Genomic DNA, 84,033 nt, shown 5'->3' on the forward strand with positions numbered 1-84,033 from the left:
GGCGACCAGGCGGTCGGTGCCAAGATCAACGGGCGCGTCGTGCCGCTGTCGACGGTGATCGACAATGGCGATCAGGTGCAGGTGCTGCGATCGAAGGGTCAGACGCCGCAGCCCGCCTGGCTCAACTTCGCGATTACCGGCAAGGCACTGGCCGCGGTGCGCCGGCATCTGCGCAACAAGGAGCGCGGCGAGCTGATCGCGCTGGGACGCAAGCTGTACGACGATATCATCCGCCGCCTGCCCGCACCGGTCGGCCACGATGCGGTCGATCTCGCGCTGAAGCGGTTGAAGCTGCCTGACGAAGCGTCACTGATGATCGCGGTCGCGCGGCGGACGCTGTCGGATGCGGCGGTGATGGAGGCGCTGATGCCTGGATCCGCGGGTGCCGATTCAGCGCATGCACTGGCGCCACAGTCTTCCGCGATCTCGATCAAGGGGCTGACGCCCGGAGTCGCGTTCGACCTCGCCGAGTGCTGCCATCCGGTGCCCGGCGACCGCATCGTCGGCCTGCGCCGCCCCGATGCGGGGATCGAGGTCCATGCGATCGATTGCCGGATCCTCGCCGACCTGGCCGAGCGCGGCACCGACGACACCGACTGGGTCGATGTCGACTGGGGCGACAAGAGCGACGGCGCGGTCGCGCGTCTCGCGGTCCAGGTCAAGAACGAGCCCGGCGCGCTCGGCATCGTTGCCACGGTGATGGGCGCGCACAAGGCCAACATCATCAACCTGCGGCTCGACACCCGCGACAGCGTGTTCCACACCAACATGATCGACGTCGAGGTCCACGACGTCCACCAGCTGATGCGCCTGATGGCGGCGTTGCGCGCGGCCGACGCGGTCAATGCGGTGGAGCGGGCTTAGGAACTGATGACCTTCGCGGGTCAGAACCATCGCGGCGTTGGAAGGCAAGCGCGTTCGCGCTCCGACAGATCGGGATATACCGCCCGAAAGCTGCTCGATCGTAGGCGAACCTGACGGAAGACGTGGCGAGGGTAGCGCGACGTATAGGTAAGCGAGAGCGAGAACCGGCTCGCAACCTCCGGCCGGGCAACACGGTGAAAGACCCGAGTTCCGTCGAATGCGACGATCATGCCTGGGCAGCCGTAGGCACTGGCCCAGCGATCTTCGTCGATCACGGTCCGCATCACCGCATCGCTAAGGTAGCCGGACTGATAATCGAGCCGTGATCGCGCAAGCCGGGATCGTGCAGCGTCGATATACTGAAACGGTCCGCCCCCGTCCTGAACATCGTTGAGGTAGATGATGATGCGCAGCATCCGGTCGTCCTCAATGTCGAGGTGCCATTGTCGCGTCCCGCCTGTGAATGGGCCGACTTCCTCGCGCTTCAATGAGCAACCCATGTAGAAGCAGGGTTCGCCGAGATAGGCTTCAGCCACATCGAGCAGCGCGGGGTTCAAGCCCAACCGGTACGTCGGTACGTTCTGATTGAGGATCTCGTCCGACTCCAGAAGATTGCTTCCTTGCCAATCCCAACCGTCGCTCCCTTGGGCGCTGAGTTGCTCAACCAAAGCCGAGTCTCGCTCGAGCAGCGCCGAACAGTCGGCAAGCAAGTGGACGCCCTTGTCATCCAAGTCCGTTGTTGCCGTCACTGCCGCCTGACCGATCACGGGCCTCGGCTGGAACCGAAGGTGGCGCATAGCGGACGCCTTGCGTCGATGCGCGTCGATCGGTGCGAACTTCAGCACCCTGCTGCGCAGTGCGACTCGATTGACCAAATAGCTGAGGATCGCCAGCTTCCCCGTCCGATGACCGCTGCAGAAGAGCAAGGCTCTAGCCGATCGACAGCACATCCTTCTGCAACATGCGTTAGAATACCATGTGCTTGGCTGCGTCGTGGCGGGACGGCACCACGGGGTGAACCGGACCCCCGATCGCTGCCCGAGACGTAGGACCATCCCAAACAACCCCGATGACGCGCGGCGCGGGCACCGCTAGACCGGACGCATGCATCGTCCCGCGCTCTCCGTCGTCATTCCCTGTTATAACGAGGCGGCGTGTCTGAATCTGCTGCACGGGCGCGTTTCGGTAGCGGCCGAAGCGGCGGTCGGGACCGATTTCGAGATCGTGCTGATCAACGACGGGTCACGGGACGATAGCTGGTCGGTGATGCAAGCGATCGCTGCGCGCGATGGGCGGGTGGTCGCGATCAATCTGTCGCGCAATCATGGCCATCAGCTGGCGCTGACGGCGGGGCTGGACCTGTGCGCGGGGGCGCAGATCCTGATCATCGACGCCGATCTTCAGGATCCGCCCGAATTGCTCGCGGACATGCGCGCGACGATGGCGGCGGCCCAAGCCGACGTGGTCTATGCGGTGCGGCGCAAGCGGCAGGGCGAGACGATCTTCAAAAGGGCGACCGCGGCGCTGTTCTACCGGGTGCTCGACCGCGTCACCGACACGCCGATCCCGCTAGATACCGGCGATTTTCGGCTGATGAGCCGCCGCGCGCTCGATGCTTTCCTGTCGCTCCCCGAACAGGCGCGCTTCATCCGCGGGATGGTCGCATGGGTCGGATTTCGGCAGGTGCCGTTCGCGTATGATCGGGCGGAGCGGCATGCGGGCGAGACCAATTACCCGTTCGCCAAGATGGTGCGGCTCGCCTTCGATGCGGTGACCGGCTTCTCGACCGCGCCGTTGCGGTTCGCGAGCCATGCCGGGCTGGCGCTGACGGCGGCGTCGCTGCTGCTGTTGCTCTACATCGCGATCGGCTTCTTCACCGGCAGCGCAGTGCAGGGCTGGACCTCGACGATGCTGGTCGTCGTGCTGCTCGGCGCGGTGCAGATGTTCGTGCTCGGGATGATCGGCGAATATCTCGGCCGGCTGTACATCGAATCGAAGCGCCGGCCGCTCTACCTCGTCGCCGACATCGCCGGGCCGGTGCGCGGGCATTCGACGCTCGGCTTCAACGCCGCCGAGCCCTCACCCGAGTTCGATCAGGACGGTTCGGCGAGCGTCACGATCGACACGCCGGGCGTCATCGGCACCCGCCCGATCGCGTGACGCTCGAAACGGAAGATCGTCTCGAACAACGCGTTGAGCGGCTTGGCGGGCGGTGAATCGTCGCTGTCGTCGCGACCGGTCAGCCGCCCCGCGACCCGTGCCGCCGCCGCCAGCGGGAACAGTAGCGAGTTGAAATAGGTCAGCTTGCGCGGGCGCAGCCCCGCCGCGACGATCGCCGCGGACAGCGTCTTCTTCGAATAGCGCCGATGGTGGTGGTTGACGGTGTCGTGCGCGCTCCACATCCATTGGTGGGCGGGCACCGCGATCAGGATCTTGCCGCCGGGCTTCAGGCATTCGCGCATCGCCGCGAGCGCCGCGACGTCCGCCTCGATATGTTCGACGACGTCGAGCACCGCGATCAGGTCATACGCACCGCGCTCGATCCCCGGCAGCGCGGGCAGCGGCGCGTCGCCGACCGGCCGGCCGAGCCGCGCGCTGGCGATGTCGCGCGCCGCGGGATCGATCTCGATCGCCTCGACGCTGCCGAACCGCGCGAGCATCGGCAGATTGTGCCCGGTGCCGCAGCCAATCTCCAGGATCCGCGCGCCGGCCGGCAGTGCAGCATAGCGCGTCAGGTAATCGGCAAGGATGTCGCGCCGCGCGCGATACCACCAATGCGTCGAGTCATGCGCCGCCATCCGGTCGTAGACGATGCGATCCATTATCTGAACACCAGTTGGCGGTTGAGCGCGAAGGTCGCGAATGGCGTGACCAGGATCGCGGGCACCAGTGGCAGCCATGCGGGCCCATGGAACAGCGGCCCCGTAATGATCCAGGTGAAGGCGAGGTTGAGCGCCATGCCGACCGCCTGGACCGCGAAGAACTTGGCGTGCTGACGCCCGCTGGTGTCGCGGGTGCCATAGCCCCTGAAGCTCCACCGGCTGTGCAGCACGAACCCGGCGGATGCCGCGACGACGAACGCCGGCGGCACCGCCAGTACCGACAGCCGATCGCCGAAGACGTACATCGCCAGCGGCAGATAGACCACGGAATAGATGACGCTGGAGATCAAGCCCGACACGCCGAACCGGATCAATTGCCCCAGCATCCCGCTCCGTCGCCACTGATCGATCCGCTGCGATACCGCCGTCATGCTTTCCTCACTGGTCCGCGCGCAGTAGAGGCCTTCGCGCGCGAGTGGAACCGGCAATCCGTCGCGGGCGATCTTTGCGGGTCATTGGGGTGAATTCACGTGAACGACTGGACCACCCGCATCACCCGTGCGCTCGATCGCCATTGGCTGCGCCTCACGCTGGCGGCGTGGCTGGCGGTGACGATCTGGTACGTGTGGAACGACTGGAACCTGGTCCGCTGGCTGTCGCTAGGCGACACCGACGACAATATGCGGCTGATGCAGGTGCGCGCGCTGCTCGATGGTCAGGGCTGGTACGACCTGCGCCAATATCGGCTGAACCCGCCCGCGGGGTTCGACATCCACTGGTCGCGGTTCGTCGACCTGCCGATCGCCGGGCTGATCCTGTTCTTCCGGCTGTTCACCAGCAACGCCTGGGCAGAGCGGCTGGCATGCGGGATCGCGCCGTTGCTGCCACTGTCGCTTGCGATGATCGGGCTCGCGGCGACGGTCCGCAGGCTCGTCAATCCGGTCGCCTGGCCGCTGGCGATCGTCTTCCTGCTCGGCACCGCGGCGACGATGCTGATGTTCCTGCCCGAACGCATCGATCATCACGGCTGGCAACTCGCGATGCTGAGCATCACAGTCGCCGGTTTATGCGATCCGAGGGGCCCGCGCGGCGGCGCGCTGGTCGGCATTGCGAGCGCGGTGTCGCTGACGATCGGGCTGGAGATGCTGCCCTATGTGGCGATGGCGGGCGCGATCATCGCGCTGCGCTGGATCTGGGACCGGGCGGAGGCGTCGCGGCTGGGGGTGTATGCGCTGTCCCTCGGCGGCGGCAGTACGCTCGGCTTTGCGGCGTTCGCGTCCAACGCCAACTACGCCATGCGGTGCGATGCGCTGACCCCGGTATGGCTCAGCGTGATGATCGCGGCGGGGGCATTGCTGTTCCTGCTCGCGGCGGCGAACCCGGCGTCGCGCGGCGTGCGCCTGGCGCTGGCGGTAGCGGCGGGCGCGGCGATCGTCGCGGGCTTCGTCCTGCTGTTCCCCCAGTGCCTCGGCAGGCCTGAAGGCGTGTCGCCCGAGCTGCAGCGCATCTGGCTCGACAATGTGCGCGAGGCCAAGCCGATCTACAAACACCCGTTCCGCGTCGCCTTTCCGATCGGCGCCTTCCCGGTGGTCGGTGCGATCGGCGCGATCATCGCGGCGTGGCGCGCCCGGCGGACGACGCAGGTAGTGGGCTGGTCCGCGGTGGCGCTGTTCACGGTGTTCGCGACGTTGATGCTGTTGTGGCAGGTCCGCGCCGGCCCCGCCGCGCAGCTGCTGTCGGTGCCGGGCGCGGTAGCGCTCGCCTGGTGGCTGCTGCCGGGGCTGCTGCGCCACCGGTCGATGCCGGTGCGGGTGTTCGGCACCGTCGCCGGATTTCTGCTGGTGTCGGGATTGTTCGCGGGGCTTGCGATCAAATACCTGCCGATCGACCGGCCCAAGGCCTATACCAAGCGCGTCAACAAGGCGACCGGCGACTGCCTGCGTACCACCGTGCTGGGTGCGCTCGATCGCTATTCCGCGGCGACGATCTTCACCTTCGTGGACCTCGGGCCGCGGATGATCGCAATGACTCATCACAGCGCGATCGCGGGGCCGTATCACCGCAACGGCGACGCGATCCTCGACGTCCAGCATGCGTTTTCGGGCACGCCGGAACAGGCGCGTGCGATCATGAAGCGGCACGGCGCGACGTTGCTGCTGCTGTGCCCTAACATGTCGGAATCGACGATCTATCGTGCGCGCAATCCGGGTGGGTTCTACGACCGGCTGGCGCATAACCGCTTTCCGGATTGGCTGACGTCGCTGCCGCTGCCGGCAAAGTCGCCATTGCGATTGTACCGGATCGATTGAGGCGAGCCTCTGGCTGCGCGAATGGGTGAGCGCCTTCCACGCGTGGCGCTACCCATCTCCGTTCGTCTCGAGCGAAGTCGAGAACCGATCCCGGGCGGTGCGCGGCAGTTTCTCGATTTCGCTCGAAACGAACGGAGCAGAGGAAGATCCTGATGAAGGTCCGACCTTAACGCAAACTCACCTGCAGCCCGTCCATCACGAACTGCACCGCCAGCGCCGCGAGCAGCACCCCGAGCAGCCGGGTGATCACCGCCTCGATCTTCGCGCCCAGCAACCGCATCAGCGGTCCGGCCAGCAGCAGCGAGACCAGCGTCAGGATCAGGATCGTCGCCAGCGCGGCGAGCACCACCGCGGTGCGCTCGACGCCGTCGTTGCGCGCCATCAGCAGCATGACCGACGCGATCGATCCCGGCCCCGCGATCATCGGCATCGCCATCGGAAAGATCGAGACGTCCTCCGCCTCGGGATCGTGAGCGACCTTGGCGGCGCGATCCTCGCGGCGCTGGGTGCGCTTCTCGAACACCATCTCCAGTGCGATCAGGAAAAGCATGATGCCGCCGGCGATGCGGAAACTCGCCAGGCTTATGCCGAGTCCGCGCAGCAGATCCTCGCCGAACAGCGCGAACACCAGCAGGATCGCCGACGCCACGCCGACCGCACGGATCGCCATTGCGCGGCGCTGCGCGGGGGCAGCCCCCGCCGACAGCCCGGCGTAGATCGGCGCGCAACCCGGCGGATCGATCACCACGAAGAAGGTGATCAGCGACGACACGTAGAGCTCGAGCAACACCCCCTCAGACCGCCGGATCGGGCGCGATGCCGTCGCGCCGACATGCCGAAACATAGGTGTTGCGGATCAGGCAGGCGATGGTCATCGGCCCGACCCCGCCCGGCACCGGGGTGACCGCGCCCGCGGCCGACATCGCGCCGGCGAAATCGACATCGCCGACCAGCCCGGATGCGGTGCGATTGATGCCGACGTCGATCACCGTAGCGCCGGGCTTGATCCAGTCGCCGCGCACGAAGCCGGCGATGCCGACTGCGGCCACGACGATGTCGGCGGCGCGGACATGCCCAGCGACATCGCGGGTGCGGCTATGCACCGTCGTCACTGTGCAGCTTTCGCGGAGCAGCAGCTGCGACATCGGCTTGCCGACGATGTTCGACCGCCCGATCACCACCGCCTCCGCCCCGCTCAGCGATCCGCAGACCGCCTTCAGCAGCATCACGCAGCCGAGCGGCGTGCAAGGGACGAAGCCGTCGATGCCGATCGCGAGCCGCCCGGCATTGACCGGATGGAAGCCGTCGACATCCTTGTCGGGATCGATCCGCGTGATCACCGCTTGCTCGTCGATCTGCGGCGGCAGCGGCAATTGCACCAGGATGCCGTCGACCGCGGGGTCGGCATTAAGTTGGTCGACCAACGCGAGCAGCGTCACCTGATCCACATCGGCGGACAGGCGATGCTCGATGCTCGCCATCCCCGCCGCGACGGTCGCCTTGCCCTTGTTGCGGACATAGACCGCCGACGCCGGATCCTCGCCGACCAGCACCACGGCCAGCCCCGGCTTGCGCCCGGTGGCGGCGACGAACGCCTCGACCTGCGCGGCGACGCGTGCGCGGAGCGCGGCGGCGTGCGCCTTGCCGTCGATGATCGTCGCGGTCATGCCTGCGCTGCCCGTCCGCTATCCGGCACCGGTCAGACCGCGCCGCCGGTGAGGATGCTGACCGCGATGTTGCGCAAGATGATGTCGAAGATCGAGATCAGGATCAGCACCACCATCGGCGAGAAGTCGATCCCGCCCATGTTCGGCAGCACCCGGCGCAGCGGCCGGTACATCGGCTCGGTCAGCCGCTCCAGCCCGGAATAGAGCGAGCGGACGAACTGGTTCGACATGTTGATGACGTTGAACACCATCAACAGCGACAGCACGAACTGGACGAAGATGATCCACCAGACCACGTCGAGCAGTACCTGGAGGATCTGGATGATGGTCAGCGCGATCACGCGGGGGTTGCCTTCTTCTGGATGCAGGACGGTGTCGCCCGTTTAGCCGAGCGGCGGTGCTACGCCTAGGTTCCTTATAGGACGGGTCCCATGTTGTTCTCCCGCGAAGGCGGGAGTCCAGTACTGGGTCCCCGCCTTCGCGGGGAGACAAGGGGGCTTATGCGCGCACCAGCGTACCGGCGCCGGCCGAGGTGAATATCTCGAGCAGCATCGCGTGAGGCACTCGGCCGTCGAGGATCACCGCGGCGTCGACCCCGGCCTCGACCGCGGCGACGCAGGTCTGCACCTTGGGGATCATTCCGCCCGAGATCGTGCCGTCCGCCTGCAACGCCGCGATCCTGGCGGGATCGAGCGCGGTCAGCAGCGTACCCTGCTTGTCGAGCACCCCCGCGACGTCGGTCAGCAGGAAGAAGCGCGACGCGCCGAGCGCGGCGGCGATCGCGCCAGCCATGGTATCCGCGTTGATGTTGTAGGTGTGGCCGTCGGCGCCGATCGCGATCGGGGCGACCACCGGGATGATCCCCTCGCGGGACAAGGAGTCGATGATCCGGCGGTCGACCGCGACGGGTTCGCCGACGAAGCCGAGATCGACGTGCCGCTCGATTCCTTGGAGCTTGTCGGGGGTCGACCGGCCGACCTTTTCCGCCTGCACGAAGTTCGCGTCCTTACCCGAGATACCGACCGCGCGACCGCCGGCCTGCCCGATCCAGGCGACGATTTCCTTGTTGATCGATCCCGCCAGGACCATCTCGGCGATGTCGGCGGTCTCCTTGGTCGTGACCCGCAAGCCGTCGACGAAGCGCGATTCGACGCCGAGCCGCTTGAGCATCGCGCCGATCTGCGGCCCGCCGCCATGGACCACCACTGGGTTGATGCCGACCGCCTTCAGCAGCACCACGTCCTCGGCGAAATCGCGCGCGAGTTCGGGGTCGCCCATTGCGTGGCCGCCATATTTCACCACGAAGGTCGCGCCGGCATAGCGTTGCAGATACGGCAGCGCCTCGGTCAGCGTCTCGGCCTTGGCGAGCAGCGCCGCGTTGGGGGTGTAGTCGGTCATGTTTGCGCCCTTAGCGCCCCGCGCGCGTGGCGGGTAGAGGCACGACGCGTCAGACGGCGGCGCGGTCCAGCCGCCGGCCCAGCGCCACGAACGCGGTGATCAGGAACGGCACCAGCACGATCGACAACACCACCTTGGTCAGCATCTGCCCCGCCATCAGCCCCAGGATCTCGCGTTCGCCGAGGAAGGATATGCTGATGAACAGCAGCGTATCGATCACCTGGCTGATCACGCTGGCGATCATCCCGCGCAACCACACCAGTCGCCCACCCCCGACCGGCCCCTTCGCGAGCCGCGCGAAGATCAACACGTTAAGCGTCTGCGAGATGCCGTAGCTGATCAGCCCCGCGATCATCATCCGCGCGCTCTGCCCGACCACGATCGGAAAGGCGTCGATCGCGGGCGGGTACATGCCCGGGTCGTGGGGCAGCGCGAGCACCAGCTGGATCAGTGCCGCGGACACCAGCAACGGAATGAACCCGAGCCGCACCAGCGAGGTTGCGATCGCCTGGCCGTGCAGTTCCGCGATGGCGCTCGACAACACCACCAGCAGCAGGAAGCCAAATATCCCCGCCTCGACCGCAAGCGGCCCGAGCGCGACCTGCTTCACCCCCAGCACCCCCGCGATGCACACCATGCCACCGTAAAGAACCGAGAAAACGAACAGCGAACGCGGCAGCGCGGGAACGGACTGGGTCATCCGCCGCGACGCTAGAGGCTTTGCCGCACGCGTCAATCGCCGCTAGCGGGCGAGGGACACAGCGCTTGCGCACCGATCGCAAATCCTGCGAAGCTCGCGGGCAAGGGGAAGCAGACCTATGGAACGTATCGCGATCGGCCTGGCCGGCATCCTCGTCATTCTCGGGGTCGCGATCGCCTTGTCCTCCGATCGGCGCGCGATCCGGCCCCGCGTGGTCGGCGCTGCCTTCGCGCTGCAAGCCGGGATCGCGGTGCTCGTGCTCTACGTGCCCGCGGGCAAGCACGTGCTCGAATTCATGTCCGGCGGGGTCGCGAACCTGCTCGGCTACGCCAATGCGGGCACCTCGTTCCTGTTCGGCGAACTTGCCGCCAATCCGCTCGGCCAGAATTTCGCGATTCAGGCGCTGCCGGTGATCATCTTCTTCGCCGCCTTGGTATCGATCCTCTATTATCTCGGGATCATGCAGCTGGTGGTCCGCTGGCTCGGCGGGGCGATCGAGAAGGTGATCGGCGTGTCGAAGGTCGAATCGCTGTGCGCCGCCGCCAACATCTTCGTAGGGCAGAGTGAATCGCCGCTGGTGATCCGCCCCTACCTTGCCGGGCTAACCCCGCCGCAGCTGTTTACGGTGATGACCAGCGGCATGGCAGGCGTCGCGGGCACGATCCTCGCGGCCTATGCGTCGATGGGTATCCGGATCGAATATCTGCTCGCCGCGAGCTTCATGGCGGCGCCGGGCGGGATCCTGATGGCAAAGATCATGATGCCCGACCGCCGCGCCGTGCCGGAGGGCGAGCTCGCGCTCGGCGACGCGCCAAGCGATCCGCTGGTCGCGATCGCGGAGGCGAGCCACGACGAGGAAAAGCCCGCCAACATCATCATGGCCGCCGCGCAGGGCGCGCAGACCGGTGTGCGCCTCGCCGTCGCGGTGGGCGCGATGGTGCTCGCCTTCGTCGCGCTGGTGGCGCTCGCCAACGGGTTGCTCGGCGGCATCGGCAACTGGTTCGGCGTGCCCGGCTTGAGCTTCCAGGGGCTGCTCGGCCATGTCTTCCAGCCGATCATGTTCCTGCTCAACGTGCCGTGGAACGAAGCCGCGATCGCAGGCGGCTTGTTCGGCGAGAAGATCGTCCTCAACGAATTCGTCGCCTATATCGATCTCGGCAAGCAAGCCGCAGCGCTGAGCCCGCGCACCGTCGCGGTGATCACCTTCGCGCTGTGCGGCTTCGCCAACTTCTCCTCGATCGCGATCCAGATGGCGGTCACCGGCAGCCTCGCCCCAAACCAGCGGCCGATGATCGCGAAGCTGGGCTTGCGCGCGCTGGCGGCGGGGAGCTTGGCCAATTTGATGTCCGCGGCGCTGGCGGGTTTATTGATCGGGTAGGCCGGGCGACGTACCCCTTCATGTGCTCCCGCGAAGGCCGGAGCACACTACTGGCCTCCCGCCTTCGCGGGAGCACAACTCGCGTTACGCCACCCCGGCCACTCGACGCCGCCGCCGCAACGCCGCACCCATCGCGCCGAAGCCGGCGACCATCATCGCCCAGGTCGACGGTTCGGGCACGACGCCGATCAGCCGGCCGTATTCCGCCGCGCTCAGGCGAAAGCTCAGCAGGGTGTTGGGGATCAGCGCGAAGCCGGTCGGGCAGCCGACGCCGAGTCCGACCTCGACCCGCGCGGTGTTGCCCGGGTTGACGCACACGTCGAACTGCGTGCCCGCGCCGTTCTGGGTGACCGAGAAGTCGTTGTCGGTGGCGACGATCAGCGTGATGCCGCCGTCCGCCAGCCGCGGACCGAAGCTGAAGCCTTCGATCTTCTCCGGGATCTGAAATCCCATCGCGCGCATCGCCGCGGCGATGTCGATGAACGGCGTCACAATCTTGGTCGCGGCCTTCACGCCCGCGGGCAAGGCGTTGCTGCCGGCCAGGCTGATCGCCGACACGTCGGTCGCGCCGGTCAAGTCGATCTGGTAGATCCGCTTCGACGCCACTTCGGTCGACGCGCCGGCATCGACGCTGAGACCGCGATTGTCACGTTCGAGCACCAGGAACTTGCCGTTGCCGAGCGACTGGATCGCCGAGACCCCGATCGAGCGGCCCTGCGAATTGGCGTCGAAATCGCCGGTGACGCGGCCGTTGATGTCCGGCAACGCCTCGAGTTCGTAGATGAACTGGCCGGTCGATCCGCCGGTGGCGACGTCGTACGCGACGATGCGGACGTTGCGGCTGAACCGGCCGTCGCTGTTGCCGTTGTTGGCGCGGCCTTCGTTGACCAGCGGATCCTGGAGCACGGCATAGGCGGTCTTGCCGTCGGGGCTGAGCGTCAGCCCCTCGAACCCGCGATTGTCCTGGCGGCCGGTGGTGATGGTCGGGCGGCCGTCGACATAGTTGACCGTGCCGTTGCTCGTCTTGGGCACCAGATTGGCGGGCATGGCGAAGCTGCGCACCAGCTTGCCGCTCGCGTCAAATTCGTTGAGCGACGGGCCATATTCGTCCGACACCAGGAAGTGACCGTTGGGCAGCAGCGCCAGCCCCTCGGGATCGAGCGACCCGCCGAGCGTCGCTCTCGACCCGTTGAGGAGCTGCGGGTTGAGGCCGTTATAGCTGCTGCCATCGGCCTGGGTGAACACCAGCGTCTTTTCGAGCGTGAAGCTGCCGAGCGCGCCGGTGGTCGTGTCGATGCCGAGCGAGAACGCCTGAATCCGCGGCGCGTAGGACAGCACCCCGCCGCCGGGACCGCGATCGCTCATGCCGTAGAACAAGCCGTCGGTGGCGTTGTAGACGAGGTCGGACCCGAACCCGCCGAGGCGGTTCTGCCCGGTGCCGGCGAGGCCCGAGAGGTCGGTGCCGTTGACGACCGTCAATCGCGACACCAGCGTCGCGGCGGAAGCCGGCGCGACCAGCGCGGCGGATGCGAGCAAGGCGATGAGTGGCAGGCGCATGGTGTCGATCTCCCCTGTAGTTGCATCGGCGTTAACCGTGCTGCGGTGACAGGGGCGTGACGTGGGGAAGACAGATCCGCGACACCCCGCGGTTTTCGCGGGGAGGAGAGGGGCTCGCGCGGAGACGCGGAGGGCGCCGAGGTTGTTGTAGGGCCAGGCTAGCGGAGTGAACGACCCTCGCACGTTCGTCTCGTGTAGAGATCGATTAGCCGCGGAGCGGCGTATCGAGAGCCCGTATCGAAAGGCGGGTTGGTGCGCGGAACCGGTGTCTCGATACGCGCTCTCGTTACGCCCTGCGGGCTGCTCGATCTTTGCTCGACACGAACGGGGTGGGGGATCGACACGAACGGTAGGGATCGACCCACCCCCTTACTTCTCGTCGGTGGTCATCTTCACCTTGTTGGGCAGCTTCTTGCCCTTGGTCCGGCGCGAGGGGAGCTGCACCGGGTGCTTCTTCTTCCACGCGGCATAGGTCATCGGGCCTTCCGGCGTGTCGATGATGGTGTCGTCGATGCTCATCGGGACCTCGTCAGCGGGTGGGGACCGGTGTCTCGCCCGTATAGTCGTAGAAGCCGCGCTTGGTCTTGCGGCCGTACCAGCCGGCTTCGACATATTTGATCAGCAACGGCGCCGGGCGGAATTTGGGATCGCCGGTGCCCTCGAACAGTACGCGGGTGATCTCCAGGCATGTATCGAGGCCAATGAAGTCGGCGAGCGTAAGGGGACCCATCGGGTGGTTGAGGCCGAGCTGACACGCCGCATCGATATCGGGGATCGTCGCCACGCCCTCGCCCAGTGCGAAGCATGCCTCGTTCAGCATCGGCATCAGCACGCGGTTGACGATAAAGCCCGGCGCGTCGTTGGCACGCACCACGCGCTTGCCGAGCGCCTGGGCGTAAGCCTCGACCCGCGTCACCGTCTCGTCTGAGGTAGCAAGGCCGCGGATCAGCTCGATCAGCCCCATGACCGGCACGGGGTTGAAGAAATGCACCCCGACGAAGCGCGCCGGATCGGGCGCCGCCTGCGCCAGCCGCGTGATCGGGATCGACGAGGTGTTTGAGGCAAGCACCGCGTCGCTGCCGAGCACCTTGCCAACATCGGCGAAGATCTGGCGCTTGATCGTCTCGCGCTCGGTCGCGGCCTCGATCACCAGCGCGCAATCGCCCATCGCGGCGACGTTCTCGACCGGTTCGATCAGCACCAGCGCCGCATCGCGCGCCGCCGCGTCCATCTTCTCCTTGATGACGAGCCGGCCGAGCGCCTTGCCGATTCCGGCGCGCCCTGCCTCGGCCTGCGCCAGCGACACGTCGGCGAGCAGCACGCGGTAGCCCGCCTGCGCCGACACCTGGGCGATCCCTGCGCCCATCTGCCCCGCCCCGATCACGCCAATCGTCTGCATCTTCGTTCCTCGCCGTCGTTGTTCGCGGGCGCATACCGCGACGGCACCGGCTCCGTCGAGCTTATGGTGCCGCGCGCACCGGCTGCGCCTCGGCGAGATAGACCGCGAATAATCCGTCGGGATCGGTCCATTCGGCGATCGGCGTCCAGCCGCCCGAGCGCAGCAGGATGCGCGCGTCGCGGCCACCATATTTGTGGCTGTTTTCGGTGTGGATCGTCTCGCCCGCCGCCATCGCGAAGGCGCGCCCGTCGACCTCGAACGACACGTCGCGGGTCGCCTCCAGATGCATCTCGATCCGTGCGCGATCGTCGTTCCAGATCGCGCGGTGGCGAAATGCGTCGATCGGGATCGTGCCCGCGAGTTCGCGATTGATGCGTTCGAGCAGGTTGAGGTTGAACGCCGCGGTCACGCCGCTCGGATCGTCATAGGCCCGCTCCAGCACCGCCGCGTCCTTGATCCGGTCCATCCCGACCAGCAGCATCGCGCCGACGCCGAGCGAGGTCCGCATCGCGCGGAGCAGATCGACCGCCATCAGCGGGATCATGTTGCCGATCGTCGATCCGGGAAAGAAGCCGAGCTTCGGCACGTCGGCGATCGCGCGGGGCAGCGCGATCGGCCGCATGAAATCGGCCTCGAACGGCAGGATCAGCAGGTCGGGGAACTGCTCCGACAGCACGCGCGACGATTCGCGCAGGAATTCGCCCGAGATGTCGATCGGCACATAGGCGTTGGGCGCGACGGAGCGCAGCAGGATCGGGGTCTTGATCGACGATCCCGATCCGAATTCGACCACCGCGCGGCCACTCCCGGCGATCGTCGCGACCTCCGGACTGGCGATCTCGAGGATCGCGCGTTCGGTGCGGGTCGGATAATATTCGGGCAGGTCGGTGATCGCTTCGAACAGCTCCGATCCGCGGCGGTCGTAGAACCAGCGCGCGGGGATCGCACGCGGCACCATCGACAGACCGGCAAGGACATCGGCGCGGAATTGCGGATCGGCCAGGCGCTGTTCGCCGTCCTCGATCTCGGGTTTGAGCATTCAGAGATCCTTGGCCAGGCGAACGCCGGTGAACTGCCAGCGTTGGTGCGGGTAGAAGAAGTTGCGGTAGCTGGCGCGCACATGCCCGCGCGGCGTCGCGCAACTGCCGCCGCGCAGGACGAACTGCCCGCTCATGAACTTGCCGTTATACTCGCCGACGGCGCCCTCGACCGCGCGGAACCCGGGGTAGGGACGATAGGCGCTGCCGGTCCATTCCCACACGTCGCCGAAGAAGGCGGGCGCAGTCGCGGCGGGGCGGGGCTCGACCGCGCCGGCCTTGTCCAACTGGTTGCCGCCCGCGGCGTCGTGATCGGCCCCCGCTGCCTCCCATTCGAACTCGGTCGGCAGCCGTGCGCCTGCCCAACTGGCATAGGCATCCGCTTCGAAGAAGCTGACATGCGTCACCGGCGCGGCGGGATCGATCGCGCGACGCCCGTCCAGACCGAAGCGAGTCCAGACGCCGTCCTGCCGCTCCCAGTATAGCGGCGCGACGATCGCTTCCGCCTTCACCCAGGCCCAGCCGTCCGCCAGCCAGTGCCGCGCGTCGGCATAACCGCCATCGTCGATGAACGCGGCCCATTCGCCGTTGGTCACAGTGCGGTCGGCGATCGCGTGCGGGCTAAGCAAGGCACGGTGGCGAGGCCCTTCGCAATCGAATGCGAATCCGTCGCCGCCATGCCCGATCTCGACGATCCCCCCGGGGTGCGCGGCCCAACCGAGCGGTGCCGACATCGCCACCGGAATCTTGCGCGCCGCGGGCCAAAGCGCGGGTTCAAGCGGGTTCTCGCCGAACAGATGCAAGATGTCGGTGACCAGCAGTTCCTGATGCTGTTCCTCGTGGTGACAGCCCAGCGCCACCAGCGTGCACGCCGCCTCGGGCAGATCGGGCAATGCGGCGAGCAGCGCATCGTCGACATGCGCACGATAGGCGCGCACCTCGTCCAGCGTCGGGCGCGTCACCATGCCGCGGCGATCGCGCGCATGGCGACGCCCTTCCGCCTCGTAATAGCTGTTGAAGAGGAACGGGAAGCGCGGGTCGTGCAGCGCGTAACCCGGTACGTGATCGCGCAGCACGAAGGTTTCGAAGAACCAGCTGGTATGCGCGAGATGCCATTTGGCTGGCGACGCGTCGGCCATCGATTGTGCGGTGGCGTCCGCGTCCGACAACTCCGCGGTGAGCGCCAGCGACAGCGCGCGCACCGCCGCAAAGCGGACCGCGAGCGGCAGCGGATCGACAGGGACGGCAGGCAACGGCATGATCTTCTCCCTCGCCCGGCCGGGCAGCGTCCTCAGCCTCGACGAGGCGCGGGATCACGGCGTGGCGTCAGCGCGTCGCGCCCGGCTTCCATAGAACGTCCCCAATCCCGGCCTGGTTCACGGCGCGGGCGGCGACGAACAAGTAATCGGACAAACGATTGAGATAGGCCAGTGCCTGTGGGTTGAGCGGCGCGTCGACCGCCACTGCGGAGCGCTCGGCGCGGCGCACGATCGCACGCGCAAGGTGCAATGCCGATGCTGCGGCGCTGCCGCCCGGCAAGATGAAGCTGGTGAGTGGCGGCATTGTCGCGGTAAGCGCATCGATCTCGCCCTCCAGTCGCGCCACCTGCGAGGGCACGACCCGCAGCACCATCTCCGACGGGGTGAAATCGTCTCCCGGCGTGGCGAGATCCGCACCGAGATCGAACAGGTCGTTCTGGATACGGGTCAGCGCAAAGGAGGGGTCGGCACCGCCCATCGCCGCGATCGCGACGCCGATCGCGCTGTTCGCCTCGTCGACATCGCCGATCGCCGACATGAGCGCGTCGGCCTTGGACACACGCGACCCGTCGACCAGCCCGGTGGTGCCGTCGTCGCCGGTTCGCGTGTAGATCCGGTTGAGCCGGACCAGTTTAGGTCCGCCCGGCGGCGAAGAGCAGCACGACCACGACCAGCACCGCGATCGCCTGGAAGAAGATGCGCTGCTGCATCATCTTATTCGACCTCACCGACGCCTCGCTCGGGCCGGTCTCCCCGTTCTTCACCTGCGCGGTCGAATGCTGGAGAAACGCGACGATCCCGCGCACGAGAGCGACCACGGTCGCGATCATCGCCGCGATCAGGAGGAGGACGAGGAAAGTCTGCATGCGACGAATGTAGGGTTGGGTCAGCGGCCTCGCAATGCCGTCTTTGGTCGGTAATCGCCGCGCGCGAGCGCCGCCGCGAGGGCCAAACCATCCTCGCCTGCCTCGCGCATCGCCGTCAGAGACGGGGCGCCGGTCCGCTTGGCGAGCCGTTCGCCACGCTCATCGGTCAGCAGCGGATGATGGTGGTAGCGCGGCGTCGGCAGCCCGAGCAGCGCCTGCAACAGCCGGTGGACATGGGTCGCCGCGAACAGATCGACGCCGCGGACGATATCGGTGACGCCCTGATCGGCATCGTCCACCGTCACCGCCAGATGGTAGCTCGACGGCGCATCCTTGCGCGCCAGCACGACGTCGCCCTGCGCCGCCGGATCGGCCGCGATCGTCGTGCCGTTATCGCTCCAGGACAGCGGCCCCGCGAGCGCCACCGCGCGCGCCATGTCGAGCCGCCAGCAATGCGGACGCGTCAGATCGGGGTCATGGATCGCGCGGCAGGTGCCCGGATAGATCGGCGCGTCGCTGCCGTGCGGGGCCGAGGCGCTCGCCGCGATCTCCGCCCGCGTGCAGAAACACGGATACACCAGCGCCTGCGCCTTCAGCCGATCGAGCGCCACGGCATAGAGATGCAACCGCGACGATTGCCGGACCACCGCGCCGTCCCAGTCGAGCCCGAGCCATTCGAGGTCCGCCGATATGCCCGCGACATGCTCTTCGCGGCACCGCGCAAGGTCGATATCCTCGATCCGCAGCAAGAACCTACCCCCTGCCCTGCGCGCCAGTTCATGCGCCAGAACCGCGGACATCGCATGCCCCAGATGCAGGCGTCCGGTCGGGCTCGGCGCGAATCTGGTGACGACGCGCCCTTGACCCGGAATCACCGCCTGTGCTGTCATGACCATGTCATGCCGGTGGGCGAGGGCCCCAGGCGACGAGCCGTGTGGGAGGAGCCGTGTTTCATCCCGATCTGATCCGCCATCCCGATGGCTGCCCCGCGCTCGTCCTGAACGCCGATTACACGCCCTTGTCCTATTATCCGCTGAGCGTCTGGCCGTGGCAGACCGCGATCAAGGCGGTGTTCCTCGACCGGGTCGACATCGTCGCGCATTACGAACGCGAGGTCCGCAGCGCGACCGTCGCGATGAAGCTGCCATCGGTGATCGCGCTCAAGCAATATGTCCGGCCGTCGCAATTTCCCGCCTTCACCCGCTTCAACCTGTTCCTGCGCGATCGCTTCGCCTGCCAATATTGCGGCCAGCCTCGCGACCTGACCTTTGACCATGTCGTCCCCCGCGCGCAAGGCGGGCGTACCACCTGGGAGAATGTCGTCACCGCCTGCGCACCGTGCAACCTGCGCAAGGGCGGCCGCACCCCCAAACAGGCGAGCATGCCACTCCATCTCGAGCCGATCCGGCCCACCAACTGGCATCTCCAGGAACACGGCAAGCGCTTCCCGCCGAACTATCTTCACGACACATGGCACGACTGGCTCTATTGGGACGTCGAACTCGAAGCCTGACGGAGTGGCTATGCGGCATGTGATCGGAATGGCGGCGATGGCGCTCGCGCTCGGCGCATGCAGCGGCGAACGCGGCGAAGAAAAGCGCGCCAGCGCGGATGCCAATGCGTCGGGCTTCGTGCCGCCATCAGTCACCTCGCGGCTCGATTATGGCAGCGCGATGGATCGACGCTTCCGCGCGCTGGACCGCGACGCCGATGATTTCATCTCTCGTGCGGAGCTTCCCCGGCGCAATCCGCGGCGGTTGCTGGCGCTCGATCGCAATGGCGACGGCAAGATCAGCGCGATCGAGTTCAGCGAAGGCATGCTCGCGCGGTTCGATCGCATGGACCTCAATCACGATGGCACCGTGACCTCCGAAGAGCGGCGATCCGCCGGCGCCCAGTGAAGCTGGGGGCCGAGCACGGTTGACCGCGCGCTTGCCGCAGCGCAGCATAGTGCGATGGCTACCCTTCCCCGGATCGAAAACAACGCGGATGTCCGCTTCCTCGGCGCCAAGCTCGGCGAGGTCATACGCGCCTATGGCGGCGACGCGCTGTTCGAGGCGACGGAGGCGATCCGCAAGGCCTCGGTGGATCGCCACCGCGGCAAGGCCGATGACGAGGCGGCGGAGGATCACGGCGTCGCCGCGGTCGATCTCGGGCTCGAGAAGCTCGGGCTCGACGAGACGCTCGATTTCGTCCGCGGCTTCATGCTGTTCTCGATGCTCGCCAACCTCGCCGAGGATCGCCAGGGCATCGCCGCGGAAACCGGCGCGGACTTCGCCTCCGCGCTGAAGACGCTCGCCGACGAGGGCCTAGGCCAAGATGCGATCGCCGATCTCCTGGCGCACGCGCTGGTCGCGCCGGTGCTGACCGCGCATCCGACCGAAGTGCGCCGCAAGAGCATGATCGACCACCGCAACCGGATTGCGCAACTGATGGCGCTGAAGGATCTCGGTCGCGAGGAAACCCCGGAGGGCGACCGCGTCGACGATGCGATCCTGCGCCAGGTCGCACTGCTGTGGCAGACCCGGGTGCTGCGCCGCGAACGGCTCTACGTCACCGACGAGGTCGAGACCGCGCTCAGCTATCTGCGCGACGTGTTCCTGCCAGCGCTGCCCGCGCTCTACCAGCGTTGGGATCGGGCGTTCGGCGCGCGCGTGCCAAATTTTCTGCGGCCTGGCAGCTGGATCGGGGGCGACCGCGACGGCAATCCCTTCGTCACCGCGGATTCGCTGCGCACCGCGCTCGCCAAGTCGAGCGAAGCGGTGCTGGTCCATTACATGGACGCGGTCCACCTGCTCGGCGCCGAACTGTCGATCTCGACCGAGCATGTCGCGGTCGACGGCGCGGTCGAGGCGCTTGCCGACGCCAGCGGCGATACCGCGCAAAGCCGCCGCGACGAACCCTATCGCCGCGCGCTCTCCGGCATCTATGCCCGGCTGGCCGCCACTCATCAGGCGCTGACCGGGCGTCCGGCACCGCGCCCCGGCCCGCTGCGCGGCGAGCGCTACCCGGATCCACAGGCATTCCGCGCCGATCTCGTCGCGCTGGCACATGCATTGTCCGCAGGCAGCGCGCTCAGGACCGGCGGTGCGCTCGGCCGCCTGATCCGCGCGGTGGAGACGTTCGGCTTCCATCTCGCCACGCTCGACCTGCGCCAGAACAGCGCAGTCCATGAGCGGGTCGTCGCCGAATTGCTGAAGGTCGGCGGAGTGGAGGCGGACTATCTCGCGCTGAACGAAGCCGCGCGGGTCGAGCTGTTGCGGCGCGAACTCGCCAACGCGCGGCCGCTCGCCAGCCGCTTCGCCACCTATTCGGACGAGACCGCATCCGAACTCGCGATCGTCGCCGCCGCCGCGGATGCGCACGCGACCTACGGGCCGGCGTGCATCACCAATTACATCGTGTCGATGGCGCAGTCGGTGTCGGACCTGCTCGAGATCAACCTGCTGCTGAAGGAGGTCGGGCTCTACCGGCCCGGCCAGCCGGCCACCGCCGCGATCATGGCGGTGCCGCTGTTCGAGACGATCGGCGATCTGGAGGCCGCACCCGCGATCATGACCGCGTGGTTCGCGCTTCCCGAAATCGCCGCGATCGCCTCCGCGCGCGGCCATCAGGAAGTGATGATCGGTTATTCGGACAGCAACAAGGACGGCGGCTACCTCACCTCGACCTGGCAATTGTCCAAGGCATCGACCGCGTTGAAGCCGGTGTTCGAGGCGGCGGGCGTCGGCATGCAGCTGTTCCACGGCCGCGGCGGGGCCGTCGGACGGGGCGGCGGCTCCGCCTTCGCCGCGATCCGCGCGCAACCCGCGGGCACGGTTCAGGGTCGCATCCGCATCACAGAACAGGGCGAGGTGATCGCCGCAAAATACGGCACGCGCGAGAGCGCGATGACCAACCTCGATGCGATCGCGGCGGCGACGTTGCTCGCAACGCTCGAACCCGAACGCCTGTCCAATGCCGAAAACGCGCAGTTCGCGACTGCGATGGACGCGCTGTCGGGCGATGCCTTCACCGCCTATCGCGACCTCGTCTACGGGACGGAAGGCTTCCGCACCTTCTTCCGCCAGATGACCCCGATCGCGGAGATCGCGGGCCTCAAGATCGGCAGCCGCCCGGCCAGCCGCAAGCAATCCGACGCGATCGAGGATCTGCGCGCGATCCCCTGGGTGTTCAGCTGGGCGCAGGCCCGCGTGATGCTGCCCGGGTGGTACGGTGTCGGCCAAGCGATCGACGCCTTCCCGGACAAGCGGCTGCTCACGGAGATGGCCGAAGGCTGGCCGCTTTTCGCCTCCGCGCTCGCCAACATGGAGATGGTGCTCGCCAAATCGGACATCGACATCGCCGCGCGCTACGCCCGGCTGGTCGAGGACGACGCGATGCGCGACCACATCTTCGGCCGCATCCACGACGGCTGGCACCGCACGCGCGACAGCCTCCTGACGATCACCCGCCAGTCCCGCCTGCTAGAGAAACACCCCGCACTCGACGCGTCGATCCGGCTACGGCTGCCCTATATCGAGCCGCTCAACCTGCTCCAGATCGAACTCATGAAACGCCACCGCGCCGGCGAGACCGACCCGCGGATCGGCGAAGGCATCCTGCTGTCGATCAACGCGGTGGCAACGGCGTTGCGCAATTCGGGGTGAATGGCAGGATCCCGACAACTCAGTCGCCTGTGACCTCGCCGTCATCGTCGAGGTCCTTAGCCTTCACTCTCCGACGCCGTACTTCTGTGATGCGATCTTCGATCTCGAACAGCAGCTTAAGGCCTTCCGCTGTCTTTCCGTTTTTACCTTCCGGATCAGCAGCAAACAGTGCTTTGGCTCTGACTGCTAGATCGACCAGCGCCTCATACCGCTCTTCACCCAGCTTCTTGCGGGTCATGTCAAACCCAGCCGCTAGCGTGAGGAACTCAGTATCGATATTTCGATCTTCGAAAGTAGAGGTTTCGTCGATAAAGGTAGGAGCGAAAAGGATCATCGATCCCAATAAATCGTATATTTCGCTCAGACTTGCTGGCACGTATGGTTTGGCATTGAAGTACGGATTTGCGTGGCTCATCTTTTAATCTCCGGTCGTGAAATGACATAGGCGCTGTCGGGGCTGACCTGGCGTGGTCGAATGATCACGACACTGACGGGTTTGAAGTCAGAAGCAAAAAAGCCTTGAACTTGCTTCGTGGCAGATGTTTTGAGCGAGAGCGTCACATCGAAAGCCACGTCGCCTATCCGAGCATCCGGTCGACGATACGTCAGATCTGTTCCCGAACTGTCGTCCTCTCGCCGATTGACACGTACGGGCCCTTTGCCTGCCGAGTCGATTCCCAAGGAATTGTAGCGCTTCCGCAACTCGATGCGAACGTATCGATCGACATAGTTTCCAATCGCTTCTCGATCCGACAGCCTTGGCCTAATAAGCCCCGCCTTTAACGCCGCCTCCCCTTTCTCGAAGCCAACATCAGCCTTTTGCTGTATGAAACGGACTGTCTCAACCTGCAGTGGTCGATAATCGCCCTTGACGCGTGCGATCACCGCGGCTCGTTCAAAGCGAAGATCGTTGAGTTGGTTGATCCGCCCGGCAACGGAGTTGGGTGGACCAAGGCTGTCATAGTGCCACTTCGGGTCCACTGTTTTTATCTGCGCGATGATCTCACGAGACAAGTTGTCTAGCAATGCTGATTGGGCTTCATCGGCAGGCCCTCTAATATCGAACAAATTGTTGCCGACGGCTAAAATCGCACTTGCTGGAGCATTGTTCAGGCCGGGAAAGACCTGCTCAAGCGTCATCGGATCTTCGAATGCTCGGCTGTTGCTGCCGCGGCCCCCGACCGGGGCTGGTCTGGACGGAGGTCTCGCCTGGTTAGCGATCGGCGAAGGTGGGCGAACGCCATCTTTGATGATCGACGTGCCACTTGTACGCGTGCCCGTGCCGCTGACTACGGGTCGCGCGTCGGGCGGCCGGACGTATTCAGCGCCCCGCGACCCGGCAGGTCCGCCCGGCGCAAACGTGAACTGTCCGTTACGCGGATCGTGGTAGGGGTTGAACTTCAACTCGAGGCCGTCTGGCGCTCTCGATAAAGGCAGACGTCCGGTCCGCAGCCAGTGCGTGAACGCCCGGCGCCTTTCCTGTACCGATACATCCATCTGACCCACCTCGTTCTTGAACGTGGTGGGAACATAGGGGCAACATTATCCAATAAGTCAAGCGAGAGCGCACGGCCGATCAGCCGAGCAGCCTCGATTTCGCATTGCTGCCTATGAGAAGTGGTGCGGCCGAGAAGACTCGAACTTCCACGGGCTTTCGCCCACAACGACCTCAACGTTGCGCGTCTACCAATTCCGCCACGGCCGCACGTGAAACAACCGGCCGGGCTGACCCGGCGGCTGGTAGGCAGCGGCCCCTAGCAAAGCCTTTGCGATGCTGCAACGGCTTTAGCGCGCAGTCTCGCCGGCGAAGCTCAATTCGAGCCGCTTGGAATTCGCGGGCACGTCGAGCTTGGCGGAGTTGAAGTCGATCGACGCGCCGGGCGCGAGCGAGCGTCGCTGTGGCGTGATCGTCCAACTGAACACCAACCGGCCCTGCGCATCGCGAAGCTCAGCGCGGATGTCGGGGACGCGCTGGCGGTCGCTCGACGGGTTCGTGACTTGGCCGCTCACCGCGAACAGCTCGGACCCGTTTTCCAGCTCGCGGCGCTCGATCGGATTGTCGTGGAGGCGGAGCGGTGATTCGGCGGCGCCGATCGGGAGGCCGAGCCGAGCGCCGAGCCCTGGTGCACCGAGCCACAGGATCGCACCGATCGCCGCCAGCATCAACAATCCCCCCACGACCGCGATCAACGTCCAGCGCCGTGCGGCGTTCTTGCGGGGGCGGAAAGGGGGACGATGCGCGAAGGCGTCGAACTCGCCATAATCCGCGCCGGGCTCGACATAGGGCTCGGGTAGCGGCGGCACCGGTGCGGCCACGACGGGTGTCGGCGCGGCGATCGGCGGTGCGGCGGCCGGCGTTGCGGGGGGATCGACATCGGCGGCGGGAGGCGGTGGGGCTACCGGCGGCGGCGCGACCGGATCGGTGGGCGCCTGGAACCAGCTATGCCGGCAATTCGCGCAGCGAACCGTCCGTCCTTCGATACCGACCGCGCTGTCCGGGACCAGATAACGGGTGCTGCATTCGGGACATTCGAGTATCATGCGAACGCTTTGCGGCTAGGGCCATCTGAGGCGTGAATCTAAGCACGCCGGCCGAGCCGCTGGCAAGCTTGAAGCAATGCGCGCTTTCGTGGCAAGGCTCGGCGGGGGCTCCTGCGGGGCTTGGATGAAAGAGAGCGGCTTCGGCCACGCGCATGGCGAACATCGTGCAGTTCGAAAACGTTGGGCTGCGTTACGGTTCCGGTCAGGAGACGCTGTCGGACGTGAGCTTCACGCTGGGCAGCGGCGCGTTTTATTTCCTCACCGGGGCGAGCGGCGCGGGCAAGACGTCGCTGCTAAAGCTCCTGTACCTCGCGCAGCGGCCGTCGCGCGGCGTGATCCGGCTGTTCGGCGAGGATGCGGTGATGATGCCGCGCACCCGATTGCCCGGTTTCCGCCGTCGCATCGGCGTGGTGTTCCAGGATTTCCGGCTGGTGCCGCACCTGTCCGCAGCCGACAATATCGCATTGCCGCTGCGGGTCGCGGGGATGCCCGATGCGGACATCCGCCAGCCGGTGCGCGAGATGCTCGCCTGGGTCGGGCTGGCGGAACGCGCCGACGCGCGGCCGGCGACGCTGTCGGGCGGGGAGCAGCAGCGCGTCGCGATCGCGCGCGCGGTGATAACCCGGCCGGAATTGCTGGTCGCGGACGAACCCACCGGCAACGTCGATCCGGAGATGGCCGATCGGCTGCTCCATCTATTCGACTCGCTCAACAAGCTCGGCACCACCGTCGTCGTGGCGACGCATGACTTTCAGCTGCTCGGGCGCATCCCCGGCGCGCAGATGATGCGGCTCGACAAGGGCCGATTGCTCGATCCGACCGGCGCGCTGCGCTACCCGCCGGGGCCGCGCGGCGGATGATCGGCCGCGCCACCGATCGCGCCAATGCGCGCGTGCTCGACGAGACCGGCGGGCTGCGCGCGATGACTTGGGTGATGGCGATCATGCTGTTCCTGACGGTGCTCGCCGCTGCGCTCGGCCTCGGCACCGCGAGCGGGGCGCGGTTGCTGGAGAGGCAGTTGTCGGGACGGCTGACGGTGCAGCTGGTGGAGGGCGATCCGCTGCGGCGCGACGCCGATGCCGCCCGGATCGCGACGAGCTTGCGCGCGATGCCGGGAGTCGCACGCGTGGCGGTCGTCGACCGTGTCGAGCTGACCCGGCTGTTGCGGCCCTGGCTGGGGGCGGACGGCGCCGATCCCGAACTGCCGGTGCCTGCGATGATCGATGTCGACCTTAGCGATAGCAGCGAGCCGACAGTGGCGCGCGTCGCGGCCGCCGCGGCGCGGATCAGCGGGTCGGCCCGGGTCGATCGCCATGAAAGCTGGATGTCGCCGGTCAGCCGCTTCATGACCTCGCTCACGCTGCTCGCGGGCGGAATCGTGCTGCTGATGATGGCGGCGACCGCGGCGGTGGTGGTATTGGCCGCGCGCGCGGGGCTGGAGACGCACCGGTCGACGATCGAGGTGATGCACATGCTAGGATCGACCGACGTGCAGGTGGCGCGGCTGTTCCAGCGGCGGATCGCGATCGATGCGGCGATCGGCGGCGTGGTCGGCGGACTGGCGGCGATCCTGGTGGTCGCCGCGATCGGTGCGCGGCTCGCGGGGCTCGGATCGGAACTGATCGGCGGGGTCTCGCTCGGTTTCGGCGAGTGGCTGCTGCTGGGGCTGCTGCCGATCGCGTTCGTGCTGCTCGCCATCTTCGCGGCGCGCTACAGCGTGCTCGGCGCATTGCGGCGGACGCTATGATCGTCCGGTTGTTCGGCGTGACGCTGATCCTCTGGTGCCTGGGCTTCGCGGCGTTCATGCTGACCCTGCCGCGCGTGCTGGAGGGATCGACCACCGACGCGATCGTGGTGCCGACCGGCGGCGCCGGGCGGATCGATCGCGGGATCGCGCTGCTCGAACGTCGGCAGGCCAAGCGGATGCTGGTCACCGGCGTCGGCCCCGGAGTCCGGGACGCCGATCTGGCGCGCGAATATCGAACGTCGCGGGCGCTGTTCGACTGCTGCATCGATCTGGGCCGGGAGGCGGTCGACACCCGCTCCAATGCGGAGGAAACCGCGGTGTGGGTGAAGTCGCGCAGGTATCGCACGGTGCGGCTCGTCACCTCCGACTGGCACGTGCCGCGGGCACGGATGGAATTGGGAGCGGCAATGGGCAAGAGCGTGCTGATCCTGGGCGACGGGGTGCCGAGCAGCCCGCGGCTGGGCACGTTGGTCAACGAATACAACAAGCTGATCCTGCGTCGGGTCGCCTTGTGGCTGGGGATCGGGGCATGATCGCGTGGTTGCGGACGTTGCTGTTCCGCGTCGTCTTCTACAGCATATCGGTGCCGATCGTCGTCAGCGTGCCGATCTCCGCGTTGTTCGGGCAGCAGGCGGTGATCGTCCATGCCTATGTGTGGACAGGCTTCCACCGCTGGTGCGCACGGGTGCTGCTCGGCATCAAGATCCGGACAGAGGGGCCGCGACCGACCAGGCCCGTGCTGTATGCGGCCAAGCACCAGTCGATGTTCGAGGCGCTGGAGCTGCAGGGCATGCTCGACGGCCCGGCGATGGTGCTGAAGGAGGAACTCGCGAAGATCCCCGCCTGGGGCTATGCCGCCCGTCGTTATGGCGCGCTGGTGATCGATCGCGCGGCGTCGGCCAAGGCGCTCCGGCAGATGATGCGCGAGGGCAAGGCCGCCAAGGATATCGGGCGATCGGTGCTGATCTTTCCCGAAGGCACGCGAGTGCTGCCCGGTGACCAGCCACCGCTGAAATCGGGGTTCGCGGGCCTGTACCGTGCACTGGGCATGCCGACGGTGCCGATCGCGATCGACAGCGGGCTGGTCTGGCCGAAAAAGGGTGCGAAGCGAGCGGGCACGATCACCTTCCGCTTCGGCGAGGCGATCCCACCGGGCCTGCCGCGCGAGGAGATCGACGCGCGGGTACACGCCGCGATCAATGCTTTGGACACGCCCGTCGCGGGCTGAACGGCTTCAGTCGTGCGTGCGGCCGAAGTCGGGCGCGGCGTCGTCCTGGCCTTGTTCGATGATGGAGCGGCGGATCGCGCGGGTGCGGGTGAACAGGTCGAACAACTGGTCGCCGTCGCCCCAGCGGATCGCGCGTTGCAGCATCGTCACGTCCTCGGTCAGCCGCTGGAGGATCTCCAGCACCGCCTCGCGATTGTTGAGAAAGACGTCGCGCCACATCACGGGATCGGACGCCGCGATCCGGGTGAAGTCGCGGAAGCCGCCGGCGGAGAATTTGATCACCTCGCTCTGCGTCACCTCTTCCAGGTCGCTGGCGGTGCCGACGATCGAATAGGCGATCAGATGCGGCACATGGCTGGTCACCGCGAGCACGAGATCATGGTGCCGCGGGGTCATGATCTCGACCTCGGCGCCGAGCGCCTCCCAGAACGCGCGCAGCCGCACTACCGGGGCCTCGGGCGTGGTCTCTTCGGGAGTGAGGATGCACCAGCGGCCGCGGAACAGCGTCGCGAAGCCAGCTTCGGGGCCGCTATGTTCGGTGCCCGCGACGGGGTGACCGGGCACGATCGTCGCGTCGGGCAGCACCGCGCGCAACGCCGCGAGCACGCTGGCCTTGGAGCCGCCGACATCGCTGACGATCGCGTCCGCGGGAAGATCGTCGGCGAAATCGGCCGCCACCGCACCCATCGCGCCGACCGGCACGCACAGCATCACCAGGTCGGCATCGATCACCGCCGTCCCCGCGCTATCGGCGATGTCGTCGGCAAGATCGATGCGATCGGCGACGGCGCGCACCTCGGGATCGGCATCATAGCCGGTGATGCGCACCGTCGGCATCGATGCCCGGACCGCGCGGGCGATCGAGGAGCCGATCAGGCCCAGGCCGATGATCGTGACGCGTGCGAAGGGGAGCATCAGCCGGCGCGCTCGACCTCGGCACGGAGCACGTCGACGACCTCGCGCATCTCCGCCTCGGTGCCGATCGTGATCCGCAGCCCGTGCGGCAGACCCTGTCCGGGTAGCCAGCGGGTCGCATAGCCCGCCGCCATCAGCGCCGTGTACGCGGCCTCTGCCGTGAGAGTGCCTGCGAACAGGACGAGGACGAAATTGGCCTTGCTCGGCACCGCGCGCAGCCCCGGCAGCGCGTCGATCCGATCGGCGAACCAGCTGCGCCATTCGCGATTGTGGCGGCGGCTGTGCGCGACGAACTCGGCATCCCCAAGCGCGGCGATCGCCGCCGCCTGCGCGCCGATGCTGAACGCGAACGGTGCGCGGATGCGGTGCATCGCGCCGATGATCTCGGGCGAGGCATAGCCCCAGCCGACTCGTTCCGACGCGAGGCCGAAGATCTTGGAGAAGGTCCGCGTCACCAGCACATTGGGCTGAGAGCGGGCGAGCGCGAGCGCGCCGTCGTCATCCTCCGGCTCGAGATATTCGGTATAGGCCTGGTCGAGCACCAGCAGCACGGAACGGGGCAACCCCGCGTGCAGCCGCGCGATCTCGTCCTTGCTGGAATAGGTGCCGGTCGGGTTGTTCGGATTGGCGACGAACACGATCCTGGTCCGGTCGGTGACCGCCGCCAGGATCGCGTCGACATCGGTGGCATAGTCGCGGTCCGGGACGACGACCGGGGTCGCACCGACCCGACGGGTCGCGATCTCGTACACCGCGAAGCCGTAGCGGACGTGAATGATCTCGTCCCCCGCCCCGGCGAAGGTGCCTGCGGCGAGGTGCAGTACCTCGTCCGATCCGGTGCCGTAGATCAGTCGATCCGCCTCGACTCCATAATGGGCGGCCAGCGCGGCGCGCAGATCGGCCGCGGCGGCGTCGGGATAGCGTTCCAGATGCTGGCCGGCGTCGCAATACGCGGTGCGCGCGGCGTCGGGGGTGCCGAACGGATTCTCGTTCGACGATAGTTTGACGACCTTGCGGCCATCCTCGCTGGTCGAACGGCCGGGGACATAGGGCGCGATGCCCATGATCCACGGCTTGGGGGCGGGTGCGGTCATGGCCGGGCGTGTACCCGCCGCGGGCGTGGGATGACAAGCTGCGGGCAATGCCACCCTTCACCACCCCGGCGGAGGCCGGGGCCCAGGTGGGAGACGTTCGTGATGACGGTCAGTGCTCCGTTACCTCTGCCTTCGCGACTGGGCCCCGGCCTTCGCCGGGGTGGTGGCTAACTTTGCCGCATGGTGCTCAGGATGTCGCCACCCGCCACCATTGCTTGCGACCTTGCGGCGCCTTAGGGCGAGCGCGATGTCGGATGATCAGCGTTTTGGGCTGTCGCGCCATGTGACGTTGCCGGGGCCGCTGCGCCTCGACGGCGGCGTGCTGCTGTCGTCGGTCGAAATCGCCTACGAAACCTATGGCACGCTCGATGCCGACGCGGGCAACGCGGTGCTGATCTGCCACGCGTTGACCGGCGATCAGCATGTCGCGTCGGCGCATCCGCGCACCGGCAAGCCCGGCTGGTGGGCGCGGATGGTCGGCCCGGGAAAGCCGATCGACCCGGCGCGTCATTTCGTGATCTGCGCCAACGTGCTCGGCAGCTGCATGGGCAGTTCGGGCCCGGCGTCGATCAACCCGGCGACGGGGCGCCCCTGGGCGATGGCGTTTCCGGTGATCACGATCCGCGACATGGTTCGCGCGCAGGCGATGCTGCTCGATCATCTCGGCGTCGCCCGGCTGCACGCGGTGGTCGGCGGATCGATGGGCGGGATGCAGGCGCTGAGCTGGCCCGCGACCTACCCCGACCGGGTCCGGGCGGTGGTGGTGATCGCCTCCACCGCGCGCCATACCGCGCAGAACATCGCGTTCCACGAGGTCGGACGGCAGGCGGTGATGGCCGACCCGAAATGGCGCGGCGGCGACTATTATGCGGATGCCGATGGCGGCGAGGGCGATCCCCCGGCGGCGGGGTTGGCGGTGGCGCGAATGGCGGCGCACATCACCTATCTGTCGGAGGCCGGACTGACGGAGAAATTCGGGCGCCGCCTGCAAGCGCGGGGCGACGGGCCGGGCGCCAAGAGCTTCGGCTTCGACGCCGATTTCCAGGTCGAGAGCTATCTGCGCCACCAGGGGCTGAGCTTCGTCGACCGCTTCGACGCCAACTCCTATCTCTACATCACCCGCGCGATGGATTATTTCGACCTGGCCGAGGAACATGGCGGGATGCTCGCCAACGCGTTCCGCGCGTCGAGCGCCCGGTTCTGCCTGGTCAGCTTCGATACCGACTGGCTGTACCCGACCGCCGAATCGCGCACCGTCGTGCGCGCGCTCAACGCCGCTGGCGCGCCGGTGAGCTTCGTGGAGCTGTCGAGCCCCTATGGGCACGACGCGTTCCTGCTCGACGTTCCCGAGCTCAACCGCGTGATCGATGGCTTCATGAGAGGCGGTCGATGATCGAGTTTTCCGACGACAAGGCGCGGTTGCAGGTCGATCGCGTCCATGGCTGGCTGGCGGGAAGCTATTGGTCGCCGGGCATTGCACGCGATGTTGTCGATCGTGCGATCACCGGGTCGCACTGCCTCGGAGCCTATGACGCGGGCAAGCAGATCGGGTTCGCACGGATGATCACCGATCACGCGACCTTCGCGTGGCTCGCCGACGTCTGGGTGGTCGAGGAAGCGCGCGGCAGCGGCCTCGGGCGGGCGATGGTAAACTGGTTCCTCGATCATCCCGACTTTCAGGGGCTGCGCCGGATCGGACTGGTCACGGCCGACGCGCACGGCGTCTACGCGGCGTCAGGCTTCCACTCAGTCGTGCGCCCCGATCGGTACATGGAGCGACTCGCGCCGGGGCTGGCGCAGCAATTGCGAGACGCGCCGTGAAGCTTCGCCCCGACCTCGCGATCATCGCGCAGCATGTGACGCGGGACAGCCATATCCTCGATGTCGGCTGTGGCGATGGGCAATTGATGGCGGCGCTGCGCGACGATCGCGGGTGCGATGCGCGTGGGCTGGAGCTGCGGCCGGGCAACGTCGCGGCGGCGGTGGCGCGCGGGTTGTCGGTCATTCAGGGCGATGCTGATGTCGATCTGGTCGACTATCCCGACCAGAGCTTCGACTATGCGATCCTCAGCCAGACCCTGCAGACCGCGCATGCACCCGATGCGGTGCTCGACCATCTGTTGCGGATCGGACGGCGCGCGTTCGTCAGCTTTCCGAACTTCGCGCACTGGCGGGTGCGGCTGTCGTTGATGTGGGGCGGCCGGATGCCGGTGACGCGGCAATTGCCCGAACAATGGTTCGACACCCCGAACATCCATCATGTCACGATCGACGATTTTCGCGCCTTTCTGAAGGAGCGATCGGTGACGGTCGAAGCCGCCTGGTTCCTGTCGGGCGACAAGCGAACCGGTGCCGCGGCGGCCAATCTGCTGGCCGAACATGCGGTGTTTCTGCTGCGGCGGTAGAGTCTCGGGAACCTACCGAGTTGACGCAGGTTAATGGCGTGCAAACCGTGAGGATTCTCGTGCCCAAGACCGCCCTCATCGTCGAAGACGAGATTTTCGTCGCGCTCGACCTGGAACGGATCCTAACCGATGCAGGGTATAGCGTCGCCGCGATCGCCGCAGACAGTGCGAGTGCGATGGACGCCGCCCCCAACGTTTCGTTCGCCTTCGTCGACGTCAATCTGCGGGATGGGCCGACCGGACCCGGCATCGCCGAACGGATCGCGCGCGATTACGGGGTGAAGGTCGTCTTCGTCACCGCCAATCCCGCGCAGATCGGCCCCGAAAGCGCTTGCGCTCTCGGCTATATTCGTAAGCCGTTCAGCGAGGCGGCGATCCTGGCCGCGGCATCGCTCGCGACCGCGGGCGAGCCGGTCGACAGCTATGGCGATCTGGTCACGATCAGACGCGCCTGAACCGCGTCAGGGCCTGGTCAGCGCGCCCGCGGGCATATCGACCGTCATCGTCAGCCCCTCCGGTCGCCATTCGCGCATGACCCGTCCGCCGAGCTGACGGACCGCACTTAGTTCGATCAACTGGCTGCCGAACCCGGCCGAGCCGGCGGGCTCGATCACCGCGGGACCGCCCCGCTCCTGCCAGACGATCGTGACGCGATCATGCTGCCGCGCTACCCGGATCTCGATCCGTCCAGCCTCGTTCGACAGCGCCCCGTATTTGGTCGCGTTAGTCGCCAGCTCGTGGAACAGCAGCGCCAGCGGCGTCGCCGAACGATCGTCGATCTCGATATCGTCGCCGACCACCATCAGCCGCTCGCCATTGTTGCGCTGATAGGGTGCGAACAATTCGGCGAGCAGTCCTTCCAAACTGTCCTGGCGTGCCGCCGGGCGCGAATTCGGACTGTGCGGGCGGACGAAGTCGTGGGCGCGGCCGAGCGCGGTGATACGGTCGCGAAGATCGCTTGCCAGCGGCGCGAAATCGGGACGGCTGCGCGCCGCGAAGCCGATCAGGCCGGAGATCACCGCAAAGATGTTCTTGATGCGATGTGACAATTCCTGGCTGATCACCTCGCGCTGTTCGAGCGCCAGTTTCTGTTCGTGGATGTCGGTGCAGGTCCCAAACCAACGGGTGATCGCGCCGGCATCGTCGCGGACCGCCAACGCGCGGCCGAGCACCCAACGATAGGTGCCATCGAAATGGCGCAGGCGGTATTCGATCTGGTAGGGCTCGCCGGTGTCGAGGCTGTGCCGCCACAGTGTCCAGGCACGGTCGCGATCGTCGACGTGGAAGATCTCACTCCAGCCCGCGCCATCGGTGCTGCCCGCGGGCACGCCGGTGAATTCGTACCAACGTGCGTTGTAATAGTCGTGGTAGCCGTCGGGGAGCGTCGACCACACCATCTGCGGCATGGTGTCGGCCAGGGCGCGGAACCGATCCTCGCTGTTGCGCAGTACGCGGCGCTGGTCGTTCTCCGCATCGCGCCAGGCGGCGGCGTCGCGACTGTCGCGCATCCGGGTCATGACGTCGGCGGCGAGCGTGACGAGCCCCTGGCGCTGGAGCGGCGTGAGTCCGGCGCGCGGTTCGGTGTCGATGACGCACAGCGATCCCATCGGCATGCCGTCGTCGGCAATCAGCGGCGCGCCCGCGTAGAAGCGGATGTTCATCTCGCCGGTGACGAGCGGATTGTCGACGAAGCGCGGATCCCGCGTCGCGTCGGGCACGATCATCACGTCGGGTTCGAGCATCGCGTGCGCGCAGAACGACGTCTCGCGCGAGGTGCTTTCGACGTCGAGGCCAGTCCGGGCGAGGAACGTCTGCTGGCGCTCCTCGACCAGGCTGACGAGCGCGATCGGCACGTCGCACAGCGCCGCCGCGAAATCGGTTATGCGGCGCAGGTCTTCGCTGTTGCGCAGCGTGTCGAGTTCGTAGGCTTCCATCGCAGCGTTGCGCGCGCGCTCGTCGATCTGCCACCCGCGTGGCGCTGCGGCAGAGTCGGCGGCAATCGTCGCTTGATCGTCGGGAAAAGTCGCCACCCTTAGAACGGAACGTCGTCGTCGAGATCGTCCGCGAAGCCGCCGCCCTGCCCGAACCCGCCGCCGCCGCCGCCGCCGCCGGCACCGCCGCCGGACGAGCCGCGCGATCCGCCACCGCTGCCGCCGCCATAGCCACCGCGTCCACCGCCGCTGCCGCCACCGCCGCTTTCGGCACCCCAATCGTCACCGCCGCGGCTGCCGCCGCCACCGCCTGCGCCGCCACCCGCACCGGGCGCGCCGTCGAGCATCGTCAGGACGCTGTTGAAGCCCTGGAGCACGATCTCGGTCGAATATTTGTCCTGTCCCTGCGCGTCCTGCCACTTACGGGTCGACAGCGCGCCTTCGATATAGACCTTGCTGCCCTTGCGCAGATAGCGCTCGGCGACGTTGGCGAGGCCTTCGTTGAAGATCGCGACCGAATGCCATTCGGTCTTTTCCTTGCGCTCGCCGCTGTTCTTGTCCTTCCAGCTCTCGGACGTCGCGATGCGCAGATTGACGACCTTCCCGCCGTTCTGGAACGTCTTGCTTTCGGGATCGCGGCCGAGATTGCCGACGATGATGACCTTGTTGACGCTGCCTGCCATGTAAGCCTCTTCAGAGTCCGGCGAGGACCGCCAGCCAGTAGGTGATTCCGGCCATGATGTAGGCGGCGGTGAACAAATAGCCAACCATGAAGGCGGGCCAGCGCCAGCCGTTCGTCTCGCGACGGGTCACCGCGATCGTCGAGATGCATTGCGGCGCGAACACGAACCACATCAGGAACGCGAGCGCGGTTGGCAGCGACCAGCGGCCGCGCAGATTGTCGGTCATCGCCCGCCCGCCTTGCGCGCTGTCCGGGTCGTCGATCGCGTAGACGGTGCCGATCGCCGCCACCGCGACCTCGCGCGCGGCCATCGCCGGGATCAGCGCGAGGACGATGTCGCGGTTGAAGCCGATCGGCGCGAACACCGGGGCGATGCCGTTGGCGATCCGCCCGGCGACCGAATAGTCGACCGCCGAGACACGGCTGTCCGCGGGCGGCTTGGGGAAGCTCAGCAGCGCCCACAGGATCACGGTGGAGACGAGGATGATCGTGCCCGCCCGCTTCAGGAATATCTCGGCGCGGCTCCACAGCCCGATCAGCACGTCGCGCATCTGCGGCCATTGATATTTGGGCATCTCCATCATGAAGCCCGACGACGCGCCCTTGGTCACCGTGCGCCGGAGCACCAGCGCGGCGACGAACGCCCCGACGATGCCCATCACGTAGAGCCCGAGCATCACCAGCCCCTGCAAGCCGACGAAGCCGATCACCCGGCGTTCCGGAATGAAGGCGCCGATGATCAGCGTGTAGACCGGGAGGCGCGCCGAGCAGGTCATCAGCGGCGCGATCAGGATCGTGGTCAGCCGGTCGTTCTCGTCCTCGATCGTCCGCGTCGCCATGATCCCCGGGACGGCGCAGGCGAACGACGACAGCAGCGGGATGAAGGCACGGCCCGACAGGCCGACGCGCGCCATCAGCCGGTCCATCAGGAACGCCGCGCGGACCATGTAGCCCGACGCCTCCAGCACGAGGATGAAGAGGAAGAGGATCAGGATCTGCGGCAGGAACACGATCACTGCGCCCACGCCCGCGATCACCCCGTCGGCGACCAGCGATCGCAGCACCGAAGGCGCGAACTCGTCCTGGATCGCCCCTTGCAGCCACGCGAACCCTGCGTCGAGCGCGTCGGCGGGCACGGTCGCCCAGGTGAACACCGCCTGGAACATGAAGAACAGGATCGCGAGCAGCAGGATCGGGCCCGCGACCGGATGCAGCGCGATGGTGTCGAACAGATGCGTCCAGCGGCGCTTGGGGGTTTCCGACACCGTCGCCGCAGCGGCGATCCCGCGGGCGCGCCGTTGCAGCACCGCCATGCTTTCCCCGGGTGCGTCTTGCGGCCGCCGCGCCTGCCCGCCACCGCCGACCGCGGTGCCGAGACGATCCTTCAGGCTATCGAGCCCGCGCCGCCGCACCGCGACCGTCGGCACCACGGGAACGCCGAGTTCGCGTTCGAGGATCGCCGCGTCGAGCGTCAGACCGTCGCGCTCCGCGAGATCGACCATGTTGAGCGCGACGACCACCGGCAGCCCGAGCGCGATCAGCTGGAGCGTGAAGCGCAGATGATTGTCGAGATTGGCGGCATCGACCACTACGACCAAGGCATCGGGCAATCGCTCCCCCGCCTGCGTGCCCATCAGCACGTCGCGGGTCACGCGTTCGTCGGGGCTCGACGGATCGAGGCTGTAGGCGCCAGGCAAATCGACCAGCTCGACCGGTCGGCCGTCGTCGAGCACCAGCCGGCCCGAATGGCGTTCGACGGTGACGCCGGGATAGTTGCCGACCTTCTGACGCGCCCCGGTAAGCGCGTTGAACAGCGCGCTCTTGCCGGCATTTGGATTGCCGACGAGCGCGACCAGCGGGGCGGCGTTCATCCTATCCGGCGGCGGGGGCGACGTGGATCGCACCGGCGACGACGCGGCGCAACGCCACCGTCATCCGGCCGATCCGGCACGCGATCGGACCGCTGCCGAGCGTGGCGCGGTGCAACACCTCGACCGCGACGCCCTCGTCGAAGCCGAGTTCACGCAGCCGCCGCGCTTCGGGATCCGCAAGCCGCGACCAATCGATCGACGCGACCACGCCACTCTGGCGGCGCGGGAGCGATTCGAGGCTGACGGCGGGGACGATGCGTCGCGACATATCCATGATGCGACTGATTATCAGTAACTGATCCCGCCGGATAGAGGAATCTTGTCCGTCGTGCAGGAGGTTGTTCAGATCGCGGGGTAGCGTAGCCGCCCGACGAAGCGCGACAGGCTGGGGCGGTGCTCGACTCGCGCGAGGAAGCCCGCCTTGGCTTTTTCGAATCGCATGATGCCGTCGATCCGCCGGTTGAGGAACGCGCTGGTGTCCGCGTGCTGTTCGCTGTCGTCGTCGAGGAACACGGTAAGGGTCGACGCGTACACCGCGAACAGGATGCCGCGCTTGGTATAATGGTTGTAGTCGGTCGCGGTGTCGCCCGCACGAGCCCAGATCAGGTCGACGGTGCGCCAGCCGAGCGCCGCGCCACGACCCAGATTCTGCGGCATCGCCAGGATCGAGACCGCCCGACGCAGCGATTCGCGCATCGGTGCCGCGGCATCGAGTCGCGCCTCGACCATCGCGCGGATCCGCTCGCGGATCTTCATCGTCGCGAGCGTCTCGGCGGGCAGCGCGGCAACCATCGCCGTGTCGATCGCGGCGAACCAGGCGTCGATCATATCGACCGCGCCGCCGGGGAAGGCCAGCGCGGCGATGTCGCGATCGATCCCCGCCATCTCCGCCGCGAGATCGCGTGCCGCATCGCCCCAGCCGTCGAACGCGGCATTGGCGGCGATATCGGCTGCGATCCGCGTGCGAACCTCGTCTAGCGTCAGATCCTCGGTCATCACGCTTGCTCCTGCTCCCTCGCCAGCGCGGGCGCAACCCGGCCACGCCGTACCAACACCAACGCCGCCGCGACGAGCCCGCCGCCAACCAGATCGATCAGGCCGAGCCGTTCGTCATATTCGATCCAGCCGAGCGTCGCGCCGACCATCGGCTGCACCAGCAGCGCGATACCGATCACCAGCGGCGGCAGGCGGCCGAGCGCGTAGATCATCAGCCCCTGCCCGATGATCTGGCTGACCAGCGCGAGCGCGATCAACGCGGTCCAATCCTGCGGAGCTATCCGCTCGCCGAGCATCCACGCGAATGCGAGCAACGGCAGCGCGCTGGCGATCGTCGATAGCGCCAGCGCGGGCAGCGGCGCCATCACGTCGCGCGCGCGCGACATCGCGATAAAATAGACCGCGTACAGCAGCCCCGCGAGCAGGCAGAGCAGATCGCCCGCGAGATGCCGCGGATCGAGCTGGTAGGACCGCCCCATCAGCAATCCGCCGCCCAGTGCCGCAAGTGCCAGCGCCAGCGCCTGGACCCGCGTCGGCCAGGCGCGGGCGACGAGGAACCCGTAGATCGGGAAGATCAACGTCGCCGAATTGCCGAACAGGGTGGCGTTGCCGAGCGTGGTCCGCAGGATGCCGAGATGCCAGCTGGCGAGATCGGCGGCGAAGAAGATGCCGCCGCCGATGAGGACCAGCCAGAGACCGGGGGCCAGCCGCGTCGGGCGCGCCCCGCTCGCCACGGCGAAGGCGACCAGCACCGGGATCGCCAGCGTGATCCGCCAGAAGCCGGCGGCGACCGGACCGGTGTCGGCGAGGCGTACGAACCACGGGCCGAAGCCGAGCGCGATATTGGCGGCGATCACCGCTACGAACGCGAAGGCGGGCGGCGTGCCGGGGATCGGCGCGTCCGGTGAAGAAACCGGGTCGCTTGCCGCAGCCACAGAAAAACTTGTCGGGGTCGGCTCGTGCATGCCGTCCCTTAGCGTCCTATCTCCGCTGCGTCAGGCCAGTGCCTCACCATTTGCAAGGAAGCCGTTCTCCATGCCCAGCCTATTCGACCCGATCGACCTCGGCGACGTTCACGCGCCCAACCGCATTCTGATGGCCCCGCTCACCCGCGGCCGCGCGGACCGGGACGCGGTGCCGACCCCGATCATGGTCGATTATTATGCACAGCGGGCGAGCGCCGGGCTGATCATCAGCGAAGCCACCGGGATCAGCCGCGAGGGGCTGGGCTGGCCGTTCGCACCGGGGCTGTGGACCGATGCGCAGGTCGCGGCGTGGAAGCCGGTAACCGCGGCGGTACATGCCGCGGGCGGGCGTATCGTCGCGCAATTGTGGCATATGGGCCGTCAGGTCCATTCGTCGGTGATCGGCGGGCAGCCGGTATCGTCGTCGGCGACCGCGACCGCGGGGCAGGCGCACACCTATGAGGGCAAGCAGGATTTCGAGACCGCACGGCCGCTCGAACTGCATGAGATCCCGCGGTTGCTCGACGATTACGAGCTGGCGACCCGCAATGCGCTCGCCGCCGGGTTCGACGGCGTGCAGATCCACGCCGCGAACGGATACCTGATCGACGAATTCCTGCGTGACGGCGCCAACTTCCGCGAGGATGCCTATGGCGGTTCGCCGGAAAACCGCATCCGCCTGCTCCGCGAAGTCACTGAGCGCGTGATCTCGGTCGCGGGCGCGGGGCGGACCAGCGTGCGGCTGTCGCCCAACGGCGACTCGCAAGGCGTGGACGATAGCGATCCGGCATCGGTGTTCGTGCCGGCGGCGCAAGTGCTGTCCGATCTCGGCATCGCGTTCCTCGAGCTGCGCGAACCCGGCCCCGACGGCACCTTCGGCAAGACCGACGTGCCGAAGCTGAGCCCGGCGATACGCAAGGTGTTCAAGGGCGTGCTGGTGCTGAATTCCGATTACACCACCGCGGCCGACGCCCAGGCGGTGATCGATTCGGGCGTGGCGGACGCGATCGCGTTCGGCCGCACCTTCCTGGCCAACCCCGACCTGCCGGAGCGCCTGCGCCGCGACGCACCGCTTAACGATAGCAACCCGCGCACCTGGTACAGCCAGGGACCCGAGGGCTATGTCGATTATCCGGCTTTGGACGAGCAGCAGGCGGCGTAGAGCGGCGTAACGAAAAAGGCCCGGTGCGTTTCCGCACCGGGCTCAAGGTTGTCCGCAGGAGGAACGTCTTGGGGGGGCGGGCGCACCCGCCCCCGAACTCAGTAATTATAGGCGCGTTCGCCGTGTTCGTTGATGTCGAGGCCCTCGCTCTCGACTTCGGCGGTCGGGCGCAGGCCGATCGTCTTGTCGAGCAGGAAGAACAGCGCGGCCGAGACCAGACCGGACCAGAGCAGGGTGATCCCCACTGCCTGGATCTGGGTGATCAGCTGGGCGCCCATGTCGTACGTGCCCGCGATCGCCGGCGTCACGGTATAGTCGAACCAGCCCTGCCCGCCGAGCGCGGGATCGGCGACGATCGCGGTGCCGAGCGCACCGAAGATGCCGCCGATGCAATGGACGCCGAAAACGTCGAGCGTGTCGTCATAGCCGAGCTTGTTCTTCACCGTGGTGACGAAGAAGAAGCAGACCGGCGACACCAACAGGCCGAGCACGATCGAGGTCATCGGTGCGGCGAAACCCGACGCCGGGGTGATCGCGACGAGCCCTGCGACCGCGCCGGTCGCGGCGCCGAGCAGCGAGGGCTTCTTGTGGACGATCTGTTCGATCACCGCCCACGACACCGCCGCGGCAGCGGTCGCCACATAGGTGTTGATGAAGGCGACCGCGGTGACGCCATTGGCTTCCAGGTTGGAACCGGCGTTGAAGCCGAACCAGCCCACCCACAGCAGCGAGGTGCCGATCATGGTCATTGTCAGCGAATGCGGCGGCATCGGCTCCTTCTTGTAGCCCAAGCGACGGCCCATCACGAGGCAACCGGCCAAGCCTGCGATACCCGCATTGATGTGGACCACGGTGCCGCCAGCGAAATCGAGCGCGCCCTTGCCGTAGAGATAGCCATAGTCGCCGGGTTGGTTGGGTAGGAAATCCGGGCCCGCCCAGTACCAGACCATGTGCGCGATCGGGAAATAGACGATCGTCAGCCACGCCACCACGAAGATGATCAACGGTGTGAACTTCACCCGTTCGGCGAACGCACCGACGATCAGCGCGGGCGTGATGCACGCGAAGGTCATCTGGAACACGACATAGGCGTATTCGGGAATGTACACGCCGTTGGAGAAGGTCGCCGCCAGGGTCGTCGCGTCGACGCCCTTCAGGAACGCCTTGGAAAGGCCACCGATGAACGGATTGCCCGCGGTGAACGCCAGGCTGTAGCCCCAGCAGACCCAGACGAGGCTGGCGACGCACACGATCATCAGCACCTGCATCAGCACCGACAGCATGTTCTTGGTACGGACCAGGCCGCCGTAGAACAGCGCCAGGCCGGGCACCGACATCATCAGCACCAGCGCCGACGAGATCAGCATCCAGGTGGTGTCGCCCTTGTTGACCATCGCCGCGGTCGCCACGAACGGTGTCGCGGGCGCGGTGGCCGCCCCCTGTGCCCAGGCGGGCATCGCCGCGACGGCGGCGGCGCCGAGCGCGAGACCGCCGGCAATCTTGATCGCTTGCTTCATCTTACCCCCCTCAAAGCGCCGTATCGTCGGTTTCGCCGGTGCGGATCCGCACGGCCTGCCCGACGTCGAGAACGAAGATCTTGCCGTCGCCGATCGCGCCGGTGTTCGCCGATGCCTGGATCGCCTCGACCACTCGGTCGGCAAGATCGGCGGCGCAGACCACCTCGATCTTGATCTTCGGCACCATGTTGGTGCTGTATTCCGCGCCGCGGTAGATCTCGGTCTGGCCCTTTTGACGGCCGAACCCCTTCACCTCGGTGACTGTCATTCCCGCCACGCCCAAGGTGGTGAGAGCTTCCCTCACCTCGTCGAGCTTGAATGGCTTGATGATCGCGATAACCAGCTTCACCGGCGCCCCCCTTTCTTGTCCCGGGAGGCAACGTCGCAACGATCGTGCCAGATGCGGAACGAAGGGGTTTTACCCGCTGGCGGAGGTACAGACCGCCGCAAGCCGGCTAATTATGGTGCAGCGCACATCGACTGCCCGTTTTTCAGGCAGCGTCAGCGACGATCTGCCGCGCGGCGTCGATATCCTCGTCATCGACCATCACGCGCACCGGGATCAGCAGGTAGCTGCCGTCGCCGATCGACGCTTCGCCATCGAAGGCGATCGCGTCGATGCCCTCGCTGTCAAGCCGGCCGACCAGTATATGCGCCTCGTTACGGCTGAACCGGCCGAGTTCGACGAGGCTCATGCGGGCGTGGCGGTGGGATTGCGGATCGGAAGGCCGTCGATGCTGCGGGTGTGATCGGCATAGCCTTCCAGCCGTTCCTCGTCGGTCTTCGCGGCATGGTATTTGCTGAGGGTGGTGCGCTCACGCTCCAAGGTCATGAAGGGTACGCCCCAGCCGCACGAGGTCTGCACCTCGTCGATGTCGATCACGAAGATCTGCCGCGTGCCGGGCAGCGGCGTGAAGCGGGCGTAAAGATCGGCCCAGCCGTCATCCTGCGGCAACACCGCGACACCCTGGCCATAGATGCGGAATATCAGCGCGGGCCGATCGAAGGCGCAGAACATGATCGTAATGCGGCCGTCGGCGCCGAGATGCGCGTTGGTCTCGTTCCCCGATCCACCGACGTCGAGGTAGGCGACGCGGGTATCGTCGAGCACGCGGAAGCTGTCCATGCCCTTCGGGCTGAGGTTGATCCGCGCCCCGGCCGCCGTGGTCGCGACGAAGAACACCGGTTGCCGGGCGATAAAGCCGCGGTGATCCTGAGTCAGCGTGGGGAAGAACTGCACGGCAGCACCCTTTTTCGTCGCGCATCATCCATGTGCGTGGCCTTCGATCATCAAGCACTATCGGTCCGCCACCGGCAAGCGCAAACGGGTCAATCCGCGGCTCGATATCGGGATCGGGGCTGCGGGCCGCAATGCAGGTTTGAACCCGTCGCAGATCAGCAAAATTGCGCTACGCGCCGCCGCGAAGAAGGTGCCGGCTGCGCAGAGGCAGGAGGGAGACGGCCTCCCGCTCGCCCGCTACCGCCGGTTCTGATGTCTGGCTCGGCGTTCACCGCACCAGTTGAAATCTCATCAGCCCCACGCTCCCCTCAGACCGCGGTCCCGCCGATCGTCAGCCCGCCGACCAGCAGCGTCGGCTGGCCCACGCCCGCCGGGACGCTCTGCCCGCCCTTGCCGCAGACGCCGATGCCTTCGTCGAGCGCAAAGTCGTTGCCGATGCCGAGCACCTTGGTGAGCACGGTCGGGCCGTCGCCGATCAGCGTCGCGCCCTTGATCGGCGCGCCGATCCGGCCGTCCTCGACCATGTACGCCTCGGTGCAGGAGAACACGAACTTGCCCGACACGATGTCGACCTGCCCGCCGCCGAAGCTCTTGGCGAAGATCCCGCGTTTGACCCGCGACAGCAGCTCTGCGGGATCGTCGTTGCCGGCCTTCATAAAGGTATTGGTCATCCGCGGCATCGGGGCATGCGCGAAGCTTTCGCGGCGGCCGTTGCCGGTCGGGGCGACGCCCATCAGGCGCGCATTGAGGCGGTCCTGCATATAGCCCTTTAGAATGCCGTCTTCGATCAGGATCGTCTCGCCGGTCGGCGTGCCCTCGTCGTCGATGCTGAGCGAGCCGCGGCGGTCCTGGATCGATCCGTCGTCGACCACGGTGACGCCCGGCGCGGCGACGCGCTCGCCGATCCGGCCGGAGAAGGCGCTGGTGCCCTTGCGGTTGAAGTCGCCCTCCAGGCCATGGCCGATCGCCTCGTGCAGCACGATCCCCGGCCAGCCCGGCCCGAGCAGCACGGTCATCTCGCCCGCGGGCGCAGCGACCGAATCGAGGTTGACCAGCGCCTGCGCCAGCGCCTCGTCGATCGCGCGGTTCCAGGTCGCGGGCTCGAACAGCGTATCGTACAGATAGCGCCCGCCCATCCCGAAGGTGCCGGTTTCGCGCCGGCCATTCCGTTCGACCACGATCTGGACGTTGAGCCGGACCAGCGGGCGGACATCGGTCGCGACGAAGCCGTCGGCGCGGACGATCTCCACCACGCCCCAGGTGCCCGACAAGCCGACCGAGACCTGTGCGACGCGTGGGTCGCGCGCGCGCGCAGCGGCGTCGATCGTCTGGCAGAGGTTCACCTTGTCCGCGAACGGCACGAGATCGAGCGGATCGGCGGCGGTGTAGAGGTGGCGGTTGGTGCCTTGCGGGGCGCTCGCCTTCGCACCCTTGCCGGGTTCGATCAGCGTCATCGTCTCCGCCGCGCGCTTGATCGCAGCTTCGCTCAGTTCGTTGGCGTGCGCGAAGGCGGTCATCTCGCCCGACACCGCGCGCAGCCCGAAACCGGCGTTCGTATCGTAGCTCGCGGTCTTCAGCCGGCCGTCGTCGAAGCCGAACGCTTCCGACTTCTTGTACTGGAGGTAGAGTTCGCCGTCATCGGCGGCGCCCAGCGCGGCGGCGGTCAGCGCCTGCGCCGCCTCCGGGGTCAGTTGGTCGCGATAGAGAAACGAGCGGGGATCTGCTGCTGCGGTCATGCCCGCCGATATAGGCGGCTCAGCGCCCCGCGCCATCCCCATGATCGCGCAACGCGGCCTGGTCGGCGCCGTCTGCGGCACCGCCGATCAGGATGAAGCGTCGGTCGCAATAGCCGCAATCGACATAGCCGGTCTCGTCGATCTGTAACCAGACCCGCGGATGGCCGAGCGCGGCGCCGCCGGGAATGTCGGTAGCACCGTCGCAGGCGACACGAGGCTGCGAGACGCGGCTGGTTTCGGGGGGCGGGATCATCGGCGCGCGATAGCAAGGCGGGGCATGAGCCGCAATCGCTCCGCGCAAGGCGCGTAGGAATTGGTTGCGCGATCCTTTCATGGGCGTATCCCGCGGCGATGACCGAAGCGGCAATCTCGATCCAGCAGCTGTGCAAGACTTATGCGGGCGGCAAACGCGCGCTCGACGACGTCACCTTCGACGTGCCGCGGGGGCAGATATTCGGGCTGCTCGGGCCGAACGGTGCGGGCAAGTCGACGTTGATCAACATCCTGGCGGGACTGGTCAACAAGACTGCGGGCAGTGCGGCGATCTGGGGCTTCGACATCGACGAGCACCCGCGCAACGCCAAGGCGTCGATCGGGATCGTCAACCAAGAGATCCTGTTCGATCCGTTCTTCACGCCCGTCGAGACGCTCAACATCCAAGCGGGCCTGTACGGCGTGCCGAAGGCGGAGCGGCGCTCGCTCGAACTGCTGCGCGCGGTGCATCTGGAGGACAAGGCCAACGCTTATGCGCGGACCCTGTCGGGGGGCATGAAGCGGCGGCTGATGGTCGCCAAGGCGATGGTGCATTCCCCGCCGGTGCTGGTGCTCGACGAGCCGACCGCCGGCGTCGACATCGAGCTTCGCCAGCAGCTCTGGGCCTATGTCCGCGAGCTCAACGTTCAGGGCGTGACGGTCGTGCTGACCACCCATTATCTCGAGGAAGCCGAGCAATTGTGCGACCGGATCGCGATCATCAACAATGGTCGCCTGATCGCCAACGAACCGACTCGCGAACTGGTCGGGCGTGCGCGCGAGAAGGTGGTGGCGGTGACCGTCGATCGCGACCTGACCGCCGCACCGCAAGCCGCATGCTTCGAGAAAATCGTGCTGCGCGGTGAGCGCGTGCTGGAGATCACCTACCAGAAGGACCGGGTCAATGCGGGCGAGGTGCTCGCCGCGGTGACGCGCGACGGGCTCGGCATCGTCGATGTCTCCACCCGCGAGCCCGATCTCGAGGACGTGTTCCTGAGCCTGACCCGCGCCGCCAATGGCTGACGCCGGAACGATGCAGACCGATGTGCTGATCGTCGGATCGGGTGCGGCGGGGCTGACGGCCGCGCTCAATCTCGCCGACCGGTTTCGCGTGACGGTGCTCGCCAAGGGTGCGCTCGACGACGGATCGACCAGCTGGGCGCAGGGGGGGATCGCCGCAGTGCTCGAACCCGGCGACACGTTCGACAATCATGTCGAGGACACGATGGTCGCGGGCGCCGGACTCAACGATCGCGACATCGTCGAATTCGTGGTCGAGGGCGCGCCCGCCGCGATCGCGCGGCTGACCGAACTAGGCGTGCCGTTCGCGATGGACGGCGAGGTGCTCCACCTGACCCGCGAGGGCGGGCATTCGCATCGCCGTATCGTCCACGTCGCCGACGCGACCGGCTGGGCGGTGCAGGACGCGCTGCAAAAGGCCGCGGAGGCGCATCCCAACATCACCCTGGTGCCCGATCAGGTCGCGATCGACCTGGTCACCGGGCGTCACGAGGAACGCTATTCGGGCGCGGGCCGGGTCTGGGGCGTGTACGCGGTCGACCGGGTCAGCGGGCGCGTCAACCTCTACACCGCGCGCGCCACGATCCTGGCGACCGGCGGCGCGGGGCGGACCTATCTGTTCTCGACCGCACCGCGGGGCGCGACCGGTGACGGCATCGCGATGGCGTGGCGCGCGGGCGCGCGGGTGGCGAACATGGAGTTCATGCAGTTCCACCCGACCTGCCTGTACAATCTCGAGGTCAAGAACTTCCTGATCACCGAGGCGGTTCGCGGCGAAGGCGGGCAGCTGAAGAACCCCAATACCGGGCATCGCTTCATGCCCGATCTCGATCCGCGGGCGGAACTGGCGCCGCGCGACGTGGTCGCGCGCGCGATCGATGCCGAGATCAAACGCTACGGGCTCGATTACGTCCATCTCGACATCAGCCACATGCCCGCCGACTTCATCCGCGGCCATTTCCCGAACATCCACGAGAAGCTGATCGGGCTCGGCATCGACATGACCACGCAGCCGATCCCGGTGGTGCCCGCGCAGCATTATACCTGCGGCGGCATCGTCATCGATCGCGACGGTCGTACCGACTTGCCCGGGCTCTATGCAGCGGGGGAGTGTACCGAATCCGGGCTGCACGGCGCCAACCGGCTCGCGTCCAATTCGCTGCTCGAATGCTTCGTGTTCGGCGAAGCGGCCGCGAAGAGCATCGCCGCGAACTGGGACGACCTGCCCGCCGTGCCCGCGATCCGGGCCTGGGACGAGAGCCGCGTTACGGATTCCGACGAGGAAGTGGTGATCAAGCAGAACTGGACCGAGATCCGCCGCTTCATGTGGAATTACGTCGGCATCGTCCGCACCACCAAGCGGCTCGAACGCGCGCAGAACCGGATCAAACTCTTGTCGGGTGAGGTCGACGATTATTACGGTCATTTCCGCGTGACGCCCGACCTGATCGAGTTGCGCAACCTCATCCAGACCGCCGAGCTGATCGTGCGGTCCGCACTCCACCGCCACGAAAGCCGGGGGCTGCATTTCACGCTCGATTATCCCGAGCTTGCGGCAGAAGCGATCGATACGATCCTCGTCCCGTAAGCGTTTCGGCGCACCGCGGACGCACTTCGCCGCAGCGGCGTAAATAACGGGTTTCGTTCATCGAATCCGTGGATAAGGATCACCGTGGGCCGGCGGGGCGTTGTTAGATCATGATTTCACCAGGCCATGTCGGCCATCTTTCCCTCATCACGTTGCTGGCGAGCGGCCTCCCCGGATGCGGGTCGACCTCGCGACCCGGTTCCTATGCCGGCGCGCCGATCCCGAGCGTCCCCGTCCCCACCGTATCGATCGCGGTGCCCGCGGTGGCGCCCCGCGCCATCCACCCTGCCCCGCCGCAACTGAGCGCGACGATCGCGACGCTCGCGCGTAATTTTCAGGGCAAGTTCGGGATCGCGATCCGCGCGGTCGACGAGAATTGGACGGTGCAGGCCAGCGCGCGCCAGCGCCTGCCCCAGCAGTCGGTCAGCAAATTATGGGTGGCGATGACGCTGCTCGACCTGCGCGACCAGGGCAAGATCCGCCTCGATCAGCCCGTGCTGGTCCGCGCGCAGGACCTGACGCTGTTCCACCAGCCGATCGCGTATCTGGTGAAGGGCGAAGGGTATCGCACCACCGTCGGCGACCTGCTCAGCCGCGCGCTGACGCATAGCGACAACACCGCCAACGATCGTCTGCTCACCGTCGTCGGCGGCCCCGCAGCGGTGCGGTCGATGATCGAGCGCAAGCAGCTCGGCGACATTCGCTTCGGCCCTGGCGAACGGCTGCTCCAGGCGAAGACCGCGGGGCTGACCTGGAACCAGAGCTACGCCAGCGCGGGCGGGTTCGAGAATGCACGATCGCGGTTGTCGCCGGCGGTACGCAGCGCCGCGCTCGACGCCTACATCGCGGATCCGCCCGACGGCGCCGCGCCGATCGCGATCGCGGACGCGCTGGCGCGGCTCGCGCGCGGCGAGATCCTGTCGGAGACCTCGACGCGAATCCTGCTCGACACGATGGGCGCATCGGTGACCGGGCGGGCGCGGCTGCGCGCGGCGCTGCCGGGGGGCTGGCGCATCGCGCACAAGACCGGGACGGGACAGGATCTCGGCGGTCGCAATGCGGGGTTCAACGATGTCGGATTGCTGACCGCGCCCGACGGTCGTCGCTATGCGCTGGCGGTGATGATCGGCGACACTCGCCGACCTATTCGCGAGCGCCAGCAGCTGATCCAGGGAGTCGCCGCCGCGGTCGCGAGCTACGCCGGGTCGAGCCGCAGCGGTGCGGGCGCGTCGGTTCCCGTCGCGGCGACGGCTGCGACGACGTCGCCAGCCCCCTGAGCGATCGCACCTCGTTGCTTGCGGCGTGCTGGCGTCGGCGCGGCGACCGCGCTATCGCGCCGTGATGGCCGCTTCCACCGCTCACCTTCCGCTCGTCGTCGGCATCGGCGGTACCATCGGCGGTGTCTCGTCGACCGAACGCGCGCTCCGGATCGCGCTCGACGCGGCGGAGCGCGAAGGCTTCCAGACGCGGATGTTCGGCGGCGCCGATATGGCGCGGTTGCCGCTCTACGATCCCAAGTGCAGCGACCGCAACGAGCATGAACGCGCGTTCGTCGACGCGATCCGCGCGGCGTCGGCGGTGATCATCGCCAGCCCTGGCTATCACGGCAGCATCTCCGGCGTGGTCAAGAACGCGCTCGACCTGTTGGAGGATACGGCGCGCGACGACCGGCCGTATCTGGCGGACATGCCGGTCGGGCTGATCGCGACCGCTTATGGCTGGCAGGCGACGGGGTCGACGATCGCGGCGCTGCGGTCGATCGTCCACGCGCTGCGCGGCTGGCCGACGCCGTTCGCCGCGGCGATCAACACCCAGATCACCAAATTCGACGACGAGGGCGGCGCGAGCGATCCCGCGGTGGTCGAGCAGCTTGCCTTGATCGGGCGCCAGGTCGCCCGTTTCGCACCGCTTGCGACGAACTGACGGATCGGGCGTTGGTCTTGGACGCGCTCTCCGTCGTCGTCCGCGCCGAGGCGGGGTGACGCGAAGAGTCGGGGAGACCAGCCCCACACACGACGAAAGGCAGCGATAGCATGACGACGAACGATTGGGCGGCCGGCCGGGTCGCGCTGGTGACCGGTGCGACCTCGGGCTTCGGCGCGTCGGTGGCGCGGCAGATCCACGCCGGCGGCGGGCGGGTGATCGCGGTCGGCCGGCGCGAGGATCGCCTGGCGGCCTTGGCCGAGGAACTGGGCGACGATCGCCTGCTGCCGCTGCGGCTCGACCTCACCGATCTCGATGCGATCGGCGCGGCGGTCGCCGGGCTGCCGGCGGCGTATGCCGAGATCGATACGCTGTTCAACAATGCCGGCCTCGCGCTCGGCATGGCGAGCGCGCAGACTGCGAAGATTGCGCAGTGGCGGCAGATGATCACCACGAACATCTCCGCGGTGACCGAGCTCGTCCACGCGGTGCTGCCGGGGATGGTCGCGCGCGGGCGCGGCGACATCGTCAACATGGCCTCGGTCGCCGCCAACTATCCCTATCCGGGCGGCAACATCTATGGCGCGACCAAGTCGTTCGTGCGGCAATTCTCGCTGAACCTGCGCGCGGATGTCGTCGGCACCGGGGTGCGCGTGACGTCGATCGAACCGGGGATGTGCGACACCGAATTCTCAGTCGTGCGCTTCGACGGCGATCAGGCGGCGGCGGATAAGGTCTATGCTGGTATGAAGCCGCTATCGGCGGACGATATCGCCGACACCGTGATCTGGATCCTGCGCCAGCCGCCGCACGTCAACGTCAACAGCATCGAGATCATGCCGATGCAGCAAGCGTTCGGCCCGTTCGCGGTGGTGCGCGAGGGGTAATCCGGCGCCCGGCGTGAACCGGGCGCCGGGTTTTCTTACTTTAGGCCCTTCGCCATGTTCAGATGCGCGGTGACGGTCGGGATCAGCCCGGTCGCGATCTCCTTGAACTTCGGTTCCTCGCCGGTCGCGGCATAGGCCTTCAGCTTGTCGAGCGTCGACTGGTGCGCGGCGGCCTGGTTGGTCGCGTAGGTGGTGTCGAACGCAGTGCCCTCGACCGCCTTCAGCGAATCGAGCATCGCCTGCTGATCGGGAGCCAGAGTAGGATCGGGGGTGATCGCGGGCGAGAGCGTCGCCGCGGTCGCCTTCAGCTTGGCGGTCGATTTGGTGTGCGCGGCGATCATCTGCGCGGCGAACGCCTTCACCTTGGCCGAGCTCGCCTTCGTGGCGGCGAGCTTAGACGATTCGATCTCGAACGCGTCGCTGGCGGCGGCGGCGTTGGCGAAGCCCTGCGCGCTGGTCGGCGACGGCGCCGTGGTCATCGCGGTGTCGTTCGTCATCATCGTGTCGTTGGTGGTCGACGCGGTGGTGTCGACGGTGTTGGTCGTCGTCGCCTTCGGGCCGCAGGCGGCGAGTACGAGGCCGAGTGACAAGGTCGTCGCCTGGAAAATCTTGGTTCGAGTCATGACGGTCGGTCTCCTGTTTGACCGGCTGATAACGTGTCGTCCGCGCCGGGCGTTCCACCGCGGCCCGGGACCCTTCGCAGAGCGCCGACGTTAGAGCCGGGCGCACACCACCGCGCGATCATCAGGAGCAGGCGTATGGGTATCTTCGGCAACATCATGGACAAGATCTTCCATCACCCGAAGGCGAAGGCCGCGACGCCAACTGCTGCTCCCACATCGCCTGCTCCAGCCGCGGCAGCGCCCGCGCCACCCGCCGCGCCGACTCCCTCCCCAACCGCGGTCGATGTCGGCGGCGTCCTGACCGAGATGGCCGCGATGAAGAGCGGCGGCGGGAACTACCAGACGTCGATCGTCGACTTGTTGAAGTTGCTCGACCTCGACTCCAGCCTGGCCGCTCGCAAGGAGCTGGCCGACGAACTGGGTGTACATGCCGGTGCCGATGGCACGCCCGAGCAGAACATCGCGCTGCACAAGGCGGTGATGGCCAAGCTCGCGGAAAATGGCGGTGTCGTGCCGGACAGCCTCCGCAACTAACGGCTTGCTCGTACAGGCGAATGGCTCTTTCATAGATACACGTTGTTAGCTGTCGGTGGGCGCGCTACGATCGCGCGTCCACCGGAGCCGTGTGATGAGCCGCCGTCTTTGTTTCATGCTCGACCTGGTCGATGACGCGGCGCTGATCGCGGAATATGAAGCGCGTCATGCGCCAGGGGCAGCGCCGTCCGCGGTGGTCGACGACATCGTCGCGACCGGCTTCGTCGACATGGAGATCTGGCGAACCGGTAATCATTGTGTGATGATCGCAGAGGTCGCGGACGATTTCCCGCGGGCGCGCAGCGCCGATGCGCGGGAGATTGTCGATCGCTGGGAAGCGGAGATGGGGCGCTATCAACAGCCGCTGCCGCATGCCGCGCCCGGTGAGAAGTGGGTCGGGATGACGCGTATCTTCGCGCTCGACGAACAGACCGCGACGCGCAGATGACGCTTGCGACACGACCGCTTGGTCGGACCGGCTTGTCGGTAACTGAACTGGGTTTCGGTGCCGCGGGGCTCGGCAACCTCTATGCGCCGGTCGACGACGCGACGGCGCGCGCGACGGTCGATGCCGCGCTCGCTGCCGGGATCGGCTATGTCGACACCGCGCCCTTCTACGGCTTCGGGCTGAGCGAACGTCGGGTCGGCGATGCTATCCGGCACAGCGGCGCGCTGGTGTCCACCAAGGTGGGTCGCCTGCTCGCGCCCGACCCCCGCGTCCATGACGACCGCGAACGCGACGGCTTCCGATCGGCGATGCCGTTCGCGCCGGTGTTCGCCTATGATCATGCATCGATCATGCGATCCTGGGAGGCAAGCCTGCAGCGGCTTGGGGTGGCGCACATCGACATCCTCTACGTCCACGATATCGGCCGGCTGACGCATGGCGACGATCATGATCGAACGTTCGGGCAATTAGTTGCGGGTGGCGGCCTCCGCGCGCTGGAGGAGCTTCGCGACGGGGGTGCGATCGGCGGGTTCGGGATCGGCGTCAACGAGGTCGATATCTGCCTCGAGGTGATAGCCGAGACCCGGCTCGACGCGATTCTGCTCGCCGGGCGCTATACCCTGCTGGAGCAAGGGGCGTTGGATCGGCTGATGCCGGCGTGCGCAGCGGCGGGCACGTCGATCGTGATCGGGGGGCCGTATAACAGCGGCATCCTCGCTACCGGCACCAAGGGGCCGACACCCTATTACGACTACGCACCGGCGCCGGCTGCGGTGATCGCGCGGGTGGCGGCGATCGAAGCCGTCGCCGTGCGCCACGATGTGCCGTTGGCGGCGGCGGCGTTGCAGTTCCCGCTGGCGCATCCGGTGGTCGCGAGCGTCATCCCGGGTCTCGGCGATCCGGCTCGGGTCGCCGATACGATGCGGCTTTATCGGACCGCGATCCCGCGGGATTTCTGGGCGGCGCTGAAGGCCGAAGGATTGCTGCGCCCCGGTGCGCCCGTGCCCGCCGCCTGACCTGCCAAGGAGACGATATCGATGACCGGACGATTGCACGGGCGAACCGCGCTGATCACCGCTGCCGGCCAGGGGATCGGCCGCGCCACGGCGCTGTTGTTCGCTGCCGAAGGGGCGAATGTCTGGGCGACCGACATCGACGAGGCGGCACTGGCAACCCTCGACGGGTGCCGCACTCGGCAGGTCGACATGCTCGATTGCGATGCGGTCGCGGCCTGCGCCGAAGCGGTCGGCGAGATCGACATCCTGTTCAACTGCGCAGGCTATGTCGCGAGCGGCACCATCCTCGATTGCGAGGAGCGCGACTGGGCGCTGTCGTTCGATCTCAACGTCACCGCGATGTACCGCATGACCCGCGCGCTGCTGCCGGGCATGCTCGACCGCGGCGACGGCGTGATCGTCAACATGTCATCGGTCGCGAGTTCGGTCACCGGCGTGCCGAACCGCTTCGCCTATGGCGCCAGCAAGGCGGCGGTGATCGGCATGACCAAGGCCATCGCCGCGGATTTCGCGCTGCGCGGCATCCGCTGCAACGCGATCTGCCCCGGCACCGTCGACACCCCCTCGCTTCACGCGCGGCTCGCCGCCACGGGCGATCATGACGCGGCATGGGAAGCCTTCACCGCACGCCAGCCGATGGGTCGGGTCGGCAAAGCCGACGAGATCGCCGCACTGGCGCTTTACCTTGCATCTAGCGAATCGGGCTTCACCACCGGGCAGGCCCATGTGATCGACGGCGGCTGGACGACCTGACCGCCGCCTCACCTCGGTGGGGCGACGGATCGGGCGTTGCGATTTTCCAGCGTTAGAATACCGGCGTTCAAGCGAACACGATGTCGTGCCGGCTTCCGGCGGCTAGGGTAGCGGCGACGGCGCCATCCTTCGGCGTGAACGCGACCTTGCGGCCGTTCCGGCAGATCGCGGCGATGCGCTGGCCCTCGGGCACGCGGATCGTGACCGGGCCGGTGACCCGCGGGGTGATCGTGGCGCGGGTCAGGGCGCCGGCTTGCCAGGTGGCGCCGACGATCGCGCCGCCGCGCGCGCGCAGGCCAGTATAGCTGCCCTTCGTCCAGCCGGTCGGCAGCGTCGGGATCAGCGACACTTCGCCCTCGTGGCTGTGCAGGAGCAGTTCGGCGATGCCGGCGGTCGCGCCGAAATTGCCGTCGATCTGGAACGGGCCACCGCCGCCGCCGCCGAGCAGGTTCGGATAGGAGGCGTTGTTGAGCAGCCGGCCGATCGAGAGCGCCGCGCGGTCCTGATTGCCGAGCCGCGCCCAGATGGCGAGGCCCCAGGACGCGCTCCAGCCGGTGTTGCCGCTGCCGAACTCCTCGCGGCGCTGCAACGACCGCGCGACCCCAATGGCGAATTTTCGCATCCGCCGCGGAGTGATCTCGTCACCGGGAAAGGCCGCGTAGAGCGGCGACAGATGGCGCTGCTGCGGCTCCATCTCCTTGAAGTCCTCCGCCCATTCCTGCAACTGGCCGAAGCTGCCGATCTTGTACGGCGGCATCTTGGTCAGCAGCGTCGCGAGCCGTGCGGCGAAGGCGTCGTCGACCTTCAAGATTTTGGCGGCGGCGATGGTGTTGGTGAACAACTCGCGGATCATCGCGATGTCCATCGTGCAGCCCGCGCTGCTCTCGGCGGTGCCGTCACCGGTCGGCATGAAGAAGGCGTTCTCGGTCGATTCCGACGGCGCGGTCGTCATCAGCCCGGTCCTGGGATGACGCACCAGCCAGCCTTCGCAGAATTCCGCGCAGCTCTTCAGCAGCGGATAGGCGCGCGTCGCGAGGAACTCGCGGTTCGGATCGAAGCGGTAATGCTCCCACACATGCTGCATCAGCCACGGCCCGGCGAGCGCGAAATTGGCCCAGGTCGGGGCGCCGCTGCCGTCGCCGACCGGCCAGGTCATCCGCCACAGATCGGTATTGTGGTGCACGCACCAGCCGGGAAGCCCGTAATTGACCCGCGCGGTGTGGCTCCCCCGTTCGGCGAGTTGTTCGATGAATTGCAGGAACGGTTCGTGAAGCTCGGCGAGATTGCAACTCTCGGCGGGCCAGTAATTCATCTGGGCGTTGATGTTGGTGGTGTAGTTGGAGCTCCATGGCGGCCGGACGTCACCGTTCCAGATGCCTTGCAGATTGGCCGGCTGCGACCCCGGCCGCGAGCTGGCGATCAGCAGATAGCGCCCGAAATCGAAGAGCAAGGCGGCGAGCGCCGGATCGGCCTTCTTGCGGTGCGCGTCGAGCCAAAGGTCGGTCGGCAGCGGCGAGGGGCCGTCGCCCAGCGCCAACGTGACCCGCCGATACAGGCGGCGATGATCCTCGAGATGCGCGGCACGCATCGCATCGACCGGCTTGCCGCGCGCGGCGTCGAGCGTCCGTACCGCGGTGGCGACGATCTCAGCGAGGGGCCGGTCGGGCGCGCGGAGATGATCGCGAAAGCCGGTGGCGCCGGCGATCAGGATCAGCACCTCGCTCGCGCCCTCGATGCGCAGGCGGTCGCCAGCCGCCACGACCGTCCCGCCCTTCGCGGTAACGTCGGCGACGGTGGCGAAGTGCATGCCTTTGCCGATCGTGTCGGAATAGCGCACCGGATCGGGCGAATTGACGTAATTCGGCTCGGTCGCGGTCGGCGCCTTGCCGGTCAGCACCAGCCGTTGTCCGGCGGCCCTGGTCGAGCCGCGCAACGGGGTATCGAGCCCGACCGACAGGGTGAGCGCGCCGGGGCGGCTGGCGGTCAACCGCACCAGCACGACATTGTCGGGGAAGGAGGCGAATATCTCACGCCGATAGTCGATGTCGCCGATGCTGTACGAGACCAGGGCGGTCGCGGCGTCGAGATCGAGCGAGCGGCGATACCCGTTGGCGCTGTCTTCATGATCGAACGCCAGCCGCAGGTCGGCCATCGGTTCGAAACTCTCCGAATACGGCCCCTGCATCTGGTGGAGGGTCTTGTCGGCACGCGCATAGTGGCCGGCGAAGATCTGCTCGCGCACTTTGGGCAGCACCGCGGGCGCCTTCGGATTGTTGCCGTCGCGCGGCTGGCCGCTCCACAGGGTATCTTCGTTGAGCGCCAGCCGTTCAGTCTTGATCGCACCGAATACCATCGCGCCGAGCCGGCCGTTGCCGACCGGCAGCGCATCGACCCAGCGCCGGGCGGGCTCGGTGAACCACAATTCGTCCGCCTTCGGTGCGGGCGGCGCGGCCGCCGCCGCCAGCGCATCGAGCGGCAGCAGGCTCGCGGTGGCGATCGCCGATCCGCCCGCGATCACTGCACGCCGGGTCACTTTGCCTGTCATGGTCGTCGTTCCTTGCGGTTGGCGGGTGGTATGGGTCAGCGAGGGCCGCGCGGGGACGGGGCGGCGGGCAGCGCCACCCGAACTTCATATTCCCGCTCCAGCGTGATGCCGTCGAGTGCCGCCACCTGCTCGCCGGGCGGCGGCCGCTTGACTCCCTCGGCCAGATAGATCGGCGCATCGCCGCGCAGCGGCATGATCGTCAGCGTCCACGGCTTGCCGAGATCGGCGGCGAAGCGCTTCAGCGCGATGTTCCACCGGCGCCCGTCCCAAAAGGCGTCGTCGAGCAGGTCGTCGTCGTGGAACAGTCGCGCGACATCGCCGCGATTGTCGATCTTCAGCCAGGTATCGGCGCCGCCGTCCAGCACCGCCGGGGGCAGGGTGAAGGTCCAGGCGGCCGATGCGCCATAGGCTTCGGGCACCGGCGCGAGCGCCACCGGCGGCGACCCGACCGTCCGGACCGGGGGCGCGTCTTCCGCATCGCGCGCCTTGACCGGCCGGATCACGGGCAGCGCGCCCGACGGGGTGCGTGCTTCATAGGCCGAGGAGCCATCGCCGATGCCGCGCAGGGGGACGCTGCCCTTCAGGCCCGTCACCGCCGGCCAGATCGCGAAGCGGAATGCGGTCTTGTCGCGCTGGCGCAGGACGAGGGTGTCGCCACTGGTGAACAGCGCGGCATCGGTCAGTACCATCCGTCGCGTGCCTGCGATGTCGCCGACCCAGGCGCGCTTCGCATCGGCATCGGACAGCAGCATGATGCGCGCCGTCCGGCCGTTCTTCGCGCGCACCGTCAGCAGCCGCCGCGCCGACGGCTTGAACGCATCGACGATCAGGCGGTCGCCGTCGCGCCGCGCCGGGGCCGACAGCCGCTCGATATCTGCCGCCTCGAACGCGAATTCGGGTGCGATGCCGCCGGTCGCCTTGAACACGTAGAGCGGCCCCTGCACATCCTGCAACCGGGTGACCGGCTGCGCGCTCGCCCAGGACAGGCGGATGCCGTTGAGGTCGAAGCCGAACGGCCACATCAGATAATCATGGTCGGCGATGTCGACCGGCCGGGACGGAAAGCGCAGCGTCCCGCCCGGCAGCGCGACCTCGAACTGCACGCGCCGCTGCCGCCATCTCGTGCTGGCGGACATGGTTGTTGACGAACAGGAACCCGCTGTCGCCCGCACTACGCACCGCGAGCCGCGGCGTGACGAGATCGTCAATCGCGGTCGGCACCAAGGCGGGCCGCCGCACCGTCATCGGCGCCAGCCGGTCGCCGAACGCGGTCAGGAAATAGTGAAGCGGCCGGATCGTCCCGCTGACGGGCCCGACTTCGCCATAGACGCCGAGCGGCGACTGGAAATCATAGGAGATGATCGGCATGTCGTTGAAGCCGCCGCTGCGCGTCGTCTCCTCCAGCGTGCGCCCGGCGATCAGCGGGTTCCGCCCACCGTGATACATGTAATAGCCGAGCAGGTTGAGCCCCGAGCCGATCTGCGTCGTCACCGTCGCGCCGATGTCGTCGGGCGCGATGATCGGGCGGCGGCGGTACATGATCGGTACGCCCGGGCCATATTCCGCGCCGAGGAAGGGCGTGAGGTCGAGATCCTTGTCGATATCCGCCACCCCGGTGCCGGCACCGACCGCCTGGGCGCCGAGCGTGCCGTCGACGCGGCTACCGAAGCGGAACATGAAACCTTCGACCGGCGGCGACTTGGTGGGCGAAATGCCCCAAGGCTCGTCGGGATAGGCGCCGACCACCGGCGCCACTTCGCCGCGCGGATAGGCGGCGCGGCCCCAGCCGGTGACGGTATAGAGCGGCACGTCCATCCCCGAACGCACCGCCAGCGCGCGCAGTGCGGCGATATGCTCGGCGCCGCGGCCCTTGCCGGTGTGGACATATTCGTTTTCGAGCTGGACGCCGATGATCGGCCCGCCATCCTTCCACATCAGCCCTTGCAGTTGACCGCCGAGTTCGCCCCAGAATCGCGCGACCTCCGCCATGTACAGAGGATCGTTGGTGCGGGTCCGGGTGCGCGCGCCCACCCAGTCGGGAATGCCGCCGAACCGCGTCTCTCCGTGCACCCACGGCCCTGGCCGCGCGAAGAACAGCAGCCCGTGCTTGGCACAGAGCTGCACGAAGCGGCGGATATCCCGGTTGTCGGTCCAGTCGAGCTTGCCGGGCGCAGTTTCGAGCTGGTTCCAGATGACGTAGCTGGCGACGACCTCGACCCCCGAGGCCTTCATCTTCAGCAGTTCGTCTTCCCACTCCGCGGCGGGATAGCGGCTGAAATGGAACTCGCCCATCACCGGTATCCACGCCCGGCCATCGCGCGTGATGTAGCGGTTGTTGATCGCGAGCGTGCCGCCCGGCCCGATGCTGGTGCCGGTCTTCAGGTAACCGTCGACGACCGCCGGCACCGGCGCCGATGCATCCACCCGCAACACCGTCTGCGCCGCCGCCGCGCTGCCGAGGAGCGCGATGGCCGCTATAATGAAGGTCCTGACGATCATCTGCATGCTCCCCCTGGCATCGCGTTCGGGAAGCAGGCGCGAGCCAACTAGATCAGGCGGGATCGAAGACGGCAGAGCCTTCTTCCTCGATCGCGCGCTCTCCCGTCATATTATGCCTTCTGAATACCGAGCGGTTTCGCCTTTGCAAAGTGGTTTTTATAAGTGAACGCACATCATCGTTCCGATCGGCTAGCGAGCACTACTTCAACCGTAAGCCGGTGTTGCGCTGCGGGGCCGATCGGGCATGATCGCGGCGAGCCTATCGAAGGATCCACGCTTGCGCCTCACTCTCGCCGTCCTGCTACTCGCCGCTTCGCCACTGTCCGCGCAGGAGCAGCCCAATGCCGCGCCGCCGGAGGCGCCGGTTCGCACCTTTACCGGTGCGGATCTGTTCGGGCTGTCGATCGCCGCGGATCCGCAGATCAGCCCCGACGGGCGCACGATCGTCTATGTCCGTCGCAGCGGCGACGTGATGACCGATCGGATGCAATCGTCGCTGTGGCTGATCGACGTGGCGAGCGGTCGGCAGTCGCCGTTCGCGACGCAAGGCTCCAGCCCTCGCTGGTCGCCGGACGGCACGCGGATCGCTTATTCGGCGAGCGACGGCGACGGATCGCAGCTGTTCGTCCGCTGGGTCGCGACCGGCGCGAGCACGCGGGTGACGGGCTTGCCCGGCGACCCGCAGGCGCTAGCCTGGTCGCCCGACGGCAGCCGCCTCGCCTATGTCGCCACGACACCGGGCGAAGCGACGACGCTGGGCAAGGCGCCCGCCAAGCCCGAGGGCGCGAAATGGGCCGAGCCGCTGACGGTCATCGACCGGGTCAACTACCGCAACGACGGCCCCGGTTACGTGAAGCCCGGGCGCGACCACCTGTTCGTGGTCGGCGCGGATGGCGGCGCCGCGCGGCAATTGACGTTCGGCGCCTTCGATGACGGCGGACCGCTGTCGTGGACGCCCGATGGCCGCGCGATCGTCTTCGCCGCGATCCGGGGCCCGGAGGCCGAGCGGCAGGTGATGAATTCCGACGTGATCGCGGTCGACGTGGCGACCGCCGCGATGCGCACGCTCACCACGCGCGACGGCCCCGACGGTCAGCCGCGCGTGTCGCCCGATGGCGCGCGCATCGCCTGGCTCGGCTTCGACGACAAGCGTCGCAGCTACGAGAATGCGCAGCTCTACGTCGGCGATCGCGACGCGGGCAGCCCACGATCCCTCACCGGCGCGCTCGATCGCGGGATCGAGGATGCGATCTGGGCGGCGGATGGGCGCAGCCTCTACGCCAGCTATGACGATCGCGGCGCGCGCCGGATCGCCCGCGTTGCGCTCGACGGCCGCACGACACCGCTGATCGACAATGTCGAAGGTGGCGGGCTCGACCGGCCTTATACCGGCGGCGAGTTCTCGGTCTCGAAGAACGGCACCATCGCCTATACCGGCGGCGATGCCGGCGCGCCGGCCGATGTGTGGGTCTGGAGCGGCGGCAAGCCGCGCCGGCTGACCAGGCTCAACGCGGTGATGACCGATGCCAAGGCGCTCGCGCCGGTGCGCAAGATCGCGGTGACCGCGCCCGACGGTCGGCCGATCGACGCGTGGCTGGCGACCCCGCCGGGGCGGACGCCGGGTAGCCGGGTGCCACTGATCCTGGAGATCCACGGCGGCCCGAACAGCGCCTATGGCCCCAGCTTCGCGACCGACGTCCAGCTCTACGCTGCCGCCGGCTATGCCGTGTTGTGGACCAACCCACGCGGATCCACCTCCTATGGCGCCGAGTTCGCGAACCTCATCGACAAGGCGTATCCGTCGGCCGACTATGACGACCTGATCGCCGCGGTCGATGCGGCGATCGCCGACGGCACCGCGGATCCGGGCAATCTGTTCGTCACCGGTGGATCGGGCGGCGGCGTGCTCACCGCCTGGATCGTCGGCAAGACCGATCGGTTCAAGGCCGCGGCGACGCAGAAGCCGGTGATCAACTGGGTCAGCGAGGCGCTGACGATGGACAACACGCTGTTCACGTCACGATACTGGTTCGCCAAGCTGCCCTGGGAAGACCCGATGAGCTATTGGCAGCGATCGCCGCTCAGCCTCGTCGGCAACGTCAAGACACCGACCCTGGTCGTGGTCGGCAGCGACGATTATCGAACGCCGGTTAGCGAGTCGGAACAATATTACGCCGCGCTCCAGATCCGCGGCGTGCCGACCGCGCTGGTGAAGGTGCCCGGCGCCAGCCACGGCGGCTTTACCGCTCGCCCGTCTCAATCGGCGGCGAAGGCGTCCGCCATTCTCGCCTGGTTCGACCGCTATCGCAGTCGGCCGGCCGGGGTGGCGGCTGCTGCGGAATGATCGGCGGGTAAGCGGCGCGCGATGGGCTGACGGCACCCGGCCTTAGCTTGCCTCGATGCCGGGTGCCGGCCTGCCTCAGCCGAGCCCTGCCGCGGACTGTTGGCCGAGGTGGAGGTAGAGCGGGTCGAAGCCGGCGGCGGCCTTCAGCGCTTGCCAGTTGGGGAAGCGGATTGCGCGTCGGTCGCGTTTGATCAGCCCCTCGTCCTCGAGCGACTTGAGCGTCCGGTTCACGTGCACGTTGGTGAGCGCGGTCGCGTCGGCCAGCTGCTCCTGCGTCATCGGTAATTCGTAGCCATAATCGTTGACGAGGTCCTGGCCCTGCAGGCGGGTCGCCACCTCGCAGAGCAGGTGCGCGAGCCGTGTCCGCGCGTCGCGGCGACCGACGTTCAACAGCCATTCGCGTGATCGCTGCCTCGACCTGATTGTTCACCGCGAAAGCAGTCGCGATGGTCGGCCGCTGCATGGCGAGCGAGCGCACGGCGGAACGAGGAACCACCGCGATGCGGACCCGCGTTAGCGCCTGAACATTATGGTCGGCGCAGTCCAGGAACAGATGCTCCATGTCCAGCGCATCGCCCGGAATCTGGACCGAGAGGATCTGTCGTCCACCGTCTGCGGCCAGTTTCTGACGAAAGGCGAAACCGTCGAGCAGGATCGCGCAGCCGGACGGGGCTTCGCCCTCCCTGACGATGTACGAGGCAGGACTGAGTTCCCGAACCACATGGGGCAGCGCGATCAGCGATGCTTGGTCTTCGTCATCGAGCGCGACATGATTGTTCAGCTTGCGAACCAGCAAATTGAGTGGGGAAAAGCTGCTCATCTTCAGGCTTTCGTAGAGGCGAAAGCACGATCCTCGCAGCGTCTACGCCCCAACCGCCAGCGAGCGATAACTATAAGCGTGTGGTTGCACCTCACACTAACATATGTCTGGCTTTACGAGATCACGCCCAGGATCCGTCCGGACCCGTCGATCTATTGCACGATAAATACGGCAGTTTGATTTCCATTATATCACGGCGGAGTGCATGTGCCGTATCTCACTTCCGGTCGGCTCGACACGGGAGGAACCTAGCGTGCGCAGGATACGCAGACACGACATCGCCTTCGCAGCGATCATGGCCTCGTTGCTGGGAACGATCATCCACCAGGTCGTGACCGGCTTGCAGATCTACTGATCGACCGGGACGAAAGGAGCATGCGATGGCGCGCGTACTGATCTTCCAGCGGCCATGCCTGGGCAGTCCGATCCTGCAACGGGAGCGGCCGGGCTTCGTGGTTCAGTTCGACAACACCCGGCCCCAGCATGCGGATCCGCTCACCGGCTGGGCCGGCGGTGCGGAGACCGCGTCGCAGGTGCAGATCCTGTGCGACAGCCTGGAAGAAGCGGTGGCTTATTGTCAGCGCGAAGGCCATGATTTCGAGATCATCCCGCCGACCCCGCATCGGCTGATCCTGCAAAGCTACGCCGACAATTTCCGTTGAGAAGGCTGGCCGCCGACTAGGCGGGCGGCAGCAACTTGCGAAGGAAATGCCGCGCTTCGCCCCGGGGATGGTCCGGCAACGTCGCGAGGAGGTCGTAGCCCAGCGCCTCGTAGAAGCCCCGCGCCTGGAAGCTGAACGTGTCCAGCCACGCGCCATGGCATCCGCGGGTGACCGCGATGCGTTCGGCTTCGGCCATCAGCCCGCGCCCCATCGCTTGCCCACGCAGCGCGGCGGGCACGAACAGCAGCTCGATCTGCAGCCAGTCGAAGCTCGTCCTGCCCCACAGCCCGCCGATCGTCGCGCCGTCCGCGTCCACGATCAGCACCGCAAGCGGGCCGGCGATCGCTCGGCCCGCATGGTCTCGATTATGCGCGGCCAGACCTGCCAGGATCGCGTCGTAGTCTTCGGCTCGCGGGACCTCGGGAACGATTAGGCGAGGGTGCGATCCGATCAAACCGCCGTCCAGCGGTTGAGCGGTATGCGGCGCCCGCCCCAATCCACGCCATCGGCGAAGTCAGCAGCGTCGGCGGTGATTCGAAGCGCGGCGACGCTGCCATAGCCGGCAGCCTGACGCGGGTTGATCCACCAGCCGGCGCTGCCGTCCCACAGCTTCACCTCGTCGGCGCCGACCAGCACGGCATTGCCCTCGTGATAGATGCGGTCGCCGTCGATCCAATGGTCGGACACCTGCTCGGCACCCCATTTGAGCCGCCATTGCTCGGCCGCGTCGACGCTGTACCGCTGCACGAACTGCGCACGAAAGGCGCGAACGCCGCGTGCCTCGAACGCTGCCTGGGCGAGCGCGGCATGGACGCCGCAATCGACGATCCTGCGCCCGACCGCCTGGCACCAGGTGATCGGCCAAGGCGACGGCCCCCATTCCTGCTTCTCGCGGATCCAGCGCGGCCCGGTCAGCACGTCGCCACCGCTGAGCTGCGCGAAGTCCATCGCGATCAGCCATTCGCGGGCAATGTCGCAACATGCCTCGCCGTGATGTGCCAGGTGACTGTTCGGGAAGTCCTGCCACGCGCCGCCCGGCGGCGCCGGAGCGTCCACCTCAGGCAGTTCGACGACATCGACGGTCGGTTTAGCCTCGGCCAAATACATAGGACATGCTCCTGTCGTAACCGCCGGCGTCGCAGAAGATCAGCAGGTCGCCCGCGCGCGTGCCTTCGGGCAGCGCGACGTTGGCGGCGACGATGTCGTGCTCCATGCACAGCCGGCCCATAAGGTGGGTCTTGCCGCGGCCGAGCGGCGTCAGCGCGCCGGTGGTGCCGCATTTGCGCACCATGCGGTGCGGGTAGAAGAAATACATCGGCAGCTCCGCAATCGACGCATCGACCACCGCCTCGACATAGCCTTCCTCATGTTCCTGGATCTCGAGGATGCGCATGGCGAGCGCCATCGACGGCTGCGCCATCGCCTTGCCGGGTTCGGACGCGATCTGGCGCACGCTCGGCAGCATCGCGCGGACGGTGGCGATCGCGTGGTCGAATTTGGCGGTCTCGTCTGCATGCCAATCGTCGGGGAACCAGCCGCCGCCCATGTCGAGCATCTCGATCGTGCGACCACCCAGTGTCTCGATCGCGCGGCACCATTTCAGCACCGATTCGAACAAATGCCACCATTGCGCGACGCCGACGTTCGCGCTCGCCATGTGGAAATGGACCGCGAACCTGGTGTCGCGCGGCAGGCGCTTCACCGCCTGGATCAGCTTGCCGAAGGTGGTGGGGCTGTCGAGCGGGATGCCGAAACGCGAGACGATGTGCGGCGGCCGGATGCGGATCCCGACATGCTTCGCCGCCATCTCGCCCGCCGCGATCGCCGCGACCACGCGGTCGAGATCGGCAACGCTGTCGCAGAACACCGCGTGCAGCGGTTCGCGCGGCATCATCCCCTCCGGCCACCATTTGCCCGGTCCGTTGAGGATGACCTGATCCGGCCGGAAGCCGACCTCCAGCGCGGTCTGCACCTCGGCGAGGCTGATCGCCTCGGCATAGAAGCCGTTGTCGAGCGCCAGCTTGACCAGGCGTTTGTCGGGGTTGGTCTTGATCGAATAGCCGCTGATGACCTCGATCGCGTCGTTCCCCAGCCGCCGCGATCGTTCCCCCGCCTGCGCGAACAGCGCCGACGCGGTGGATTCCATGAACAGGAATTGCGGCGTCTGGAGCGCGTCGGCAGCATAGCTGTCGATGTCGGCGACGAACGACGCGGGGATCTGTGGAAAGCCGTCGGGCGCATCGCCACCGTCCGCCTCGAGCGCGACGTCGAGCATGTCCGGATCGATCGCATGCAGCCGCTGGGCAAGCGAGGTCAGCCCCGACGGATGCTTCATCGAATGGCCGACCCTGCCCGCCAGCGGCTCGGCCAGCGGCGGCAGCGGATAATCGTCGCGCACCGGCACTTCGAGCACGACGCGCGTGAATTCTGTCGAGGCAGCGGCGGTCGCCACCGGCTGCACGCCGGTCGCGCGCGCGACCAGCAGCGCCGGCAGATTGTGTCCGGCGATCGTCGCACCGTGGACCCAGGCGGGGAAGCGGGGGTTCATCTCGATCAGCGACAGCTGCCCGGCGGCGTCGCGAACCATCTCGAGTTCGCCGCCGCCGGTCCAGTTCAGATCGCGGACCATCGCGCGGAGCGGATCGAGGAAGGCGGGCGGCACGTCGGACACGTCGCCGGCCCAGGTCTTGCCCTCGGGTGTGATGTCGCGTTTACGCATGCTCACCGCGCCGAGAAGCTCGCCGCGATAGGCGCTCAGCATCACCGATTCCTCGTAACCGCCGACATGCGCCTGGAGGAACAGCTTCTCGGTCGACCACACTTTCTTCAGCGCGCTGCGGACGGCTTCGAAGCTGTCCCAGGTCGGCGTGCGCGACGCATCATAATACGGTCCCTTCAGCCACACCCGCCAATCATGTTCGCGGCAGAAGGCGTGAAGATCCCAGTCGCTGTGCGCGGTGGAGATATAGGGCGGGATGGTGATCGGCAGACCGCTGGCGGCTTCGACGGTCGGTTTGGTGATCCGCTTCAACGCGGCCATCGGCGGCGCGAGCAGATTGGGGTGGCCGTCCGGCAGCAGATCCGCGAGCCACAGCGCCTCCAGGTCACTTCCCGAGATCCACAGCCCGCCCGCGTCGAGCGCGGCGACGACCTTGGCGCCGTAGCGGTCGAGATCGAGCTCCGCCCAGGGGCGCTCGATCCAGAGCGCGTCGATGTCCTGCCAGTGAATGCCCGAGACGCGGTTGGAATATTCGACCCCGATCAGCGTGGCGTCCGGGAAGCCCTGGCGCAGCGATCGTATGATCCCGACGCCAGGCTGAGGATTACCGCCACTGTAGAGCCCGCTCACATAGATTTTCATAACATACCACAAGAACAGGCACGAGGTTACTCTACCCGATGATGGAAAACATCGGGCCGAAGTGCGTAATCAGAGGTGAGGGCATTAGGCATAAGTTTTGGTCGACCCATTAACAAGGATCATAGCAAAGCGTTTTTTTATAAAACACGAGTGTCTCTCTCGGCGCTCCCGCCAACATCTGTTTTCCGAGTGAGTGAGCCTCATGGTGTACTACCCGTGCTACAAGAATCTCGACGCCTATATCGATGTCGATCGGCTCGTGGCGCTGGACGGGTTCATGACCGATCGGCTGTCGCAGCGGGTGGCGAAGGCCGCAGACCGAGCCTTCTACACCGGGCCGTTCCTGCTCGATGCGCAAGCGCCGACCCTGCCCGGATCGCAGATGGTGTATCTGTCGCGGTCGCGCGAACCCGACAATTATTACGATCTCGACCAGACGAATCTGTGGGAGCCGACACCCGACGCGGCCGAGTTCGCGCCGTTGATGGCGATCATCGCGACGCTGCCCTTCGCCGCGACCGGGCGGATGATCATCATGTACGACGGCAGCGGCCGCGCGGTGTCGGCGCACCGCGATCACGACAGCGCGGAGTTGTGCCACGAATTCATCTGGTTCCGGACCAATCTCCGCAAGCCCTTCTACATGCTGGATCCAGAGACCGGCGAACGCTGTACCGTGGGGTCGCACGCGGCGTGGTTCGACACGGTCAACCAGTTCCACGGGGCGGATGCGAGCGGCGGGCTGTCATTCAGCATCCGCGTCGACGGCGTGTTCTCGGACGAGTTCCGCCGCAACATTCCGTTCCCGCCTACCGGCCGTGCAGCGGCGCCCGCGATCTGGGCTCAGGCCGACGCGGCCGTCGCCACTTCGTGATATTGCTTACTGATGGTGGCGAGTATTCATCACCCGCGGCCGCGTGATCGACAAAGCGCGCGATGATTAACCTAAATAACAGAGGCTGCTACTAACCGTATAACATGGATTGAAAAGCACTCTGCCGTCGCAACATTATCGGCGTCACGTGGTTGGACTGCGATGCAACGGCAGGGAGTGCGCGGTGTTTCGCGATGCTGAGATAATTCATGCGAGAGCCCCGTCCAGCGAGCTGGAACTCTGGGGCGGTCATGAATGCACGGTCAACAGGGTCGGCAATCACTGGTATGATCAGACGATACGCAACGGCCATCAGCACCGTATCGACGATCTTCGCCTGTTCGCCGATCTGGGCATCCGGTCCCTGCGCTATCCGGTGTTGTGGGAGCGGATCGCGCCGCGCGACCCCAACGCGCGCGATTTCGACTGGACCGACGAACGGCTGAAGGAAATCCGCCGGCTCGGCATGAACCCGATCGCGACGCTCTGCCACCACGGCAGCGGGCCGCACTACACCTCGCTGATCGACGGTGGTTTCGCGCCGGGCCTCGCAAGCCATGCCGCCGCCGTCGCGCGCCGCTATCCCTGGATGCGCGACTACACGCCGGTCAACGAGCCGCTGACGACCGCGCGCTTCAGTGCGCTGTATGGCTTCTGGTATCCGCACACCCGCGACGAAGGTCTGTTCTGGCGCGCGCTGCTCAACGAGATCGATGCCACGCGGCTGGCGATGAAGGAGATCCGCCGGGTCAACCCCGCGGCTCGGCTGATCCAGACCGACGATATCGGCTATTGCCACGCCACCCCGCCGTTGCAGCACGAGGCCGATTTCCAGAACGAGCGCCGCTGGATGGGGTGGGACCTGCTGTGCGGCATGGTCGTACCCGGCCATGCGCTGTGGCAGCGGCTGGCGTCGTTCGGCTTCGGCGAACGGCTGCGCGCGATCGCCGACGATCCCTGTCCGCCCGACGTGATCGGCATCAACCATTATCTGTCGAGCGAGCGCCTGCTCGATCACCGGGTCGCGCTGCACGGCGATCGTGCCGCGGCGGATCGCGAGATCGGGCGCTGCGGCGACATCGACCATGTCGATGTCGATGCGATCCGCGCCGTTCCCGAGCGGGTCGTCGGCCTGCGCGGGCTGATCGAGCAGACGTGGCAGCGCTATGGCCTGCCGGTCGCGATCACCGAATCCCATCTCGGGTCGCACCGCCAGGATCAGGCGCGCTGGTTCATCGATGCATGGCGGATCGCGAATGACCTGCGGTCGGAGGGCGTGGACGTACGCGCGGTCACGGCGTGGTCGCTGCTCGGCGCCTTTGATTGGAACCAGATGGTGACCCGTTCGGCGGGCCATTACGAGACCGGCGTGTTCGACGTGCGCCACGACCAGCCCCGGCCGACGTTGATGGTGAGTGTGCTGAAGGACCTCAGCAGCGGCCGTGTTCCTGGCGGACCCGGTCTCGAAACGCGGGGTTGGTGGTGTGCCGATCGCCAGTCGCCGCGGCTCGGCATGCACGACCGTGCTGCGCCACGACCGATCCTGATCCTCGGCGATGCGGGGCCGCTCGCGATGCTTGCCGCCCTCGCCTGCGAGCAGAGGGGATTGCCGCACCGGATCGGCCACGAGCTCCACGAGGCGGCGATACTGGACGCTAGACCTTGCGCCGTTCTCGACGTGCGAACCGGTCCGCAGGCGAAGGTGGATCACGTCGCACGCGCCTGCTCCAGCCTGTCGATACCCGGTGCGCGCCTGATCGCTGATCATGCACCAGAAGCCCGCGAATCGACCGGGCTGCTCGTCGCCAGGGTGGGGTCGATCTTCACCGCTGTTGACGACGATGCATGGCCGGTCCGCCTGCTGGCTGCCCTGCATGCGGGCGAACCGGTGCGCGCGCGCGAGGATGTACGCTGGACGGGATGCTATGGTCCGACGCTGATCGACGGCATGCTGGACCTGCTCGTCGATGGCGCGACAGGGACGGTCAGCTTCGTGCCGCATGATTGCGTGTCGCAGGCTGCGTTCGCGGTGAACCTTGCGGCCGCCGCGGACGTCGACCCCGAGTCGGTCATCAGGCTCGGCGTGCCGGTCGACACTTTCTCGAACGACCGCCTTTCGCATGTGCCTTCGACGGGAAGCATGGCCGAACGCTTCGTTCGCGAATGGCGTGCGACCCGCCTTGCATCGAGCGAGGAGGAGCGCGGGGGCGACTGCATCGTCACGCTCAGCGCTGCGGCGGATGGCTAGCGTCGGCCGACGGGCAGCGCCTTTCCTTGGCGAACCTACATGCCGGGCCGGCCAATCGTCGTTCCGACAGCATGGATCAAAGCTCGGCCTAACTGAGGGGTTTAGGACGACCTCCATGGTAGGCCCGCTGGTTTCGGTTCTGATCCCGACCTTCAATCGATCGCATTATCTTCCCGATGCGATCGGAAGCGCGCTGTCGCAGACACTCGACAATATCGAGGTCGTGGTCGTCGACGACGGGTCGACCGATCGCACGATCGACCTGCTCGGGAGCTTCACCGACCCACGCCTGCGGGTGCTTCGCCATGACCACAACCGCGGCATACCTGCGGCGCGCAACACCGCGCTGTCCGCCGCGCGAGGGCGGTATATCGCCTGGCTGGACAGCGACGACCGCGCACGCCCGACCCGCCTCGCCGAACAGGTGACGTTCCTCGAGCGGAACCCGGCAGTCGCGATGGTCGGCAGCTGTGCCGGCAAGTTGCACGCCGATGGCCGGCGCAAGTCGGGAGTCCGGGTGCCGCCGCTGACCCCCAGCATGATCCAGGCCTGGCTGTTGTTCCGATCGGCATTCCAGCAATCGTCGATCATGGGCCGCGCGGACATCCTGTCGCGCTACGGCTACGACGCCGCCTATCCGTGCTGCGAGGACGTCGACATGTTCTTGCGCCTGCAGCGTGACCACAGACTGGCGAACCTGCCGCAGATACTGGTCGATCGTCGCGTCCACCCCGATCAATGCGTGCGCTTGAGACGACGGGAGATCGAGGAGCGCAGGATGGCGCTGGCCATACCGATGCTTGCCCAATTGGGGATCGAGCCGAGCGGGCACGATCTGGAGCGTCACGTCATGCTCGGACGAGCGTCGCTAGCAAAAACCGGCGTGGATGCCGGCTATCTCGATTGGGCACGTGGCTGGCTCGAACGGCTGCGCGACGCGAACCGCCGCCAGCGCGTGTTCGACCCCGAGTCGCTTGCGCTCGCCAGCGACTATTTCTGGCTGCTGGCGTGCCGCGCGGTCGGTGCTCAATCGGGGAAACCCTCGGTGTTCAGGGCAATGCTGCGGCGGCCGCCCTCGGGTTTGTGGACGTCCGAAGCGCGCGATTGGATCAGGGCCGCGCTGCCGATCTATCTCCGGTCCTGATGCTCGAGAAAACGCCTCTTCGACACACAAGGCATCGGGCCGGCGGAGAAGTATTCGCCCGATCGTCGGTCGTTGGCTAGCAGGAGTATCGTCATGTCCGCACTGCCGCAGCCCGAAGGCTATGCCGTCGACGATGCCGGCATCCCGGCGATGATCGCGGCCGCAGCGGAGCCGCTGCCGGATTTCGACGACCCCGCATTCGGCCGCATGTTCGATCGGTTCGCGGGCGCACGCCTGGTCCTGCTCGGCGAGGCGAGCCACGGCACGTCCGAATTCTACCGCGCCCGAGCCGCGATCACCCGTCATCTGATCCGGGAGCACGGCTTCGACATGGTGGCCGTCGAAGCCGACTGGCCAGATGCGGCGACGATCGATCGTCAGGTCCGTCATCTGCCGGCGCGGCCAACCGCGGAAGCGCCATTCTCGCGCTTCCCGACATGGATGTGGCGCAATGCCGAGTTCGACGCGTTCGTGCACTGGCTGCGGGACCATAACGGCACGCTCGACCAGGCGCAGCGGGTGAGTTTCCACGGGCTCGATCTGTACAGCCTCAATGCGTCGATCCGCGCAGTGATCGACTATCTGGAGGCGGTCGATCCGGATGCGGCCGCTACCGCGCGCCAGCGTTACGGGTGCCTGAAGCCGTGGCGCGAGGATCCGTCGGTCTATGGCCGGATCGCGATGCGCGAAGGTCATGCGCGTTGCGAGGCGGGCGTGGTGGCAACGCTACGCGACCTGTTCGCCCGGCAGCGCGACTATGCCGCGGCGGACGGCGACGACTTCCTCGACGCGGTGCAGAACGCCCGGCTGATCGCCAATGCGGAGGCCTATTACCGCGCGATGTACCATGGCGCCGCGGCGAGTTGGAACCTGCGCGACGAGCACATGTGCGACACGCTCGACCTGCTGATGCAGGCCAAGGGGCCGCACGCGAAGGCGGTGGTGTGGGCGCATAACAGCCATATCGGCGATGCGCGCTTCACCGACATGGGCGAATCCCGCGATGAACTGAACCTCGGCCAGTTGGCGCGCGAGAGATACGGCGATGCCGCGTGCCTGATCGGCTTCGGCACCCATGCGGGCACGGTGGCGGCCGCGGACGACTGGGACGCGCCGATGCAGATCAAGCGGATCAATCCGTCGCGCCCCGACAGCTACGAACGCCTCGCACACGACAGCGGCGTCGAACGCTTCCTGCTCGACCTGCGCGAGGGCGTACACGACGCGCTTCGCGACGCGCTGATGGAGCAGCGGCTGGAGCGCTATATCGGTGTCATCTACCGTCCCGATACCGAGCGGTGGAGCCACTACTCGCCGGCGAGCCTGGCGGCGCAATATGATGCGTTCGCGTGGTTCGACAATACCAGCGCAGTAACGTCACTTGCCGGCGCAGGCGGCCCGCGCGATTCCGCCGGCACGGCGGCGGACGACACCTTCCCCAGCGGCCTTTGACCGCCAATCAGGAGACCACCCATGGCTATCCGCGCCACCGCAAACGCCCGTCGAAGGGTTGCATCATGAGGTTCGCGGGCAAGGTCGCGCTCGTCACTGGCGCGGGATCGGGGATCGGCAAGGCAGCGGCGCTGCGCCTGGCTGCGGAGGGATGCGCGGTCGGCGTGCTGACCCATGGCGCCGACGACGCCGAGGCGGTCGCCGAGGAGATCCGGGCGAAGGGCGGACGGGCGCTGCCCCTCGTCGCCGATGTCGGTGACGAGACCGAGTTAAATCCGCGATCGACCAGCTCGTCGGCGACTTCGGCGGGCTCGACTTCCTGTTCGCGAATGCCGGGATCAACGGCGTGTGGGCACCCATCGACGAGATCGCACCCGACGAATGGGATCGCACCATGGCCACCAACCTGCGCGGGACCTACCTGACCCTCCACTATGGCGTGCCCCACCTGAAGGCGAAGGGCGGCGGTGCCATCGTCATCACCGCGAGCGTGAACGGCACCCGGATCTTTTCGAACGCGGGGGCGACCGCCTATAGCTGCACCAAGGCCGCGCAGGTCGCGATGTGCAAGATGCAGGCGCTCGAACTCGCCCAGCACAGGATCCGCGTCAACGTGGTCTGCCCCGGCAAGATCGACACCGCGATCGAGAGCAACACCGAACGCCGCAACACCGAAGCCGCCGAGGAGCCGGTCGAGTTTCCCGAAGGCAAGATACCGCTGACCGACGACGAGGCGGGAACGTCCGACGAGGTCGCGGACCTCGTGCTGTTCCTGTTGTCGGACCAGGCTCGGCACATCACCGGCACGCCTGTCTGGATCGACGGCGGCGAGTCGTTGCTGATGGGCTGATGAAGGGCGTTGCTGTTGGTCGGCGGTGGGCAACTCAGATCAACTAGAATTTCAGGAACTCCGCTCGCCACGTCCGCTTTCATAATGCCGGAACAATGAGCTCGGAGTGCTGGCGGTGAACGACCCGAAGACCGGAAATCGCAAGTTCATGACCGTCGTGCTGGCGCTTCTCGTGGCCGGGATCCTTGCCGTGATGATCGTCGGCACGTTGCAATATTATGGCGACAAACGGCAGCCAGACGGCGTTCCGGAGACTACCGGGCGCTGATCGCCGGCGCCGCAGTCGCGCGAACCTGCGGGCGCACGCGGATGGCGAGCTTATCAAGGTTACGATTTACGTTCCGAGACCTGCCGCGAGCGCGGGAGCGCATCTTCGACCTGTGCTCATCTCCGCCCCCGCTTCGACCGACCGGACGTCATCGGATCGGGCTTCGGCGGCGGCTGCCATCCGGCCGGTGGGATCACCCGTTGCTGACTGGTCCCCAACCCCATCGCACCCGGCTGCTGCCGGACGAGATCCGACGCATCGGCGCGATCGGCTTCGGTCGCGGTAGCGCCGCCGCGCATCAGGTTGATCTTGTCACGGCACCGGGATGCCGTCTCGAAATCCAGCGCCTGAACCGCGGCTTCCATCTCTCGGTGCAAGGTCTCGATGCTCTTGGCCATCAAGCTTCAACGCGTGAGCGCAGGAAACGACGAAGAGGTCGTGCTCGCCCGTCAGCCCAGACCGATCTCGGTCTCGGCACCGTCCCACTTACCCGTGAGTCCAGGCACTTCGTCGAGCTGGCGCAGGGCGTCGAACCGACCGCGCTCTTCGCGATATCGGACGATCTCAAAGCCATGTCCTTTCAGCTGGGGAACAGCATCCAATTGCTCGGCGGTGGCGGCATTCAAGTCGATCATTCGCGTCTCCGTAAACACCGCTGCGCAGTGGTCATCCTGAGCATTTCCCGCAAACCGTCTTCATCAAGCCGCGGTTGCAATCGCCCCGCCGGGATCGTCGCGCCAACCGAGCGCAGGCGCGACGTGCTTGAGGATGCTCTCGATCACGTGCGCATTATAGTCCACGCCGAGCTGGTTCGGAACGGTGAGGAGCAAGGTATCGGCTTCCGCGATCGCCTCGTCGGCCCGTAGCTGATCGATCAGTCGATCGGGCTCGGCAGCGTAGGAGCGCCCGAACACGGCGCGCATCTCGTCGATGATGCCGATCTGATCACTATCGTCGCCACGCCCGAAATAGGCGCGATCCATGTCGTTGATCAGTGCGAAGATCGAGCGCGATACCGAAACGCGTGGGCGACGATCATGTCCGGCCGCCGCCCACGCCTCGCGATACGCGCGGATTTGCCGGGCTTGCTGGACGTGGAACGGTTCGCCCGTTTCATCGGCCTTCAGCGTCGAGCTCTGCAGGTTCATGCCCATCTGCGCCGCCCAGACGGCTGTGGCGTTCGACGCGGAACCCCACCAGATGCGCTCCCTGAGGCCCTCCGCATGCGGTTCGATTCGCAGCAATCCTGGCGGGTTCGGAAACATCGGACGCGGATTGGGTCGCGCGAACCCCTTGCCCTCCAGCAGGTCGAGAAATCGTTCGGCATGTCGGCGACCCATGTCGGCGTCGCTCTCCCCCGGTGCGGGCGCATAGCCGAAGTGTCGCCACCCCTCGATCACCTGCTCGGGCGAACCACGGCTGATGCCGAGTTGCAGTCGCCCCCGGCTGATCAGATCGGCCGAGCCCGCATCCTCGACCATATAGGCCGGGTTCTCGTAGCGCATGTCGATGACGCCCGTACCGATCTCGATGGTCTTCGTGCGTGCGCCGACCGCAGCAAGCAGCGGGAACGGGGATGCGAGCTGCTGCGCGAAGTGATGAACGCGGAAATACGCACCATCCGCGCCCAATTCCTCCGCAGCCACGGCAAGGTCGATCGACTGTAGCAGGACATCTGACGCCGAGCGCGTCGCGGAGCCGCGAGCGTCGGACCAATGGCCGAAGGACAAAAAGCCGATCTTCTTCATGGGGGTAAAATCCTGCTTGCTTACGCTCAATAGGTGGCCGCCAGTCATGCAGGTGCAAGACGCAGGGGCGGAACTTCACCGTTTCAGCCCTAGGCGCCCGACCTGTTGCGACGCCTGCTAGCCTCATGCGCTTAGTGCGTGGTTCGCTCGGGAGCGCTCGGCGCTCCGAGCGGGAACATGGCCGAGAACGCAGTCGGGTTAAGTTTTTGTTCGTTGATCGGGCGCGCCTTCGGGGCGACCGGGGTCCCACGATCGCCGCCGGGCGAAACGCCATAGGAATCCGATACATGACCGTCTTTCGCACAGCGTTGGCTCTCGCCGTTTCGATGACGTCGCTTGCCCAGGCGCAAGTCGCGTCCGCGCAGGACGCACCCGCGCCAACTGCGTCTGCCTCTGCTTCTGCGGCGGATCCGGCAGCCGCGCCGCTCGACGCGGAGCAGGACGACATCATCGTCACCGGCACGCGCACCGTCGGCCGGTCGCGGCTCGATAGTGCGTCGCCCGTCGACGTGTTGAGCGGTGTCAGCCTGCAGCGGCAGGGAACGACCGAGCTTGCCACCGCGCTGGCGGCGATCGCGCCGTCGATCGACTTTCCGCGCCCGTCGGCGACCGACGGCACCGACGCGATCCGGCCGGCCACGCTGCGCGGACTGTCCCCCGATCAGACACTGGTCCTGATCAACGGAATTCGCGGCCACACCTCCTCGCTGGTGAACACCAATGGCAGCGTCGGTCGCGGGTCCGCGGCAGTCGATCTCAACACCGTGCCGACGGTCGCGCTCGATCGGATCGAAGTGCTGCGTGACGGCGCCTCGGCGCAATATGGTTCGGACGCGATCGCGGGCGTGGTCAATCTGCGGCTGCGCGAGGCGCGCGCCGGCGGCGGCGCGCAAGTCACCTATGGCTTCTACGACACCGACGTCGACACGGCGAACAACAGCCGTGACGTGACCGGCGAGCATGCCGTCACCGCATCGGCGTGGCAGGGGATTGGTTTCGGCAGCGACGGGTTCGTCACGCTCTCGGGCGAATACACCAAGCGCCGGCCGACCAACCGTGCGGATATCGACACGCGAGTCGCGCCCAATCGCGTCACCGGCCGCTATGGCGACCCGGCTGTCGAGCAATATACCGGCTTCGTAAATGCCGGCACGTCGCTGACCGACACGCTGAGCCTCTATGCGTTCGGTGGGTATCAGGATCGCGACAGCCGTAGCGCGGCGTTCCCGCGGGTCGCCGCGGTCGGCGCGACCGCACCGGCGCTGGCGCTGTTGTCGCGCGCCGGCTTTCCGAACGGCTTCCTGCCGATCATCAACACCAAGTCGAAGGACATCAACTCGGCGGTCGGCGTGCGCGGTGAGGTCGGCGGCTTCAACGTCGACCTGTCGCTCAGCTACGGTCGCAACAGGATCGACTATCGCACGCTGAATTCGGCCAACTACGCCTTCGGCACGGCGAGCCCGCGCAACTTCGACGACGGCGCGACGATCTACGACCAATATGTCGCGGGTCTCGATGTCTCGCGCAAGTTCGACGTCTTCCAGTCGTTGAACGTCGCATTCGGTATAGAAGGCCGGCGCGAGGGCTATGAGATCGTGGCGGGCGAACTCGCCTCCTATGGCTATCCGGCGGCCGGAACGGTGACCGGCATTCCCGCGAACACCACCGCGGCGCCGGGCGCGCAGGGCTTCGGCGGCTTCTCGCCCGCCAACGAAACCAAGCAGAGCCGTCGCAACGGCAGCATCTACGTCGATCTCGAGGCGCAAGTGACCGACGCGCTGCTGGTCGGGCTCGCCGGCCGCGCCGAAGACTATTCCGATTTCGGCAGCACCGCGACCGGCAAGGCGTCGCTGCGCTATGATTTCACACCCTGGTTCGCCCTGCGCGGCACCGCATCGACCGGGTTCCGCGCGCCGTCGCTGCAACAGCAATACTTCACCCAGACCGCATCCGTGGTCACCAACGGCGTTCCGATCCTGACCGGCACCTTTCCATCGGTCAGCAGCGTCGCGACCGCGCTGGGCGGCCTGCCGCTCGAGCCCGAGAAATCGACCAACCTGTCGGTCGGGACGGTGATCCGTGCGGGCGGCTTCGACCTGACCATCGACGCGTACCGGATCCACATCCGTGACCAGATCGGCCTGTCGGAGAACATCGCGGCGACTTTCAGCCCGACGGTGGCGGGGCTGCTGGGGCCATTCAACGTCTCGGCGGCACGCTTCTTCCTCAATGGGCTCGCCTCCACGACCAAGGGCATCGATGCGGTCGCGCATTACCGGCTCGCCGCGGCAAGCGCGGGCAATTTCGACTTCACGGTCGCGGGCAACGTCAACGATGTCGACGTGACCCGTGTCCCGGTGACGACGTCGGCGCTGAACCCAGCGCCGACGCTGTTCGCGCGCAGTCGTATCCTGACGCTCGAAGACGGGACGCCCGGCACGAAGGTAACCGGCACGATCGACTGGTCGCTCGACCGGCTCGGCGCGCTGGCGCGGGTCACCTATTATGGCGACGTCAACCAGCCCGGCACGGTCGCCAGTGCCGACGTGCATACCGGCAAGCACGCGGTCACCGATCTCGAACTACGCTATGCCGCGCCGAAGGGAGCGCAGATCGGGCTCGGCGTCAGCAATCTCTTCGACGTCTATCCCGATCGGACGATCGCAGCGAACAACACCACCGGTGTGCTGGGCTACCCATCCTACTCGCCGTTCGGGTTCAACGGCCGGTATCTCTACGCCCGAGTCGGCCTGAACTGGTAGGCAGGCCTACTTAGCGGGCGTCGGATCATTTTCGCCGCCGCAAGATGGCGGCCAGCGTGATCAGTCCTGCGACCGCAACCCCGGCCCCTGCTGCCGCCGCGGCCTTGCGGCGCTGGTCGGGGCGTCGTCGGCCGCCATCGACGCCGCTGGGCGCGGCAGGAGGATCGAACAGTGCGCCACTGCCGTCCTTGCTGGGGTCGGCCTTGCTGGTCCAGCTGTCCATGAAACCGTTCATCATCGCCGCGCCGAGATTGGGCGTAAAGAACTGATTGAGCTTCAGGGCGATCGCGGGAGCGCCGACCGCAGTGGTGTTGCGGGGGTGATCCGCGAGCCGGACGACCGCCTTCGCCACGGTCTCCGGCGCGAGCGCTCCCGGCGGCAGCGACAGCTTGGCGCCGGTGTAATTGGCGGCATGATCGATGCCGGGCGTGTCGACGAAGGTCGGGTAGACATCGCAGACATAGATGCGCGGATGCTTGGAAAGCTCGCCACGCAAGGCCTCGCTGAAGCCGCGAAGCCCGAATTTGCTGGCCGAATAGGCCGCGGCATAGGGCGTCGCGACGAAGCCGCCGACCGAGATCATGTTGATGAAGGTGCCATGGTCCTGCGCCAGGAAGATCGGCAACACCGCATGCGCGTCGTTCATATGGCCGATGAGATTCGTCGTGACGACCTGCACATGATCGGCGATCGGCACATCCTCGTACTTGCCGACCACCCCGACACCGACATTGCTGAACCAGACGTCGATCTCGCCGAGGTAATCGCGCGCTTCTGCGGCGAGCTGCGCCACCGAAGCGGCATCGTTCACGTCGACGACCCGGACCTGCGCTTCGCCGCCGGCCTCACGGCAAAGCCGCGCGATGTCGTCGAGCCCCGTCTGCCCGCGCGCGGCGAGCATCAGTCGAGCGCCGCGTCTCGCGAACGCGATCGCGGTCGCAGCCCCTATGCCGCTGGAGGCGCCGGTGATGACTACCCGCTTTGCTGTATCGTTGCTTGCCACGTGCGCTGCCTCGAAGAAATTGGTAGAAGCAGGACGAACGCTGCGGAACCTCGTTCCAAGGAGATTCCGCGGAAGGGCATCTAGCGAGGCAGCGTCTTGCGCCGCCGCTTGAACCAGAATGTCCAGACGGCGAAGCTGCCGAGCATCGCCATCGCCACGCCCGAAAGGGTCATCGATAGCCTGTAGGCAAGCCCGCCGATCTTCGCGGCGTGGAGCGGGTAGGCCGCGTTGTACACCTGCGCACCCGCGGGCATCGCCAGCGCGTCGCGGGCGGCAAGCAGGCGACCGTCGGCGGCGTCGAACCAAAGCGTCGTGCGGCCATTGGGCAGCCATTCGGCGGCACGCTTCATGCGCAGCGTGATCGCGTCGCCGGGCTTGCGTGGCAGCGCCAGGATCCGGACCTCGGCGTCGGGGAAGCGCGCCTGTGCGGCTGCGAGCATCCGTCGCCAGTCGGGACGCTCGGCGAGCGGGCCGCTGATCAGCTTGGGCGGCGCCATCGCCCGGGCGACCGCGGCCGGCGGCGAGAAGGGCGCGACGACGATCGCGGCGACCGGTTTGAAGATCATCATCGCGCCGGTGAGTGCCGACAGGAGCAGCAGCGGCGCGGTGATGATGCCGAGATCGCGGTGGTGCATCAGGATCGCGGGGCGGCTCATCCGCTTGGGGAGCAGCCGCGGCTTGAACGTACGCCGGGTGCGCCACCAAAGAATTGTGCCGGAAACGATGAAGAAGATCGCGCATAGTGCCGAGATGCCGATCACGGTCTCGCCAATATCGCCGGCGAACAGGTGATGATGGAGATCGAAGATCCACAGCTCCGGCCGCTGCCGTTGGCTGATCCAGCGGGTGACGATCGCGCCGGCCTGATTGGCATAGGCGCCGCCGCCGCCCGCGAAGCGGAGCTGGTGCAGCCCGAACCCGTCGCTGGCATAGATGATGCCCTGGGGCGCTTTGCCCGACTGCGCCAACAATCGCTCGGTCGCGGTGGCGATCGCGCCCGGATCGTGAAGCAGCGGATCGCCGGCATGCGGCACGCCGATCCACGCGTTCTTGTGGATCAGAACGACCCCGGTCAGCCCCAGCAGCGCGAGCACCAGCCCGATGATTCCCCCGGTCCAGCGGTGGAGCAGATCGAGCAGGCGCATCTTAGAAGCGCTTGTCCCAGCCGAGCGTAAAAACGCGCCCGCGCCCGCTGAAGTAGCTGAGATTGTCGGTCGGCAGTCGGGTATCGCTGCTATAGTCGATATAGTCCCTGTCGAACATATTCTGGAGGCTCAGGCTAAGCCCGCCCAAACCGGTTTCGTAACGGACATTGGCGTCGGTCAGCGTGTAGCCGCCGAAATCGTTGCGCGGATCGCGGATCAGCCCCTTGAAGGTCCTCGCCAGGTAGAATTGCGTCTGGACACGTGCCGACAGTCGCCCGCGGACGTAATTGGCGGCGAGGTTGAGGCGGTCGGGCGAGATGTTGGTGCCGTCCAGATCGGTGTCGACCTTGCCGTCCGGAACCGCGCTGCTGTCATAGCGCCCCGCGAGATGCGCATACCCGGCGGACACGCGCAACCCGGGCAACGGCGTCTTCACGCTGAGATTGATCTCGACACCCTGGATCTCGACGCGCAGGCGCTGGACGTCGAAGATGCCGCCGGGTCTGGCGATCAGCAGTTGCCCCTTGTCGCTCGACGACCAGAAGTATGTCGTGCTGGCGTCGAGCGGCCCGCGCTTCACCTCGATGCCGATCTCGCGGTTGTTCGAGACGATTGGGCTGATGTCGAGGAAGCTGTCGATGTCGACGTTGGCGGTGCCGATCGCGCGCGTGATGCGGCCGACATCGGGTACGGTGAACCCCTCCGCATAGCTGCCATAGGCGCGGATGCCGGGCACGGGTTCGACGATGACGCCGCCATTGTAGAGGATGTCGGAGAATTTGGGCGACCCTCCCGACACGCGCACACCGCCCCGGGGCGTCGTGGTGGTCGCGAGCGTCGTATAATCGTCGACGCCGATCCTGACGTTTTCCGACCGGATACCGCCGGCGAGCCGGACCTTCTTGTCGAACAATGCGAGATTGGCCTGGGCGAACGGCGCGAGGCTGCGGAAATCGGTCGGTGGAACCCACACGCGATCGGTGGCGATCAGGCGCTGTTCGGTTTTGTCGTAAAGGACGTCGAAGCCGACCGTGGCGGTCAGCGCCTCGAACCCGGGCACGCCGCGCTCGTAGCTGAACTTTCCGCCGACCTTGCGAGACCGGTTCTGCGATTGGTCGAACAAGGTCCCGACCGGCGCAATGCGAACGTCCTGGAAGGCCGCGATCGGCGCGATCTCGCCGCCGAAGGTATCCCGGCTGCGATTGAAGAAGATTTGAGCGACCAGATTACCGCCCGCCAGCGCGGGATCGGTCAGCGACAGGGCGACGCTGTCGGTACGGCTGGCCGCGGGATCACCGGGCGGCGTGCCGCGCACCGCGATCGTCGGGACGCCAGTCAACCGATTGCCGGCGAGCGCGACATAGCCGCCCTCCCCGTCCAACGCGAAATGGCTGGCGATCAGGTCGAGCCGCGCCGTCTCGGTCAGCGCCAAGCCGATCCTGCCGAACAGCGAGAGCGTCTTGGAATGCTGCGTCTCGCCCTGAGTCAGGTTGAGCCCGACCCGACGACCGGCGCCGTCATAGAAGACACCGCGCTTTTCATAAGCCGCGCCGGCCGTGGCGTCGAAGCGCCCAGCCTTATACTGGACCAGGCCCGCCGCCTTGCCGCCGATCCCGTCGCCCGAGAAATCATCATCGGCGGTGCCTTGCAGCAGGAAGCGCCCGCCGAACCCCTCCGTCCTCGGCGCGCCGACCGTGACCTGGTTGACGATGCCCCCGGTCCCGCCGATCCCCTGGAGCGCGTTCGAGCCGTAGATCAGTTCTACTCGATCGACGAAGAAACCGTCGATGGTGAAGCCGTCGCGGCTGCCATCGCGCAACGGTGTCGATTGCGGAATGCCATTGATCGCATAGAGCGGCGACCGTCCCCGCAACGTCTCCCCCGCGCCCGACAATTTCTGGCGCGTCGGCGAGAAGGACGGCGTCAGGTTGGCCACCGCGTCGGTCACGGACCCGGAAATCGCGATCTGCTGGTCGAGCGTTGCCTTGTCGATCAGGTCGATCGTCAGGGGCAGCGCGTTGGGCGGCAGGATCGTGCGGGCGGCGGTGACGACGATGTCCTCGTCCGCCACGGCTTGCGACTCCTCAACTTCGGCAAGCGCCTGACCTGGCGGCTGTGCAAAGACCGGCGCGGCGACAGCGCAGAGCATCGGTACGACGGATGACAGCAGAAAGCTCGGACGATGGATCATGATTTCCCCCCGGGCGGCTGCTACCAGGGGTCAGAATCAATTGCAACTCACTCGCATTAGCGTTTCGCGTGAGTATGATCATCAAGATCGTCTCACGGGCTGTAGCACTCATGCTGTTAGCTAGTTCTTCGCCAGAATACGCAATCTGCGCCTACCGACAGCCATTCATGGCGGCGCGGTCACGGCATCCGTCAGTGACGCTTCGGCATCAGCGCCCGCACACCGCGTCCCCGCGGGGATCGTCACGAACCAATCAGCAGGGGGAGAATGGTGCTGCCGGTGAGGATTGAACTCACGACCTCAGCCTTACCAAGGATGCGCTCTACCACTGAGCTACGGCAGCACTTCCGCCTTGTGGGCGGAAGGGGGCCTAGAGACGAGGTGGGGCGGATTGTCAAGGACGGGGGGTACGGTTTAGGAAGCGGCGCATGACGGGGAAGGATGACCGGGCCGAGCGGCTTGCCGCGGCGCTCCGCGAGAATTTGCGGCGGCGCAAGGCTCAGGCTCGGGGGCGGCCCGAGGCGCCGTCGCCGCCCGTCGTGCCCGAGGATTAGGATAGCGGCGCGCATTTGGCGGTGAGCCAGGCGCGATCTTCCTCGTCCAGTTGCGGGGCGATCACCTCGACGACCATGGCGTGATAGGCATTGAGCCAGGCGCGTTCTTGCGGGGTCAGGAGCGCCGGGTCGATCAGGGTGCGCTCGATGGGGGCGAAGGTCAGGGTTTCGAAGCCGAGCATCGAGCGATCGGGGTCGCCACCGGGGACGACGCGCGGTTCGACCAGGACGAGGTTCTCGATGCGGATGCCGTATTCGCCGGTTTTATAATAGCCGGGTTCGTTGGACAGCATCATGCCGGCGCGGAGCGGTTCGAGCGCGGCGCCGCCGGGGTAGTTGGGCTGGGCGATCCGCTGCGGGCCTTCGTGGACCGACAGATAGGCGCCGATGCCGTGGCCGGTGCCATGGCCGTAGTCGAGCCCCGCTTCCCAGAGCGGCCGCCGCGCAAAGGCGTCGATCTGGCCGCCCATCGTGCCGTCGGGGAAGATCGCGGTGGCGATTGCGATATGACCCTTCAGCACGCGGGTGAAGCGGTCGCGCATCTCGGCGGTCGGCGCGCCGATCGGCATCACGCGGGTGACGTCGGTGGTGCCGTCGGCATATTGGCCGCCGGAATCGATCAGGAAGAGCTGGCCTGGCAGGATCGGCGCGTTGGAGGCTTCGGTGACGTGGTAATGCGGGCTGGCGCCGTGCGCGCCGGTCGCGGAGATGGTCGCGAAGCTGGTGTCGAGCAGCAGGCCGGTCGCTTCGCGGAACGCGAGCAGCTGCGCGGCGGCGGACAATTCGGTCTGGCCGCCCTTGGGGCATTCGGTTTCGACCCAGTGCAGGAAGCGGGTCAGCGCGGCGCCGTCGCGCGCCGATGCGGCGCGGTGGCCGGCGATCTCGGCAGGGTTCTTGATTGCCTTTGCGAGTACTACCGGATCGCGCTGCGCGAGCACCGTTGCGCCGCCCCGATCGAGCGCATCGAAGATCGCGGCGACCGCGCGTTCGGGGTCGGCGACGACGCGGCGACCAGCGAATATTGCCAATCTTGAGTCGAATGCGTCGCGCGGATGGATGCGGACCGCGTTGCCGAGATGCTGGCGGACCGCGTCGTCGATCTTGTTCTCGGCAACGAACAGATCGGTCTCACCGTTGGCGTGGACGATCGCATAGGCGAGCGCGACGGGTGTGTGATCGACGTCGCCGCCGCGGATGTTGAGCGTCCAGGCGATCGAATCGAGCGCGGACAGGATCACCGCGTCGGCGCCCTTGGCCGCGAGCCAATCGCCGATGTCGGCGCGCTTGCTGGCCGAGGAGGCGCCGGCGATGTCGTTGCGCTGCACGGTGAGGCGCGCATCCGATGGGGCCGGGCGATCGGGCCAGACCGCGTCGATCGGGTTCGCATCGACCGCCACCAGCGTCGCGCCGGTGGTCGCGAGGATGGCACTGGTGTCGGCGACCCAGAGGCGGGTGTGTAGCCAGGGGTCGTAGGCGATCCGAGCGCCGGGTGCGGCGTTGTCGGCAAGCCAGGTGGCGACATCGACGTCGGGGACCTGGACGTACTGCCACTCGTCCGGCGAAACCTGCTCGCGCACCTGGAGCGTGTAGCGCCCGTCGGTGAAGATCGCGGCCTGGTCCGCGAGGACGATTGCGGTGCCGGCCGAGCCCTGGAAACCGGTGAGCCAGGCGAGGCGCTGGGCATAGCTGCCGACATATTCGGACATGTGTTCGTCGGTGAGCGGGACGACGAAGCCGTCGAGGCCGCTGCGCGCGAGGTGATCGCGAAGGGCGGCGAGGCGAGCGGAATATGGTGACATCGGCAGGGTTTCCGGTTGGGCGGGCGATGGAAGGGTTGGCGGATGGGCGGGTCGGTTGGCTAGAGAAAAGTCACAAGAGTCGCACCTATACGCAGGCGCGCGGGGGTGCGGGGATGGTCGGTGGGGCATGCGGAGCCTTGAGGGTCGTCGACATGGCGGGAGGGTGACAGGGTCGGTCGGTGTAGGACAGTGTTGGAGGTGGCGAGTGTCGGCGCGGGCGCTCGCGTCGATTGTGCTCCCGCGAAGGCGGGAGCCCAGTACTGGGTCCCCGCCTTCGCGGGGACACATTATGGGTCGAACCACTTCTACCACCCCGGCGGAGGCCGGGGCCCAGTTGGGAAGGTGGATGTAACGGGGGGCTGTTCGTCGTCATGATCGTCTCCCACCTGGGCCCCGGCCTTCGCCGGGGTGGTGGGAAGTGTGGGGGTGGTGGGAAGTGCGGGTCGATGAGAGGTGCCGGGTGGCTTAGCCGACGTGCGCGAGGAACGCCTTCTGCCTTCGACTTGGTCCGGCGCTCGGCTATGGGTCGGCGATGACTCAATCGACGCCACCGATCGCCGAGCAGCGGCCCCATCAGTTTATGGTGCACGGCACCACCATCGATGATCCCTGGGCGTGGCTGAAGGATCCGTCCTATCCCGAGGTCACCGACCCCGACGTGCTCGCCTATCTCGAGGCCGAGAACGCGTATTTCGAAGGCGTGATGGCGCCGCACAAGCCGCTGGTCGACCGGCTGTACGAAGAGATGAAGGCGCGGATCAAGGAGGACGAATCCTCGGTGCCGC

The 84,033-nt window shown here is 67.0% G+C and carries 82 protein-coding genes, 2 tRNA genes and 5 pseudogenes; 37 read left to right on the forward strand and 52 right to left on the reverse strand.

The window, feature by feature from the left end:
* Positions 1-864 (forward strand): RelA/SpoT AH/RIS domain-containing protein (locus ACFE77_RS04660; protein WP_375420465.1); only part of this gene is annotated, 864 nt, incomplete at its 5' end.
* 20 nt (positions 865-884) lie between these two features.
* Here the strand turns inward: ACFE77_RS04660 and ACFE77_RS04665 are convergent.
* Positions 885-1,709, reverse strand: a complete 825-nt coding sequence (locus ACFE77_RS04665; protein ID WP_375420466.1) for a hypothetical protein — start codon at positions 1,707-1,709, stop codon at positions 885-887.
* A 259-nt stretch (positions 1,710-1,968) separates the two neighbouring features.
* Here ACFE77_RS04665 and ACFE77_RS04670 point away from each other — a divergent pair, with 259 nt between their 5' ends.
* On the forward strand, positions 1,969-3,024 hold the full coding sequence (locus tag ACFE77_RS04670; RefSeq protein WP_375420467.1) for a glycosyltransferase family 2 protein: 1,056 nt from the start codon (positions 1,969-1,971) through the stop codon (positions 3,022-3,024).
* Here ACFE77_RS04670 and ACFE77_RS04675 read toward each other — a convergent pair.
* Positions 2,958-3,686: a class I SAM-dependent methyltransferase gene (locus tag ACFE77_RS04675; RefSeq protein ID WP_375420468.1), complete on the reverse strand. Its 729-nt coding sequence runs from the start codon at positions 3,684-3,686 to the stop codon at positions 2,958-2,960. The genes ACFE77_RS04670 and ACFE77_RS04675 overlap by 67 nt on opposite strands.
* A complete protein-coding gene (locus ACFE77_RS04680; protein ID WP_375420469.1) occupies positions 3,686-4,117 on the reverse strand; it encodes a GtrA family protein in 432 nt (143 codons plus the stop codon). Before ACFE77_RS04680 ends, ACFE77_RS04675 begins: the two co-directional genes overlap by 1 nt.
* Positions 4,118-4,216: 99 nt before the next feature.
* Here ACFE77_RS04680 and ACFE77_RS04685 point away from each other — a divergent pair, with 99 nt between their 5' ends.
* Positions 4,217-5,995: an AcrB/AcrD/AcrF family protein gene (locus ACFE77_RS04685; RefSeq protein ID WP_375420470.1), complete on the forward strand. Its 1,779-nt coding sequence runs from the start codon at positions 4,217-4,219 to the stop codon at positions 5,993-5,995.
* Positions 5,996-6,161: 166 nt separating this feature from the next.
* Here ACFE77_RS04685 and ACFE77_RS04690 read toward each other — a convergent pair whose 3' ends face one another.
* The 5 genes from ACFE77_RS04690 to ACFE77_RS04710 all read right to left on the reverse strand — a co-directional run bounded on the left by ACFE77_RS04690 (position 6,162) and on the right by ACFE77_RS04710 (position 9,760).
* Positions 6,162-6,782, reverse strand: a complete 621-nt coding sequence (locus tag ACFE77_RS04690; RefSeq protein ID WP_375420471.1) for a MarC family protein — start codon at positions 6,780-6,782, stop codon at positions 6,162-6,164.
* A 7-nt stretch (positions 6,783-6,789) separates the two neighbouring features.
* On the reverse strand, positions 6,790-7,662 hold the full coding sequence (gene folD, locus ACFE77_RS04695) for a bifunctional methylenetetrahydrofolate dehydrogenase/methenyltetrahydrofolate cyclohydrolase FolD (protein WP_375420472.1): 873 nt from the start codon (positions 7,660-7,662) through the stop codon (positions 6,790-6,792).
* A gap of 32 nt (positions 7,663-7,694) precedes the next feature.
* The gene (locus ACFE77_RS04700) at positions 7,695-8,003 is read right to left on the reverse strand and encodes a YggT family protein (RefSeq protein WP_375420473.1); all 309 of its coding nucleotides are present in this window, start codon (positions 8,001-8,003) and stop codon (positions 7,695-7,697) included.
* A gap of 157 nt (positions 8,004-8,160) precedes the next feature.
* Positions 8,161-9,060 (reverse strand): acetylglutamate kinase, encoded by a 900-nt coding sequence (gene argB / locus ACFE77_RS04705; RefSeq protein WP_375420474.1) that lies wholly within the window; start codon positions 9,058-9,060, stop codon positions 8,161-8,163.
* 49 nt (positions 9,061-9,109) lie between these two features.
* On the reverse strand, positions 9,110-9,760 hold the full coding sequence (locus ACFE77_RS04710) for a queuosine precursor transporter (RefSeq protein ID WP_375420475.1): 651 nt from the start codon (positions 9,758-9,760) through the stop codon (positions 9,110-9,112).
* A 118-nt stretch (positions 9,761-9,878) separates the two neighbouring features.
* Between ACFE77_RS04710 and ACFE77_RS04715 the strand changes: the two genes are divergently transcribed.
* Positions 9,879-11,138: a NupC/NupG family nucleoside CNT transporter gene (locus ACFE77_RS04715; protein ID WP_375420476.1), complete on the forward strand. Its 1,260-nt coding sequence runs from the start codon at positions 9,879-9,881 to the stop codon at positions 11,136-11,138.
* An 84-nt stretch (positions 11,139-11,222) separates the two neighbouring features.
* Here ACFE77_RS04715 and ACFE77_RS04720 read toward each other — a convergent pair.
* From ACFE77_RS04720 to gluQRS, 9 genes and pseudogenes are all read right to left on the reverse strand, one after another.
* Positions 11,223-11,324, reverse strand: a pseudogene (locus ACFE77_RS04720) (PEPxxWA-CTERM sorting domain-containing protein); the annotation flags it as partial.
* 180 nt (positions 11,325-11,504) lie between these two features.
* Positions 11,505-12,695 (reverse strand): annotated as a pseudogene (locus ACFE77_RS04725) (esterase-like activity of phytase family protein); the annotation flags it as partial.
* Positions 12,696-13,064: 369 nt separating this feature from the next.
* Entirely contained in the window at positions 13,065-13,214 is a 150-nt protein-coding gene (locus ACFE77_RS04730) for a hypothetical protein (RefSeq protein WP_375420477.1), read from the reverse strand.
* A gap of 10 nt (positions 13,215-13,224) precedes the next feature.
* Complete coding sequence (locus ACFE77_RS04735) at positions 13,225-14,094, reverse strand: 3-hydroxyacyl-CoA dehydrogenase NAD-binding domain-containing protein (RefSeq protein WP_375420478.1); 870 nt, start codon at positions 14,092-14,094, stop codon at positions 13,225-13,227.
* A 61-nt stretch (positions 14,095-14,155) separates the two neighbouring features.
* A complete protein-coding gene (gene egtD / locus ACFE77_RS04740) occupies positions 14,156-15,133 on the reverse strand; it encodes an L-histidine N(alpha)-methyltransferase (protein WP_375420479.1) in 978 nt (325 codons plus the stop codon).
* Positions 15,134-16,390 (reverse strand): ergothioneine biosynthesis protein EgtB, encoded by a 1,257-nt coding sequence (gene egtB / locus ACFE77_RS04745; protein ID WP_375420480.1) that lies wholly within the window; start codon positions 16,388-16,390, stop codon positions 15,134-15,136.
* 67 nt (positions 16,391-16,457) lie between these two features.
* Entirely contained in the window at positions 16,458-17,021 is a 564-nt protein-coding gene (locus tag ACFE77_RS04750) for a cob(I)yrinic acid a,c-diamide adenosyltransferase (protein ID WP_375420544.1), read from the reverse strand.
* Between the two features lies 1 nt (position 17,022).
* The gene (locus tag ACFE77_RS04755; RefSeq protein WP_375420481.1) at positions 17,023-17,256 is read right to left on the reverse strand and encodes a twin transmembrane helix small protein; all 234 of its coding nucleotides are present in this window, start codon (positions 17,254-17,256) and stop codon (positions 17,023-17,025) included.
* A gap of 20 nt (positions 17,257-17,276) precedes the next feature.
* The gene (gene gluQRS / locus ACFE77_RS04760) at positions 17,277-18,146 is read right to left on the reverse strand and encodes a tRNA glutamyl-Q(34) synthetase GluQRS (RefSeq protein ID WP_375420482.1); all 870 of its coding nucleotides are present in this window, start codon (positions 18,144-18,146) and stop codon (positions 17,277-17,279) included.
* 56 nt (positions 18,147-18,202) lie between these two features.
* On the opposite strand from gluQRS, the gene ACFE77_RS04765 reads away from it, so the two are divergent.
* The 3 genes from ACFE77_RS04765 to ppc are packed head-to-tail and all read left to right on the forward strand — an operon-like array spanning position 18,203 to position 21,905.
* On the forward strand, positions 18,203-18,769 hold the full coding sequence (locus tag ACFE77_RS04765) for an HNH endonuclease (RefSeq protein ID WP_375420483.1): 567 nt from the start codon (positions 18,203-18,205) through the stop codon (positions 18,767-18,769).
* 10 nt (positions 18,770-18,779) lie between these two features.
* Positions 18,780-19,157: a hypothetical protein gene (locus ACFE77_RS04770; RefSeq protein ID WP_375420484.1), complete on the forward strand. Its 378-nt coding sequence runs from the start codon at positions 18,780-18,782 to the stop codon at positions 19,155-19,157.
* A 54-nt stretch (positions 19,158-19,211) separates the two neighbouring features.
* Positions 19,212-21,905, forward strand: coding sequence for a phosphoenolpyruvate carboxylase (gene ppc / locus ACFE77_RS04775; protein WP_375420485.1), 2,694 nt, complete (start codon positions 19,212-19,214; stop codon positions 21,903-21,905).
* A gap of 19 nt (positions 21,906-21,924) precedes the next feature.
* Here the strand turns inward: ppc and ACFE77_RS04780 are convergent, their stop codons facing one another.
* From ACFE77_RS04780 to ACFE77_RS04795, 4 genes are all read right to left on the reverse strand, one after another.
* Positions 21,925-22,320 carry a hypothetical protein gene (locus ACFE77_RS04780; RefSeq protein ID WP_375420486.1) on the reverse strand — a complete coding sequence of 132 codons (396 nt, stop codon included), beginning with the start codon at positions 22,318-22,320 and terminating at the stop codon, positions 21,925-21,927.
* A complete protein-coding gene (locus tag ACFE77_RS04785) occupies positions 22,317-23,045 on the reverse strand; it encodes a hypothetical protein (protein WP_375420487.1) in 729 nt (242 codons plus the stop codon). Before ACFE77_RS04785 ends, ACFE77_RS04780 begins: the two co-directional genes overlap by 4 nt.
* Positions 23,046-23,523: 478 nt before the next feature.
* A tRNA-Leu gene (locus ACFE77_RS04790) sits at positions 23,524-23,610 on the reverse strand.
* 80 nt (positions 23,611-23,690) lie between these two features.
* Positions 23,691-24,446 (reverse strand): MJ0042-type zinc finger domain-containing protein, encoded by a 756-nt coding sequence (locus ACFE77_RS04795; RefSeq protein WP_375420488.1) that lies wholly within the window; start codon positions 24,444-24,446, stop codon positions 23,691-23,693.
* A 152-nt stretch (positions 24,447-24,598) separates the two neighbouring features.
* Here ACFE77_RS04795 and ftsE point away from each other — a divergent pair, with 152 nt between their 5' ends.
* The 4 genes from ftsE to ACFE77_RS04815 are packed head-to-tail and all read left to right on the forward strand — an operon-like array spanning position 24,599 to position 27,421.
* Complete coding sequence (gene ftsE / locus ACFE77_RS04800; RefSeq protein ID WP_375420489.1) at positions 24,599-25,306, forward strand: cell division ATP-binding protein FtsE; 708 nt, start codon at positions 24,599-24,601, stop codon at positions 25,304-25,306.
* The gene (locus ACFE77_RS04805; RefSeq protein WP_375420490.1) at positions 25,303-26,193 is read left to right on the forward strand and encodes a cell division protein FtsX; all 891 of its coding nucleotides are present in this window, start codon (positions 25,303-25,305) and stop codon (positions 26,191-26,193) included. The genes ftsE and ACFE77_RS04805 overlap by 4 nt, the downstream gene beginning before the upstream one ends.
* Complete coding sequence (locus ACFE77_RS04810) at positions 26,190-26,726, forward strand: YdcF family protein (RefSeq protein WP_375420491.1); 537 nt, start codon at positions 26,190-26,192, stop codon at positions 26,724-26,726. Before ACFE77_RS04805 ends, ACFE77_RS04810 begins: the two co-directional genes overlap by 4 nt.
* Positions 26,723-27,421, forward strand: a complete 699-nt coding sequence (locus ACFE77_RS04815) for a lysophospholipid acyltransferase family protein (protein WP_375420492.1) — start codon at positions 26,723-26,725, stop codon at positions 27,419-27,421. The genes ACFE77_RS04810 and ACFE77_RS04815 overlap by 4 nt, the downstream gene beginning before the upstream one ends.
* Positions 27,422-27,427: 6 nt before the next feature.
* Here ACFE77_RS04815 and ACFE77_RS04820 read toward each other — a convergent pair whose 3' ends face one another.
* A complete protein-coding gene (locus ACFE77_RS04820; protein WP_375420493.1) occupies positions 27,428-28,336 on the reverse strand; it encodes a prephenate/arogenate dehydrogenase family protein in 909 nt (302 codons plus the stop codon).
* The gene (gene hisC / locus ACFE77_RS04825) at positions 28,336-29,430 is read right to left on the reverse strand and encodes a histidinol-phosphate transaminase (protein ID WP_375420494.1); all 1,095 of its coding nucleotides are present in this window, start codon (positions 29,428-29,430) and stop codon (positions 28,336-28,338) included. Before hisC ends, ACFE77_RS04820 begins: the two co-directional genes overlap by 1 nt.
* A 247-nt stretch (positions 29,431-29,677) precedes the next feature.
* Between hisC and ACFE77_RS04830 the strand changes: the two genes are divergently transcribed.
* The 4 genes from ACFE77_RS04830 to ACFE77_RS04845 are packed head-to-tail and all read left to right on the forward strand — an operon-like array spanning position 29,678 to position 32,290.
* Complete coding sequence (locus tag ACFE77_RS04830; protein ID WP_375420495.1) at positions 29,678-30,823, forward strand: homoserine O-acetyltransferase; 1,146 nt, start codon at positions 29,678-29,680, stop codon at positions 30,821-30,823.
* On the forward strand, positions 30,820-31,251 hold the full coding sequence (locus tag ACFE77_RS04835; RefSeq protein WP_375420496.1) for a GNAT family N-acetyltransferase: 432 nt from the start codon (positions 30,820-30,822) through the stop codon (positions 31,249-31,251). Before ACFE77_RS04830 ends, ACFE77_RS04835 begins: the two co-directional genes overlap by 4 nt.
* Positions 31,248-31,835 (forward strand): methionine biosynthesis protein MetW, encoded by a 588-nt coding sequence (gene metW / locus ACFE77_RS04840; protein ID WP_375420497.1) that lies wholly within the window; start codon positions 31,248-31,250, stop codon positions 31,833-31,835. The genes ACFE77_RS04835 and metW overlap by 4 nt, the downstream gene beginning before the upstream one ends.
* A gap of 59 nt (positions 31,836-31,894) precedes the next feature.
* Positions 31,895-32,290, forward strand: a complete 396-nt coding sequence (locus ACFE77_RS04845) for a response regulator (protein WP_375420498.1) — start codon at positions 31,895-31,897, stop codon at positions 32,288-32,290.
* Positions 32,291-32,296: 6 nt separating this feature from the next.
* Here the strand turns inward: ACFE77_RS04845 and ACFE77_RS04850 are convergent, their stop codons facing one another.
* The 6 genes from ACFE77_RS04850 to ACFE77_RS04875 form a co-directional block, all read right to left on the reverse strand.
* The gene (locus ACFE77_RS04850) at positions 32,297-33,769 is read right to left on the reverse strand and encodes a sensor histidine kinase (RefSeq protein WP_375420545.1); all 1,473 of its coding nucleotides are present in this window, start codon (positions 33,767-33,769) and stop codon (positions 32,297-32,299) included.
* 98 nt (positions 33,770-33,867) lie between these two features.
* A complete protein-coding gene (gene ssb / locus ACFE77_RS04855; RefSeq protein ID WP_375420499.1) occupies positions 33,868-34,449 on the reverse strand; it encodes a single-stranded DNA-binding protein in 582 nt (193 codons plus the stop codon).
* Between the two features lie 10 nt (positions 34,450-34,459).
* Complete coding sequence (feoB, locus tag ACFE77_RS04860; RefSeq protein WP_375420500.1) at positions 34,460-36,319, reverse strand: ferrous iron transport protein B; 1,860 nt, start codon at positions 36,317-36,319, stop codon at positions 34,460-34,462.
* Between the two features lies 1 nt (position 36,320).
* Positions 36,321-36,593 (reverse strand): ferrous iron transport protein A, encoded by a 273-nt coding sequence (locus ACFE77_RS04865; protein WP_375420501.1) that lies wholly within the window; start codon positions 36,591-36,593, stop codon positions 36,321-36,323.
* Between the two features lie 68 nt (positions 36,594-36,661).
* A complete protein-coding gene (locus tag ACFE77_RS04870) occupies positions 36,662-37,315 on the reverse strand; it encodes a COQ9 family protein (RefSeq protein ID WP_375420502.1) in 654 nt (217 codons plus the stop codon).
* Complete coding sequence (locus ACFE77_RS04875; RefSeq protein ID WP_375420503.1) at positions 37,315-38,280, reverse strand: DMT family transporter; 966 nt, start codon at positions 38,278-38,280, stop codon at positions 37,315-37,317. Before ACFE77_RS04875 ends, ACFE77_RS04870 begins: the two co-directional genes overlap by 1 nt.
* 70 nt (positions 38,281-38,350) lie before the next feature.
* Between ACFE77_RS04875 and ACFE77_RS04880 the strand changes: the two genes are divergently transcribed.
* Complete coding sequence (locus tag ACFE77_RS04880) at positions 38,351-39,442, forward strand: alkene reductase (RefSeq protein WP_375420504.1); 1,092 nt, start codon at positions 38,351-38,353, stop codon at positions 39,440-39,442.
* Positions 39,443-39,540: 98 nt separating this feature from the next.
* On the opposite strand, the gene ACFE77_RS04885 is transcribed toward ACFE77_RS04880, so the two are convergent.
* The 4 genes from ACFE77_RS04885 to ACFE77_RS04900 all read right to left on the reverse strand — a co-directional run bounded on the left by ACFE77_RS04885 (position 39,541) and on the right by ACFE77_RS04900 (position 42,199).
* On the reverse strand, positions 39,541-40,959 hold the full coding sequence (locus ACFE77_RS04885; protein ID WP_375420505.1) for an ammonium transporter: 1,419 nt from the start codon (positions 40,957-40,959) through the stop codon (positions 39,541-39,543).
* Positions 40,960-40,969: 10 nt separating this feature from the next.
* Complete coding sequence (locus tag ACFE77_RS04890; protein WP_375420506.1) at positions 40,970-41,308, reverse strand: P-II family nitrogen regulator; 339 nt, start codon at positions 41,306-41,308, stop codon at positions 40,970-40,972.
* Between the two features lie 142 nt (positions 41,309-41,450).
* Positions 41,451-41,654, reverse strand: a complete 204-nt coding sequence (locus ACFE77_RS04895) for a DUF2007 domain-containing protein (protein ID WP_375420507.1) — start codon at positions 41,652-41,654, stop codon at positions 41,451-41,453.
* Positions 41,651-42,199: a pyridoxamine 5'-phosphate oxidase family protein gene (locus ACFE77_RS04900; RefSeq protein WP_375420508.1), complete on the reverse strand. Its 549-nt coding sequence runs from the start codon at positions 42,197-42,199 to the stop codon at positions 41,651-41,653. Before ACFE77_RS04900 ends, ACFE77_RS04895 begins: the two co-directional genes overlap by 4 nt.
* On the opposite strand from ACFE77_RS04900, the gene ACFE77_RS04905 reads away from it, so the two are divergent.
* Complete coding sequence (locus ACFE77_RS04905; protein ID WP_375420509.1) at positions 42,183-42,452, forward strand: post-segregation antitoxin CcdA; 270 nt, start codon at positions 42,183-42,185, stop codon at positions 42,450-42,452. The two genes, ACFE77_RS04900 and ACFE77_RS04905, sit on opposite strands and share 17 nt — an antisense overlap.
* A 55-nt stretch (positions 42,453-42,507) precedes the next feature.
* On the opposite strand, the gene tldD is transcribed toward ACFE77_RS04905, so the two are convergent.
* Positions 42,508-43,935, reverse strand: a complete 1,428-nt coding sequence (gene tldD / locus ACFE77_RS04910) for a metalloprotease TldD (RefSeq protein ID WP_375420510.1) — start codon at positions 43,933-43,935, stop codon at positions 42,508-42,510.
* Positions 43,936-43,954: 19 nt separating this feature from the next.
* Complete coding sequence (locus ACFE77_RS04915) at positions 43,955-44,188, reverse strand: zinc-finger domain-containing protein (protein WP_375420511.1); 234 nt, start codon at positions 44,186-44,188, stop codon at positions 43,955-43,957.
* 98 nt (positions 44,189-44,286) lie between these two features.
* On the opposite strand from ACFE77_RS04915, the gene ACFE77_RS04920 reads away from it, so the two are divergent.
* The 5 genes from ACFE77_RS04920 (at position 44,287) to ACFE77_RS04940 (ending at position 49,605) form a co-directional block, all read left to right on the forward strand.
* Positions 44,287-45,210 carry an ABC transporter ATP-binding protein gene (locus ACFE77_RS04920; RefSeq protein WP_375420512.1) on the forward strand — a complete coding sequence of 308 codons (924 nt, stop codon included), beginning with the start codon at positions 44,287-44,289 and terminating at the stop codon, positions 45,208-45,210.
* A gap of 10 nt (positions 45,211-45,220) precedes the next feature.
* Entirely contained in the window at positions 45,221-46,795 is a 1,575-nt protein-coding gene (nadB, locus tag ACFE77_RS04925) for an L-aspartate oxidase (RefSeq protein ID WP_375420546.1), read from the forward strand.
* A gap of 110 nt (positions 46,796-46,905) precedes the next feature.
* Positions 46,906-48,072 (forward strand): serine hydrolase, encoded by a 1,167-nt coding sequence (locus tag ACFE77_RS04930; protein ID WP_375420513.1) that lies wholly within the window; start codon positions 46,906-46,908, stop codon positions 48,070-48,072.
* Positions 48,073-48,136: 64 nt separating this feature from the next.
* Positions 48,137-48,718 carry an NADPH-dependent FMN reductase gene (locus ACFE77_RS04935; RefSeq protein ID WP_375420514.1) on the forward strand — a complete coding sequence of 194 codons (582 nt, stop codon included), beginning with the start codon at positions 48,137-48,139 and terminating at the stop codon, positions 48,716-48,718.
* Between the two features lie 110 nt (positions 48,719-48,828).
* On the forward strand, positions 48,829-49,605 hold the full coding sequence (locus ACFE77_RS04940; protein WP_375420515.1) for an SDR family NAD(P)-dependent oxidoreductase: 777 nt from the start codon (positions 48,829-48,831) through the stop codon (positions 49,603-49,605).
* 35 nt (positions 49,606-49,640) lie between these two features.
* On the opposite strand, the gene ACFE77_RS04945 is transcribed toward ACFE77_RS04940, so the two are convergent.
* Positions 49,641-50,228 carry a DUF4142 domain-containing protein gene (locus tag ACFE77_RS04945; RefSeq protein WP_375420516.1) on the reverse strand — a complete coding sequence of 196 codons (588 nt, stop codon included), beginning with the start codon at positions 50,226-50,228 and terminating at the stop codon, positions 49,641-49,643.
* Between the two features lie 135 nt (positions 50,229-50,363).
* On the opposite strand from ACFE77_RS04945, the gene ACFE77_RS04950 reads away from it, so the two are divergent.
* From ACFE77_RS04950 to ACFE77_RS04965, 4 genes are all read left to right on the forward strand, one after another.
* Positions 50,364-50,762, forward strand: coding sequence for a DUF3597 family protein (locus ACFE77_RS04950; protein ID WP_375420517.1), 399 nt, complete (start codon positions 50,364-50,366; stop codon positions 50,760-50,762).
* Positions 50,763-50,856: 94 nt separating this feature from the next.
* Entirely contained in the window at positions 50,857-51,210 is a 354-nt protein-coding gene (locus ACFE77_RS04955) for an L-rhamnose mutarotase (RefSeq protein ID WP_375420518.1), read from the forward strand.
* Entirely contained in the window at positions 51,207-52,226 is a 1,020-nt protein-coding gene (locus tag ACFE77_RS04960) for an aldo/keto reductase (protein WP_375420519.1), read from the forward strand. Before ACFE77_RS04955 ends, ACFE77_RS04960 begins: the two co-directional genes overlap by 4 nt.
* Positions 52,227-52,247: 21 nt before the next feature.
* The gene (locus ACFE77_RS04965) at positions 52,248-52,979 is read left to right on the forward strand and encodes an SDR family oxidoreductase (RefSeq protein ID WP_375420520.1); all 732 of its coding nucleotides are present in this window, start codon (positions 52,248-52,250) and stop codon (positions 52,977-52,979) included.
* A gap of 67 nt (positions 52,980-53,046) precedes the next feature.
* On the opposite strand, the gene ACFE77_RS04970 is transcribed toward ACFE77_RS04965, so the two are convergent.
* The 3 genes from ACFE77_RS04970 to ACFE77_RS04980 are packed head-to-tail and all read right to left on the reverse strand — an operon-like array spanning position 53,047 to position 58,023.
* Positions 53,047-55,524: a glycoside hydrolase N-terminal domain-containing protein gene (locus ACFE77_RS04970; protein ID WP_375420521.1), complete on the reverse strand. Its 2,478-nt coding sequence runs from the start codon at positions 55,522-55,524 to the stop codon at positions 53,047-53,049.
* A 35-nt stretch (positions 55,525-55,559) separates the two neighbouring features.
* Positions 55,560-56,627 (reverse strand): hypothetical protein, encoded by a 1,068-nt coding sequence (locus ACFE77_RS04975; RefSeq protein ID WP_375420522.1) that lies wholly within the window; start codon positions 56,625-56,627, stop codon positions 55,560-55,562.
* Positions 56,554-58,023 carry a beta-galactosidase gene (locus ACFE77_RS04980; RefSeq protein WP_375420523.1) on the reverse strand — a complete coding sequence of 490 codons (1,470 nt, stop codon included), beginning with the start codon at positions 58,021-58,023 and terminating at the stop codon, positions 56,554-56,556. Before ACFE77_RS04980 ends, ACFE77_RS04975 begins: the two co-directional genes overlap by 74 nt.
* 244 nt (positions 58,024-58,267) lie before the next feature.
* Here ACFE77_RS04980 and ACFE77_RS04985 point away from each other — a divergent pair, with 244 nt between their 5' ends.
* Positions 58,268-60,367 carry a prolyl oligopeptidase family serine peptidase gene (locus tag ACFE77_RS04985; RefSeq protein ID WP_375420524.1) on the forward strand — a complete coding sequence of 700 codons (2,100 nt, stop codon included), beginning with the start codon at positions 58,268-58,270 and terminating at the stop codon, positions 60,365-60,367.
* 75 nt (positions 60,368-60,442) lie between these two features.
* Here ACFE77_RS04985 and ACFE77_RS04990 read toward each other — a convergent pair whose 3' ends face one another.
* Positions 60,443-60,757: a Crp/Fnr family transcriptional regulator gene (locus ACFE77_RS04990; protein ID WP_375420525.1), complete on the reverse strand. Its 315-nt coding sequence runs from the start codon at positions 60,755-60,757 to the stop codon at positions 60,443-60,445.
* A 127-nt stretch (positions 60,758-60,884) separates the two neighbouring features.
* Positions 60,885-61,187, reverse strand: a pseudogene (locus ACFE77_RS04995) (Crp/Fnr family transcriptional regulator); the annotation flags it as partial.
* A gap of 380 nt (positions 61,188-61,567) precedes the next feature.
* On the opposite strand from ACFE77_RS04995, the gene ACFE77_RS05000 reads away from it, so the two are divergent.
* Positions 61,568-61,849, forward strand: a complete 282-nt coding sequence (locus ACFE77_RS05000; protein WP_375420526.1) for an NADH dehydrogenase ubiquinone Fe-S protein 4 — start codon at positions 61,568-61,570, stop codon at positions 61,847-61,849.
* Positions 61,850-61,865: 16 nt separating this feature from the next.
* Here the strand turns inward: ACFE77_RS05000 and ACFE77_RS05005 are convergent, their stop codons facing one another.
* From ACFE77_RS05005 to ACFE77_RS05015, 3 genes are read right to left on the reverse strand one after another with little or no spacing between them, the layout of a single operon-like run.
* Entirely contained in the window at positions 61,866-62,345 is a 480-nt protein-coding gene (locus tag ACFE77_RS05005) for a GNAT family N-acetyltransferase (protein ID WP_375420527.1), read from the reverse strand.
* A complete protein-coding gene (locus tag ACFE77_RS05010; RefSeq protein ID WP_375420528.1) occupies positions 62,300-62,956 on the reverse strand; it encodes a hypothetical protein in 657 nt (218 codons plus the stop codon). The genes ACFE77_RS05005 and ACFE77_RS05010 overlap by 46 nt, the downstream gene beginning before the upstream one ends.
* Positions 62,937-65,210 carry an ATP-grasp domain-containing protein gene (locus ACFE77_RS05015; RefSeq protein WP_375420529.1) on the reverse strand — a complete coding sequence of 758 codons (2,274 nt, stop codon included), beginning with the start codon at positions 65,208-65,210 and terminating at the stop codon, positions 62,937-62,939. Before ACFE77_RS05015 ends, ACFE77_RS05010 begins: the two co-directional genes overlap by 20 nt.
* 202 nt (positions 65,211-65,412) lie before the next feature.
* Between ACFE77_RS05015 and ACFE77_RS05020 the strand changes: the two genes are divergently transcribed.
* From ACFE77_RS05020 to ACFE77_RS05045, 6 genes and pseudogenes are all read left to right on the forward strand, one after another.
* On the forward strand, positions 65,413-66,084 hold the full coding sequence (locus tag ACFE77_RS05020) for a hypothetical protein (RefSeq protein WP_375420530.1): 672 nt from the start codon (positions 65,413-65,415) through the stop codon (positions 66,082-66,084).
* A gap of 184 nt (positions 66,085-66,268) precedes the next feature.
* Complete coding sequence (locus ACFE77_RS05025) at positions 66,269-68,332, forward strand: family 1 glycosylhydrolase (RefSeq protein WP_375420531.1); 2,064 nt, start codon at positions 66,269-66,271, stop codon at positions 68,330-68,332.
* 115 nt (positions 68,333-68,447) lie between these two features.
* The gene (locus ACFE77_RS05030) at positions 68,448-69,476 is read left to right on the forward strand and encodes a glycosyltransferase family 2 protein (protein ID WP_375420532.1); all 1,029 of its coding nucleotides are present in this window, start codon (positions 68,448-68,450) and stop codon (positions 69,474-69,476) included.
* Positions 69,477-69,569: 93 nt separating this feature from the next.
* Positions 69,570-70,928: an erythromycin esterase family protein gene (locus tag ACFE77_RS05035; protein ID WP_375420533.1), complete on the forward strand. Its 1,359-nt coding sequence runs from the start codon at positions 69,570-69,572 to the stop codon at positions 70,926-70,928.
* Positions 70,929-70,993: 65 nt separating this feature from the next.
* A pseudogene (locus ACFE77_RS05040) lies at positions 70,994-71,778 on the forward strand (SDR family oxidoreductase).
* A 115-nt stretch (positions 71,779-71,893) separates the two neighbouring features.
* Positions 71,894-72,046: a hypothetical protein gene (locus ACFE77_RS05045; protein WP_375420534.1), complete on the forward strand. Its 153-nt coding sequence runs from the start codon at positions 71,894-71,896 to the stop codon at positions 72,044-72,046.
* Positions 72,047-72,162: 116 nt separating this feature from the next.
* Here ACFE77_RS05045 and ACFE77_RS05050 read toward each other — a convergent pair whose 3' ends face one another.
* The 3 genes from ACFE77_RS05050 to ACFE77_RS05060 all read right to left on the reverse strand — a co-directional run bounded on the left by ACFE77_RS05050 (position 72,163) and on the right by ACFE77_RS05060 (position 73,794).
* On the reverse strand, positions 72,163-72,444 hold the full coding sequence (locus ACFE77_RS05050) for a UvrB/UvrC motif-containing protein (RefSeq protein WP_375420535.1): 282 nt from the start codon (positions 72,442-72,444) through the stop codon (positions 72,163-72,165).
* Between the two features lie 51 nt (positions 72,445-72,495).
* Positions 72,496-72,681, reverse strand: coding sequence for a helix-hairpin-helix domain-containing protein (locus ACFE77_RS05055; protein ID WP_375420536.1), 186 nt, complete (start codon positions 72,679-72,681; stop codon positions 72,496-72,498).
* 63 nt (positions 72,682-72,744) lie between these two features.
* On the reverse strand, positions 72,745-73,794 hold the full coding sequence (locus ACFE77_RS05060) for an LLM class flavin-dependent oxidoreductase (protein ID WP_375420537.1): 1,050 nt from the start codon (positions 73,792-73,794) through the stop codon (positions 72,745-72,747).
* 287 nt (positions 73,795-74,081) lie between these two features.
* Between ACFE77_RS05060 and ACFE77_RS05065 the strand changes: the two genes are divergently transcribed.
* Positions 74,082-76,556 (forward strand): TonB-dependent receptor plug domain-containing protein, encoded by a 2,475-nt coding sequence (locus ACFE77_RS05065; protein WP_375420538.1) that lies wholly within the window; start codon positions 74,082-74,084, stop codon positions 76,554-76,556.
* 25 nt (positions 76,557-76,581) lie between these two features.
* Here the strand turns inward: ACFE77_RS05065 and ACFE77_RS05070 are convergent, their stop codons facing one another.
* From ACFE77_RS05070 to ACFE77_RS05085, 4 genes are all read right to left on the reverse strand, one after another.
* Positions 76,582-77,559, reverse strand: a complete 978-nt coding sequence (locus tag ACFE77_RS05070) for an SDR family oxidoreductase (RefSeq protein WP_375420539.1) — start codon at positions 77,557-77,559, stop codon at positions 76,582-76,584.
* An 80-nt stretch (positions 77,560-77,639) separates the two neighbouring features.
* Positions 77,640-78,704, reverse strand: a complete 1,065-nt coding sequence (locus tag ACFE77_RS05075; RefSeq protein ID WP_375420540.1) for a PepSY-associated TM helix domain-containing protein — start codon at positions 78,702-78,704, stop codon at positions 77,640-77,642.
* Between the two features lies 1 nt (position 78,705).
* Positions 78,706-80,895 (reverse strand): TonB-dependent receptor, encoded by a 2,190-nt coding sequence (locus ACFE77_RS05080; protein ID WP_375420541.1) that lies wholly within the window; start codon positions 80,893-80,895, stop codon positions 78,706-78,708.
* Between the two features lie 268 nt (positions 80,896-81,163).
* Positions 81,164-81,238 (reverse strand) — tRNA-Thr (locus ACFE77_RS05085).
* An 85-nt stretch (positions 81,239-81,323) separates the two neighbouring features.
* Here ACFE77_RS05085 and ACFE77_RS05090 point away from each other — a divergent pair.
* A complete protein-coding gene (locus tag ACFE77_RS05090; protein WP_375420542.1) occupies positions 81,324-81,449 on the forward strand; it encodes a hypothetical protein in 126 nt (41 codons plus the stop codon).
* On the opposite strand, the gene ACFE77_RS05095 is transcribed toward ACFE77_RS05090, so the two are convergent.
* On the reverse strand, positions 81,446-83,248 hold the full coding sequence (locus tag ACFE77_RS05095; protein WP_375420543.1) for an aminopeptidase P family protein: 1,803 nt from the start codon (positions 83,246-83,248) through the stop codon (positions 81,446-81,448). The two genes, ACFE77_RS05090 and ACFE77_RS05095, sit on opposite strands and share 4 nt — an antisense overlap.
* Before the next feature lie 532 nt (positions 83,249-83,780).
* Between ACFE77_RS05095 and ACFE77_RS05100 the strand changes: the two are divergent.
* Positions 83,781-84,033, forward strand: a pseudogene (locus tag ACFE77_RS05100) (S9 family peptidase); the annotation flags it as partial.

The sequence above is a fragment of the uncultured Sphingomonas sp. genome (genome assembly GCF_964243315.1).
Taxonomy (GTDB): Bacteria; Pseudomonadota; Alphaproteobacteria; order Sphingomonadales; family Sphingomonadaceae; genus Sphingomonas.

What these genes read in the sequence shown, in the direction of transcription:
- ACFE77_RS04730 (WP_375420477.1), bottom strand. Translation starts at nt 13,214, where the DNA reads ATGAGCATCGACGACACCATCATCGACACGCCGGAAGGCCCGATGACC.
- ACFE77_RS05065 (WP_375420538.1), top strand. Translation starts at nt 74,082, where the DNA reads ATGACCGTCTTTCGCACAGCGTTGGCTCTCGCCGTTTCGATGACGTCG.
- ACFE77_RS05060 (WP_375420537.1), bottom strand. Translation starts at nt 73,794, where the DNA reads ATGAAGAAGATCGGCTTTTTGTCCTTCGGCCATTGGTCCGACGCTCGC.
- ACFE77_RS04915 (WP_375420511.1), bottom strand. Translation starts at nt 44,188, where the DNA reads ATGATCCCGCCCCCCGAAACCAGCCGCGTCTCGCAGCCTCGTGTCGCC.
- ACFE77_RS04950 (WP_375420517.1), top strand. Translation starts at nt 50,364, where the DNA reads ATGGGTATCTTCGGCAACATCATGGACAAGATCTTCCATCACCCGAAG.
- ACFE77_RS04920 (WP_375420512.1), top strand. Translation starts at nt 44,287, where the DNA reads ATGACCGAAGCGGCAATCTCGATCCAGCAGCTGTGCAAGACTTATGCG.
- hisC (WP_375420494.1), bottom strand. Translation starts at nt 29,430, where the DNA reads ATGACCGCACCCGCCCCCAAGCCGTGGATCATGGGCATCGCGCCCTAT.
- ACFE77_RS04820 (WP_375420493.1), bottom strand. Translation starts at nt 28,336, where the DNA reads ATGCTCCCCTTCGCACGCGTCACGATCATCGGCCTGGGCCTGATCGGC.
- ACFE77_RS05035 (WP_375420533.1), top strand. Translation starts at nt 69,570, where the DNA reads ATGTCCGCACTGCCGCAGCCCGAAGGCTATGCCGTCGACGATGCCGGC.
- ACFE77_RS04970 (WP_375420521.1), bottom strand. Translation starts at nt 55,524, where the DNA reads ATGACAGGCAAAGTGACCCGGCGTGCAGTGATCGCGGGCGGATCGGCG.
- ACFE77_RS04755 (WP_375420481.1), bottom strand. Translation starts at nt 17,256, where the DNA reads ATGCAGACTTTCCTCGTCCTCCTCCTGATCGCGGCGATGATCGCGACC.
- ACFE77_RS05015 (WP_375420529.1), bottom strand. Translation starts at nt 65,210, where the DNA reads ATGAAAATCTATGTGAGCGGGCTCTACAGTGGCGGTAATCCTCAGCCT.
- ACFE77_RS04940 (WP_375420515.1), top strand. Translation starts at nt 48,829, where the DNA reads ATGACGACGAACGATTGGGCGGCCGGCCGGGTCGCGCTGGTGACCGGT.
- ACFE77_RS04875 (WP_375420503.1), bottom strand. Translation starts at nt 38,280, where the DNA reads ATGCACGAGCCGACCCCGACAAGTTTTTCTGTGGCTGCGGCAAGCGAC.
- ACFE77_RS04865 (WP_375420501.1), bottom strand. Translation starts at nt 36,593, where the DNA reads ATGGATATGTCGCGACGCATCGTCCCCGCCGTCAGCCTCGAATCGCTC.
- ACFE77_RS04870 (WP_375420502.1), bottom strand. Translation starts at nt 37,315, where the DNA reads ATGACCGAGGATCTGACGCTAGACGAGGTTCGCACGCGGATCGCAGCC.
- folD (WP_375420472.1), bottom strand. Translation starts at nt 7,662, where the DNA reads ATGACCGCGACGATCATCGACGGCAAGGCGCACGCCGCCGCGCTCCGC.
- ACFE77_RS04960 (WP_375420519.1), top strand. Translation starts at nt 51,207, where the DNA reads ATGACGCTTGCGACACGACCGCTTGGTCGGACCGGCTTGTCGGTAACT.
- ACFE77_RS04955 (WP_375420518.1), top strand. Translation starts at nt 50,857, where the DNA reads ATGAGCCGCCGTCTTTGTTTCATGCTCGACCTGGTCGATGACGCGGCG.
- ACFE77_RS05075 (WP_375420540.1), bottom strand. Translation starts at nt 78,704, where the DNA reads ATGCGCCTGCTCGATCTGCTCCACCGCTGGACCGGGGGAATCATCGGG.
- ACFE77_RS04815 (WP_375420492.1), top strand. Translation starts at nt 26,723, where the DNA reads ATGATCGCGTGGTTGCGGACGTTGCTGTTCCGCGTCGTCTTCTACAGC.
- ACFE77_RS05090 (WP_375420542.1), top strand. Translation starts at nt 81,324, where the DNA reads ATGACGGGGAAGGATGACCGGGCCGAGCGGCTTGCCGCGGCGCTCCGC.
- ACFE77_RS04885 (WP_375420505.1), bottom strand. Translation starts at nt 40,959, where the DNA reads ATGAAGCAAGCGATCAAGATTGCCGGCGGTCTCGCGCTCGGCGCCGCC.
- ACFE77_RS04930 (WP_375420513.1), top strand. Translation starts at nt 46,906, where the DNA reads ATGATTTCACCAGGCCATGTCGGCCATCTTTCCCTCATCACGTTGCTG.
- feoB (WP_375420500.1), bottom strand. Translation starts at nt 36,319, where the DNA reads ATGAACGCCGCCCCGCTGGTCGCGCTCGTCGGCAATCCAAATGCCGGC.
- ACFE77_RS04850 (WP_375420545.1), bottom strand. Translation starts at nt 33,769, where the DNA reads ATGGAAGCCTACGAACTCGACACGCTGCGCAACAGCGAAGACCTGCGC.
- ACFE77_RS04795 (WP_375420488.1), bottom strand. Translation starts at nt 24,446, where the DNA reads ATGATACTCGAATGTCCCGAATGCAGCACCCGTTATCTGGTCCCGGAC.
- ACFE77_RS04830 (WP_375420495.1), top strand. Translation starts at nt 29,678, where the DNA reads ATGTCGGATGATCAGCGTTTTGGGCTGTCGCGCCATGTGACGTTGCCG.
- ACFE77_RS04770 (WP_375420484.1), top strand. Translation starts at nt 18,780, where the DNA reads ATGCGGCATGTGATCGGAATGGCGGCGATGGCGCTCGCGCTCGGCGCA.
- ACFE77_RS05080 (WP_375420541.1), bottom strand. Translation starts at nt 80,895, where the DNA reads ATGATCCATCGTCCGAGCTTTCTGCTGTCATCCGTCGTACCGATGCTC.
- argB (WP_375420474.1), bottom strand. Translation starts at nt 9,060, where the DNA reads ATGACCGACTACACCCCCAACGCGGCGCTGCTCGCCAAGGCCGAGACG.
- ACFE77_RS04680 (WP_375420469.1), bottom strand. Translation starts at nt 4,117, where the DNA reads ATGACGGCGGTATCGCAGCGGATCGATCAGTGGCGACGGAGCGGGATG.
- ACFE77_RS05020 (WP_375420530.1), top strand. Translation starts at nt 65,413, where the DNA reads ATGGTGTACTACCCGTGCTACAAGAATCTCGACGCCTATATCGATGTC.
- ACFE77_RS05055 (WP_375420536.1), bottom strand. Translation starts at nt 72,681, where the DNA reads ATGATCGACTTGAATGCCGCCACCGCCGAGCAATTGGATGCTGTTCCC.
- ACFE77_RS05050 (WP_375420535.1), bottom strand. Translation starts at nt 72,444, where the DNA reads ATGGCCAAGAGCATCGAGACCTTGCACCGAGAGATGGAAGCCGCGGTT.
- ACFE77_RS04715 (WP_375420476.1), top strand. Translation starts at nt 9,879, where the DNA reads ATGGAACGTATCGCGATCGGCCTGGCCGGCATCCTCGTCATTCTCGGG.
- ACFE77_RS04675 (WP_375420468.1), bottom strand. Translation starts at nt 3,686, where the DNA reads ATGGATCGCATCGTCTACGACCGGATGGCGGCGCATGACTCGACGCAT.
- ACFE77_RS04935 (WP_375420514.1), top strand. Translation starts at nt 48,137, where the DNA reads ATGGCCGCTTCCACCGCTCACCTTCCGCTCGTCGTCGGCATCGGCGGT.
- ACFE77_RS04670 (WP_375420467.1), top strand. Translation starts at nt 1,969, where the DNA reads ATGCATCGTCCCGCGCTCTCCGTCGTCATTCCCTGTTATAACGAGGCG.
- ACFE77_RS04780 (WP_375420486.1), bottom strand. Translation starts at nt 22,320, where the DNA reads ATGAGCCACGCAAATCCGTACTTCAATGCCAAACCATACGTGCCAGCA.
- ACFE77_RS05000 (WP_375420526.1), top strand. Translation starts at nt 61,568, where the DNA reads ATGGCGCGCGTACTGATCTTCCAGCGGCCATGCCTGGGCAGTCCGATC.
- ACFE77_RS04835 (WP_375420496.1), top strand. Translation starts at nt 30,820, where the DNA reads ATGATCGAGTTTTCCGACGACAAGGCGCGGTTGCAGGTCGATCGCGTC.
- gluQRS (WP_375420482.1), bottom strand. Translation starts at nt 18,146, where the DNA reads ATGACAGCACAGGCGGTGATTCCGGGTCAAGGGCGCGTCGTCACCAGA.
- ACFE77_RS04710 (WP_375420475.1), bottom strand. Translation starts at nt 9,760, where the DNA reads ATGACCCAGTCCGTTCCCGCGCTGCCGCGTTCGCTGTTCGTTTTCTCG.
- ACFE77_RS04785 (WP_375420487.1), bottom strand. Translation starts at nt 23,045, where the DNA reads ATGACGCTTGAGCAGGTCTTTCCCGGCCTGAACAATGCTCCAGCAAGT.
- egtB (WP_375420480.1), bottom strand. Translation starts at nt 16,390, where the DNA reads ATGCCGTTGCCTGCCGTCCCTGTCGATCCGCTGCCGCTCGCGGTCCGC.
- ACFE77_RS05010 (WP_375420528.1), bottom strand. Translation starts at nt 62,956, where the DNA reads ATGTATTTGGCCGAGGCTAAACCGACCGTCGATGTCGTCGAACTGCCT.
- ACFE77_RS04810 (WP_375420491.1), top strand. Translation starts at nt 26,190, where the DNA reads ATGATCGTCCGGTTGTTCGGCGTGACGCTGATCCTCTGGTGCCTGGGC.
- ACFE77_RS04895 (WP_375420507.1), bottom strand. Translation starts at nt 41,654, where the DNA reads ATGAGCCTCGTCGAACTCGGCCGGTTCAGCCGTAACGAGGCGCATATA.
- ACFE77_RS04965 (WP_375420520.1), top strand. Translation starts at nt 52,248, where the DNA reads ATGACCGGACGATTGCACGGGCGAACCGCGCTGATCACCGCTGCCGGC.
- ACFE77_RS05095 (WP_375420543.1), bottom strand. Translation starts at nt 83,248, where the DNA reads ATGTCACCATATTCCGCTCGCCTCGCCGCCCTTCGCGATCACCTCGCG.
- ppc (WP_375420485.1), top strand. Translation starts at nt 19,212, where the DNA reads ATGGCTACCCTTCCCCGGATCGAAAACAACGCGGATGTCCGCTTCCTC.
- egtD (WP_375420479.1), bottom strand. Translation starts at nt 15,133, where the DNA reads ATGCTCAAACCCGAGATCGAGGACGGCGAACAGCGCCTGGCCGATCCG.
- ssb (WP_375420499.1), bottom strand. Translation starts at nt 34,449, where the DNA reads ATGGCAGGCAGCGTCAACAAGGTCATCATCGTCGGCAATCTCGGCCGC.
- tldD (WP_375420510.1), bottom strand. Translation starts at nt 43,935, where the DNA reads ATGACCGCAGCAGCAGATCCCCGCTCGTTTCTCTATCGCGACCAACTG.
- nadB (WP_375420546.1), top strand. Translation starts at nt 45,221, where the DNA reads ATGCAGACCGATGTGCTGATCGTCGGATCGGGTGCGGCGGGGCTGACG.
- ACFE77_RS04985 (WP_375420524.1), top strand. Translation starts at nt 58,268, where the DNA reads ATGATCGCGGCGAGCCTATCGAAGGATCCACGCTTGCGCCTCACTCTC.
- ACFE77_RS04880 (WP_375420504.1), top strand. Translation starts at nt 38,351, where the DNA reads ATGCCCAGCCTATTCGACCCGATCGACCTCGGCGACGTTCACGCGCCC.
- ACFE77_RS04735 (WP_375420478.1), bottom strand. Translation starts at nt 14,094, where the DNA reads ATGCAGACGATTGGCGTGATCGGGGCGGGGCAGATGGGCGCAGGGATC.
- ACFE77_RS04805 (WP_375420490.1), top strand. Translation starts at nt 25,303, where the DNA reads ATGATCGGCCGCGCCACCGATCGCGCCAATGCGCGCGTGCTCGACGAG.
- ACFE77_RS05030 (WP_375420532.1), top strand. Translation starts at nt 68,448, where the DNA reads ATGGTAGGCCCGCTGGTTTCGGTTCTGATCCCGACCTTCAATCGATCG.
- ACFE77_RS04945 (WP_375420516.1), bottom strand. Translation starts at nt 50,228, where the DNA reads ATGACTCGAACCAAGATTTTCCAGGCGACGACCTTGTCACTCGGCCTC.
- ACFE77_RS04980 (WP_375420523.1), bottom strand. Translation starts at nt 58,023, where the DNA reads ATGATCGTCAGGACCTTCATTATAGCGGCCATCGCGCTCCTCGGCAGC.
- ftsE (WP_375420489.1), top strand. Translation starts at nt 24,599, where the DNA reads ATGGCGAACATCGTGCAGTTCGAAAACGTTGGGCTGCGTTACGGTTCC.